The sequence below is a fragment of the Streptomyces sp. NEAU-YJ-81 genome (assembly GCF_017592595.1).
GTDB lineage: Bacteria > Actinomycetota > Actinomycetes > Streptomycetales > Streptomycetaceae > Streptomyces > Streptomyces hygroscopicus_B.
Genome location: NZ_JAGFNO010000003.1, coordinates 460116 through 572652 on the forward strand (window position 1 = coordinate 460116; position 112537 = coordinate 572652).

The 112537-nt window shown below is 71.1% G+C and carries 105 protein-coding genes, 1 tRNA gene, 1 pseudogene and 1 riboswitch (1 of these 108 running past the window's edge); of the genes and pseudogenes, 46 read left to right on the forward strand and 61 right to left on the reverse strand.

Annotated features, from left to right (window positions below):
- Positions 1 to 245 carry the end of a Tellurium resistance gene (locus tag J5X86_RS10460; protein ID WP_137965592.1) on the forward strand. It extends 484 nt beyond the left edge of the window, so 245 of the gene's 729 nt are visible here — the last part of the coding sequence; its start codon lies off the left edge, out of view; it ends in the stop codon at positions 243 to 245.
- A gap of 147 nt (positions 246 to 392) precedes the next feature.
- Here the strand turns inward: J5X86_RS10460 and J5X86_RS10465 are convergent, their stop codons facing one another.
- Positions 393 to 1607 carry a TerD family protein gene (locus J5X86_RS10465; RefSeq protein WP_208516442.1) on the reverse strand — a complete coding sequence of 405 codons (1215 nt, stop codon included), beginning with the start codon at positions 1605 to 1607 and terminating at the stop codon, positions 393 to 395.
- 234 nt (positions 1608 to 1841) lie between these two features.
- On the opposite strand from J5X86_RS10465, the gene J5X86_RS10470 reads away from it, so the two are divergent.
- The 4 genes from J5X86_RS10470 (at position 1842) to J5X86_RS10485 (ending at position 8164) form a co-directional block, all read left to right on the forward strand.
- Positions 1842 to 3029, forward strand: a complete 1188-nt coding sequence (locus tag J5X86_RS10470; RefSeq protein ID WP_208516443.1) for an HpcH/HpaI aldolase/citrate lyase family protein — start codon at positions 1842 to 1844, stop codon at positions 3027 to 3029.
- A 340-nt stretch (positions 3030 to 3369) separates the two neighbouring features.
- Complete coding sequence (locus J5X86_RS10475; protein ID WP_208516572.1) at positions 3370 to 6507, forward strand: phosphoribosyltransferase; 3138 nt, start codon at positions 3370 to 3372, stop codon at positions 6505 to 6507.
- A complete protein-coding gene (locus J5X86_RS10480; protein ID WP_208516444.1) occupies positions 6504 to 7364 on the forward strand; it encodes an HAD family hydrolase in 861 nt (286 codons plus the stop codon). The genes J5X86_RS10475 and J5X86_RS10480 overlap by 4 nt, the downstream gene beginning before the upstream one ends.
- A gap of 137 nt (positions 7365 to 7501) precedes the next feature.
- Positions 7502 to 8164, forward strand: coding sequence for an O-methyltransferase (locus J5X86_RS10485; protein ID WP_208516445.1), 663 nt, complete (start codon positions 7502 to 7504; stop codon positions 8162 to 8164).
- Between the two features lie 90 nt (positions 8165 to 8254).
- On the opposite strand, the gene J5X86_RS10490 is transcribed toward J5X86_RS10485, so the two are convergent.
- The 3 genes from J5X86_RS10490 to J5X86_RS10500 form a co-directional block, all read right to left on the reverse strand.
- Positions 8255 to 9148: a DUF4383 domain-containing protein gene (locus tag J5X86_RS10490; RefSeq protein ID WP_208516446.1), complete on the reverse strand. Its 894-nt coding sequence runs from the start codon at positions 9146 to 9148 to the stop codon at positions 8255 to 8257.
- 233 nt (positions 9149 to 9381) lie between these two features.
- Complete coding sequence (locus J5X86_RS10495; protein WP_078641178.1) at positions 9382 to 9612, reverse strand: zinc ribbon domain-containing protein; 231 nt, start codon at positions 9610 to 9612, stop codon at positions 9382 to 9384.
- Positions 9613 to 9677: 65 nt separating this feature from the next.
- Entirely contained in the window at positions 9678 to 10976 is a 1299-nt protein-coding gene (locus tag J5X86_RS10500; RefSeq protein ID WP_208516447.1) for a hypothetical protein, read from the reverse strand.
- A gap of 286 nt (positions 10977 to 11262) precedes the next feature.
- On the opposite strand from J5X86_RS10500, the gene J5X86_RS10505 reads away from it, so the two are divergent.
- A tRNA-Val gene (locus J5X86_RS10505) sits at positions 11263 to 11334 on the forward strand.
- Positions 11335 to 11394: 60 nt separating this feature from the next.
- Here the strand turns inward: J5X86_RS10505 and J5X86_RS10510 are convergent.
- From J5X86_RS10510 to J5X86_RS10520, 3 genes are all read right to left on the reverse strand, one after another.
- The gene (locus J5X86_RS10510) at positions 11395 to 12042 is read right to left on the reverse strand and encodes a hypothetical protein (protein WP_208516448.1); all 648 of its coding nucleotides are present in this window, start codon (positions 12040 to 12042) and stop codon (positions 11395 to 11397) included.
- A gap of 12 nt (positions 12043 to 12054) precedes the next feature.
- On the reverse strand, positions 12055 to 13524 hold the full coding sequence (locus J5X86_RS10515) for an alpha/beta hydrolase (protein WP_208516449.1): 1470 nt from the start codon (positions 13522 to 13524) through the stop codon (positions 12055 to 12057).
- Between the two features lie 266 nt (positions 13525 to 13790).
- Positions 13791 to 14072: a hypothetical protein gene (locus J5X86_RS10520; protein ID WP_208516450.1), complete on the reverse strand. Its 282-nt coding sequence runs from the start codon at positions 14070 to 14072 to the stop codon at positions 13791 to 13793.
- A gap of 189 nt (positions 14073 to 14261) precedes the next feature.
- Here J5X86_RS10520 and J5X86_RS10525 point away from each other — a divergent pair, with 189 nt between their 5' ends.
- The gene (locus J5X86_RS10525) at positions 14262 to 15443 is read left to right on the forward strand and encodes a histidine kinase (protein ID WP_208516451.1); all 1182 of its coding nucleotides are present in this window, start codon (positions 14262 to 14264) and stop codon (positions 15441 to 15443) included.
- Positions 15444 to 16121 (forward strand): response regulator transcription factor, encoded by a 678-nt coding sequence (locus J5X86_RS10530; RefSeq protein ID WP_208516452.1) that lies wholly within the window; start codon positions 15444 to 15446, stop codon positions 16119 to 16121.
- Positions 16122 to 16173: 52 nt separating this feature from the next.
- Here J5X86_RS10530 and J5X86_RS10535 read toward each other — a convergent pair whose 3' ends face one another.
- The 6 genes from J5X86_RS10535 to J5X86_RS10560 form a co-directional block, all read right to left on the reverse strand.
- The gene (locus J5X86_RS10535; protein ID WP_208516453.1) at positions 16174 to 17223 is read right to left on the reverse strand and encodes a protein-L-isoaspartate(D-aspartate) O-methyltransferase; all 1050 of its coding nucleotides are present in this window, start codon (positions 17221 to 17223) and stop codon (positions 16174 to 16176) included.
- Positions 17224 to 17313: 90 nt separating this feature from the next.
- Positions 17314 to 17736 carry a lasso peptide biosynthesis B2 protein gene (locus J5X86_RS10540; RefSeq protein ID WP_243979968.1) on the reverse strand — a complete coding sequence of 141 codons (423 nt, stop codon included), beginning with the start codon at positions 17734 to 17736 and terminating at the stop codon, positions 17314 to 17316.
- 5 nt (positions 17737 to 17741) lie between these two features.
- Complete coding sequence (locus J5X86_RS10545) at positions 17742 to 18026, reverse strand: PqqD family peptide modification chaperone (protein WP_208516454.1); 285 nt, start codon at positions 18024 to 18026, stop codon at positions 17742 to 17744.
- Complete coding sequence (locus J5X86_RS10550; protein ID WP_308124494.1) at positions 18010 to 18660, reverse strand: asparagine synthase-related protein; 651 nt, start codon at positions 18658 to 18660, stop codon at positions 18010 to 18012. The genes J5X86_RS10545 and J5X86_RS10550 overlap by 17 nt, the downstream gene beginning before the upstream one ends.
- The gene (locus tag J5X86_RS10555) at positions 18600 to 19763 is read right to left on the reverse strand and encodes an asparagine synthase-related protein (protein ID WP_208516455.1); all 1164 of its coding nucleotides are present in this window, start codon (positions 19761 to 19763) and stop codon (positions 18600 to 18602) included. The genes J5X86_RS10550 and J5X86_RS10555 overlap by 61 nt, the downstream gene beginning before the upstream one ends.
- A 255-nt stretch (positions 19764 to 20018) precedes the next feature.
- Entirely contained in the window at positions 20019 to 20147 is a 129-nt protein-coding gene (locus J5X86_RS10560; RefSeq protein ID WP_161561472.1) for a lasso RiPP family leader peptide-containing protein, read from the reverse strand.
- Between the two features lie 203 nt (positions 20148 to 20350).
- On the opposite strand from J5X86_RS10560, the gene J5X86_RS10565 reads away from it, so the two are divergent.
- The 5 genes from J5X86_RS10565 (at position 20351) to J5X86_RS10585 (ending at position 24476) form a co-directional block, all read left to right on the forward strand.
- Entirely contained in the window at positions 20351 to 21718 is a 1368-nt protein-coding gene (locus tag J5X86_RS10565) for a hypothetical protein (RefSeq protein WP_208516456.1), read from the forward strand.
- Positions 21719 to 21739: 21 nt separating this feature from the next.
- Positions 21740 to 21994: a cold shock domain-containing protein gene (locus J5X86_RS10570; protein WP_208516457.1), complete on the forward strand. Its 255-nt coding sequence runs from the start codon at positions 21740 to 21742 to the stop codon at positions 21992 to 21994.
- Positions 21995 to 22567: 573 nt separating this feature from the next.
- Positions 22568 to 22951 carry a VOC family protein gene (locus J5X86_RS10575; protein ID WP_208516458.1) on the forward strand — a complete coding sequence of 128 codons (384 nt, stop codon included), beginning with the start codon at positions 22568 to 22570 and terminating at the stop codon, positions 22949 to 22951.
- Between the two features lie 85 nt (positions 22952 to 23036).
- Positions 23037 to 23261, forward strand: a complete 225-nt coding sequence (locus J5X86_RS10580) for a cold-shock protein (protein WP_208516459.1) — start codon at positions 23037 to 23039, stop codon at positions 23259 to 23261.
- Positions 23262 to 23504: 243 nt separating this feature from the next.
- Positions 23505 to 24476, forward strand: a complete 972-nt coding sequence (locus J5X86_RS10585) for an SDR family NAD(P)-dependent oxidoreductase (protein ID WP_208516460.1) — start codon at positions 23505 to 23507, stop codon at positions 24474 to 24476.
- Positions 24477 to 24666: 190 nt separating this feature from the next.
- Here the strand turns inward: J5X86_RS10585 and J5X86_RS10590 are convergent, their stop codons facing one another.
- Complete coding sequence (locus J5X86_RS10590) at positions 24667 to 25221, reverse strand: TetR/AcrR family transcriptional regulator (protein ID WP_078641168.1); 555 nt, start codon at positions 25219 to 25221, stop codon at positions 24667 to 24669.
- 112 nt (positions 25222 to 25333) lie between these two features.
- Between J5X86_RS10590 and J5X86_RS10595 the strand changes: the two genes are divergently transcribed.
- Positions 25334 to 26347, forward strand: coding sequence for an NADP-dependent oxidoreductase (locus J5X86_RS10595; RefSeq protein WP_208516461.1), 1014 nt, complete (start codon positions 25334 to 25336; stop codon positions 26345 to 26347).
- Entirely contained in the window at positions 26344 to 26826 is a 483-nt protein-coding gene (locus J5X86_RS10600; RefSeq protein WP_208516462.1) for a nuclear transport factor 2 family protein, read from the forward strand. Before J5X86_RS10595 ends, J5X86_RS10600 begins: the two co-directional genes overlap by 4 nt.
- A gap of 23 nt (positions 26827 to 26849) precedes the next feature.
- Here J5X86_RS10600 and J5X86_RS10605 read toward each other — a convergent pair whose 3' ends face one another.
- Entirely contained in the window at positions 26850 to 27770 is a 921-nt protein-coding gene (locus J5X86_RS10605) for an alpha/beta hydrolase (RefSeq protein ID WP_208516463.1), read from the reverse strand.
- Between the two features lie 102 nt (positions 27771 to 27872).
- Here J5X86_RS10605 and J5X86_RS10610 point away from each other — a divergent pair, with 102 nt between their 5' ends.
- Together J5X86_RS10610 and J5X86_RS10615 are read left to right on the forward strand one after the other, a co-directional pair.
- On the forward strand, positions 27873 to 28289 hold the full coding sequence (locus tag J5X86_RS10610) for a MarR family winged helix-turn-helix transcriptional regulator (protein ID WP_208516464.1): 417 nt from the start codon (positions 27873 to 27875) through the stop codon (positions 28287 to 28289).
- A 160-nt stretch (positions 28290 to 28449) separates the two neighbouring features.
- Positions 28450 to 28929: a MarR family winged helix-turn-helix transcriptional regulator gene (locus tag J5X86_RS10615; protein WP_208516465.1), complete on the forward strand. Its 480-nt coding sequence runs from the start codon at positions 28450 to 28452 to the stop codon at positions 28927 to 28929.
- A gap of 66 nt (positions 28930 to 28995) precedes the next feature.
- Here J5X86_RS10615 and J5X86_RS10620 read toward each other — a convergent pair whose 3' ends face one another.
- Complete coding sequence (locus J5X86_RS10620; protein ID WP_208516466.1) at positions 28996 to 29646, reverse strand: FMN-dependent NADH-azoreductase; 651 nt, start codon at positions 29644 to 29646, stop codon at positions 28996 to 28998.
- Between the two features lie 171 nt (positions 29647 to 29817).
- Here J5X86_RS10620 and J5X86_RS10625 point away from each other — a divergent pair, with 171 nt between their 5' ends.
- The gene (locus J5X86_RS10625) at positions 29818 to 30486 is read left to right on the forward strand and encodes a nitroreductase (protein ID WP_208516467.1); all 669 of its coding nucleotides are present in this window, start codon (positions 29818 to 29820) and stop codon (positions 30484 to 30486) included.
- Between the two features lie 89 nt (positions 30487 to 30575).
- Here the strand turns inward: J5X86_RS10625 and J5X86_RS10630 are convergent, their stop codons facing one another.
- A complete protein-coding gene (locus J5X86_RS10630; RefSeq protein WP_208516575.1) occupies positions 30576 to 31052 on the reverse strand; it encodes an Rrf2 family transcriptional regulator in 477 nt (158 codons plus the stop codon).
- Positions 31053 to 31203: 151 nt separating this feature from the next.
- On the opposite strand from J5X86_RS10630, the gene J5X86_RS10635 reads away from it, so the two are divergent.
- On the forward strand, positions 31204 to 31932 hold the full coding sequence (locus J5X86_RS10635; RefSeq protein ID WP_208516468.1) for an SDR family oxidoreductase: 729 nt from the start codon (positions 31204 to 31206) through the stop codon (positions 31930 to 31932).
- 126 nt (positions 31933 to 32058) lie between these two features.
- Here the strand turns inward: J5X86_RS10635 and J5X86_RS10640 are convergent, their stop codons facing one another.
- A complete protein-coding gene (locus J5X86_RS10640; protein ID WP_208516469.1) occupies positions 32059 to 33465 on the reverse strand; it encodes an FAD-binding oxidoreductase in 1407 nt (468 codons plus the stop codon).
- Between the two features lie 123 nt (positions 33466 to 33588).
- Positions 33589 to 34392: an SDR family NAD(P)-dependent oxidoreductase gene (locus J5X86_RS10645; protein ID WP_208516470.1), complete on the reverse strand. Its 804-nt coding sequence runs from the start codon at positions 34390 to 34392 to the stop codon at positions 33589 to 33591.
- A 129-nt stretch (positions 34393 to 34521) separates the two neighbouring features.
- Between J5X86_RS10645 and J5X86_RS10650 the strand changes: the two genes are divergently transcribed.
- Positions 34522 to 35430: a LysR family transcriptional regulator gene (locus J5X86_RS10650; RefSeq protein WP_208516471.1), complete on the forward strand. Its 909-nt coding sequence runs from the start codon at positions 34522 to 34524 to the stop codon at positions 35428 to 35430.
- A gap of 242 nt (positions 35431 to 35672) precedes the next feature.
- Here J5X86_RS10650 and J5X86_RS10655 read toward each other — a convergent pair whose 3' ends face one another.
- Positions 35673 to 36281 (reverse strand): TetR/AcrR family transcriptional regulator, encoded by a 609-nt coding sequence (locus tag J5X86_RS10655; RefSeq protein ID WP_208516472.1) that lies wholly within the window; start codon positions 36279 to 36281, stop codon positions 35673 to 35675.
- A 103-nt stretch (positions 36282 to 36384) separates the two neighbouring features.
- On the opposite strand from J5X86_RS10655, the gene J5X86_RS10660 reads away from it, so the two are divergent.
- Positions 36385 to 37578 (forward strand): MFS transporter, encoded by a 1194-nt coding sequence (locus J5X86_RS10660; protein WP_208516473.1) that lies wholly within the window; start codon positions 36385 to 36387, stop codon positions 37576 to 37578.
- 45 nt (positions 37579 to 37623) lie between these two features.
- Here the strand turns inward: J5X86_RS10660 and J5X86_RS10665 are convergent, their stop codons facing one another.
- Positions 37624 to 38334, reverse strand: a complete 711-nt coding sequence (locus tag J5X86_RS10665) for a restriction endonuclease (protein ID WP_208516576.1) — start codon at positions 38332 to 38334, stop codon at positions 37624 to 37626.
- 336 nt (positions 38335 to 38670) lie between these two features.
- Between J5X86_RS10665 and J5X86_RS10670 the strand changes: the two genes are divergently transcribed.
- Positions 38671 to 39333 carry an ATP-dependent Clp protease proteolytic subunit gene (locus J5X86_RS10670; RefSeq protein WP_078641159.1) on the forward strand — a complete coding sequence of 221 codons (663 nt, stop codon included), beginning with the start codon at positions 38671 to 38673 and terminating at the stop codon, positions 39331 to 39333.
- Between the two features lies 1 nt (position 39334).
- Positions 39335 to 39940, forward strand: a complete 606-nt coding sequence (locus tag J5X86_RS10675) for a ClpP family protease (protein WP_014060295.1) — start codon at positions 39335 to 39337, stop codon at positions 39938 to 39940.
- 78 nt (positions 39941 to 40018) lie between these two features.
- Here J5X86_RS10675 and J5X86_RS10680 read toward each other — a convergent pair whose 3' ends face one another.
- The 3 genes from J5X86_RS10680 to J5X86_RS10690 form a co-directional block, all read right to left on the reverse strand.
- Complete coding sequence (locus J5X86_RS10680; RefSeq protein WP_308124497.1) at positions 40019 to 40585, reverse strand: helix-turn-helix transcriptional regulator; 567 nt, start codon at positions 40583 to 40585, stop codon at positions 40019 to 40021.
- 241 nt (positions 40586 to 40826) lie between these two features.
- Positions 40827 to 41462, reverse strand: a complete 636-nt coding sequence (locus J5X86_RS10685; protein ID WP_208516474.1) for a histidine phosphatase family protein — start codon at positions 41460 to 41462, stop codon at positions 40827 to 40829.
- Positions 41463 to 41574: 112 nt separating this feature from the next.
- Positions 41575 to 42600 (reverse strand): MASE1 domain-containing protein, encoded by a 1026-nt coding sequence (locus J5X86_RS10690; RefSeq protein WP_243979970.1) that lies wholly within the window; start codon positions 42598 to 42600, stop codon positions 41575 to 41577.
- A 395-nt stretch (positions 42601 to 42995) separates the two neighbouring features.
- Here J5X86_RS10690 and J5X86_RS10695 point away from each other — a divergent pair, with 395 nt between their 5' ends.
- Together J5X86_RS10695 and J5X86_RS10700 are read left to right on the forward strand one after the other, a co-directional pair.
- On the forward strand, positions 42996 to 45140 hold the full coding sequence (locus J5X86_RS10695) for an RICIN domain-containing protein (protein ID WP_208516579.1): 2145 nt from the start codon (positions 42996 to 42998) through the stop codon (positions 45138 to 45140).
- 168 nt (positions 45141 to 45308) lie between these two features.
- On the forward strand, positions 45309 to 46091 hold the full coding sequence (locus tag J5X86_RS10700; protein WP_093461415.1) for an alpha/beta fold hydrolase: 783 nt from the start codon (positions 45309 to 45311) through the stop codon (positions 46089 to 46091).
- Here J5X86_RS10700 and J5X86_RS10705 read toward each other — a convergent pair.
- The 6 genes from J5X86_RS10705 to J5X86_RS10730 all read right to left on the reverse strand — a co-directional run bounded on the left by J5X86_RS10705 (position 46075) and on the right by J5X86_RS10730 (position 53018).
- The gene (locus J5X86_RS10705) at positions 46075 to 46773 is read right to left on the reverse strand and encodes a lytic transglycosylase domain-containing protein (RefSeq protein ID WP_208516475.1); all 699 of its coding nucleotides are present in this window, start codon (positions 46771 to 46773) and stop codon (positions 46075 to 46077) included. The two genes, J5X86_RS10700 and J5X86_RS10705, sit on opposite strands and share 17 nt — an antisense overlap.
- 84 nt (positions 46774 to 46857) lie before the next feature.
- On the reverse strand, positions 46858 to 47547 hold the full coding sequence (locus J5X86_RS10710; RefSeq protein ID WP_208516476.1) for a DedA family protein: 690 nt from the start codon (positions 47545 to 47547) through the stop codon (positions 46858 to 46860).
- Positions 47548 to 47778: 231 nt separating this feature from the next.
- Complete coding sequence (locus tag J5X86_RS10715) at positions 47779 to 48258, reverse strand: DoxX family protein (protein WP_208516477.1); 480 nt, start codon at positions 48256 to 48258, stop codon at positions 47779 to 47781.
- A gap of 139 nt (positions 48259 to 48397) precedes the next feature.
- The gene (locus J5X86_RS10720) at positions 48398 to 50371 is read right to left on the reverse strand and encodes an FAD/NAD(P)-binding protein (RefSeq protein WP_208516478.1); all 1974 of its coding nucleotides are present in this window, start codon (positions 50369 to 50371) and stop codon (positions 48398 to 48400) included.
- A 147-nt stretch (positions 50372 to 50518) separates the two neighbouring features.
- A complete protein-coding gene (locus tag J5X86_RS10725; RefSeq protein WP_208516479.1) occupies positions 50519 to 52231 on the reverse strand; it encodes an alkaline phosphatase D family protein in 1713 nt (570 codons plus the stop codon).
- A gap of 118 nt (positions 52232 to 52349) precedes the next feature.
- Positions 52350 to 53018 (reverse strand): HNH endonuclease family protein, encoded by a 669-nt coding sequence (locus tag J5X86_RS10730; protein WP_208516480.1) that lies wholly within the window; start codon positions 53016 to 53018, stop codon positions 52350 to 52352.
- A gap of 1058 nt (positions 53019 to 54076) precedes the next feature.
- On the opposite strand from J5X86_RS10730, the gene J5X86_RS10735 reads away from it, so the two are divergent.
- Positions 54077 to 54658, forward strand: coding sequence for a TMEM165/GDT1 family protein (locus J5X86_RS10735; protein WP_208516481.1), 582 nt, complete (start codon positions 54077 to 54079; stop codon positions 54656 to 54658).
- A 521-nt stretch (positions 54659 to 55179) separates the two neighbouring features.
- On the opposite strand, the gene J5X86_RS10740 is transcribed toward J5X86_RS10735, so the two are convergent.
- Complete coding sequence (locus tag J5X86_RS10740; protein ID WP_208516482.1) at positions 55180 to 55830, reverse strand: HAD-IA family hydrolase; 651 nt, start codon at positions 55828 to 55830, stop codon at positions 55180 to 55182.
- 154 nt (positions 55831 to 55984) lie between these two features.
- A complete protein-coding gene (locus J5X86_RS52435) occupies positions 55985 to 57016 on the reverse strand; it encodes a peptidoglycan-binding protein (RefSeq protein ID WP_208516483.1) in 1032 nt (343 codons plus the stop codon).
- Between the two features lie 162 nt (positions 57017 to 57178).
- Here J5X86_RS52435 and J5X86_RS10750 point away from each other — a divergent pair, with 162 nt between their 5' ends.
- Entirely contained in the window at positions 57179 to 59272 is a 2094-nt protein-coding gene (locus J5X86_RS10750; protein WP_208516484.1) for an MDR family MFS transporter, read from the forward strand.
- An 11-nt stretch (positions 59273 to 59283) separates the two neighbouring features.
- On the opposite strand, the gene J5X86_RS10755 is transcribed toward J5X86_RS10750, so the two are convergent.
- A complete protein-coding gene (locus J5X86_RS10755; RefSeq protein WP_208516485.1) occupies positions 59284 to 59859 on the reverse strand; it encodes a GNAT family N-acetyltransferase in 576 nt (191 codons plus the stop codon).
- A gap of 126 nt (positions 59860 to 59985) precedes the next feature.
- Here J5X86_RS10755 and J5X86_RS10760 point away from each other — a divergent pair, with 126 nt between their 5' ends.
- From J5X86_RS10760 to J5X86_RS10770, 3 genes are all read left to right on the forward strand, one after another.
- The gene (locus J5X86_RS10760; protein ID WP_208516486.1) at positions 59986 to 60726 is read left to right on the forward strand and encodes a hypothetical protein; all 741 of its coding nucleotides are present in this window, start codon (positions 59986 to 59988) and stop codon (positions 60724 to 60726) included.
- A complete protein-coding gene (locus J5X86_RS10765) occupies positions 60720 to 61277 on the forward strand; it encodes a hypothetical protein (RefSeq protein ID WP_208516487.1) in 558 nt (185 codons plus the stop codon). The genes J5X86_RS10760 and J5X86_RS10765 overlap by 7 nt, the downstream gene beginning before the upstream one ends.
- 210 nt (positions 61278 to 61487) lie before the next feature.
- Positions 61488 to 62633 carry a serine hydrolase gene (locus J5X86_RS10770; RefSeq protein WP_208516488.1) on the forward strand — a complete coding sequence of 382 codons (1146 nt, stop codon included), beginning with the start codon at positions 61488 to 61490 and terminating at the stop codon, positions 62631 to 62633.
- 275 nt (positions 62634 to 62908) lie between these two features.
- Here J5X86_RS10770 and thrS read toward each other — a convergent pair whose 3' ends face one another.
- From thrS to J5X86_RS10805, 7 genes are all read right to left on the reverse strand, one after another.
- The gene (thrS, locus tag J5X86_RS10775; RefSeq protein ID WP_308124498.1) at positions 62909 to 64198 is read right to left on the reverse strand and encodes a threonine--tRNA ligase; all 1290 of its coding nucleotides are present in this window, start codon (positions 64196 to 64198) and stop codon (positions 62909 to 62911) included.
- Positions 64199 to 64749: 551 nt separating this feature from the next.
- Positions 64750 to 65976, reverse strand: coding sequence for an NAD(P)/FAD-dependent oxidoreductase (locus tag J5X86_RS10780; RefSeq protein WP_208516490.1), 1227 nt, complete (start codon positions 65974 to 65976; stop codon positions 64750 to 64752).
- A complete protein-coding gene (locus J5X86_RS10785; RefSeq protein WP_208516491.1) occupies positions 65973 to 66170 on the reverse strand; it encodes a ferredoxin in 198 nt (65 codons plus the stop codon). The genes J5X86_RS10780 and J5X86_RS10785 overlap by 4 nt, the downstream gene beginning before the upstream one ends.
- A 23-nt stretch (positions 66171 to 66193) precedes the next feature.
- Positions 66194 to 67438, reverse strand: coding sequence for a cytochrome P450 (locus J5X86_RS10790; RefSeq protein WP_208516492.1), 1245 nt, complete (start codon positions 67436 to 67438; stop codon positions 66194 to 66196).
- 122 nt (positions 67439 to 67560) lie between these two features.
- Positions 67561 to 68301, reverse strand: a complete 741-nt coding sequence (locus tag J5X86_RS10795; protein ID WP_243979972.1) for a sensor histidine kinase KdpD — start codon at positions 68299 to 68301, stop codon at positions 67561 to 67563.
- Positions 68298 to 69029, reverse strand: a complete 732-nt coding sequence (locus J5X86_RS10800; protein WP_208516493.1) for a response regulator transcription factor — start codon at positions 69027 to 69029, stop codon at positions 68298 to 68300. The genes J5X86_RS10795 and J5X86_RS10800 overlap by 4 nt, the downstream gene beginning before the upstream one ends.
- 149 nt (positions 69030 to 69178) lie before the next feature.
- Positions 69179 to 70612, reverse strand: coding sequence for an acyltransferase (locus tag J5X86_RS10805; protein ID WP_208516494.1), 1434 nt, complete (start codon positions 70610 to 70612; stop codon positions 69179 to 69181).
- Positions 70613 to 71098: 486 nt separating this feature from the next.
- Between J5X86_RS10805 and J5X86_RS10810 the strand changes: the two genes are divergently transcribed.
- The 6 genes and pseudogenes from J5X86_RS10810 to J5X86_RS10835 all read left to right on the forward strand — a co-directional run bounded on the left by J5X86_RS10810 (position 71099) and on the right by J5X86_RS10835 (position 78292).
- A complete protein-coding gene (locus J5X86_RS10810; RefSeq protein ID WP_374229240.1) occupies positions 71099 to 72397 on the forward strand; it encodes a phosphatase PAP2 family protein in 1299 nt (432 codons plus the stop codon).
- 112 nt (positions 72398 to 72509) lie between these two features.
- A complete protein-coding gene (locus J5X86_RS10815; RefSeq protein WP_208516496.1) occupies positions 72510 to 73805 on the forward strand; it encodes a sialidase family protein in 1296 nt (431 codons plus the stop codon).
- Between the two features lie 273 nt (positions 73806 to 74078).
- Positions 74079 to 74510: a hypothetical protein gene (locus J5X86_RS10820; RefSeq protein WP_208516497.1), complete on the forward strand. Its 432-nt coding sequence runs from the start codon at positions 74079 to 74081 to the stop codon at positions 74508 to 74510.
- A gap of 83 nt (positions 74511 to 74593) precedes the next feature.
- Positions 74594 to 77044, forward strand: coding sequence for an FxSxx-COOH system tetratricopeptide repeat protein (gene fxsT, locus J5X86_RS10825; RefSeq protein WP_308124499.1), 2451 nt, complete (start codon positions 74594 to 74596; stop codon positions 77042 to 77044).
- A gap of 402 nt (positions 77045 to 77446) precedes the next feature.
- Positions 77447 to 77668, forward strand: a pseudogene (locus J5X86_RS10830) (flavoprotein); the annotation flags it as partial.
- Between the two features lie 75 nt (positions 77669 to 77743).
- Positions 77744 to 78292: a GNAT family N-acetyltransferase gene (locus J5X86_RS10835; protein ID WP_208516498.1), complete on the forward strand. Its 549-nt coding sequence runs from the start codon at positions 77744 to 77746 to the stop codon at positions 78290 to 78292.
- Between the two features lie 54 nt (positions 78293 to 78346).
- On the opposite strand, the gene J5X86_RS10840 is transcribed toward J5X86_RS10835, so the two are convergent.
- Positions 78347 to 78832, reverse strand: coding sequence for a hypothetical protein (locus J5X86_RS10840; RefSeq protein WP_208516499.1), 486 nt, complete (start codon positions 78830 to 78832; stop codon positions 78347 to 78349).
- Positions 78833 to 78901: 69 nt separating this feature from the next.
- The gene (locus tag J5X86_RS10845; RefSeq protein ID WP_208516500.1) at positions 78902 to 79735 is read right to left on the reverse strand and encodes a helix-turn-helix transcriptional regulator; all 834 of its coding nucleotides are present in this window, start codon (positions 79733 to 79735) and stop codon (positions 78902 to 78904) included.
- Between the two features lie 117 nt (positions 79736 to 79852).
- Here J5X86_RS10845 and J5X86_RS10850 point away from each other — a divergent pair, with 117 nt between their 5' ends.
- Positions 79853 to 80917 (forward strand): aldo/keto reductase, encoded by a 1065-nt coding sequence (locus J5X86_RS10850; protein WP_208516501.1) that lies wholly within the window; start codon positions 79853 to 79855, stop codon positions 80915 to 80917.
- Between the two features lie 45 nt (positions 80918 to 80962).
- Here J5X86_RS10850 and J5X86_RS10855 read toward each other — a convergent pair whose 3' ends face one another.
- From J5X86_RS10855 to J5X86_RS10865, 3 genes are all read right to left on the reverse strand, one after another.
- Positions 80963 to 82159, reverse strand: a complete 1197-nt coding sequence (locus tag J5X86_RS10855; protein ID WP_208516502.1) for a helix-turn-helix transcriptional regulator — start codon at positions 82157 to 82159, stop codon at positions 80963 to 80965.
- Between the two features lie 577 nt (positions 82160 to 82736).
- The gene (locus J5X86_RS10860) at positions 82737 to 83063 is read right to left on the reverse strand and encodes an antibiotic biosynthesis monooxygenase (RefSeq protein ID WP_078641130.1); all 327 of its coding nucleotides are present in this window, start codon (positions 83061 to 83063) and stop codon (positions 82737 to 82739) included.
- A 48-nt stretch (positions 83064 to 83111) separates the two neighbouring features.
- Positions 83112 to 83522, reverse strand: a complete 411-nt coding sequence (locus J5X86_RS10865) for a DUF2000 domain-containing protein (protein ID WP_208516503.1) — start codon at positions 83520 to 83522, stop codon at positions 83112 to 83114.
- Positions 83523 to 83687: 165 nt separating this feature from the next.
- Here J5X86_RS10865 and J5X86_RS10870 point away from each other — a divergent pair, with 165 nt between their 5' ends.
- The 3 genes from J5X86_RS10870 (at position 83688) to J5X86_RS10880 (ending at position 87589) form a co-directional block, all read left to right on the forward strand.
- Entirely contained in the window at positions 83688 to 84503 is an 816-nt protein-coding gene (locus J5X86_RS10870) for a helix-turn-helix domain-containing protein (RefSeq protein WP_208516582.1), read from the forward strand.
- A 272-nt stretch (positions 84504 to 84775) separates the two neighbouring features.
- The gene (locus J5X86_RS10875; protein ID WP_208516504.1) at positions 84776 to 86860 is read left to right on the forward strand and encodes a bifunctional glycosyltransferase 87/phosphatase PAP2 family protein; all 2085 of its coding nucleotides are present in this window, start codon (positions 84776 to 84778) and stop codon (positions 86858 to 86860) included.
- A 99-nt stretch (positions 86861 to 86959) separates the two neighbouring features.
- Positions 86960 to 87589 (forward strand): superoxide dismutase family protein, encoded by a 630-nt coding sequence (locus J5X86_RS10880; protein WP_208516505.1) that lies wholly within the window; start codon positions 86960 to 86962, stop codon positions 87587 to 87589.
- 139 nt (positions 87590 to 87728) lie between these two features.
- Here the strand turns inward: J5X86_RS10880 and J5X86_RS10885 are convergent, their stop codons facing one another.
- Complete coding sequence (locus J5X86_RS10885) at positions 87729 to 88328, reverse strand: HD family hydrolase (RefSeq protein WP_208516506.1); 600 nt, start codon at positions 88326 to 88328, stop codon at positions 87729 to 87731.
- A gap of 58 nt (positions 88329 to 88386) precedes the next feature.
- On the reverse strand, positions 88387 to 89619 hold the full coding sequence (locus J5X86_RS10890; RefSeq protein ID WP_119987594.1) for a cytochrome P450: 1233 nt from the start codon (positions 89617 to 89619) through the stop codon (positions 88387 to 88389).
- A gap of 262 nt (positions 89620 to 89881) precedes the next feature.
- Here J5X86_RS10890 and J5X86_RS10895 point away from each other — a divergent pair, with 262 nt between their 5' ends.
- Complete coding sequence (locus J5X86_RS10895; RefSeq protein WP_208516507.1) at positions 89882 to 91051, forward strand: steroid 3-ketoacyl-CoA thiolase; 1170 nt, start codon at positions 89882 to 89884, stop codon at positions 91049 to 91051.
- Here J5X86_RS10895 and J5X86_RS10900 read toward each other — a convergent pair.
- The 8 genes from J5X86_RS10900 to J5X86_RS10935 form a co-directional block, all read right to left on the reverse strand.
- The gene (locus J5X86_RS10900; RefSeq protein ID WP_243980094.1) at positions 91035 to 92009 is read right to left on the reverse strand and encodes an ECF transporter S component; all 975 of its coding nucleotides are present in this window, start codon (positions 92007 to 92009) and stop codon (positions 91035 to 91037) included. The two genes, J5X86_RS10895 and J5X86_RS10900, sit on opposite strands and share 17 nt — an antisense overlap.
- 125 nt (positions 92010 to 92134) lie before the next feature.
- Positions 92135 to 93757 (reverse strand): ABC transporter ATP-binding protein, encoded by a 1623-nt coding sequence (locus J5X86_RS10905; protein ID WP_208516509.1) that lies wholly within the window; start codon positions 93755 to 93757, stop codon positions 92135 to 92137.
- On the reverse strand, positions 93754 to 95037 hold the full coding sequence (locus J5X86_RS10910) for an energy-coupling factor transporter transmembrane component T (protein ID WP_374229241.1): 1284 nt from the start codon (positions 95035 to 95037) through the stop codon (positions 93754 to 93756). The genes J5X86_RS10905 and J5X86_RS10910 overlap by 4 nt, the downstream gene beginning before the upstream one ends.
- Positions 95038 to 95183: 146 nt before the next feature.
- The gene (locus tag J5X86_RS10915; RefSeq protein ID WP_243980099.1) at positions 95184 to 95801 is read right to left on the reverse strand and encodes an SCO2322 family protein; all 618 of its coding nucleotides are present in this window, start codon (positions 95799 to 95801) and stop codon (positions 95184 to 95186) included.
- Positions 95802 to 96160: 359 nt separating this feature from the next.
- Positions 96161 to 97423, reverse strand: a complete 1263-nt coding sequence (locus tag J5X86_RS10920; RefSeq protein WP_208516511.1) for a prenyltransferase/squalene oxidase repeat-containing protein — start codon at positions 97421 to 97423, stop codon at positions 96161 to 96163.
- A 168-nt stretch (positions 97424 to 97591) separates the two neighbouring features.
- Positions 97592 to 97666: riboswitch (cobalamin riboswitch) on the reverse strand.
- Between the two features lie 76 nt (positions 97667 to 97742).
- Positions 97743 to 98282, reverse strand: a complete 540-nt coding sequence (locus J5X86_RS10925; RefSeq protein WP_208516512.1) for a GNAT family N-acetyltransferase — start codon at positions 98280 to 98282, stop codon at positions 97743 to 97745.
- Between the two features lie 76 nt (positions 98283 to 98358).
- A complete protein-coding gene (locus J5X86_RS10930) occupies positions 98359 to 100005 on the reverse strand; it encodes a cytochrome P450 (protein ID WP_208516513.1) in 1647 nt (548 codons plus the stop codon).
- Positions 100006 to 100091: 86 nt separating this feature from the next.
- Positions 100092 to 101144, reverse strand: coding sequence for an MBL fold metallo-hydrolase (locus J5X86_RS10935; protein ID WP_208516514.1), 1053 nt, complete (start codon positions 101142 to 101144; stop codon positions 100092 to 100094).
- Positions 101145 to 101385: 241 nt separating this feature from the next.
- On the opposite strand from J5X86_RS10935, the gene J5X86_RS10940 reads away from it, so the two are divergent.
- Together J5X86_RS10940 and J5X86_RS10945 are read left to right on the forward strand one after the other, a co-directional pair.
- Positions 101386 to 102852 carry an aldehyde dehydrogenase gene (locus tag J5X86_RS10940; RefSeq protein ID WP_208516515.1) on the forward strand — a complete coding sequence of 489 codons (1467 nt, stop codon included), beginning with the start codon at positions 101386 to 101388 and terminating at the stop codon, positions 102850 to 102852.
- The gene (locus J5X86_RS10945) at positions 102852 to 103085 is read left to right on the forward strand and encodes a ferredoxin (protein ID WP_208516516.1); all 234 of its coding nucleotides are present in this window, start codon (positions 102852 to 102854) and stop codon (positions 103083 to 103085) included. Before J5X86_RS10940 ends, J5X86_RS10945 begins: the two co-directional genes overlap by 1 nt.
- Positions 103086 to 103113: 28 nt before the next feature.
- On the opposite strand, the gene J5X86_RS10950 is transcribed toward J5X86_RS10945, so the two are convergent.
- Both J5X86_RS10950 and J5X86_RS10955 read right to left on the reverse strand, forming a co-directional pair.
- Positions 103114 to 103734 carry a response regulator transcription factor gene (locus J5X86_RS10950; protein WP_208516517.1) on the reverse strand — a complete coding sequence of 207 codons (621 nt, stop codon included), beginning with the start codon at positions 103732 to 103734 and terminating at the stop codon, positions 103114 to 103116.
- 238 nt (positions 103735 to 103972) lie between these two features.
- Positions 103973 to 104587: a TetR family transcriptional regulator gene (locus J5X86_RS10955; protein WP_078641115.1), complete on the reverse strand. Its 615-nt coding sequence runs from the start codon at positions 104585 to 104587 to the stop codon at positions 103973 to 103975.
- A gap of 418 nt (positions 104588 to 105005) precedes the next feature.
- Between J5X86_RS10955 and J5X86_RS10960 the strand changes: the two genes are divergently transcribed.
- Genes J5X86_RS10960 through J5X86_RS10970 form a run of 3 tightly spaced genes read left to right on the forward strand, consistent with a single transcriptional unit; the run spans position 105006 to position 108231 of the window.
- On the forward strand, positions 105006 to 106343 hold the full coding sequence (locus J5X86_RS10960; RefSeq protein ID WP_208516518.1) for a glycosyltransferase family 4 protein: 1338 nt from the start codon (positions 105006 to 105008) through the stop codon (positions 106341 to 106343).
- Between the two features lie 56 nt (positions 106344 to 106399).
- The gene (locus J5X86_RS10965) at positions 106400 to 107134 is read left to right on the forward strand and encodes a class I SAM-dependent methyltransferase (protein ID WP_208516519.1); all 735 of its coding nucleotides are present in this window, start codon (positions 106400 to 106402) and stop codon (positions 107132 to 107134) included.
- Entirely contained in the window at positions 107131 to 108231 is a 1101-nt protein-coding gene (locus J5X86_RS10970) for a prenyltransferase (protein ID WP_208516520.1), read from the forward strand. The genes J5X86_RS10965 and J5X86_RS10970 overlap by 4 nt, the downstream gene beginning before the upstream one ends.
- Positions 108232 to 108583: 352 nt before the next feature.
- Here the strand turns inward: J5X86_RS10970 and J5X86_RS10975 are convergent, their stop codons facing one another.
- From J5X86_RS10975 to J5X86_RS10990, 4 genes are all read right to left on the reverse strand, one after another.
- On the reverse strand, positions 108584 to 108877 hold the full coding sequence (locus tag J5X86_RS10975; protein ID WP_208516521.1) for a hypothetical protein: 294 nt from the start codon (positions 108875 to 108877) through the stop codon (positions 108584 to 108586).
- 65 nt (positions 108878 to 108942) lie between these two features.
- Positions 108943 to 109953, reverse strand: coding sequence for an LLM class F420-dependent oxidoreductase (locus J5X86_RS10980; protein WP_208516522.1), 1011 nt, complete (start codon positions 109951 to 109953; stop codon positions 108943 to 108945).
- 185 nt (positions 109954 to 110138) lie between these two features.
- The gene (locus J5X86_RS10985; protein ID WP_208516523.1) at positions 110139 to 110975 is read right to left on the reverse strand and encodes a DUF5336 domain-containing protein; all 837 of its coding nucleotides are present in this window, start codon (positions 110973 to 110975) and stop codon (positions 110139 to 110141) included.
- 162 nt (positions 110976 to 111137) lie between these two features.
- A complete protein-coding gene (locus tag J5X86_RS10990; protein WP_208516524.1) occupies positions 111138 to 112070 on the reverse strand; it encodes an N-acetylmuramoyl-L-alanine amidase in 933 nt (310 codons plus the stop codon).
- Positions 112071 to 112537: the final 467 nt, after the last annotated feature.

A 112537-nucleotide genomic window follows, 5' to 3' on the forward strand; every position in this document is an offset into this window, starting at 1 on the left:
CCCCCGCCTTCGACCGCACCCACGGCCTGGTCACGCTCTATCCGAGCAATGGGCCGCGGGTGGAGATAGCGCTCGACGAGCGGGCCCCGCAGGCCCGCTCCTGCGCCGTCGTGCTGATCGAGAACGTCAAGGGCGAGATGATGGTCCGCCGCGAGGTGAAGTACGTCTACGGCTTCCAGGCAGAGCTGGACCGGCTGTACGGCTGGGGCCTCCAGTGGGGCCGGGGCTACAAGTCCAAGGTTTGACCGGCCCGCCCGCGGTGCGGCCGGGTCACGATGTGACCCGGCCGCATTCGTCGCCCCCCCCCCCCCGGGGGGGGGGCGGGGCCCGGGCCCCCCCCCCCCCCCCCGCGGCCCTGCCCCCCATTTGTTCCGGAGCTATCCGTTCCGGAGCTATCTGTTCTGGAACTGCGGCCCCTGTGGCGGCAGGACGAAATGCGGGTCCGGCACCTGGACGGGAATCGGCAGCGGGGGCGGCTGTACCGGCCCCGTCGGCTGCACCTGCTGCGGATAGCCGTACGCGGGCGGTTGCGGATAGCCGTACGTCGAGTACGTCGGCTGCTGGGGCGGATAGCCGTAGCCGGGCTGCGCCGGGGGCTGGCCGGGCGGCTGCGGATACCCCGCGGCTGGAGCCTGCGACGGCGGGGGCGGGGCCTGTGACGGCACATAGCCGAAGCCGCTGTCGCCATGCGCCGTGGGGGGCCGCATGGGCTGGGTGCGGTGCGGATCCCAGGGGTCGGGCGACGCCGCGTGCGGATAGCCGTACGCCGGGGACGGGGAGTGGGGCCGGGTCGGCGCCTCGGACGACGACGGGGGCGGCGTGCCGGGGGCCGCTGGGGGTGCGTGGGTGGCGGCGGCCGGGGGCGCCGCGGATGTCCCGGTGGCCGGGGGCTCGGGGGCGGCCAGAGGCTCGGGGGCGGCGGCCAGAGGCTCCGGAACGCCGGCGGTCAGCGGCTCGGGGGCGGGGGTGGCCGGGGGCTCCGGAGCGGCGCCGCCTTCCGGCCCGGCCGGGGCTGCGGCTCCGTCACCGTCCGAGCCGCCCGCGGCCCCGCCGTCCTCCACCGAGATCCCGTACTGCGTGGCCAGCCCGACCAGCCCCGTCTCATAGCCCTGCCCCAGGGCCCGGAACTTCCAGGTGTCGCCGCGCCGGTAGAGCTCACCGCAGATCAGCGCGGCCTCCTTACCGGTCTCCGGCAGCACCGCGAAGATCGCGATCGGCTCGGCGTCCGCCTCGCGCGGCGCACCGGACGAGGCGTCGTAGAGCAGCAGGCTCAGATCCCTCACCTGTCCGAAGGTGCCGCCGTCGGCGGACGCGGCGAGCACCACCCGGCGCACCGCGGGCTCCAGCCCGGAGAACTCGGCCTCGATGGTGTCCGTCAGCGCGCCCTGGTTCGGCTTCTTGGGGAGATGCCGGACCAGACCCGAGGGGTGGTTCGGCTGGTTGTAGAAGACGAAGTCCTCGTCCGAGCGCACCCGGTCGTCCGCGTCCAGCAGCAGCGCCGAGGCGTCCACGTCGGGTACGTCCGTGCCGGGGGTCCAGCGCAACACCGCGCGTATGGCCGTGGCCTCCAGCGGGATGTTCGATCCCTTCAGCATCGCCTGCGTCATGGCGGCAATCCTGCCTTCCCAGTGGGTCCTGGGACAACGCAGGGTGCGGGGCGGGTGGCGGCGGGGAGGTGGTACAGGGCGGCAGGGCGGGTATGCCGGACACCATGCGGACGCACATGGGTTACGTGATTTTCACGCCCTTGGGGAACTTTTGACCCAGGGCCGCACGTACGATTATCGGCCAACCGCGGGTCAGTGTGGCCGAGGCGGCGTACCGGCAGTACGGGGAGTTAGATGCGGCATTTCGGACATCTGACGGATGAGGTGCGGGCGAACGTCTTTCATCAGGAGCCCGGTGAATTCAGCGTGGACTCGCCCGCCCGGACGCTGGCCGTCGCGCTCGGCGCGACCCTGTACTGCCCGGCGACCCGGCCCAAGCTCGCCGAGGACATCGTCAAACAGGCAGGTCGCGGCGTGGTGTCCATGGTGCTGTGCCTGGAGGACTCCATCGACGACGCCGAGGTGCCGGGGGCGGAGGAGAACCTCATACGGCAGTTCGCGGAGCTGTCCGGGCTCGGCCCCGGCACCCCGCTGCCGCTGCTCTTCATCCGGGTCCGCACCCCCGAGCAGATCGTCGATCTCCTCACCCGGTTCGGAGCGGGTGTGCGGCTGCTGTCCGGATTCGTACTGCCGAAATTCACCGAGGAGCGCGGCGGGGCCTTCCTCGAGGCGCTGATGTCGGCCGAAAACGCCCAGGTGACCGAGGCATTGGGCGGACGGCGGCTCTTCGCGATGCCGGTTCTCGAATCGCCCGAGCTGATGCACCGCGAGACGCGCACCGACACCTTGAGCGGCATCAGCCGGATTGTCGACAAGTACCGCGAGCGGGTGCTGGCGCTGCGCCTCGGGGTCACCGATCTGTGCTCGGCGTACGGGCTGCGCAGGGCGCCGGACATGACCGCCTACGACGTCCAGCTCATCGCGTCCGTGATCGCGGACGTGGTGAACATGCTGGGCCGGGCCGACGGCACGGGCTTCACGATCACCGGACCGGTGTGGGAGTACTTCAAACCCCATGAGCGGATGTTCAAACCGCAACTGAGGATCAGCCCCTTCAGCAGCGGCCGCGCCGAATCCCTGCGCACCGCGCTGATCGAGCACCACATGGACGGGCTGCTGCGCGAGATCGAACTGGACCGGGCCAACGGTCTGCAGGGCAAGACCTGCATCCACCCCACCCATGTGGCCCCCGTGCACGCGCTGTCCGTCGTCAGCCACGAGGAGTTCAGCGACGCGGTGGACATCCTGGAGCCCCAGCGCTGCGGGGGCGGTGTGCTGCGTTCCTCGTACACCAACAAAATGAACGAGGTGAAGCCGCACCGGGCATGGGCCGAGCGGACCCTGCGGCGCGCGGAGGTCTTCGGGGTGGCCCGGGAGGATGTGAGCTTCGTGGAACTGCTGGCGGCAAGCCTGCGGACGTAGAGCGAACCGGGCCCGGGACGGACCCCGGACGAGCGACGATGGAAACGAGGCGCAGGGCGGCGTGAGTGTGGGCAACGTGTGGTCGGGACAGTGGGTCGCGGACCGGCTGGGAGTACGGCTGGACGGCGGCTGGGGCGCCGAGGTGCGCCGGGACGGTGAGGGGTCCCGGGGCGGCGAGGTGCGCCGTGACGGCGAGGCGCTCCGCGAGGGCGAGGCGCTCCGCGACGGCGGCGGCCGGGGCGGCGACGACGCGCGGGGTGGCGAGGGCGTCAGCGGCCGGGGCGATGGCGGTCGGGGCGGCGAGGGCGGCGACGGCGTTGGCGGTCGGAACGACGGCGGCCTGGGCGGCGAGGGCGTCAGCGGCCAGGGCGGCGGCGCCGAGCTGCGTGAGCTGCTGGGGCTGGCCCTGCGGCGCAATCCCAAGCGGGCGCATCTCCTGGTCTCCAACGTGCTCGGCAAGCATGTCCCGCAGCGTCCCGCCATCGTCCACGACGCGGGCGTGCGGCTCGGCCGCCGGGTGCGGGAGCTGCTGGGCGACGAGGCGGCGGCGCGCGCGGTGGTGCTCGGGTACGCGGAGACCGCCACCGGCCTCGGCCACAGCGTCGCCGACGGGCTGGCCCTCGCCCCGTACCTCCACTCCACCCGCCGCCCGGTCCCGGGCGTCGCCACGGTGGGCGGCTTCGAGGAGGAGCACAGCCACGCCACCTCCCATCTGCTGCTCCCCGAGGACCCCGGGCTCTTGGCCTCGATGGGCCCCCTGGTCCTCGTGGACGACGAGTTCTCCACGGGCCGTACGGTCCTGAACACCATCGCCGCTCTCCACCGCCGCTTCCCCCGCGACCACTACGTGGTGGTGGCGCTGGTGGACATGCGCTCGCCCGAGGACCGCGCCCGCCTGGACGCCTTCGCGGCCGACCTCGGCGCCCGCGTCGACCTGGTCGCCGCCGCGGCCGGAGCGGTGCATCTCCCGGACGACGTCCTGGAGCGCGGAGCGAAGCTGGTGGCCGCACACGAGGAGGCTGCCCCGGACCACGAGGCCGCGCCCGCCCGCACAGCACCCCCGGCAGGTGCCGCCTTCACGGTGCCCTCGGCAGGTGCCGCCTCCACGGTGCCCTCGACAGGTGGCGCCCCCGACGCGGGTCCGGCCGTGGTCCGCGTAGACCTCGGCTGGCCCGAAGGGCTCCCGGACGGCGGTCGCCACGGCTTCACCCCCGCCCACCGCGCCCGCCTGGAAGCGACCCTCCCCACCATGGCCACCCGCCTCGCGAACGCGCTGGCGCAAGCGCCGGAGCACCCAGCCGAGCCTGCCGACGGTGCCCCGATGTCGCCCAAGGGGCACGCGGCACCTGCTCCGGATGGCCTGTCCGACGACGCCCAGGCGGCCCCGGAGGGCCATGCCGTGCCGGACCACCCAGCCACGCCCGCCGGGGACGGGCCCCGGGGCCGGGGCGATGCCCCGGCGGGAGCGACGGACGACCGGAGCGCGCACCCGGCCTCGCCCGCCGGTGGCGCCTCGGTGGCTCCTGGGGGACAGGCTGGGCCGAGCCGCCCGGCCTCGCCCGCCGGTGGCGCCCCCGCGGCTCCCGGGGGACACGCCGCACCGGACCACCCGACCCCGCCCGCCGACGGCGACCCCACGTCCCCCGGAGGCCGCACCGCGCCGGACGCGCCCGCCAACGGCACTGCGGCGCCCGCCGACGACCCCGCCATGGCCCCCCGCCGGACCGCGCCCGCCCCGACCGGGCCGGGCGGGCCGCCCGCCCCGGCGGTCGGTGGCGCTGGTGCCACCGACCGGCCGCGGCCGCCCCGTCCCTCCTCCCGCCGCATCCTCGTCCTCGGGTTCGAGGAGCTGATGTACGCGCCGCTTCGTATCGCGAAGGCGCTCGACGACGTCCTCGACGGCGTCGAGGTGCGGTATTCGACGACCACCCGCTCACCCGTGCTCGCCGTCGACGACCCCGGGTACGCCATCCGGACCCGGCTGACCTTCCCCGCGCACGACGAGCCCGCCGACGGCCCCGGGCCGCGCTACGCCTACAACGTGGCGCCCGGTGCCGATCCGGACCGCCGCTTCGACGCCGTCGTCGCCGTCGTCGACTCGACCGCCGACACGCCCGCGCTGCACGCCCCCGGCGGGCTGCTCGCCGCGCTGAGCGCGCACACGGACCGGCTGGTCCTGGCCGTCGTGCCGTCGTATCGCCCCCAGACCCCACCCACCCCCCGCACCGTCCCCGAACGACAGGCTCCGCCCATGCACCAACCGTCGTACGAGCCCCTGCGCGGACCGGACTTCTCGTCCTACGCGCCCGAAGAGGTCGGCTGGCTGCTCCAGGACTTCTCCCACGTCACCCTTGAGGCGCCCACCGAGGAGCGGGAGGAGGCGATCCAGAGCGGGGGCGCGCACTACGCCGAGTCGCTGCCCGTGGAGTACCAGCCGAACGAGCGCTACCAGGAGCTCTTCCGGGCCGCCCTCGACGCCTCCGCCGCCCGGATCGCCCGCGCCGTCGGCGCGGTCACCGAGATCGTGCTCGCCGAGCGCTCCCCGCGCCCCGTCTTCGTCTCGCTCGCCCGCGCCGGCACCCCCGTCGGGGTGCTGATGCGCCGCTGGGCGCAGCACGCCCATGGGCTCGACCTCCCGCACTACGCGGTCTCCATCGTGCGCGGCCGCGGTATCGACACCGCCGCGCTGCGCTGGCTGGCGGACCACCACGACCCCTCCGACGTCGTCTTCGTCGACGGCTGGACCGGTAAGGGCGCCATCACCCGCGAGCTGTCGGACGCCCTCGCCCCGTACCCGGACTTCGACCCGCGGATCGCGGTCCTCGCCGATCCCGGCCGCTGTGTGGACACCTACGGCACCCGGGACGACTTCCTCGTCCCCTCCGCGTGCCTCAACTCGACCGTCTCCGGGCTGATATCGCGCACCGTGCTCCGCGCCGACCTCGTCGGCCCGAACGACTTCCACGGCGCGAAGTACTACCGCGAACTCGCCGGCTCCGATGTCTCCGGATACTTCCTCGACACCGTCTCGGGCCGCTTCGCGGAGGTCGCCGAGGCCGCCATGGCCGACGCCAGGCAGCTCGCGGCCACCGACCGCAGCCCCACCTGGGAGGGGTGGGCCGCGGTCGAGCGGATCAGCCAGGAGTACGGCATCCACGACGTCAACCTCGTCAAGCCGGGCGTCGGCGAGACCACCCGGGTGCTGCTGCGGCGCGTCCCGTGGAAGATCCTCGCCCAGCGCGGTGCGGGCGCCGACCTGGACCATGTGCGGCTGCTCGCCGAGCAGCGCGGAGTGCCGGTCGAGGAGATCGACGGGCTTCCGTACACCTGCGTCGGGCTGATCCACCCGCACTACACCCGGGGCGCCACCGGGGCCGACGGAAAAGCAGTAACCACGGCAGGCACAGCAGGCACCACAGACGCGGCGAACACGGCGGGCACCGCCAACAGCGACGAAAGAACGGTGGCCGCACGATGAGCGTCCTGGTGGCAAGCGATCTCGACCGCACCCTGATCTACTCCGCGGCCGCGCTCGGCCTCGACATGCCGGACGCCGAGGCCCCGCGGCTGCTGTGCGTCGAGACGTATGAGGGCCGGCCGCTGTCGTACATGACCGAGACCGCCGCCGGGCTGCTCGCCGAACTGGTCCGCACCTCCGTCTTCGTCCCCACGACCACCCGCACCGTCGAGCAGTACCGCCGCATCCGCCTCCCCGGCCCCGCCTCCCGCTTCGCGATCTGCGCCAACGGCGGCCGGCTGCTGGTGAACGGCGAGCCCGACGCCGACTGGAACCAGCGGGTCCGTACCATCCTCGGCGACGCCTGCGCCCCCCTGGAGGAGGTGCGCGCCCACCTCAGCGCCACCGCCGACCCCGCCTGGCTGCTCAAGGAGCGGGTGGCCGAGGAGCTGTTCGCCTATCTCGTGGTCGAACGGGAGCTGCTGCCCCAGGGGTACGTCAAGGAACTCACGCAGTGGGCCGAGCCGCGCGGCTGGACGGTCTCCCTTCAGGGCCGCAAGATCTACGCGGTGCCCAAGCCGCTCACCAAGAGCGCGGCCGTCGCCGAGATCAGGAACCGCACCGGAGCGGACGAGGTGCTCGCCGCGGGCGATTCGCTGCTCGACACCGATCTGCTGCTCGCGGCCGACCGCGCCTGGCGCCCCGGCCACGGCGAACTGGCCGACGCCGGCTGGACGGCCCCCCAGGTGACCGTGGTCGAGGAGACGGGCGTCGCGGCGGGCGAGACCATCGTCCGTGCCCTGGGCGAACGCTCCTCCGTCACCTGGGCGCGCGCCCGCAGCCAGGTCATCCGCGCCGTCTCCCGCGGCCGGGACTGATCCGTCCCCCCTCCACCCGCGCAGGGCCCCCTTCGGAACCTCTCGCGCTGTCGTGACGTCGGGTTACAGTCACCGAGTCACCACAGTCGGCATGTGCGACATCGTCCGGGAAGCCGAGCAGACCGAAGGGGGCCGCGATGGCCGAGAGCAAGAGCACACCGATCACGGCCGAGCTGTACGAGTACGTCCTGCGGCACAACCCGCCGCTCGACCCCGTACTGCGCGAGCTGGTCGAGGTCACCCACCGCAGCCTCCCCCAGCAGGCCGGGATGCAGTCCGCCGAGGAGCAGGCCCCGCTGCTGGCCTTCCTGGTCCGGCTGACCGGCGCCCGCCATATCGTCGAGGTCGGCACCTTCACCGGCTTCTCCGCGCTGGCCATGGCCCAGGCGCTGCCCGCCGACGGCAGGCTGATCGCCTGCGATGTGTCGGAGGAGTGGACGGCGTACGGGCGGAAGGCGTGGGCCAAGGCCGGTGTCGAGGCCCGCATCGACCTGCGGATCGCGCCCGCGCTGGACACTCTGCGCGCGATGCCCGCCGAGCCCCATATCGATCTCGCCTATCTCGACGCGGACAAGGAGAACTACATCCCGTACTGGGAGGAGCTGGTCCCGCGGATGAACCCCGGCGGTCTGATCGTCGCGGACAACGTGTTCTACCACGGGGCCGTCACGGCCTCGGCGCCGTCGACCGCGGGCGCCGCGATCCAGGCGTTCAACGATCATGTGGCGGCGGACGTCCGGATGGAGGCGGTCATGCTCACCGTCGCCGACGGCCTGACGCTCGCGCGCCGGATCGGCTGAGGCGGCCGGGCCGACCGCGTTACGGAGGTCGAGCCGACCGCGTCACGAGGGCCGGGCCGAACCGCGTCACGAGGGCCGGGCCGAACCGCGTCACCGAGAGCGGGGGCGCCGCAAGAACCTGGCCCAGCGGTGGCTCCCGGCCTTGTCGGTGGGCTCGGCGCCACCGGGCTGATCCAGCTTGCCCCACTTACCGGGCGGCTGACCGCGTCGTTCACCCGACTCCTCGGCGGGCCCACGGCGCTCCGCGGACTCACGTCGCTCAGCGGACTCACGGCCACCCTCTGCCCCCGCCTGGGCCGTAAGAGGCCCGCCCGAGGTGCCCGGCCCGCCCGGGGCTTCAGGTGTGAGCGGGGTGCCCGGCGGGGCGGCCGTCCCGGTCTGTTCGGCAGCACGCCCGCGCGCGGCGATCAGTTCCTGGGCGTGGACGGCCTCGCGTTCGGCCTGCTCGGGGTGGCGGGTCACCCAGTACGGATTGTCATGCGGCAGCCCGCCGCTGACCCGTCCGTACATGCCGAACCACATCAGCAGCAGCCCCACCACAAAGCTGAACAGCACGTTCTGCATCCGGAACGCCAGGAAGTTGAACGTGGTCTCCAGCACCGCCAGATTGACGAACCCGCTCAGCAGGAAGAGGATCCCGAGCACCAGGTTGAGCGTCGAGGCGAAGTTGCCGCCGATGACCATGCCGACGAACAGCAGCAGCCCGATGACGATGGAGAGCACGCTCAGCGCGCCGTTGGTGTTCAGCCCGGCGACCGTGTCACCGCCGATGTCGAAGAAGCCGACCTGGTCGATCAGGCCCAGGATGCCGAAGGCGACGAGCACCAGCCCCATGAGCCCGGCGCCGACGCGATAGAACTTGCTGAGCCGGTGATCGATCGGCAGATGCTCATCGAGCGAGGTATGCGCGCCGATCCGCTCCGGGAAGTGCCGTGCGACTCCGGCGGGGTGAGGACCGATGGGGGAGGGGCGGCCCATAGCCATCTCCGGCCTCCTTCTGCTGGCGCCGGACCTCGGCTTCGCGCTGTTCGCGGTCGAGGCGGTACCCGCGGACGCCACGCCACCGTCGCGTACACGACGTACGCGCGCACATCCGGGTGCGTCGCGTACGTACGAAGGCGCGGCACGGGTACGTACCTCCCAGGATCCGCCCCCGCCCCCGTCGGCTCAACCGCAGCTCAACACCGGCTCACCCGCAGCTCAACACCGGCTCACCCTCAGCCGCAGCAGCCGCCCCCACAGCAGCCGCCCCCGCCACCGCCGCCGGACGGGGGCCGGGCCGAGGAGGCGGAGGAGGACGAGGCGCCGGTGACGGCCACGGTGGACAGCAGCTTCACCGTGTCGCCGTGCCCGTCCGGGCAGGACGCGGGAGCGGAGGACTCGGCCATGGGCCGGTTCAGCTCAAAGGTGGTGCCGCAGGCGCGGCAGCGGTACTCATAGCGAGGCATGGCAGGAGCATAACCACCGAACCGCAGGTCAGCCCCCCGAACTACAGGGCCCCTGACGCGCGGGCTCAGTGCCCGCTGCCCCGCTCCTCCCGAATCCCCTGGACGACCCGGGCGGCGGTCTGCCGTACGGCCTCCGTCTCGGAGAGGAAGTGCCACCAGTCCGGATGCCGCCCCTCCAGCCCCGCGATGGCCCGCTCCAGGCGCTCCACGGCGTCGTCCAGCGGGCGGGCGTGACGCGGATCGGGCGTGGAGCGCCCGGCCATGGCCAGCCGCTGCGCGTCGCGGATCGCGAACCGGGTGCGCTCGATCTCCTTCTGCTGGTCGAACGACACCTCGTCCAGCCGCCGCAGCCGGTCCCCGGCCGCCGAGACGGCCTCGTCCGTGCTGTTCAGCAGCGCCCTTACGGTGGCCAGCAGCGCGGTGGCGTCCGGCCAGCGCTGCTCCTCGCGCGCCGCCTGCGCCTCCTTGAGCTTCTCCTCGGCCTGCGCCACATCCCGTGCCGCCTGCGCGGGGACCGACTGCAGATCCTGCCAGCAGGCCGCGCTGTAGCGGCGGCGCAGCTCGCTGAGGACGGGCTCGACCCCGGCGGCCCGCGTGGTGATCGCCTGCGCGCGGGTGCGCAGCGACACCAGCCGCTTGTCGATCTCCGCGGACCGCTCCGGCAGCCGCTCGGCCTCCCCGCGTACCGCCTCCGCCCTGCGCAGCACGTCATCGGCGCGCCGCAGGGTCTCCTGCACACCGTGCTGCCCAGCCCCCTGGTTGAGCTTGGTCAACTCGGGCGACAGCGCCGCCAGCCGGGCCGCCAGATCGTCCGCCCGCAGCCCCGACGCACGCACCGCGTCCAGCGCGTTACTCGCCGCGAGCAACGCCTGCCGCGCCCGCTCCACCGCCGGCGCCAGCCGCGCCAGCCGCGTCTCGGCCTGCTCCAGCAGCGGCCCCAGTCCTTGCGCGAACCGGTCCAGATCCGCCTTGGTGCGCTCCAGCGCATCCTTCGCCCTGGTCAGATCGGTGCGGGCCCGGGAGGCCGTCGCCGAGTCCAGATCGTCCCGGTCCAGATCATGCGCGTCCACCGCCGTGATGTAGTCCCGGCTGACCTGGTCGATCCGCTGCCCCAGCGCCGAGAAGTCGGCCGCGGTCCGGCGCGCGGCGGGCGAATCGTCCACGGCGGTGATCGTCTCGATGGAGATCCGCAGATCCCGCTGCGCCGTGTCCAGCTCATAGAACGCCGCCGCCGCGGCGTCCTTGGCCGCCTGCGCCTCGGCCCGCTGACTCTCCCCGCGCCCCCCGAACCACCGCCGCCCCCCGCTCCCACCAGCGAACGAAAGCGCCCCCACCACCGCCAACAACGGCACCGGCAGCAACATCAGCCCGAGCACGGAGGGACGGCCCGAACGACGCACCCGGGCCGCCGGACGCGCAGACTCCCGCGATGGACGCGCAGACTCTGCAGATGTCGCCGCCACTACCCGCTCCCGATGGATCGCCCAGGTCCGAATGTCATTCTCCCACCCGACACTGACGAGCACAGCGCTCGGTTCGGTTCGCGATCTGCGGACTTCTCTCGTCCGAGCCCCAGATACGGGCTTCTCCCCGGCCGCCTTCACGATTGCGGCACCACCCCGGGGACCCTGTAGGCTGACAGCTCCCCCAGGGCGCATAGCTCAGCGGTAGAGCGCTGCCCTTACAAGGCAGATGTCGGCGGTTCGAACCCGTCTGCGCCCACAGCGATTGACCAGCGACGACGCCCCGCACCGAGATCGGTACGGGGCTTTGTTCACCGCCTCATCCCGCTCCGCCGTCGAGCAGCCAGTGGTAACGCAGCCGCAGCGCCCGCTCGGTGCTGGCCGCCACGGTGCAGAACCCGAGTACGACGTTGCCCCAGGCCGGTAGATCGATGGGCGAGGTGAAGGTTCCGACGTACTGGGCGACGCCCTCCGGCGCCCGGGTGACCTGTTCGGTGAGCTGAAGGATCAGCAGCACCAGGCCGATGGCGAGCACGATCACCGAGAGGAAACCGATCCAGCGGCTCAGCGCGGGGTGCGATCGGTCGAGGCGGGCGCGGCGGCCTTCGGCGGAGTGGGGGTCCGGGATGAGCTGGTACTCGGCCCGCTCGGCGGTGACGTAGTGGCACCGCTTGAGCCCGAAGGTGCTTGCCCTTACTTCGACGGTGCCGCCCTGGACGGGGAAGACGGCGGGGACCTTGGATTCGGCGTGATGCCTGCCATCGAGGTACAGGTGGGCTATGGCCTTGTCGGACGACTGATGCCTGACTTCGACGGCGTAGACCGTCTGCCGGCCGTCGTCGTTCCTCAGCCGAAGATAGAACAGTGCCCGGGAAAGCATCTGCCACCAGCGGAAACGCTTCAGCGCTCGCCCGTCCCCGGGCTTGACCCGCTGGACAGCCCGACGATGCCGCACGTCCTTGAACATGACTCGACCCCGTTACTTGCTCGGCTCCGCCGCGCAGGCGAGGTCCCGCGCCGGGCGCTGTCCGGTGGTCAGGAGGGCCGTCACCGTGTCGTTCGCGCACGTGTTGGGGCCGAACGGATAGACACCGTGCCCGCCTTGGTCGGCCGTCACCATCGTGGCCCGCTTCCCGAACGCGCGCCGCAGCTTCCGGGCGCCGGCCAGCGGTGTCCCCGGGTCGCGCTCGTTCTGCACCATGAGCACGTTCGACGGGCCCCGGTCACCGATGCGCACCGGCGGCTCGACCCGCTTGTCCGGCCAGAACGCGCACGGTCCGATACCGGCCGAGGATCCGCCCAGCATCGGGTATTTCAGCCGGTCGACGGCGACATTCCGCTGGTACTCCCGGACCGTTTCCGGCCAGCGATTATCACCGCATATCACTGAAAAACGGGCGGACATGAAGTTTTCCATGTTCGCCAACGGCGGGTTGGGCGGCGTCGGCCGGTCCGTGTCGAGCGCCTGCCAGGTCTTGGCGAGCTCAGACATGTTCGCATCGCCGTAGAGGGAGTCGAACGTGATCCCGCGGAACAATGTCCCGTTGAAGCCCTGGACCGGTTTCGCCTCCAACCGCTTCGCGAGATCGAAGAATTTGGCGGTCACCTGCCCCGGTGTGGTGCCCAGACCGTACTCGGGGTGCGCGGCCACGAACGCCGCGAAGTCCGGGAACCGGTCCTCCAGCCCACGGGCGAACAACCGCGTGGCCGTGACGTCGTAACCGCCGGGGCCCAGGTTGCTGTCGAGGACGATCCGGTCGCTGCGCCCCGGGAACATCGTCGTGTACACCGCACCGAGGTAGGTGCCGTAGGAGGCGCCGAGGTACGAGAGCTTCGGCTCGCCCAGCGCCGCCCGGATCCGGTCCATGTCGCGCGCGGTGTTCGCGGTGGTGATGTGCGGGTGCATCCACGCCGTCCGGGAGGTCGCGCACTGCTCGGCGATGGTCCGCGCGTTCCCCGCCTCCCGCGCGACCTCGGCCGCGGTGTGCGCGTACGGCGGGAGGTTGCCGCGTTCCTGCTGTTCCGGTGTCAGATCGCAGGTCACCGGCGTGCTGCGGCCAACCCCGCGCGGGTCGAAGCCGATCACGTCGTAGGAGTCCAGCACCTTCCGCGGCAGCCCTGAGGCGGCCAGAACGGCCGGGTAGCCCAGTCCCGTGATGCCGGGGCCGCCTGGACTGGTCAGCAGTACGCCGCGGCGCTGCGACGGTTTCTCGCTCGCCAGCCGGGAGATCGCGATCTCGATCTGCCGGCCGTCCGGGTCCCGGTAGTCCAGCGGGACTTTGAGCGTCGCGCACTCGAGACGGGATGAGGCGGCCTTCTCCGAGCACGGGCCCCACCGCACGGTGTCCGGCGTCGCCGCTGCCACCGATACTCCCGGCATCGCGGTCGCCGCCATCGCGGTTGCCACCACCGCGGTGGTGGCGAGGGCGAGGGGCAGGGTTCTACGCATGTGAAGGTCCTCCTGAGGGGCGCACGGGGCGCACAGGGCGCATGGGGTAAATGGGGTATATGGGATGCACAGGGCGCACGGGGGCGCCGGAACGGGCGGGCTTGGTACGGCCCCGCCGCCGGCCGTTCATGTGGACCGGCACGTCGATCCGGGCGGGGTTGTGGAGGCCGAGGGCGGCCAGACTGGGCGTACGCATGGTGAAGTCCGCTCCCCGGAGCGCGTCGGCGCACATGCCGCAGGGGCGAGCCGGGGCGTCCCGGATGCTGTCAGAGCTTTCCTCGGCCGCGGATTCCGCCGGAATTACCGGCCCGGCCCCGCCCGGTGTTCGGCCTATGGCGGGTGTGTGCCCAGCCAGCGGCCACCATTCCGACGAGCGCGATGAATCCGAGGAGGATCAGCCGACCGGTAAGGCCGCCAGGGACCCAGTCGACGATGCCCCACAGCAGCTCGGAGTCGTGGTCGAGCAAACCGCGGATCACCGTTTGGGCGGCCAGGGCTGTGATCACCAACCCGACCGCCTCAAGGGCCGTATAGCCACCCTTGCGCATCGTGTTTCTCCGTCTCGTGTCCGGTTGTCTCGGCACGTGAACGAGTCTGTTCGCGCGGCGCGGCCGGCACATCGGCCCGGCGGCCCGAACCGTCTGCGACCACAGGCGAGGTGGTGATTCGACTCTGGTCGAGGTCGCCCCCACCCCTGGTCTGATTCACCGGCCGCGCGGTCTCGCGATAATGACCAGGTGAACACGGACGTCGCGCCACGGCTCGGGTGGTGGCAGCAGACCTGGCGGCTGGCAGCGGCAGCGGCAGCGGGCATACCGATCTGGCTCTCCATGGGTGTGCTGCTGCGGGGGCAGACGGGCGAAACGGGCTCGTGGTTCCTCATCGGTGATCCGCTGGTGGCTCTCGGCTGCCTGACGGCGCTTGTATGGCGGCGGCGGTTCCCGCTCGCCGTCGCCATGACGGTCGCGATCGCCTCGACCGCGTCGGCACTCGCCTCCGGCGCCGCGTTTCTGGCGCTGGTTTCGCTCTCGACTCGTCGCCGTCCGGTGGAGAGCGGGGTCGTCGGGCTGGCCTTCGTGACCGCGTCACAGTTCACCGGCGGGCTCTACCCGGTCCAGCGCACGTCCGACTCGTGGTGGCTCGAACTCACCTCGCCGGCGCTGATCGCGGGCATCGCGGTGGCCGTGGGCATGGCCATCGGCGCGCGCCGTGTCGAAGTGCGGTCCCTGCGGGACCGGGCGGAGAGCGCGGAACGGGAGCAGAGCGCACGGGCGGCGCAGGCACGCGCCCTGGAACGGAACCGGATCGCCCGCGAGATGCACGACGTGCTCGCGCACCGGATCTCCCTGGTCGCCATGCAGGCCGGAGTGCTGAGCCACCGCGGCGACCTCACCGCCGAGGAGAACCGCGTGCTGGTCCGCGGCATCGCCGACGGCTCCCACCAAGCACTGGAAGAACTACGGGATGTCCTCGGTGTGCTCCGGGCCGACCCGGGCCGCCCGGAACCGCCACAACCCTCCCTCGACCGAATCCCCGACCTGGTGGCCGACGCCCGCACCTCGGGACTGGACGTCACGCTCACCACCACCGTGACGGGAGTTCCGTCCGACGTCGTCGGACGAACCTGCTACCGGATCGTCCAAGAAGGACTGACCAACGCCGCCAAACACGCCCCCGGCGCCTCCGTACGCATCGCCCTCGAAGGAACAGCGGGCGACACACTCAACGTCAGCGTGCACAACTCCCCGGCCACCAGGGCAACCGCACAACCACCGGCATCGGGATTCGGCCTGCTCGGTCTCACCGAACGCATCGACCTCGCCGGCGGAAAGCTCAACCACCACCGCACACCCGACCACGGGTACCTCCTCACCGCACAACTACCCTGGCCAAACCCCACCCACGAAAAGAGAACATGAGTGGACAGCGAGCGGGAGCCGGTGCGTGTCGTCATCGTCGACGACGAACAACTGGTGCGCATGGCACTGCGCCTCGTCATCGACGGCGAACCGGACCTGACCGTCGTCGCGGAGGCGGCCGACGGGGACGCCGCGATCACCGTGGTGGACGAGCAGCGGCCGGACGTCGTGCTGATGGACGTGCGGATGCCCGGCCGCGACGGTCTCAGCACGACCCGGGAACTCCTCACCCGACCGGTGCCGCCGCGGGTGCTCATGCTGACCACCTTCGACTCCGACGATCTCGTGCTCGGCGCACTGCGCGCCGGAGCACTCGGGTTCGTCCTCAAGGACACCCCACCGCCGCAGATCCTCGACGCGGTACGGACCGTCGCGGACGGCAACCCCGTGCTGTCTCCGGCGGCCACGGCGCGCGTGATCGCCGCAGCCACCGGCCCGCAGTCCACTCACGCGCGCGACTCATCCCGCGAAGCCGCACGGAAACAACTGTCGGCCCTGACGGAACGAGAACGCGAAACCGCTCGGGCCATCGCGGACGGACTGGCCAACCCGGAGATCGCCCAGCGGCTGCACATCAGCGTCGCGACCGTCAAAGCCCACACAAGCAACCTGTTCGCCAAGCTGGCGGTCGAGAACCGGGTACAGATCGCACTCCTGGTCCGCGACGCGGAGGAATGACCCTGCGACAAGCGTCTATCGAAGGTGCTGCCAGGAGCCTGGCCGAAGCAGGTCAGGGACCAGCACACGTCTCGGGCGCACCCGCGAGCCGCAAGTCCCAGCCGACCGGACCTTGCCCGTCCTCACGTCGGACCAGGAGCGGGGGATGGACCTCGGGGACAGGGCGCCCCGCTGCCTCCCACTCGGCGAGCCAGGCGCGCAGGACTGCCAGAGACGGTGAGTCGCGATGGTCAGCGACGATCACGCCGTCCTGCTGAATCACCGCCGCGGTGGCGGGAGTCGAGTGCCCGAGCGCCCAAAGATCCGGCCGTAGGCCGGCCATGGTCAGATACGGGTTGCCCTTGGCCGCGACGAAGGTGCGCCAGGATGGCCAGTCCACTTCAGGGCCGTCGTACGGCTCGGTGTGCGCGTCTTTCAGCAGCCGTTCCAGGGTGGTGCGGGCACCGTTGTTCCGCCAGTTGTCCTTCTCCCGCCAGGCGATGGAGATCCAGGACGGCGCGGGCACGCGATTCTCCCAGTCCACCCACCGTCCGGGCAGATCGAGATTCCCCTTCGGCGAGGCGGTCGCCTCGATGTATCCGCCTGTGAAGACGGCCTCCACGGCCGGCCGGCCGTCACGGACACGGATCTTGGCGACGACAGTCATGTTGGGCACAGGCGCGATCGGCAGCGGGGCCACCATCAGCCCGCCGTCGACCATCTGGCTCACCCATGCCTCGGGGAGCATCGGCGGCGTGCACCAGGCCACCATCCGGTCGTACGGGGCCCGGTCCGGGAACCCGGCCGTGCCGTCGGCGGTGTAGCAGCGGATATTGCGCAGGCCCCGCTCATGGTGGATGAGGTTGGCCCAGCGGGTCAGGTAGTGGTCGATGTCGAGGCTGGTCACCTGACCGGTGTGCCCGACGAGCTGGGCGAGGAGGGCGCCGGAATAGCCGGAGCCGGTGCCGAGCTCGGCCACGTACATGCCTGGGTGGACGTCGAGTGTGGTCAGCTCGCGGTGGATCACCTGGGGATTGGAGCGGTGCGGGGTGGCGCCGCGGCCTTCGTGGTGGGTGTAGTGGCGTTCGGGGACGAGCTCGGCGACATCGGCGACGGTGGTCACGGTTCGCTCCTTCGAGGCGACGGGGGCACTTGTTTGCGAACAACTGCTCCGGGCGAGTGGGGGATACGCGGCCTGCGCCCGGCCAGCGGGTCAGATCGTCAGGGCGGTGTGGTGGTGCCACCCAGCGGCGGTGTACTCGCCGACCGGCCCCTGGCCGGGCAGCTCGGCCCAGGCGTGGTATTCGACCGGCGGCGGGGAGAACCGCACGCCCAGGCACCAGTTCAGCCGGCGGCCGAGTAGCGCGGCTGCCAGGACCGCGCCGAGCGAGGTCTCCATGCACGCGGCCCGCCCCGGCCACAAGCGGCCGGCGTGCCTGACCGCCGTGACCAGGACGTCGGCTCGGGCGGCAGTCAGTGGTCGGTGGCCGGCCCGCCGTGCCCGGCGGACCGCACGCACGGTGAAGCGGAAAGGCAGCCGCAAGAGGACCAGAGCCAGCGCGAGGCCCGCGGCCGCGGCGCAGCGCTCGAGGAGGGTTCCGATGCGGGTGGTGGAGTATGCCTCCATGCTCGTCATCGCCATCACCCCCACCGGTGGCGACGGCGTGCGGGCTCGGTGACGGCGAGTCCCCGGGCGGTGAGGGCGTGAGCGACGGTGCGGACGTCGTTGGTGGCCTGAGCGGCGCCGATGTCGTAGCGAGTGGCGTATTGCTCGGCCGCCTGGTCCTCGGTGGTGGAGGCCAGCAGGAGCATGACCGCGGCGGCTGCGGTGGGAGTCAAATGGGCCCAGCGGCCGGTGCGCTCGTCGAGGATGGCGCCGCCTTCGTCGGCGAGCACCGCATGGGCGCCCTCACACAGCTGCCACATGGCCGACCACCTCCCACCATGAGGCGGCGGTGGTGGTCTCCAGCTGACGCAGCCAGACCTCGGCGCTGACGGCGAGGTGCAGGGCGCCCTGGGCGGTCGCCTGTCCGGCTGCCGCGCGCCGCAGCATGCGCTCCACGGGAGGCTGGGTGATCAGTCCGGAGGCAGAGAGGCGGGAGGAGGGGCCGAGCAGACGGGCGAGGACCGCCGCGTGTCGGGTGAGTCCCGCGTAGGCGAGCGCGTTGAAGCCGCCCTTGGTCACGCGGGACAGGACGAAGTCCGGCAGGACCCCGGTGTGGGCGAATGCCTCCCCCAGCAGCGGCTTGTACCGGCCTGGCGCGCCGCGCTGGTCGGCGGGGACGGCCAGGCAGGCCCGGATGACTTCGTTGTCCAGGAAGGGGGCGGCGATCTCCACGCCGTGATCAGCGCGGGCGAGTTCGCGTAGGCCGCTGGTGTCTGCCCCGACCCTCGCGAGGTCCTGCCGGTCCGTCCACGCGGCCAGGTGCCGGGGTTCCTCGGGCAGCTCGCTGGAGGCCGTATCCAGGGCCTCGGCGAGTCGGTGGCGCACCTCGGGGCTCATCCAGTCAGCGGTGGCCAGCAGCGGTGTCCAGGCGATGGGGCGTTCTGCCTGTGGCACCCAGGCGCGGGGAGCCTGGCGCAGTTCGGTGGCGGTGTGCCGCCAGGCGTCGGCCAGGCCGGTGCGCGAGGCCGGGCGGCGCGCCGCAGCACAGTCAGTGGGGGGACGTGCCGCAACCGAGCGTGGGCGTGGGCGTGCGCGAGGGCCCGGCGGTGCCGGCGGTCGCGCAGCAGATCGGACAGGTAGGAGGAGGGCGCGGACAGTACGGCGTCCCCGGCCGCTCCGGTGAAGTGCACGGCCGCCGGTTGGTGTTGGGCGACCGCCTCCAGCACGGCCCGTTTGATGCAGGCAGTGACCGCATACGCGTTGGGCGCGTCGGTCAGGGGCAGCGTGGACAGGTCGTCCAGGCCGCTGTAGTACACGGACTTGTCGCAGCCAGGCACGGTGTGATGGGTGAGTTCCGGTACCGCAGCCGCGGTGCGCACAGCGTAGGCGAGGTCGTCATCCCTCAGCCGGGCATCGGCGAAAGTGACTGCGGTGACAGGTCCGCGCCGGGCAGCGAGGCATGCCAGCGTTGTGGAGTCCAACCCGGCCAGGTCCGCGCTCACCGCTCGTGTGCCGTCCAGGCGTGTATCGACCGCTTCGCTCAGCGCAGCCCGTACCCGCGGGGCGGCATCGGGAAGGTTCAACGGTTGGTAGTTGACCGGCTCGTAGCGGATGGTGTTCGCCCCGTCGGGCGTGATCAGCAGCAGATGGCCGGTCGGTACGCGGCTCACTGCGCGGAACAGGCTCCGTTGCCCTAAGACATCCGGCTGCGCCAGGGCCAGGTGAGCGGCGAGAGCGGCTGGATCGAACGGTGCCCCATCCAGCGCGGCCAGCGCCCCGGCCGATGTTGACCACCACGTTCCTGCGGCCCCTGCCCGCCAGTACACCGGGTGCTGCCTGGCGAGATCGCCGATCACTGCCAGGGATTCGCCGCTGCGCGCGATCGTGAGATAGGAGCCGGGCCAGCAGGTCAGCGCGTTCCAGTCGCTCGCCCGCACGGTCGTCAGCGCCTGGCGCAGCTGCTGGTCGTCGGCGCCGCAATCACCGACGACTGCCAGTGCCAGCGGGCCGGAGCCTGCCGATCGGACGTGGCCGGTGGGCCAGCCAACGGTCCACACTGCGTCCAGTCCCAGTACGGGCCTTCTGCTCCTCGGTAGCCGATCGTGTCGGCTCGCTCCGTACCATCCTGCGCTCCACCGCATCAGCCGCCTGCTCTCGTCGCTATCGCTCTTGGTGGTCGAAACGGAGCGGGCGCCGGGCTGCTGGCGGCCGTGCCCCAACACGGACCTCATCGAAGCCCCGGCGCCCGTTCACGTCCGGAGCCCGGGGCCGGGACGCGGCGCACACCCGCCCGGCCCCAGGCAGCCGATGGATCAGGCGTTCTTGTACTGGGTGTCGTCGGCGGTGTCGAAGTTGTTCGTGCCCAACGTCACCTCGACGACGTCACCGGCGTCCAGGACGATCGGAGCGGTGTACACGGGAGCGGTGGACTGTGTGTTCATGATTTCTACCTCCATGGTGTTCCGTCCCTCGCACCCGGGAATGGGCGCGTCGTGGACCTCGTACCTGGCCATGCGGCCGGGGACGGGGGAGCCGCTTGTTCCCCGACCGCATGGCCCTGACGGCTAGTCAACTCGGAGCGTGACGGCAGCGGTACGGTGTTGGGCAGGCAAAGCGGTATATCGGGTATACGGGGCAGGTACTCATGACCAAGCGGACGCCGAATCACCGGCTGAGGAACCTCGTCGCCGAGTCCGGGCTGACGTACGAGGCCCTGGCCAAGGAGGTGCGCGCAGTGGCCGCCGAGTGCGGGACAGCGTTACGAACCAACAAGTCGACCATCGAGCACTGGGTCAGCGGCACCGTCCCCGCAGGCGATACCGGCCGCTATCTCGCCGTAGCACTCTCCCGCCGGCTCGGCCGCCTGCTGACCCTTCACGATCTAGGCGTCGCGCCGTACGAAGAGGAGGATGACGGCCTCGGACTGTCTCTCGGCGAGGATCCGCTGGACGCCCTGCTACCGATGTGGAGGGACGAATTGGACCGGCGCCGCTTCCTCAGCACGTCCGCCTACTCGGTCGCCGCCGCCGGCCTGCCACTGTCGTACGTCCGAGAGATCGCCGACCGCACCGCAGCCGCCCGCGCCGGCCGGACCATCGGCATGGGTGAAGTCGCCGCGGTCCGCGACATGGTGCGGCTCTTCTCCGAGATGGACGAACGCCACGGCGGGCAGCACGGCCGCAGTGCCCTGGTCCAATACCTGCGCGACGACGTCGCTCCGCTGTGCCGAGGCCGCTTCCATAGCGACGAGATTCGCCGGCACATGCTCTCCGCCGCCGGCCGGGGCGTGCACCTGCTCGGCTGGAAGTCCTACGACGCAGGACAGCAGGGCCTGGCCCAGCGCTATTACCTGCAGTCCTACGCGCTCGCCGTCGAGTCCGGCATTCCCGGGCACGACGGGTTCGTGATGCGCACGATGGCCATGCAAGGGCTCAAGCTGCACCGGCCCGAGCACTGCCAGGCCCTCGCCGAGACCGGGCTCAGCCGGGCCAAGGGCAAGGTGGACGTGCAGACCGAATCCCTCTTCCGCGTCGTGCACGCCCACACCCTGGCCAAGTCCCGGCAGCGGCAAGCGGCCGTCGCTGAGGCCGAGCGGGCGCGCACGCTCCTGGCCGCGGACTGCGGGGACGAGGTGCCGTTCTGGGCTCTTGCCTGGGGTCCGCCCGCAGCGTCCGTCTACTCGCGCAATGCGAAGGTCTACGAGACGTTGGGCGATCGGAAGACGGCGGCGGAGCAGTACGCGCGGGCCGCCGCGTCTCGCCCGGCAGGCTATGCGCGAATCGTCGCCCTCGATTTGGTGGCGAGCGCTGAGATGCAGCTCAAGAGCGGCAGCATCGAGCAGGCGTGTGCCACCTGGAACAGGGCGATGGACCATATGGGCGGGGTGCGGTCCGTCCGCACCCGCAAGGCCGTGAAGCGTATGCGCAGCGACCTCGCTCGCTTCCGGGCCCGAGGTGCCCGCTGTGCGGCTGAGCTGGATGAGCGGGCTGTCGAGTTCCTCGCCGCGACGTGATCGCCATCAGACCAGCGGCTTATGACCAAGCGTGGACGCCGCCGACAGACTCGTCGAACTCCAGCCGACGCGGAGCACGCCAAGCTCGGCGGCTGGGGCGTGCTCGACTCGTCCGAGACGCCGGGCGGCTGCTTCAGCCACTTCTCCGATATCCAGGTGACCGGCTTTCGCACACTGTCGCCCGGACAGCGGGTGGACCTCGAGTGGGAAGCCCCCGGCTTCAAACAGGACGGGTGCGACTACCGCGCGGTGAGCATCGTGCCTCGGCCTGCCTGACAGCCACGGCTGACATCAAGGACGGCATACGGCCGCGGCCCTCAGCAGCTCGCGGTGACCACGCACCCTCCGCCGCGGCATGCAGCGGCATCCCGTTGATCGAACTCCCCAAGCCGTGCTCACTTTGTCTGCCGCTTTACCCCGGTGCACGCAACCAGCCTTCGGCCGTCCTCTGTGAGGAAGAGCATGAAGACCCACGAGCCTTGGGGGCTGTTGACCTGGCCGAGGCGAACGGGCTGATCGTGCTCACCGAGGAGCTGCACGGTGCGCTCAAGTCCCACGGTTTCCTGACCGGTCCCGCGGGTGCGTCGAAGCCGACGGTCGTAGACGTGAGTGAGCGGGCGCGTGCATGTCGCCTCAGCCCAGACTACGTATCCGCCTCCATGAACCAGCGCGGCACGGGCGCCGGCCGTTGCCTCGTCCTCGCCCGCAAGCAATTGAATGAGCGAGCTGCGCTCCACGTTCACCCCCTACGGCGTGTATCGAAAATGCTGCCAGGAGCCTGAGCTATGTGGGCGAAGATTGAGCGCAACTCGGTGGCGTTCGGCGTGGAGATCAGGAAGGCTCGCGCGCATGGTCTCGGTAGTGCAGAACGTGGCGATTGACTGTGCGGATGCCTATGAGCTGGCTCGGTTCTGGAGCAGTGTGACAGGCCGTCCACTGCATCCGGAGGACGGACCGGGTGACCGGGAGACTCAGGTGCTGCTGGCGGAGGGCCCAGTGCTGCACTTCAACCAGGTGCCCGAGGCTAAGACGATCAAGAACCGGATTCATCTGTGTTTGCGCCCTGAGACCTCGCGCGATCAGGAGGTGGAGCGGCTGCTGGGCCTCGGCGCCACCTTTGTCGCCGACCACCGGAATCCCGATGGTTCAGGCTGGGCAATCCTTGCTGATCCCGAAGGCAACGAATTCTGCGTTCTGCGCAGCGAGTCCGACCGAGCGGCCATGAATTCCTGACCCTCATGCGCCGCCCTGGTCGGTTCAAGGCCGCCGGTACGGGCTTGAGTTCAACGGGCCCGAGCGGAAGCCGTAGGGTTCCCCCATGGTGACTGCGACTGTCCGTGAGTGGAGCGATGAGGAAGGCTGGGGCGTGCTCGACTCGCCCGAGACTCCGGGCGGCTGCTTCGGCCACTTCTCCGACATCCAGGCGACCGGCTTCCGCGCGCTGTCGCCCGGACAGCGGGTGGATCTCGAGTGGGAAGCCCCCGGCTTCAAGCAGGACGGGTATGACTACCGCGCGGTGAGCATCGTGCCTCGATCCGCCTGACCTCCACAGCACCGTCGTGGTCACTTCGGGCTGACGCCGAGCATTGTTCGGGCTGACGCCGAGCATTGATGGGCTACGGCCGGAAGAGCTTCGGAAGGGCTTCAATGCAGCCCGCCGGAGGCGAAGCCGTGGGGGCGCGATTCGCCCGTCCGGTCGGGGCCGCTTCCTCGTTCGCGGCCCGTCCGGACCACCGCCGCGGGCCGCGCTTGACTTCGAGCGGACTCGAATCCGTAGCGTGCCGCCATGAGCGACAGCACCACACCCCAGCACAAGATCGGTTCGGGTTTCGGCGCCCGGAGCACCGCCGACGACGTCCTCGCGGGCATTGACCTCACCGGTCGGCTCGCCCTGGTCACGGGCGGCTACTCGGGCATCGGCGTCGAGACCACGCGCGCACTGACGAAGGCCGGCGCCCGTGTCGTGGTCCCGGCCCGCCGGGTCGGTGCGGCACAGGAGGGCCTGGCCGGGATCGACGGTGTCGAGGTGGACGAACTGGACCTCGGCGACCTGGACAGCGTGCGCGGCTTCGCCGAGCGGTTCCTCGCCTCGGGCCGGGCCCTGGACATCGTCATCGACAGCGCGGGAATCATGGCCTGCCCCGAGACCCGGGTCGGGCCGGGCTGGGAGGCTCAGTTCGCCACCAACCACCTCGGCCACTTCGCCCTCGTCAACCGACTGTGGCCCGCGATCGAGCCGGGCGGCGCCCGCGTCGTCTCGGTCTCCTCCACCGGTCACCATGCCTCCCCCGTCCGCTGGGACGACGTCCACTGGCGCCACGGCTACGACAAGTGGGAGGCGTACGGCCAGGCCAAGACGGCGAACGCGCTGTTCGCCGTGCAGCTCGACCGCCTCGGCCGGGAGCGGGGTGTGCGGGCCTTCTCGCTGCACCCCGGTGGCATCCTCACTCCCCTTCAGCGGCATCTGCCGAAGCAGGAGATGGTGGAGCGGGGCTGGATCGACGCGGACGGCAATCTGCTCCACCCCGAGGCGTTCAAGACACCGGAGCAGGGTGCCGCCACGCAGGTGTGGGCGGCGACGTCCCCCCAGCTGAACGGCATGGGCGGCGTCTACCTGGAGGACTGCGACATCGCCGAGCCCGCCCCGGCGGACGGCTCCCGGGTCGGCGTCAAGGAGTGGGCCACGGACCCGGAGCAGGCCGCCCGCCTGTGGGCGCTGTCCGCCGAGCTGACCGGCGTGGACGCGTTCGCCGCCTGAGAGGTGTGTGGTCGGCGGGGTGCGGGTGCGGGTGCGGGTGCGGGCCTGGCCGCGGGTGCTACGAGGGCTCGGCGGCTTCGACGCACCCGCCCGCTAGCGCGGGGGTTCCGCACGACCAGCGGGCGTGGCGTATCCCGCGCGGATCGACGGGCTGAAGGGCGGAACCCGCGACGGTACCCGCCCTCCGGCGTCACACCGCTCGATCCGTCAGGATCGCGCTCACCACCACCCCGAAGAGGTGCTCGGCGCGCGCCTCGAGCCCGGGCTGGTCGCCGAGCCAGGCGAGCGACGAGGCCAGGGCGAAGAGGTCGGCGCCGTCGATGTCGGTCCGCGCCACGCCCGCGCCCTGGGCGCGGGTGAGGAGCCGGGTGCCGGCCGCGCGCATGGTGACGCAGGAGGTGTGGAGCGCGGATTCGGGGTCCTCGATCGCTTTCACCATCGCCGTCACCACGCCGCGGTAGTTCTTCGTGCACGCGACGAAGTCGCGCAGCCACAACATCACCGCGTCCTGAGGCGAGCTCGTGGTCTCGACCTCGGCCGCCCGCGCCGTCAGCTCGTCGAAGCTCGTGCGGAGCAGGGCCTCGAGCAGCGCCTCCCGGGTCGGGAAGTGACGCAACAGCGTCGCCAGCCCGACCCCGGCCCGGCGGGCGATGTCGCGCATCGACGCGTCGACGCCCTGCTCGGTGATGACGGCGCCGGCGACGGCCAGCAGACGGTCATGGTTGGCCTGGGCATCCGCCCTCATCTGCCCTCCCTTGAATATCCGGATCACTGACCCGTATAATCGGATCACTGGTCCGGAAAAACGGATCTGTGGTTCACTTAGTTTACCCCTCGGGGAGACGCAGGAGAGAGCTGTGCCCACACAGACCATGAAGGCGATCCGGCTGCACGAGTTCGGCGGCCCCCAGGTGCTGCGTCACGAGGAGGTGCCCGTTCCCGAACCGGGGCCGGGCGAGGTGCTCGTCCGCGTGCACGCGGTCGGCATCAACCCTCCTGACTGGTACGCCCGCGAGGGAATGCCCGACGTACCGGCCGAGCTGAAGCCCCCGATGGATCTCCCCCTGATCCCGGGGACCGACGTCTCGGGCGTCGTGGAAGCCGTCGCCGCCGACGTCGACGGCTTCGCGGCCGAGGACGAGGTGCTCGGCCTGCTGCGCTTTCCCACCACGCTCCAGGCCGGCGCCTACGCCGAGTACGTCACCGCGCCGGCGTCCGACTTCGCCCGCAAACCGGCCGGCGTCGACCATGTGCACGCCGCCGCCCTGGCCATGTCGGGGTTGACCGCGTGGCAGTTCCTGATCGAGCTCGGGCACGACCATCCCTCGCCGTTCCAGGCGGCCCAGCACCGCCCGATGGCACTCGACAGCGAGACGACGGTGCTCGTCAACGGCGCCGCCGGTGGCGTGGGGCACCTCGCTCTCCAACTGGCCAAGTGGAAGGGAGCCCGCGTCATCGCCGTGGCCTCCGGCGCCCACGAGACGTTCCTGCGCGAGCTCGGCGCCGACGAGTTCATCGACTACACCAAGGAGCGGCCCGAGGACGTCGCCCGTGACGTCGATCTCGTCCTGGACACCGTCGGGGGCCCCGACAGCAGGCGCTTCCTGCGCACCCTCAAGCGCGGCGGATCCCTCTACCCGGTGTACTTCGGCGAGTTCGACGACGAGGAGAACGTGAGGCTGGGTGTCACGGTCACGGCCGCCCAGGTCCGCTCGAACGGCGCGCAGCTCGCCGAGATCGGGCGCCTGCTCGCGGACGGCACGATCCGCGTGGCGATCGACAGCACCTTCCCGCTCGAGGACGCCCGGGCGGCGCACGAGCGAGCTGCCCAGGGACACCTCCAGGGCAAGATCGTGCTGACGGTCGCATGAGCGCGAAGGCCGCCCCCGGCTGGGGAAGCGCCCACCTCGCCGCGATCCGCCCGGGGAAGGTGGCCCTCGACCCGGCCGAGCAACTCGCCGTCCACCAGACGCTGGCCCGCTACGCCTTCGCCCTGGACCAGCGGGACCTGGAGGCGCTGGGAGCCGTCCTGACCGACGACGCCACATGGGCGTTCAAGATCGCTGGCGAGAGCGACCTCGGGCCCGTCGTCGGACGCGCGGCGATCCTCGCGTTCGTACGAGACGCGATGGACGCGGAGACCGACCAGCGACGGCACAACCTGGTCAACGTCGTCTTCCACAGCGCGGACGCCGATACGGCGCTGGTGCACGCCTACCTCATGCTCACGTCGAACGCGGGCGGGGGCGGGGGCGTGGTCGCGACCGGCTTCTACGCCTTCGGGCTCGAACGCACCGGGGGCGAGTGGCGGATCGCCGAGCTGTTCCTCGGCACGGACAACGCCTGGTAGGAAGGGCGACCCCAAGCCAACGGCTACAGATACTCGCTGTAGAAGGCTGCCAGACGTTCAATTGCCTGGTCGACGTATCGGGGCTCGTCGTACATCTCGTAGTGTCCGGCGCCTTCGACGATGAGCAGATCGATGGGGTTGGGGGCCAAGCTCCACAGTTTCATGCCCGCCTCGTACTGGCCGGTGTTCCCCTGGCGCCCTGCGACGATCACCTGGAGCGGTTGGGTGAGTAGCTGGTCGACGAGGTGGAAGGCGTCGTAGCCGAGGAGCAGCGAGTCGCTGCGGCGAAGGCGACGGTTGGTCGAGTGCTCGCTGCCGCCTCTTGGCGTTCGGTAGTACGTGATCGCCTGAGTGGTGTCGATGTCGGTGAATCCGGCCGCCGCCGCGTCCTCGAGGGTGTCCGGCAACCAGTTGACCCGCTCGAGGTCTTGCCCGATGACCTCCCGCGTCCGCGCCGCGGCAAGGTCATCGAGTGTTGCGGCGGGGCCGTTGGGGGAGAAGCCGGGCCCGCGCCAGGACTCGCCCATGTTGCCGGCGACGACCGTGGCTATCGCCTTGATGCGGTGATCGGTGCGAGCCGTATGCACGGCGTAGCCGCCACCGGCGCAGATGCCGAGCGCGCCGATCCGCTGTGGATCGATGCCGGGGATGGTGCTCAGTTCGTCGATCGCGTAGGAGATGTCTTCGCCGCGACGATAAGGATCCTCGAGGTCACGAGGCTGTCCACCGCTTTGTCCTTGATAGGCGGGGTCGAACGTGAGGGTGGCGAAGCCGTTCTTGGCGAGTCGGGACGCGTAGTTCGCACCGATCTGCTCCTTGACGCTGCTTCCAGGCGTGGAGAGCACAACTGCGGCCTGAGGTTCCGCGGCGTCGAAGCCCTCCGGGAGGTAGAGATCGGCGGCGAGATCGAGGGCGCCGCGAGGGATGGAGATGTGCTGTGGCATGAGGGGTCAGCGCCTTCCGCGTAGAATCCTTCGGAGCTGTTCGGTTTCCAGCTAGTTCCAAACCGAACTAGCTCAAGGCCGTACCATATCTCAAGGAGTGCCATGTCGGCGGATGACGCTGCTGAGCTGTGGAAGTTGAATCAACGACTTCTGACCAGGGTCATGAACGCTGCCGCCCCGCAGCTCGAAGAGCTGGGGCTCGAGACGAAGGAGTTCTTCGTTCTCGACGAGGTGGACGCATGTAAGTACCCGGCTGAGCTCACCCGGAAGCTGATGCTTCCGAAGGCGAGCATCACGACGTACTTGCGGAACCTCGTTGACCGCGGGCTGGTGCGCAGAGAGATCGACGAGAGTGACTTGCGCCGCCATCGCGTCATGACAACTCCCGAGGGGCAGCGAGTGCGCGCCAAGGCCCTCGAAGCTCTTGCCTCGGAGTTCTCGACGATGATGGCGCGGCTCGACGAACGAGACCAGTCTGAACTGCGTCGGATGCTGCTGAGGCTCCTCGAGACCGAATAGGGCATGCGTCCCTGGTGTGACACGTCCCCGGAGCCCCTCTCCGGCTCGAAGGCCGGATGCGGGGAGGGGGCGGCGTCGACGATTGCCGCGGAAGCCTGGTCGCCGGATTTGGTTTCAAGTGAAACCGTATCGAACGGATGAATGGCTGTAATGTGGCCTCATGGCCGCCGATGTTTCTCCCCAGCCCACCGCCTCGCGTGCGACCGGTCGCCCCGGGGATGCCTCGCCCTTCGCTCTCGGGCTGCTGCTGCGCCGGGCGCACTGGCGGGCGGCTGGGGTGATGGGGGAGGCGCTTCGGCCGCTCGGCATTGAGTTGCGGCATTTTGCCGTGCTGATCGTGCTGGTCGACTGCGGGCCCACGGTGCAGCGGGACCTGGCGGCGGCGACGGGGTCGGACAAGGCGGGGATCATGCGGGTCGTGGACGACCTGGAGCGCAAGGGGCTGGTCGTACGGAAGGCCGTTCCGGGGGATCGGCGGGTGCGGGCGGTGGAGATCACGCCTGAGGGTGTCGAGCTTTTCGACGCGGCCCATGTGGCGGCGGAGCCGCTGGCTGAGCGGCTGGTCGCCGAGCTGGGGCCCGGCGAGGCCGAGCGGCTGACGGATCTGCTGAACCGGTTCGCCTATCCCGCGGAGGGTTAGGCCGACGAGGACGCCGTGTGACCGCCTGGGGCTCGGTGTCACACGGCGTCAATCGTCCGGCACGGGCTACGCGGCGAGGCGCTTCGCGAGGTCCATGGCCTTGGCGGTCGCGTCCTCGAAGGCGCGCTCGCGGGACGCCTCGTAGAGCGGGATCAGGTCGGACATGGCCGGGTTGCGGGGGGCCATGGTGAGCTCCGGGACGATGAAGTCGAGGTCCAGGCCGAGGGTGCGCTTGAGGACGGCCTCCAGGTAGTTCTGCACGAAGTCGAAGCCCTCGCGCGGGGTGCCCGGCGCGTAGGAGCCGCCGCGGCTGGCGACGACGACGACCGGTGTGCCCTCGGCGGAGGGGGACTCGCCCGCGGTGCGGCCGAGCAGGAGCACGTTGTCCAGCCATGCCTTGAGGGTCGAGGGGATCGAGAAGTTGTGCATGGGGGCGCCGATCAGGACGGCGTCCGCCTGCTCCAGCTCCTCCATGAGCTTCTCGCGCACGGCGAACGCCGTGGACTGCTCCGGGGTGCGCTCGGCCGGGGCGGTGTAACCGGCGGACCAGGCGGTGGCGGTCATGTACGGGACGGGGTTGGCGGCGAGGTCGCGGTAGATCACCGTGCCCTCCGGGTGCTGCTCCTCCCATGCCTTGCGGAAGGCGGCCGTGACCGAACGGGACGAGGACGCCTCGCCCGGAAGCACGGACGAGTCGATGTGCAGCAGCGTGACCATGAACTTTCTCCAAGAGTGACGCCCGAGGCGGGGAGCCCGGGGCAGGGCTGAGCATTGGCGCTCGGCGATAGTTAAACACGAGATAGTATTGAATGATACTGTCGTGAGTGTAGCTGAGATGGGCGCGTCGCGTCGTATTGAGCAGATGCAGCAGATGGGAGATAGGCGATCTTGGACGTCTACGAGGCGGTCACGAGTCGACGGGCAGTGCGCGGGTTCACCGACCAGCCTGTCCCGAGAGAGGTGCTGGAGCGTGTGCTGTCCGCAGCGGCTTGGGCGCCGTCCGGATCGAACATTCAGCCGTGGCACGTCTACGTGCTGACCGGCGAGCCGCTCGCCGAGCTCAAAAAGCGGGCCGGCGAGCGTCTGGCCGCGGGCGACCCCTGGGACGAGGCGGAGTACGCGCAGTACCCGCCGGTGTTGAAGTCCCCGTACGGCGAGCGCCGATCCGCCTTCGGCGAGCAGCGTTACGGGGCGCTCGGTGTCGCGCGCGAGGACCTGGAGGCGCGCCAGCGGGCCGCCTCCGCGAACTGGCAGTGCTTCGGCGCGCCCGCCGCCCTGTTCTGCTACATCGACCGCGACCTGGGCCCGGCCCAGTGGTCCGACGTCGGCATGTATCTGCAGACCGTCATGCTGCTGCTTCGCGCCGAGGGGCTGCACAGTTGCCCGCAGATGGCATGGGCGAAGTTCCGCGAGAGCGTCGCGGAGATCGTTTCGCCTCCGGGGGAGCTCATGCTCTTCTGCGGCATGTCGATCGGATACGAGGACGTCACGGAGAGTGCCGGCCGTACGGGGCGGGCGCCGCTCGACGAGACGGTCAGGTTCATCGACGGTTACTGAGGTCTGCGGGGGGTGAGGGGTCCTCAAGGGCCAACGGGGTCCGCGAGGGCCACAGGGTCCTCGGGGGCCTCAGGGTCGCGGTGCGTCCCTCAGCCTTGCGGTGTCGTCAGCCACGCGCTGACGCGCGTCATCGCCGAGGGGCCCGAGGTCTCGGCGACGTCCTGCGCCAGATCGGCGATCGAGACGGCGCGCAGCGCTTCTCGCCAGGCCGCGTCCGCCCCGGACATCGCGCGGGCGATCGGGCACGGAGTGGTGCACGACTCGGCCGGGGTGGCCAGCGGGCCCCGCTGGCGGATCTCCGTGCAGGTGAACGCCGCGGCGGGGCCGTCGACCGCTTCGACCACGTCGAGCACGGTGATCGAGGCGGGCTCCCGGGTGAGTACGTAGCCGCCCGCCTTGCCCTGGACCGAGCGCACGAGCCCGGCCCGGGACAGCGCCTGTAGCTGTTTGGCCAGGTAGCTGGCCGAGACGTCGTGGAACTCCGCCAGCTTGGTCGCGGGGACGGGCTCCTCGACGGACGTGAGCACGACGCAGCAGTGCAGGGCCCACTCGACTCCGCCGGACATCTTCACGCGACCACTGTAATCAGCCCGTCTACTCGGACAACTTGTGTCCGCGTATTTTCTCGGACAAGATGTGTCCGAGTTTGGTGGATGCCGCGCTCACGCGGGTATCCATATGCCGTATTTCGGACGCAATCCTGACGAAGGGCATGTCATGAAGTTCGCAGTCATCGGCGGTACCGGGCTGATCGGGTCGCAGGTCGTCAAGAATCTGAACGCCGCCGGGCACGAGGCGGTACCGCACTCGCAGTCCACCGGAGTCGACGTCATCACCGGCCAGGGGCTGGACGAGGCGGTGGCGGGAGCCGACGTCGTCGTCAACCTGACCAACTCCCCGACCTTCGACGACGCTTCCCCGGCCTTCTTCCGGACCTCGATGGACAACCTGCTGGCCGCGGCCCAGCGGGGCGGCGTCGGCCACTTCGTCATCCTCTCGATCGTCGGCGTGGACCAGGTGCCGGAGCTGGACTACTACCGGGCCAAGACGCTCCAGGAGGAGATCCTCGAGGCCGGGCCGGTCCCGTACTCGATCGTCCGGGCGACGCAGTTCATGGAGTTCATGGACGACGTCATGTCCTGGACCGCCGACGGTGACACCGTCCGGCTGCCCGCCACGCCGATCCAGCCGATCGCCGCCAAGGACGTGGCCGCCGCGGTGGCGGAGGTCGCCGCGGGCGCCCCGGTGCGTGGCATTCACAACATCGGGGGCCCCGAGGTCTTCTCCCTGGACGAGCTGGGCCGGATCACCCTGTCCCACAAGGGCGACGACCGCACCGTCGTCACCGACCCCACCGCCGGTATGTTCGCCGCCGTCAAGGGCGACGTTCTCACCGACAAGAGCGCCCACCTCGCCCCCACCCGCTACACCGACTGGCTCTCCTGACGACGACCCGCTCGCGCCCGCTCAGGCGCGCGGACCGCGGACCGTAGACCGCGGACCGTAGATCACAGGGCGCGCCGAGCCCTGGCCGCCGTGGCGGAAGCGGACAAGACGCCGGCCCGTCCGGCGTCACCGCCCCGCCGGTCGGGGCTCGATGCGGGGCTCGATGTTGTGGTTGAGCCGGAAGACGTTGTCCGGGTCGTACAGGGCCTTCACCCCGGCCAGGCGGTGGTAGTTCTCGGCGCCGAATCCCTCGATGACCCGGTCCCGGCCTTCCTTGCCGATGAAGTTGAGGTAGACCGCGCCGCGGGACCACGGCCGGACGTCGGCGCGGGTGTCATGGGCCCATTGCCGGACGCGGGCGTCGTCGGCCGGGTCGTCCCACAGGCCGAAGGGGTGCACGATCCAGGGCGCCTCGCGCCAGGGCAGCGGAAAGTCGGAGGGTCCCTGGGACACCGCTCCGCCCTGAGGGAACAGAACGTGCTGGGAAGGGGAGGGGACGACCATGTCGAAGGCGCGCGAGCAGAAGCGGTCCACCGCCTGGTCGGGGAAGGTGTCGAGGTATTCGGCGGACCAGTAGTTCCGGTAGCCGGGCGGGTCGTCGAGCATGCACTGCAGGTCCGCGTAGGGCAGTTCGGTGATCATTTCCGCGTCGTGGCCGAGCTGCAGCAGGGGAGCGGTGATGGCGCGGGCCTGCTCCTCGTGGCCGGTGTACGTGAGGAGCACCGCGCAGACGAGGGTGTCGACCATGTCTTCGGGAACGAACTCCTCGGGCGGGCCGGTGAGATAGAGCAGCCCTCCACCGACCTGGCCCGGCGCGGACTCGAAGAAGTCGCGGTAGGCGCGCACCACGGCCGGGCCCGCTTCGGGGCGCCACAGCAGCAGCATCGCCGTCATGGTGGTGAGCGGATGGAGCCGGAGGGTGAAGGCGGTGGCCACGCCGAAATTGCCGCCACCGCCGTGGAGGGCCCAGAACAGCTCCGGGTGCTCCTTCTCGTCGACGTGCAACTGGTCGCCCTGCGCCGTCACCAGGTCGACGGACAGGAGGTTGTCGCAGGCCAGACCGAAGGCGCGGTCCAGAAAGCCCGCGCCACCGCCCAGCACGAAGCCGCCGACCCCGGTGGTGGATACGCGGCCTCCGGTCGTCGCCAGGCCGTACGGCTGTGTCGCCCGGTCGAGCCCGCTCATGATCGCGCCGCCACCGACCGTCGCCGTACGGGCGCCGGGGTCGACCGCCACCCCGTCCATCCTGCGCAGGTCGATGACGAGACCGCCGTCCACGAGGGACATCCCGGCCACGCTGTGTCCGCCGCCGCGCACCGCGATCGGCAGGTCGTGGTCGCGGGCGAAGCGGATCGCGCGGGCGACGTCTTGTGCGGTCTCGCATTGCGCGATGGCGGCCGGGCGCCGGTCGATCATCGCGTTGAAGAGCCTGCGGGCCTCGTCATAGGGCGCGTCGCCCGGCGCGATCACCTTGCCGACCAGGCTCTCGCCGAGGTCGGTGAGGGCTGTGCCGTAGCTGCCACCGGGTGCCATGGGGGACCACTCCCCGTAGTGATGGTCGGCCTCATGTCCGTTGCCGACCCCATCTCAAGCGTAACGAGCGGTGTGGTCGGGGGCGCGTCGAGAACGGCGCTCAGCGAGCCCCGGCCGTGCCCCTCAACCGAACGCCGCCAGGGAGACCGGCTGCCACTCCCGCCACGTCTTCAGGCGCTCCTCGTAGAGATCGGCGACATCGGTGAAGGACTTGCCGAGGAAGATCCTCAGCGGGGGCCGCTCCGCGTCGACGATCCGGAGAATCGCGTCGCGGGTCGCGCGCGGGTCGCCGACCTCGAAATCCACCGCGGTGGCCTCGTGGACTTCGGCGTAGTCCGGGTGCCGCTCACTGTGCCGTGCCCCGCGCGCCAGCCAGTCGGTGGCATAGGGGCCGGGCTCGACGTTGGTGATATGGATGCCGAAGGCCGCCACTTCTTGTGCCAGGGACTCCGACAATCCCTCAAGGGCCCATTTGGAGGCGTGGTACGCGCCGATGCCGGGGAAGGCCCGTACGCCGCCCTCGCTGGTCACCTGGAGGATCCGTCCCGATCGCTGCGCCCGCATGAGGGGCAGAACGGCCTGTGTGACCCACACCGCGCCCAGGAAGTTGGTCTCCATCTGGGCCCTGAGCTCGTCCTCGGTCAACTCCTCGACCATGCCGAAATGCCCGTAGCCGGCGTTGTTCACCGCGATGTCCAGCGAACCGAAATGCGCATGGGTGCGCTGCACCGCCGCATGCACCGCGGCCCGGTCGGTGACGTCGAGCCGCAACGGCAGCACCGCATCCCCGTACCGCTCGACCAGGGGATTCAGGTGGCTGATATCCCGAGCTGTCGCCGCGACGTGATCGCCGCGTTCCAGCGCGGCGTCCGCCCACTCGCGGCCGAACCCCCTCGAGCTGCCCGTGATGAACCACGTCTTCGCCATGATGATCGGTGCTCCCTTTGGGATGGCTTGCCTGCTGTTGCTCCTCCATCGTGCGGCTGGTCAAGGCATTCCACCAGCGAAGGTCTGGCATAGGAGACATGTGGTTTCGGAATGTGTCACGATGACGGCATGGCCGACCTGTCGCTCACCGGTCTCCGCGTCGTCCAGGCCGTGGTCGACACCGGATCGTTCACTGCCGCGGCCGACGCACTCGGATACACCCAGTCGGCGGTGTCCCGTCAGGTGGCGGCGATGGAAGCCGCCGCGGGCGCACCGCTGTTCGTCCGGGGCGCCCGCGGGGTGACGCCCTCACCTGCGGGGATGGTGCTCGCCCGCCGGGCCGCGACGGTCCTCAGCGAGATCGACGCCGTCAGCGCGGACCTCGCCGGGCTGACGGACCACGTCACCGGGCGAGTCTCCATCGCGGCCTTCCCCTCGGCCGCCGCCGTGCTCGTCCCCAGGACACTGGCCCGGCTGCGCGACGACCACCCGGCACTGATCGTCGAGTTCGGCGAGGCGTCCTCGCCCACGCAGCTTCGCCAGCTCCGCGCCCACCGCATCGACGTCGCGGTGATCGGCGTGGGAGCGGACCTGCCCGGCTACGCATTCGAGGGGCTGCGCCGCGATCTGCTCCTCGACGGCGGTCTCCTGCTCGCCGTCCCCGCGAACCACCGGTTCGCCGGTCGCGGAACCATCCCGGTGACCGAGCTGAGGGACGAGCCCTGGATCGTCGGCAAGGGCCTCCGCGACGACCCCCAGTTCGGCGCCTGGCCCACCCTCGACCACCCGCGGATCGCCTACGCCGCCCGCGAATGGCCCACGCGACTCGGCCTTGTCGCCACCGGTCTCGGCATCGCCGTACTCCCCGAAGTGGCCGCCGCCGCGATCCCCTCCGGCGTCCGTACCGTCCGAGTCGACGACCCCGCCTGGCTCGGCCGGGCGATGGTCGCCGTCACGGTCCGCGACCGCTCTCCCGAGGTGACGGCCACCGTGGAGGCGCTGCGCCACGAGGCCGCACAGCTTCGTGCGGCACGCTGACGCCGGGGTGCGACCGTGCGGGCACATGCCAGCGCCCCCGGGGTTGGCGCGGGGGCGCGAGCGGGCTCGACCGCAGCGAGAGGCCACACCTGGGGAGAGGGGGCTCGCGCTCGGCATGGGTCGAACCTGCTTGTGACGGTAGGCCCGTGATGCTGTGTGTGTCACGGGTCGCGCACAAGACCGCCCGTATGAGGCAAGACCTGACGGCCCTGACACGTCGCGGTCGGTGGCGCCCGGGTGCGTCAATCGCCGCTTGGTGCTGGCCAGTTGGCCAGTAGCGTGTCGGCCGCGGTGTGCAGGTGCTGGGCCGGGATGCCGTCGCGTACCTGCGTCGAGATGCCGAGCAGGAAGCCGTGGATCATCGACGTGGTGCCGTCCACGTCGGTGTCCTCGGCGAGGTCTCCGGCGGCGATGCCGCGTACGACGCATGCTCTGACGCGGGCTCGGTCCACCGCCCGGCGGGCGGCCACGACCCTTCGCGCCGCCTCGCCCGTCTCCGGTGCGCCGAGCGTGCCCGAGAGGGCGATGAGGCATCCGCGGGGGTGGGACGGGTCGGTCTGCATGTCGATCGATCCGTGCAGGAGTCGGGCGATGGCCTTCCGAGGGCTCAGGGCCTCGTCGGCGGCGACGTCGGTGATGCTGCCCGGGCCTGAGATGTAGTGCTCCACGGACCGTTCGAACAAGCCGTCCTTCGAGCCGAAGGCGCCGTACAGGCTGGCCGAGGACAGGCCCGTGGCCTCGCGTAGTTGCGCGAGCGAGGTCGCTTCGTAGCCCTGCTCCCAGAACAGCAGCATCGCGGCTTCCAACACGGACTCGGGGTCGAAGGTGCGGGGACGGCCGACGGGTGACACGGCAGACCTCCTCCATTTTCAGAATGACTGATCCAGTTTGACGGATGCAGTCGCCGTTCGTCAATATCGGATCGATCGATCCGTAAGTGATGGAGGAACCCCGATGACCTCGACGTTCCCTGCCGCGGCTCCCACGCGACCACGCGAACCGCTTCCCGTTCCGGCGCTGGTCGTGATGGCGTGCACCGGTTTCATCGTGATCATGACCGAGACGCTGCCGGCCGGGCTGCTCCCGCAACTCGCCGGTGGACTCGGCGTCTCGGAGGGCGGAGCCGGGCAGCTCGTGAGCGCCTACGCGATCGGAACGGTGCTCGCGGCGATACCCGCGATCATGCTGACCCGCGGGGCCCGGCGGAAGCCGCTCCTCCTGGCCGGGCTGCTCGGATTCCTGGTCGCCAACACCGTCACCACCCTGTCGCCCTCGCTCCCCGTGGCCCTCGGTGCCCGCTTCGTCGCGGGAGCCTTCTCCGGCCTGCTGTGGGGCATGCTCGCGGGATACGCGCGGCGCATCGCCGCGCCGGAGCACGCGGGACGCGCCCTCGCCATCGCCATGACCGGGACCCCGGTCGCACTCTCAGTCGGGACGCCGCTGGGTGCCTGGCTCGGTTCGGCGGCCGGATGGCGATGGGCCTTCGCCGCGATGTCCCTGCTCACCGCCGTCGTCATGGTCTTCGCGTGGTTCCTGGTGCCCGACGTTGCGGGGCAGCGGGCGCAGACGCGGGTGCCGCTCGCCCAGGTGCTGGGCATTCCGGGCGTGGCGACCATCCTCCTCGTCGTCTTCGTCTGGATGCTCGCGCACAACCTCCTCTACACCTACATCGCCCCCTATCTGCGGCAGACGCATCTCGCACTGCGGCCCGACATCGCACTCGTCGTCTTCGGCGTCGCGGCACTCGCGGGGATCTGGATCACCGGCGTCTTCATCGACCACGCGCTGCGCCGGCTCACCCTGGTGAGCGTGAGCCTGTTCATCGTCTCCGGCGCGACGTTCGTCCTCGGCCGGGGGGCCCTGGTTCTCGTACTCCTCGCGATCGTCCTGTGGGGCATCGCCTTCGGCGGCGCGGCGACGCACCTGCAGACGGCCATGGGAGAAGCCGCGGGCGAGAACGGCGATGTGGCGAACGCCCTGCTCACGACCTCCTTCAACCTGGCGATCTTCGCGGGCGGTGCGCTCGGTGCCGTCATCGTCGACGGTGTCGGCGCATCGGTCCTCCCCGCCGGGATGATCGTGCTCGCGCTCCTCGCACTGGTCACGGTCGGCTGCGGTCGGCGTGCGGCCTTTCCTGCGGGGAGGTGATTCCCCGGGAGGCGGTGATCCCCGTCGGTCGGCTGGGCCGGGAGCTTATCGAGGGCGGTGGTGGCCCGGGCCGGGTGTGTCGGGTGGGGCCGATGCGCCGGGTCGGCCCGGTGGTCGCCGATCCGTCGCGGGGCGGGCGGCTGTGCCCCGACCGGCCCTGGGGCTTCGTGGGCGGCGGCCGTTGCCCGCCCCGTTGAGCGGGATCAGCGACTCCAAGGTGGAGCCCCGCACCCAGGCGCCGAGGAGGTTGCGGTGCATGGCGACGATCTCGTGCTTCACCGCGAGCCGCTCCGCGTCCCGTGTGAAGTCGCACGTGGCGACGAACACCGCTACATCCGCGGCGTGTTCGGCCTTCGCGGTGCCGAGGAACTTCTGCATATCGCCGCTCGGCACGGTGCGATGGGGTGCGTAGTGCTTGCACTGGATCACCAGCCGGCGCCCGTCCGGCATCCGGCCGACGACGTCGGCGCCCAGGTCACCCGACTTCCCGGAGACGACGACCTGGGTGCAGCCGTCCCGGCGGCACAGCTCCGCGACGTACCGTTCGAACCGCTGCCAGGTCATGGCGTCCACCTCGGCCATGGACCGTTCACGTGCCGCGTTCTCCTCCTCGGTCTGCCAGGCGCGGTGTTCCGCCACGGTGCGCAGATGCGTTCGCCGCAACCACCAGCCGATGCCGCCGAGCAGCCCCACGAGGACCAATCCGGCGACGTACGGCCACACCGTCTTCCAGGCCAGGGCCAGCGCGAGGACCATCACCGCGCCGCCGCTCCAGGCCGTGCGGCGCGGCCGTGCCTTGGCTCGCCGTAACGCCGCTTTACGTCGCCGTTGCCGTAGCCCTCGTCGTGGCCCCTGTCGTCGCACGGCCATCGCGCCCCCTGTCGGCTGGTTTCCCGGCAGTCTCGGGAATGGCGGGACGGCCCCGCAAGACCGCCTTATGAGCCGGGCCGGGTCTGCCGTGGGCGAATCTGCTGCCGGCCGAGATTCCTTACCGCGCAAGCGAATTGGGGCGATGGTGAAAGGACCGCGGCGGTAAAGGACCGCGGCGGTGTGGGTCGCGGTACTCACAGGCGGCACTCACAGGGAGGTCCGATGGGAACATTCGGAGCATTCGCCACCGGCTGGGAGCCGGGATCGCATCCGCGAGCCGCGGAGGGGGAAACGGCTCCCACGCGGTTCGACGATCATCTTGCCTCGCAACTGCTGACACAGCGCATCGTCTTTCTCGGGACGCAGGTGGACGAGGTGTCCGCGAACCGGGTGTGCGCGCAGATGCTGCTGCTGTCGGCCGAGGACCCGCGGTCGGACATCAGCCTCTACATCAACAGCCCGGGCGGTTCGGTGACGGCGGGGCTGGCGATCTACGACACGATGCGGCTGATTCCGAACGACGTGTCCACGCTCACCATGGGATTCGCCGCGAGCATGGGGCAGTTTCTGCTCACCGTCGGAGCGACGGGAAAGCGCTACGCACTGCCGAATTCCCGCATCATGATGCATCAGCCGTCCGCCGGTATCGGGGGGAGCACGGCCGATATCGCGATTCAGGCCGAGAACCTCGAATTCATGAAGCGGTCGATCGAGCGAATCACGGCGGAACACACCGGACAGAGCGTGGAGACCATTTCGCGCGACGGAGACCGCGACCGGTGGTTCACGGCGGAGCAGGCGAAGGAGTACGGAATGGTCGACCGGGTCCTGGAGTCCCTCGCGGACGTACGGCCGGCCGGCGCGCGGCGCAGGATGGGGATCTGACATGGGGCAGTACACGATTCCGACGGTCGTCGAGCGCACCACGCAGGGGGAGCGCGCGTACGACATCTACAGCCGGCTGCTGTCCGAGCGGATCATCTTCCTCGGCACGGAGATCGACGACGGCGTGGCCAACGTCGTCATCGCGCAACTGCTCCACCTCGAATCGTCGAGCTCGGAGCAGGAGATCGCGATCTACATCAACTCACCGGGCGGCTCGTTCACCTCGCTGATGGCGATCTACGACACGATGACGTTCGTGTCCGCGCCCATCTCGACGTTCTGCGTAGGGCAGGCGGCCTCGACCGCGGCGGTGCTGCTGGCCGGGGGAGACCCCGGGCGGCGGTTCGTGCTGGAGCACGCCCGGGTGCTGCTGGGGCAGCCGGTGAGCGGTGGTCAGCAGGGCACGGTCTCGGACCTCAGTCTGCAGGCCAAGGAGATGCTCCGGATCCGCTCGCAGGTCGAGGAGGTGCTCGCGCGCCATACGCCCCACGATGCCGCCACCCTCCGCGCCGACATGGACCGCGACAAGGTCTTCACGGCGCGGGAGGCGGTGACGTACGGGCTCGCCGACGAGGTGCTGAGCCGGCGGGCGGGCAGGGGGTTCTGAGGGGCGGACAGTCGGTGTCCCGGAAGCGGGGCGTCGGACGGCGGTGTCTCGGACGGCGGTGTCTCAGACGGCGATGTCTCAGGCGGCGAGCCGTACCTCGCCCTGCCGCCCCGCGTTCCGGGACCCGCGGTCCGCGACGGATGTGGCCGACGTGGTGGAGGTGACGGACGTGAGGGACGCGACCGACACCGCCGCACCGTCGCGCCGCCGCCGCGGGCCGGAGACGAGACGGATCAGCTCGCCCTGGGCCATGGCGAGGAGGTCGGCCAGGCTGAGGCCGAGCGCGCGGGCCGCGGCCGCGAGGACCTCGGACGACGCCTCCTTGCGGCCCCGTTCGAGTTCGGAGAGGTACGGCATCGAGATCCGCGCCGCCTCGGCCACGTCCTTGAGCGTGCGCTGCTGGGCGAGGCGCTCGCGCCGCAGCACCCCTCCGACGAGATCCCGCAACAGGGGCTCCTTCACCGGCTCCCGGCCGGGCTGCTCCCGCCGGACCGGGGCGCCCGGGACAGCCGGGGCGGCCGGAACGGCGGGGCCGGCCGCGGGGGCTCCGGCGGCCCCGGCGGTGGCTCCCGCCTGGGGCACCGGGTCCGCGGTGGCCGGACGCAGGGGAATGACGCGGGCTCGGTTCGACGCGTGGCTGCTCACCCCCTCAGAGTAGGAGCGTCGCGCCCGGCGGGAAGGGGACGGCGCTCTGCCCTTGGCGAAGCGCTCATACGTTCGAGTGCCTCCCCCGGTTCGCCGCGCCCCCGTTGTCAGTGCCCGGCTCTACCGTATGGCTGTCCTTATTCACGCTTGCTGGGCTGCTTGCGTACTCGGACACGGCGGTGGCCGGGCCCAACAGCGCGGGCCCGGCCCCCGACGGAAGGCCAGGGGCCGGTTCCCCGGCTCAGGAAGTGATGCGCAGCTCCGGCGGATAGCCGGTCCAGCGCAGCGGTGCGGGCAGATGCGCCATGTCGTTGGAGAAGAGCACCGAGGGCGGTCGGCCGGGCGGGGGATAGCGGATGACCGTCAGCGCCGCGTTGCACTGGTTGAGGCCGAGCCAGCGCCACTTCGGGGCGTCGAGCGCGGCTCGGACCAGCCACCCGATGAGGAAGTTATGGGTGACGACCAGCTCATGGCGGTCCTCGGGGCCGTCCACGGGGCCAGTGAAGCGCTCTTCGGCGGTACGGGCCAGCAGCGGGCCGCGGGCGCGCTCATCGGGTGGAAAGCCATGGACGAAGTCGAGCAGGAAGTCGGCCGATTCGGCGGGCAGTTCGGCTCGGTGGGGCGTGTACGGCACATAGTCCCCGGCCGGTTCGCAGACATGGGCGGGTACGCCGTCGAGCCGGTCACCGATCAGCCGGGCGGTCTCGGCCGCCCGGGGCAGCGGGCCGTGGTGGACCGCCGACAGCGGGACGTCCCGGAGCCGCTCGCCGAGCAGCGCGGCCTGGCGGCGGCCGGTGGGGGTGAGCCCGCGTTCGTCCGGCGTGGCCTCGCCGTGGCGGGTCAGATAGAGATAGCGGGTGGCGTGGGTCGCGGTCATAGTCCCTGTCCGTCGAGAGTCGCTGGAAGGGACGACCGGTGCGGGGTGGCGGTTCCAACCGGCCGGTACCACTGCCCGGCGTCCGTTCCCGGCGGCCCCCTCGGGCGGCCCGCTATCGCCGGTCCGTGGACTTCCGGTCGTCTTCGGGCGGGCGGGGCTCGTCCGGGGCGAGGCGGAAGACGGCTTCGGCCAGTTGGGCGCAGACGTGTTCGATCTGGCGGCGGGTGGCGTTCCGTTCGGTGATGATCGCCGACAGCAGCAGGGCCGTCAGGGCCGTCGAGCCGTTGAACGCCTGGAGGGTGACCATCCGGGCCGGCAGCGAATGGTGGGAGAACGGACCGGTGCCCTCCGCCGTCGCGGCGATCGCGAGCACCGAGACGATGAGCGAGCACGGGGCGGCGCCCGCGAGTTGGAAGCGCAGGGCGGCCCAGATCAGGAAGGGGAAGACGAGGAAGAGCAGGCTGACCTCCGTCCGCGTGGCGACCAGGGTGACGGCCGCCGTGCCCAGCAGCAGGGCCGCCGCCTCCAGCAGGCGGTACGGGCTGACGCCACGGGGCAGCCGGGCGCGGTGGAGCAGGCGGTGGAGCACCAGCAGCAGAGGGGTGATCACCAGCACGCCCATCGCGTCGCCCGTCCACCACACCGACCAGGCGGTCCAGAAGTCACCCGCCGGGAGCGCGCTTGCCACGATGAGTGCGGCGGTCCCCACCGTGGCGCTGATCAGCATGCCCGCCAGGGCGCCGAGGAAGACCAGGACCAGCGCGTCCCGCAGCCGGTCCAGGGCGGGCCGGAAGCCCACGCGGCGCAGCAGCAGATACGAGCAGATCGGGGCCAGGGTGTTGCCCACGACGATCGCGAGGACCGCCAGGGGCGACGGGCCGATGGGGGCGTTGACCGCGACGGCCCCGAGGGCGATGCCCGGCCAGGCCATGGGGCCCAGCGTCAGCAGACAGGCCAGGGCGATTCCGGTCGGCGGCCACAGCGGGGTCACCTGATCGCGCACCAGCTCCTGCAGCAGTCCGATCCAGGCGCCCGCGTAGTAGAGGGCGGCGACGGCCACGAGCCGCAGTGCCGTGGCACCGTGGCGCCGGAAACCGTTGTTCCGCCGGATCCCCATATCGCGCGCCACAGCGGCCATCCCACTACGTGCGCCCCGGGCCGACGCGGCTGACACGCGGCCACCGGGCCGGGCTCGCCCATACGCAGCACGGCCTCGCCCGCACACACCGCGGCCCGGCACAATTTCATGGCTTGACTTAAGGCTCGTATTGACACCGGAATCCCATGGTCATACCGTCCTCAAAGCCGCGGTACAGACCAACCAACCAGCCGGTGACGAGCACTCGTTGGAACGCGCCGCGACCGCCCTGTGACCGCACCGGGGCGCTCTTCCCCACCCCACGAGGAGAGGCTTCCGTGATGCGAGAACCGGCACGATTCGCGAGACGCTCCAGACCCCCAAGACCCTCAGGATCGCCAAGGCCCCCCAGATCCCCCAGATCCCCGAGAGTGGCTCTGCTGGCCGCCTTCGCCATGCTCACCGCGCTGTGCGGCACGCTGGCGACGGCTCCCGGGGCGAGCGCCAAGGCCGCGGCGCTGCCGACGGGCTGGGCCACCGCCGTCAACAAGGGCAGCGGCAAGTGCGTGGACGCGCGGGGCGCGGCGACGGCGAACGGCACCGCCGTCCAGCAGTACGCCTGCAACAACTCCGCCGCACAGCTCTGGAAGTTCGAGGACACGGGCGACGGCTATGTCCGCGTCGACAACCGCAACGACGCCGCCCAGGCGTGGGATGTGACGGATGTGTCCACGGCCGACGGCGCCGCCGTCCAGCTATGGACCTACAGCGGCGGCGACAACCAGCAGTGGCGCGCCGTGGACGAGGGCGGCGGGGCGTATCACTTCGTCAACCGGCACAGCGGCAAATGCCTCGATGTGCCCAGCGCCTCCACCCAGGACGGGGTGCAGCTCGCGCAGTACACCTGCAACGGCAGCGCCGCCCAGTCCTTCCAGGTGGCCGCCGCGCCCGAGCAGCCGGGCGACGGACCCGACCTCGGCCCGAACGTCGCCGTCTTCGATCCGACGATGCCCGCGTCGGCCATTCAGAGCCGTCTGAACTCCATCTTCCAGCAGCAGGAGCGGAACCAGTTCGGCTCCAACCGCTATGCGGTGCTCTTCAAGCCGGGCACGTACAGCGCCGACGTCAATGTGGGCTTCTACACGCAGGTGCTGGGCCTGGGGATGTCACCGGACGATGTGACCATCAACGGCGCGGTGCACGCCGAGGCCGACTGGTTCCAGGGGAACGCGACCCAGAACTTCTGGCGCGGCGCGGAGAACCTGTCGGTCAATCCCTCCTCGGGCACCGACCGATGGGCGGTGTCCCAGGCCGCGCCGTACCGCCGGATGCATGTCCGCGGTTCGCTGCAGCTCGATGACGGGGGCTGGTCGAGCGGCGGGTTCATGGCCGATACGAAGATCGACGGCCAGGTGCGCTCCGGATCGCAGCAGCAGTGGCTCTCCCGGAACACCCAGTGGGGAAGCTGGTCCGGATCCAACTGGAACATGGTGTTCGTCGGGGCCCTCAACGCGCCCTCGGGGAACTTCCCGAGCCCGCCCTACACGGTGGTGAACCAGACCCCGACCGTCCGGGAGAAGCCCTTCCTCTACGTCGACCAGGCGGGCGCCTACCAGGTCTTCGTGCCCTCGCTGCGGTCGAATTCCCAGGGCACCACCTGGGCCGGTGGCGCTCCGGCGGGATCGTCGCTGCCCATCGACCAGTTCTTCATCGCCAAGCCGGGGGTCTCCGCGTCGGCCATCAACGCCGCGCTCGCCCAGGGCAAGCATCTGCTGTTCACCCCGGGGGTCTACCACCTCGGCGAGACCTTGAAGGTGACCCGGCCCGACACGGTCGTCCTCGGCCTCGGGCTCGCCACCCTCGTCCCCGACAACGGTGTGACCGCGATGTCGGTCGCCGATGTCGACGGAGTCAAGGTGGCGGGGCTGCTGTTCGACGCCGGTACGGTGAATTCCGCCGCCCTGATGGAGGTGGGACCGAGCGGCGCGAGCGGCAAGCACGCGGCGAACCCGACGTCCCTGCACGATGTGTTCTTCCGGGTCGGCGGGGCCGGGGTCGGCAAGGCGTCCAAGAGCCTGGTGGTCAACAGCTCGAACGTGATCGGCGACCATCTGTGGATCTGGCGGGCCGACCACGGTGACGGCGTCGGCTGGAACACCAACACCGCGGCCAACGGCCTGACCGTGAACGGTGCCGACGTCACCATGTACGGCCTGTTCGTCGAGCACTATCAGCAGTACCAGACGATTTGGAACGGCAACGGCGGCCGGACCTACTTCTACCAGAACGAAATGCCCTATGACCCGCCCAACCAGGGCGCCTGGATGAACGGGAACACCCAGGGCTACGCGGCCTACAAGGTCGGGCCGAACGTCACCAGCCATGAGGCGTGGGGGCTGGGCAGCTACTGCTACTTCAACGTCAATCCCGGTGTCGTCGCGGCCCGCGCCTTCGAGGTCCCCGACACCCCGGGCGTCCGCTTCCACCACATGGTCACCGTGTCGCTCGGCGGCACCGGCACCATCAGCCACGTCATCAACAACACGGGCGGGCCGTCCAATTCCGGCAGCAATGTGGCGAACCTCGTGAACTACCCCTAGAACCCCGCGCCCCACGGACGACCACGTGCCCGCGATACGGCCCCTCCACGGGTCGTATCGCGGGCACGCATATGCGCATCGGGCTTGCCCACCTCTGCGGGAGACGTCACCGTTGAGCCCCACGGGCACGCGCCGCGTCGCCCGTATTCGACTGGGACCGGAGGTGCCATGGGACCGATCGTTCCACCCCTCGTTCCACCGTATGAGACCGTCGGCGACGGGCCGCACCATGTGATGGCGGTGCACGGCTGGTTCTCGGACCGTGCCGCGTACGCCGCGATGCTGCCGCATGTCGACCGGCGCGGGTTCACCTATGTTCTGCCCGATCTGCGCGGCTACGGCGAGGCGCGCGACATCCCCGGCGCGTACACCACCGGCGAGGCCGGGAAGGATCTGCTCGCGCTCGCCGATCACCTCGGCTGGGAGCGGTTCTCGCTCGTCGGCCACTCGATGGGCGGGGCCGTCGTCCAGCGCGTCCTGGCGGCGGCCCCGCAGCGGGTCCGCCGGCTGGTCGGGGTCGCGCCGGTGCCGGCCAGTGGAGTGCCGATGGAGGGTGAGCAGTGGCAGCTTTTCGCGGCCGCCGCCGACCATCCGGAGAACCGACGGACCATCATCGACCTCACCACCGGCGGCCGTCACCCGGCCGCCTGGCTGGACCTGATGGTGCGCCACTCGCTGGAGCACAGCGAGCCCAAGGCGCTCCGCGCCTGGCTGGACTCGTGGGCGCTGGAGGACTTCCACGAGGACATAGCCGGTGCCCAGGTGCCGGTCCGGATCGTGGTCGGCGCCCACGACCCGGCGCTCACGGCGGAGGTGATGCGGCAGACCTGGCTGCGCTGGTACGTCAACGCCGAGCTGGTGGAGCTGGAGTATGCCGGGCACTACCCCGCCGATGAGACTCCACAGGAACTCGTGCGGGCGGTGGAGGACTTCATCACGGCCGACGCGTAGCCGACGGTGAGGCGCCGGAGGCGGTCGCGGATGGATCGGCGGAGGGCGAGGTGGAAGACGAGACGGAGGGTGAGGCGGAGGCACTGCTGGTGTGCTTCGCCTCGCTCTGCTGGTACTTCTCCTCGCTCTCCTGGTACTTGGGCAGCAGATCCTTCAAGATCTTGTCGACATAGTCCTGCGTCTCGAGGATCTTCGGGATGCCGCGCGCCCGAAGCACCGCGTTCGGCCCCGCGTTGTAGGCCGCGAGCGCGAGCCGGGTCGCCCCGGACGTGGTCTTGCCGCCCGGGACCACCTTGACCACCTCGTACAGATGGCACATGTAGCGGGCCTGCGAGGGGATGGCGTCGCGGGGCTCCCAGATATTGGCCCTGCCGTCGCCGTCGCCGTCCTGGCCCCATTCCTTCCAGGTGACCGGGGAGAACTGCGAAATGCCCTGGGCGTGCCCGGAGTCCGCGTCCGGACGCCAGCCGCTCTCCGCGTCGATCTGGGCGGCCAGCAGCGGCACGCTCAGCGGGGTGCAGGTGCGCACCGCCGACTCCACGACGGGGCGCCGGGCCTCGGGTACCACCGGAAGCTCCGGTTCCGAGGGTGCGGTGAGATGCCGTACGACGAGCACCGCGGCCACGACCAGTGCGAGCCCGGCGAGGAACGCCGCGACCAGCCCGGCGGCGCGGGTCAGCATGCCAGAGGCGGTACGGAAGGGGTACGCATGCAGGGACGGTAGCGGGTCTCGTGGGCCGATCCGTAATCGGTCGCCGACACGGGCCTATCGCGCCTGGTGGACCGGGGGCATGGGCTGCCCGGCGGGTGCCGCGGGGAGCGGTCCGGCCGCGTCCGCGCCCGGACGCTTCATCACATACGCCGCGCCGGCGCCCGCCGCGAACAGCGCGAGCACCGAGACCGCCGTGCCCAGCCAGGTGGCACCGAGCCACTGGCCGCCGATATAGCCGAGGGCCACGCTGTATGCCGCCCAGGCGAGCCCGGCCACCGCGGACCACGGCAGGAATTCCTTCACCCTCCGGTGGGCCGCGCCCGCGCTCAGGCTGACGACCGAGCGCCCCGCGGGCGCGAAGCGGGCTATCACCACGAGCGGGCCGCCGCCGCGCACCAGCGCGGTGCCCAACTTCTCCTGGGCGGAGGTGAGTCGGCGGGAGCGGGCGATGGCGCGGTCGAGCCGGTCGCTGCCGCGCCAGGCCAGCCGGTAGGCGACCATGTCCCCGAGGACGGAGGCGGTCGCGGCGCACAGGATCAGCCCGAACATGGCGGGGAAGTCGGCGGCGTCGGCCTGGCGCACGACGCCGACGGCGTCAACGGTGGTGCCGGCGGCCGCGGTGGCGGCGGTGATGACCAGAACTCCGCTGGGCAGAACGGGCAGGAAGACGTCGAGCAGGACGGATGCCCCGATCACCGCATAGATCCATGGGGTGTTGGTCAGCGACCCCAGATGTTCCAACAACGTTCTACTCCCGATCCCGGTCCCCCCGCTGCGCATGTCGCCGGGAAGCGGCAGGCGTCAGCCTGTAACAGCCATACAGCGTACGCCTGTGCCTGACGAGGATAACGGTAAGGGGCGTGATGATGTTGTTCGAATCACGCCATGCAGGGCGTTCGGCCCTGCATGGCGTGATCGGTCAGGTGGCGCTGAATATCGTTCGAATTCCGGTCGAATGCGGAGAAGTGGCGTCTATCAGACGGTCGACGGCTGGCGTTGCGTTTCGGGCGCCGCTTCGCTCGCGCGGGCCGAGCCGAATATTCGGTCCAGCGCCCAGGGGCCGGGGCCGGTGAAGACGAGCAGCAGCAGGGCCCAGCAGAACATCGCGGCGGGCTCGCCGCCGTTCTGAATGGGCCACAGCTTCTCGGGCTGGTGCTCATGGAAGTACGCGTAGGCCATCGAGCCCGAGGAGATGAACGCCGCGCTGCGGCTGCCGACGCCGAGCATCACGAGGGCGCCGCCGACGAGCTGGATCACCGCCGCGTACCAGCCCGGCCAGGTGCCGGCCTCGATGGTCTTGCCGGTGCCCATCATGCCGCCGAACCAGCCGAGCAGCGACGAGGCGCCGTGGCTGAAGAAGAGCAGTCCGACGACGATGCGGAAGAGGGAGAGAACGTACGGCCTGGCGCTATCGAGCGCCTCGCCGAGGGTGCGGGGGGTGGGGGAAGAAGGCATGGGAGGGGAGCTCCTTGCTCCTGGGGACAGGAAACAGCGGAGTGCCAGGTTAGGTTCCCCTCACCTTTTGTTGCAAGTTCAAGTTTATGCCAATGTCGGTGCCCCGGGGCCCCCTTCATGGCGCCCCAAAGGCCGCTCTTCAGAGCCTTGTCGCGCACATCGGGACACCTTCCTGCAGGGTCTGTCCCGTAAGCGCCGCGCGCAGCGCCGCGCGTGCTACCGCGTCCGTGTCGCAGAGGGTGACGGAGTTCACGCCCGGCCGCGCGCCCGCGGCCGTCACCCAGTGGACCCCCTCGGTCGGCACCCCGATGGCGAACCGCCGCGGATGCGGGCGGCCGTGGGCGTCCACCACCCGGTAGGGGGCGGTGGTGACGTCGAGTCCGCCGGTCTCGTAGCCCTCCACCCGATGCGGACGGCCTTGCCCGGTCTCCAGCAGATGGATCAGCAACTCATCGGCGGTCCGGCGCACATCCGGCTCCGGCAGCCGTGCCTCGATCAGGGTCGTGGCCACCACTGGCGGACCCGGCACCTCGGCCGACCGCGCGGCGAAACCAGCCCCTTCGGCCCCCGTGTCCTGGCCTTCCAAGGTCACTTCGAGCCGTGGGCCGAGGACGTCCAGGACGCCCGCCTCGATCAGCGCGGCCATCTCCTCGATCCGGCGGCGCGGCGGGCCGATCGAGAGAAAGGCGTTGAGCGGGGTGTACCAGCGGTCCAGATGGGCCCGGCGGGACGCCCCCGTCAGCCCGCCGTGATCGACGATCTGCCGCAGCTCGTTGCGGAGGTCGCGCAGAACGTCGAGGGCCGCCTTGACCGGGCCCTCGACATTGCCCAGCCGGGCGTGCGCCACATCCTGGTGGGCGTACGTCAGCAGCCACCGCCGGAACTCGTCACGCCCCGTGAACCGGCGGCCGCGATACGGCTGGGACACCGCGTCCCAGGACCAGCGCTCCGCGTTCGGTATGCCGTACTCCGTGAGCACGGCGGCCTCTTCGGGGCTGCCGTGCCCGGTGGCCAAAAAGTGACTCCTGAAACGTGCTGAGGTGAACGGGGCGGGGGCGCCGGGCTCGGTCCCGGAGGCTTCCTGGGCCTCCGGGGCACGGGTGTCGGGTGCGCGGAGGGCCAGCAGCGTCTCGTAGTAGACCGTCTCGGCCTCCTTGGCGACCAGTGGCCATATCTCGGCGAGGAAGTCCGGCGGATCGCCGGAGTCCGCGCGCTTGCGGAAGTGGCCGAGCACATCGGGGGTCAGCAGCAGCGGGGTGTGTCGGCCACACGGCCCCTTCGCGTTGTCGCCCCGCGCGTGGTACGGGATGCCGCGCCGCGACCCCGCGTAGAGCCGTGGCTCGCGCCCCGAGGGCCGGTAGACCAGACCGCCGCGCGGATGCGGTGCGAACGTGCCGCCCCGGCCCGCCGTCAGCAGCGCCATATGGTCGAAGAAGTTGAGGCCGAGACCGCGCAGCAGCACCGGTTCGCCCGGCGCGATGAGCGACAAGTCGACATCGGCGGGATTGGCGGGCGGGTAGTAGCGCAGCCCGTGCCGCTCCGCGTGGGCCGCGTACCGCCGCTCCGTGGCGTCGGTGGCCGCCGGCAGATGGCCCTGCGCCAGGACGACCGCACGCAGCCCCTCCAGACGGCTCCCGTCGTCCAGCGTCAGCACCTGCTCGCCGTCGGCCCGTTCCTCCAGCCGTACGGCGCGGGCCCGGTGCGTCCGGACGGTCACGCTCTCCGGCGCGCCCCGCACCACCTCGCCGAACACCCACTCCAGATAGCGGCCGTAGAGCGCGCGGCTCGGATAGTCGTCCGGGCCGAGACCGGGTGCCAGACCGCGCGCCGCGACCCATTCGTACAGGGTCGGCCCGGTCCGCACCGGTCCGCCGCATTCGACGCTGACGTCGGTGAACAGGGTCACCTGCGAGGCCACGGTGTTCATCAGCAATTCGTGCGGCTGGGCGGTGCGCCACACCCGTCCCGCACCGGGCGGGGAGGGGTCCATCAGGTGCACCGTCAGCGGGGTGCCAGGCGCCAGTTCCGGGGCCGAGGCGCACAGGCGCTCCAGCACGCTGGTGCCGCGCGGCCCGGCGCCGACGACGGCTATCGCGTGAGAGTCTCCGGCCAAGGTCGTGTCTCCCGGGGCAGATGTGACGCAGGATGCGCGCCCATCATGCCGCTCGCTCCACAGGAATCGACCTGGTCTCCGGAACGTACAGCTCCGTTGTGGGCTGTATCACGTGACGTACGGCACGGAACGGTACCAAGGGGCCGGCTACCCGGCCCAGTCCGTCTCCAGCGCCGTCACCAGCCGGGCCCCGCCGCCCGAGGCGTCCGACCGCGCCTGGTCCAGGCGCAGATGGGCGCCACGGCCCTGGAGGGTCAGCGTCATGAGCTGGTTGCCGAACCAGGGCCCGCCCGTCTTGTGCCAGGTCAAGCGGGAGCCCGGCACCCGCCCATGGCGCCGGAAGAGCCGTCCCAGGGCGCGGCCCGCCGCGCTCCAGCCAAAGCGGAAGCCGAGCCGGATCGAGGCGTAGATGCTGTTGTGGACCGGAGAGCAGGTCAACTGCCGCACCTGGCTGCGGGGCGGCCGGGACGACCACCGTGACCAGTCCGGGGCGGCGATATAGGCGTGGTGCACATCGCCGGAGAGCACACTGATCGTGGCGGGTGCCCCCGGCGCGCCGCCCACCTCGGCGATGGTGTCGGTGAGCGCGTCGAAGGACTCGGGGAACGCCGCCCAGTGCTCAAGGTCGCCGCGCTGTCGCAGATCCTCGGCGATCCGCGCCCAGCGCCCACCGCGTCTGCCGCCGCACACCGAGGCGTTCCACGCCTCCACGTCATGCACGAAATGCGGCAGCAGCCAGGGCAGCGAGGTGCCGAGCAGCAGATGGTCGTAGCCGCCGAAGGCCCCGGGCTCTTCCTGACCGGGGCGGCCGGACGTACCGCCCGCGCCGTCCATGGCCTGCTCACGCACCCAGGCGAACTCCTTCTCGCTCAGCATCGCCCGCCGGCCCTCCTCCAGCACCCGTGCCGCGCGGGTGTCGACCATCAGCAGCCGGGTGCGGCCGAAGTCGCGGCGGTAGCTCCAGCGGGTGTACGACGGATCGGCGTCGGCGCGGGTGGCGAACTCCCGCAGCGCCTCGGTGCCGTCGTCGGCCGTGCGCACCTGCGCGTAGAGCGGGTCGGCGGCCAGTTCGGTGGGGGAGAGGTTGCCCAGGTGCTGATGGACCCAGTAGGACATCAGACCGCTCAGTATCCGCTCCCGCCACCACGGGGTGGCGCGCATCCGGCGCTGCCATGCCTCGCTGGTGTTCCAGTCGTCGATGACATCGTGGTCGTCGAAGATCATGCAGCTCGGGACGGTGGAGAGCAGCCAGCGCACCTCGGGGTCCAGCCAGGACTCGTAGTAGAGGCGGGTGTACTCCTCGTAGTCCGCGACCTGCTCGCCCGGCGGCTCGCTCAGATCGCGGCGGGTGGCCAGCCAGCGGCGGGTCTCGGCGGAGGTCTCGTCCGCGTACACCTGGTCGCCCAGCAGCACCAGCACATCGGGGCGTGGGCGCTCGGGGGTGCGGGCCAGCGCCTGCGCGAGGGTGTCGAGCGCGTCGGGCCCGATCGGGTCGTGCGAGGCGTCGGAGGGCGGCGCGGCCCACCGGCAGGAGCCGAAGGCCACGCGCACGGGCGCGTCCGTCCCCGGGGCGGGGGTGCGGATGGTGCTGTCGGGGAAGGGGGAGTCGGGCAGCGGCCAGACCTGCTCACCGTCGAGCAGCACCCGGTAGGCGGTCTCCGCGTCCGGCCGCAGCCCGGTGACCGGGATCAGGGCGTAGTGGTGTCCGGCGATCCGCCAGGTGCGGGCGGTGCCGCCCGCCCCGTCGGCGCACCGCACCTCGACCTCACAGGGCCGGTCGGCCTCGACCCAGACGGTCGCGCCGGTGCCGGTCTCCCAGTCGACCTGGCGCAGTAGTGGTCCCAGGCGCAGCCCGGCCATCCGGACCTCCTCCGTCGTTCTGTGATGTGCTCGTCATGCGTACGGTACGGAACGACGGAGAAGGTGCGGCGGTTCCACCCGGCGGTGTGCCGGTTGGTATGCCGGTCGGTGTGCCGTCTCAGCAGCCGTTGAGGATGCCGCTGAGCGCGGACTTCTCGGCCGAGTCGAGGCTGAGGCCGTAGGTGTACTTCACCGAGACCCACATGCGGGCGTACATGCAGTGGTAAGCGGTCCGGGGCGGCAGCCACTCGCCGGGGTCCTGGTCGCTCTTGGACTGGTTGACGTTGTCCGTCACGGCGATGAGCTGGGAGTGCGTCAGGTCGTTGGCGAAAGCCTGGCGCTGGGCGGTGGTCCAGCTATTGGCACCGGACTTCCACGCCTCGGCGAGCGGGACCATGTGGTCGATGTCCACGTCGCCGGAGGCGGTCCAGGTCTCGCCGTCGTACTCGGAGTACCAGGAGCCGCTGGTGGCCTTGCAACTGGAGTCGGTCTGGACGTTCTGGCCGTCGCGCTTGAGGACCTCCTCGCGGGTGTCGCAGGAGCCGCTCTGGGTGATCCAGTGCGGGAACTTGTCGCGGCTGTAACCGTCGGTGGTGCCCTCGGTCTTGACGGTCAGCGAGGCGAGCTGGGTGCGGGCGGTGGCGGCGCTCGGCGGGGTGGGCGGGGAAGCCTGGGCGGTGGGCCCGCTCATGACGATCGTGCCCAGCAGGGCGACGAACCCGCCGAAGACGGAGGCGCGACGCGCGTAGACGCGACGGCGAGTGGGATGACGGTGCATGTCTGACATGCGAACTCCCTTGAGGGTGGGGGGTCGTTGGCCGCTGGTGCCCGGCCATGCTTGCGACGCCGGGTTTCCGTGGGGTGGGCGCCAGGTAACAGAGTGACGACGCGGTCATGTCAACGCAAGGGGTTCCAGGAGGCGGTTGGGGCCACGTACGCGATCCGGCGCGGCCGTCGCACGCTCGTGAGGCGGCCACGAATCGCGTGCGCCCGCGCTCGCGTTGGTGGCATCGCCGCCGGTCAACGCCGCGCCCGGGGCGACACTCGCGGCTTCGCCGCCCGGCGCGCGCGTGGCGGCCCTTGTGGCCGCCTGCGAGCCGGGCGCGCGAACGGCGACGGCGCGACGGGCGGCCTGGGAGGCCGTGCCGCCTGCGGCGGGCTGCTCCCCTCCCAGCCCCTTCCCGCAGCATCGATATGCGGCTCCGCCGCGTGGTGGGGCTCCGCCCCAGCCCCCGGGCCGGGGCTCGGCCCAGACTTCGGACTGGGCTTCGCCCCTTCCCGTGGTGTCGATATGCGGCTGCGCCGCGTCGCCGGGCTCTGCCCCGGAGCCCGGGGTCCAGGGGGCGGAGCCCCTGCCACGCGGCGGAGCCGCACATGCATGCCGCGGGAAGGGGCGGAGAGGGGGATATGTGGCTCCGCCGGACATTCGGGCGCGCTGCCGCCGGGGCTCGACCGGACCCTCGGCTTGTGGGGCTGGTCACACATCCCGGTGCCCTCGTCGGCATGGCGTGGTGCGGCGGTTCGCCCATGCGGGCAGGCGTGGTGCGGCTGTTCGGGCCGACGGCGGCGGTCGTGGTGGGGGCCGGGGCGGAGGTCCGGGGGTCGGGTGCGGCCCGGGTTCCCGTATCCTTGTCGGCAGCAGAAGGGGAGTAGCTCCTCGCCGGACCGTCGACATACTGCCCGCCCCTCGAGGTGCGGGCCGGCGCCCGGAGCGTACGAGACCACCGCGTGACGCGGAGGCCGTGCGCCAGCGAGACCTTCGGCCGCAGTGTCCGACGCTGCCGTGCCGAAGCGATCCCTCCCCGGGGCCCTTGGGTGCGGCCCGATCTACGAGGTATCCATTCCGTGTTCAGCATCACCGTCGCCGCCGTGGTCTTCGGCGTCGTCTTCCTCGCCGAACTTCCCGACAAGACCGCCCTGGCCGGGCTGATGCTCGGCACCCGCTACCGCGCCTCGTACGTCTTCGTCGGCGTGGCCGCGGCCTTCGCCCTCCACGTCGGGCTCGCCATCGCGGCGGGCAGTGTGCTCACCCTGCTGCCGCACCGGCTGCTGCAGGCGATCGTGGGAGTGCTCTTCCTCGGGGGAGCGGCCATGCTGCTCTTCAAGAAGGACGACGGGGAGGAGGAGGTCCGCAAGCCCGCCGACCAGAGCTTCTGGAAGGTGTCCGGGGCGGGCTTCATGCTGATCCTGGTCGCCGAGTTCGGCGATCTGACCCAGATCATGACCGCGAACCTCGCCGCCCGCTACGACGACCCGCTGTCAGTGGGCGTGGGCGCGGTGCTGGCGCTGTGGGCCGTCGCGGGGCTGGGCATCGTGGGCGGCCGCACCCTGATGCGGTACGTACCGCTCCGGCTGATCACCAAGGTCGCGGCCCTGGTGATGCTGGCGCTGGGCGGATTCAGCCTGTACGAGGCCATCGCGGCCTGAGCGGGCCGCACGCCCGGGCGCCCGACTGGCACGCCCGGGCGCCCGGGGGCGCGCCTGGCTGTCTGGGGGTGCGCCTGGCTGTCTGGGGGCGTGGCTCCTGGGGCGCCCGGGCGCGTGGGCGCGTGGGGTGGCGCGGTGCTGGGTCCGGAAGCGGGGCGCGTGGGGTGGCGCGGCGCTCAGTCCGGAAGCCGGGCGTGTGGGTCGAGGTGCTCAGCCCGAGACGCCCGGCAGGTGTGGGGGCATGGGGCCCGAGAATTCCGGGGGGCGTGGGTGGCGGCGCTCAGCCCGAGAATTCCGGGGGGCGTGGGTGGCGGCGCTCAGCCCGAGAAGCCGGGGGGCGTGGGTGGTGGCGCTCAGCCCGAGAAGCCGAGGGGAGCGTGGGTCGCGGTGCTCAGCCCGGGGAGCCCGGGTAGCCCGAGGAGCCCGGGGAGTGCGGGGGCATGGGGCCCGGGAAATCCGGGGGCGCGCGTAGGGCGCGGCGCTCGGTCCGAGAAGGCAGGGAGCGTGGGGCGGCGCGGCGCTCAGGCCGCGATGTGCAGCCGCAGGGTGCCGTCGGGCAGTGCCTCGACCCGCACCTGCTCCAGGTCCCGCACATGGGCGTCCGGGGCGTGCGCAGCGGCGCGCGGTCCGACGCCGACGACCCGCATCCCGGCCGCCCGGCCCGCCGCGATGCCGACTTCCGAGTCCTCGAAGACGACACAGTCGGCGGGGGCGAAGCCCAGCTCGGCCGCGCCCTTGAGGAAGCCCTCCGGGTCCGGCTTGCTCGCGCCGACGCACTCCGCGGTGACCCGCACCTCCGGCATCGTGAGCCCGGCGGCGCCCATGCGCGCGCCGGCGAGCCCCTTGTCGGCGGAGGTCACCAGGGCGTGCGGAAGCCCGGCCAGCGAGGCCATGAAGGCGGGCGCGCCGGGCACCGGCACGACGCCGTCGAGATCCGTGGTCTCCCACTCCAGCATCCGCTGGTTGTCGGCCAGGTTCTGTTCGACCGGCCGGTCGGGGAGGAGTACCGCCATCGTCGCGTGGCCCTGCCGCCCGTGGACGATTTGGAGCACGCTCTCCGCGTCCAGCCCCTGCTCGGCCGCCCACCGCCGCCAGCAGCGCTCGACGACGGCGTCGGAGTTGACCAGGGTGCCGTCCATGTCGAGGAGGAGTGCGCGGGCGGTGAGCGACATCGAGACTCCTGGGCGCGAGCGCGGAAAGAAACACAAGCGGCTCCGCCCGCCGGTCAGGGGAAACGGGCGGAACCACTTTGTTCCTTCACGATACAAAGCGTGGCCCATATGCGCCAGGGGGGGTCCCTCCATGGCTCGTCTCTGGGGCTCGTCTCTACGGCTCCTTGGTTCTGGATTCGAGGTCGCGGCGGGTGTTCTCGCCGTAGACACCGTCCGGATCACCCGTGATGTCGTGCTGGTCCTGGTAGCTGGAGACCACCCGCCGCACCCCGCCGTCGTAGTCCCCGTCCGCCACGCCGATGTAGAGCAGTAGCTGGGACAGCCGCTTCTGCAGCTCGGCCACCTCGGGCCCGCTGTCGCCCTCGCGCAGCGCGGGCGGGCCGGTGGGCCCGGGGGGATCGGACGGAGCGGAGGTCGGCCCGCCGGAGGCGGTCGGCCCGGGCTTCGTCGCCGAGTCGGTCGCGGAGCCCGACGCCGAGGGGCGGGCGGTGGCCGAGGGGCCGGTCCCGCTCGGGGACGCGCTCGCCCGTGCCGAGCCGGACGCGGACGGGCGGGGCGTGGCACTCGACGAGGGGGCGCCGGACGACGGGCTGTCCTCCGCGGTCGGCAGCTCCTCCTCGACCGGGGCGCTGGCGGTGCTGTCGGCCAGCGTGCGGTCGCTCGTGCCCCCGCCGCCGCCGTCCTCTTTGTGGTCACCGCCGAGCAGACCGGTGCCGACCGCCAGCGAACCGGCCACGGCCACGGCCGCCGCCCCCGCGAGCACGGCCGCCACGACCTTGCGCTTGCTCTTGCGGTGCCGGGCGGGGCCGGGTTCCTCCCCCGGTGCGACTCCGCCGGCCTCTCCGGCGGCGCCCCCGCCAGCGCCTCCGGCGGCGTCGCCGCCCGTCTCGTCCCCGCCGGGTCTCTCCTCGACGCGGTCGATCACCCGCGTCTCGTCGGTGTCCCCCTTCTCCGCCTCCTCCTTCTCCGCCTTCTTCCTCTCCGCCTCCTCGAAGAGACGCAGATCACGCGGATCGGGCCCGTTCTGGCGCTCCTCCGAGAGCGTCACATAGGGGTGCGGATGGGTCTGGTCTTCGGTCTCGCCTGCCGTCGCGGTGGACGCGGCGGCGCGTTCGGCACACGTACAGCCGGGGCGCCCGTTGGCGCGCGCCGGTGCGAAGCAGTGCGGGCAGGATTCTGCCGTCACGGAACTTTCCCTCCCTGGAGTTCGCAGCGATTATGCGCATCCGATCCCCTTCCGCGCAGGTGTTCGCCCGCCGTGCGGACCGGCACGGCGGGCCGTAACAGGGCATAAAGGTGAGGATGGGGTGAGGATGAAGAGGGAACGGAGGAGCGAGGAGGAGTCGCCATGGCGCGGGACGGCGGCAGCCCGGCTCCGGCCCCTGGGGCCCCCGACGCCGTGGCCCTGGGCCCGGGAGAGGGCCGGCCGCGGCGCACGGTCCTGGCGGCCATCGGCGCGCTGCTGCTCGGCATGCTGCTCGCCGCGCTCGATCAGACGATCGTCTCCACCGCGCTGCCCACGATCGTCAGCGACCTCGGCAGCCTGGAGCATCTGTCCTGGGTCGTCACCGCGTATCTCCTCGCCTCGACCGCGGCCACCCCGCTGTGGGGCAAGCTCGGCGACCAGTACGGCCGCAAGAGGCTCTTCCAGACCGCGATCGTCATCTTCCTGATCGGCTCAGCGCTGTGCGGGCTCGCCGGGAACATGGCGGAACTCATCGCCTTCCGCGCGCTGCAGGGGCTGGGCGGCGGCGGCCTCATGGTCCTGTCGATGGCGATCGTCGGCGATATCGTCCCGCCCCGTGACCGCGGCCGCTACCAGGGCCTCTTCGGCGCCGTCTTCAGCGCCGCCAGTGTGCTGGGGCCGCTGCTGGGCGGGGTGTTCGTCGACCATCTGAGCTGGCGCTGGGTCTTCTACATCAACCTGCCCGTCGGCATCGTCGCCCTCCTCGTCGTCGCCTCCGCGCTGCAGATCCCGGTGCGCCGCACCTCGCACACCATCGACTACCTCGGCACCTTCCTGATCGCCGCGGTCGCCGCCGCCCTGGTGCTGATGACCTCTCTCGGCGGGGTCACCTACGGCTGGGGGTCCTGGCAGATCATCGGGCTCGCGGTGGTCGGCATGGCGCTGCTGGCGGCCTTCGTACGGGTGGAGTCCCGCGCGGCCGAGCCGGTGCTGCCGCTCACGCTCTTCCGCAGCCGCACCTTCACGCTCTGCGCGGTCATCGGCTTCATCGTCGGTTTCGCGATGTTCGGCAGCATGACCTATCTGCCGACCTTCCTCCAGATCGTGCAGGGCGTCTCGCCGACCACCTCCGGCCTCCACCTCCTCCCGCTGGTCCTCGGCACGCTCGTCTCCTCCACCGTCTCCGGCCACCTGGTCAGCCGCACCGGCCGCTACAAGGTCTTCCCGGTCCTGGGCACCGCGATCACCGCCATCGGCCTGCTGCTCATGCACCAGTTGCGGGAGTCCAGCGGGGTGGCCGAGATGAGTGCGTACTTCTTCGTCTTCGGCTGCGGTCTCGGCCTGGTCATCCAGGTGCTGGTGCTGATCGTGCAGAACTCCGTCAGCTATCAGGACCTGGGCGTCGCCACCTCCGGCGCGACCTTCTTCCGCTCGATCGGCGCCTCGTTCGGCGTCTCCGTCTTCGGCACGATCTTCGCCAACAACCTCGGCCCCCATATCGCCGACGCCCTCGCCGGACGACGCCTGCCACCCGGTATCACCCCCGGCGCCCTCACCTCCGACCCCCGCAGCCTTGGCCGGCTGTCCCCGGTGGACCGGGCGGCGGTGCGGCACGCGTTCTCCGTCTCCATCACCGACGTCTTCCTGTACGCGGTGCCGGTCGTGCTGCTCGCCTTCCTCCTCGCCTGGTACCTCCGGGAGGAGCCGCTGCGCGGCAGCGTCACCGCGCCCGACGGCAGCGAAATACTCGCCAGCAACCCCGTCCAACGCTCCTCGCGCGAGGAGTGCGCCCGGGCGCTGTCCCTGCTCGGCAGCCGGGAGGGCCGCCGGAAGATCTACGTCGACATCACCCGGCGTGCCGGCCTCGACCTCAGCCCGGCCGCGAGCTGGATGCTGCTGCGCATCCAGCACTACGGCTCGGTCGAACCCGCGATGCTCGCCGAGCGCTCGCCCGTACCGCTGCGGGCCATCACCGAGGCGGCCCGGCAGATCGAGGAGCGTGGCCTCGGCCGCCGCTACGGACTGGACCTGATCCTCACGGACGACGGCCGCGAGGTCGCGATCAGGCTCTACCGGGCCCGCGAGGCGTCCCTCGCGGAACTCCTGGGCGACTGGTGGTCACCCGACCGCCCGACCGACCTGAGCGAGCTGGTGGACGAGCTGACGCACGAGCTGTGCGGCTCCGACGCGGAACAGCCGAGAGACGGCACCCCCCGCCCCGACCACCGCCGCCCCCCGCCACCGCGAACGCCCTGACCTCGGGGCCCTCAGCCCAGCTCCTTGGCCATCCAGACCTCGGCGTACGGCCCCTCCGTGAAGGCCGGGACCTCCCGGTACCCATGCCGCGCGTACAGCGCGCGGGCCTCGACCAGGTCGAGGCGGGTGTCGAGGGCGATCCGCTCGGCGCCCAGTTCGCCCGCCGCCGTCTCGACGGCCGCGAGCAGCGTGGCGCCGCCGCCCAGCCCCCGCTTGGCGGGCCGTACGTACACCCGCTTCAGCTCCGCCGCACGCGTCAGCCCCGCCGTACGCTCGTCCATCAGCCGCACCCCCGCACATCCGGCGACTTCGCCGTCGTGATGCGCCAGCAGGAAGACCCCCCGCGGCGGGGCGAGATCGTCGCTGGGCATCTCCGCGAGCGCCTGCTCGATCTCCTCCGGGGTCGAGTCCCGCTCCTCGTGGAGCTGGTAGTAGCGGTCGGCGACATCGACGAGGTATTCGCGCAGCAGCATGGCCGAGACCGGATCGCCGACGGGCCGCGCGGCGAGCGTCCAGCCTCTCGTCGGCTCCGTCGCGGGGGAGGCCAAGGCGCGCGAACCGGCCTGGGCACGTGGCGTACTCGTCATGGTCGGCATCCTGGCACCCACCACCGGCCTCACGCACCGCAGTTTGAGGGCCGAAGACCGGGCTACCCGAATAGAGGAGCCCCCCGAACGCGGAGGGGGAAGCGAGCGGGAAGGCAGAAGCAGACCATGTCAACTGCTGCAATCACCATCGTGGTTGTCGTCGCGGTCGTCCTCGCGGCCGCGCTCATCATCCGCGTCGTCCGTGCGGGCGCCAGCCGTAGGGAACGCGCTCTGCGACGCCGCTTCGGGCCCGAGTACGAACTGAACGTCGCCCAGCACGCGGGCGACACCAAGGCGGCGGAGCGGGAGCTGGACGAACGGCTGCGGCTGTACGGCGATCTGAGGACCCAGCCCCTGCCCGGTGAGCTGCGCGAGCGGTATGTGGCCGAGTGGGCGGCCGTACAGGAGATGTTCATCGAGTCTCCGGAACGCTCGGTGACCAGCGCCGATCGGCTGCTGGCCCGCCTCGCCCACGACCGCGGCTATCCGTCGGACCGTTACCAGGAGCAGGTGGCGGCGCTGTCCGTGCACCACTCCGAGCACGTCCAGGGCTACCGGCAGATCCATGACACGGCCGGCCTCGCCCGCGAGGGGCGCGCGGACACCGAGGAGCTGCGCGAGGCCGTGGTGCACGCCCGGCCGTTCTTCGAGGACCTGGTCAGGCCCCCGCACCACGGCGCCACGACCGGCGCCACGACCGGCCCCGAGACCGCGCGGCAGCCCTACGGCGAGCGGCGGAGCGGGAGCGGACTGCGCCGGTGGCTGCCCGGGACCGGGACCGGGACCGGGGCTGGAACCGGATCCGGAACCAGGGCCGGGACGGGCCATACGCGGTTCGGTCACACCAGGAAGGGCGGCGCGTGGTGACGGACCCGACCGGCCCGGCGGAGCACGACGGCCGGCGGCGCCATGGATTGGAGAAGCGTGAAGTGGCGCCGCTGTCCCAGGGGGTGGGCAACAGGGACAACAGGGAAGCGGCGGATCCGATGACGTCCTGGCACTCGCCGATGCCGACGAACGGAACACGTCCGTCGAACGGATCGCAGCCGTCGAACGGAACGAAGCCGACGACACAGCAGCCGTCCGGGTCGTCCGGACCGTCCGCGTCGCCCGCCGAGCAGCCGAACACCCCGAACGGCCCCAGCTTCCCCGTCCTGCCGACAAGCGAGCACGACATGCTGGCCCAGCGGCTGCGGTACGCGGTCAGCGGCTTCGTGGACTCCCCACGCGGCGCCGTCGAGGAGGCCGATGCCCTGCTCGCGGAGGTGGCCACCCGGCTCGCCGATCTCCTGGCCGAGCGCCGCGGCACGCTCCGTGCCGCCTGGCACGAGGATGACGTGGTCATCTCGGAGACGGAAGAGCTGCGCCTGGCGATGCGGGGCTACCGCAATGTGCTGGAGCGCCTCATCAGCATCTGACTGCCCAACACCGCCAACAACACCACCACCAAACCCCCCTTGGTCGCCGCCCGGATCCCCTCCGGACGGCGGCCATACCTCATGCCGCCGACCGGGTCGTAAATCGGTCGTACTGGGGGCGGGTCACGGCCTACCGTGGCGCGGTTGTGATCAGGCAGGTTCAGGCAGGGCCAGGCAGGGCCGGCCAGGCCGTGAAGGGGGCGGGGCGCGATGGAGCGGTACAGCGGGTGGGCCGATGAGGGGTTCGGCGGTGTCGCGGAGGTGTTCGCCCGGAACTTCGAGGAGTTTCCCGAACTCGGGGCGGCGGTCACCGTCTTCGCCGGCGGCCGCAAGGTCGTGGAGCTGTGGGGCGGGGTCGCGGACCAGGGGAGAGGGCGGGCGTGGGAGAGGGACACCGCCGTGCCGGTGTTCTCGTGCGCCAAGGGCATCGTGAGCGTCTGCGCCCACCTCCTCGCCCAGGAGGGGCGGCTGGACCTCGATGCCCCGGTGAGCCGGTACTGGCCGGAGTTCGGCCGGTACGGCAAGGAGGCCATCACCTGCCGGATGGTCCTCGGGCACCGGGCGGGGGTCCCCGTGCTCGACCGGGTGCTGACGTTCGAGGAGATCGCCGACTGGGCGCCGGTGATCCGCGCCATCGAGGGGCAGACGCCGCTGTGGGAGCCGGGAGCGTCGTACGAGTACCACGGCCATGTCTTCGGCTTCCTGATCGGTGAGGTCATCCGGCGGATCACCGGCCACACCCCGGGCGCGTACTTCCGTCAGGCCGTGGGGGATCCGCTGGGGCTGCGGGCCTGGATCGGGCTGCCGACGGCGGAGCTGGACGGGCGGGCCCGGCTGGTCGAGGCCGAGGGACGGCCCGGGATGCCGGGGCCCGAACATCTGCTGACCCGCATCGTGACCATGAACGGCGCGCTGGTCTTCCCCGGCCTCGACGAGCCGCACGGCTGGAACGACCCGGCGCTGCTCGGCATGGAGCTGCCCGGCGCGGGCGCCACCGCGTCGGCGAGCGGGCTCGCCGGGCTGTACGCGGCGGCCGTGACCGGCATCGAGGGCCATCGGCGGCTGCTCAGCCCCGAGACCGTGACGGACGCGGTCCGCGAGATCTCGTCCGGCAAGGGGTGGCTGGGCTTCGACATGGGAGCGCGCTGGGGCTCGGGCTTTCTGCTCGACTCGCCGTCCTTCCGGCCGATGCTGGGGGAGCGCAGCTTCGGCAACGACGGGGCAGGCGGTCAGTTCGCCTTCGGTGACGACGAGTTCGGCGTGGGCTTCGCCTATGTGGCCAACCGCATGATCGGCCACGGCGACGCCCGCGCCACCCGCCTCGTCGCCGCCGTGCGGGAGTGTTTGGGCGCCTGATCGGCCCCCACCCCGCCCCGTCCCGAAACGGGAGCCCCGCCCCCGCCCCCGGCGGGGCTCCGCCCCGGACCCCGCGTTCCAAGGACGAAGCCCCCGCCACGCGGCGGAGTCGCATATCGATGTTGCGGGAAGGGGTTTCCCACCCCAGCCTCTCCGGCGTTTGAGGAGCGGGGCCCGGGGCGGAGCCCCGCCGGGGCCCGGGGCGGAGCCCCTGTTTCGGGAAGGGGCGGGGAGGGGACAGCCCGCCGCAGGCGTCACGATCCGTTGGGCACCCCCTACGCCGCGTCCCACAGCTCGGTGCGGTGCGCCCCCACCAGCGCGCCGATACGGGCCAGCGCCTCCTCGGCCGGGAGTGGGTCCAGCCGACGGCCGTCCCGCAGCCGCAGGGCCACCCGGCCGTCCCCGGCCTCCCTGGCGCCCACCACGGCCTGGTACGGCACGAGGCGGGCCTCCCGGATCCGGGCGCCCAGGCTGCCGCGTTCCGGTCCGGCTAGCTCCGCGCGCAGCCCGAGGTCCACGCACCGCCGGACGAGCGCCTCGGCGTGCGGCAGTTCGGCCTCGGAGATCGGCAGGACCACGAGCTGATTGGGGGCGAGCCAGGCGGGGAAGGCCCCGCCGTGCTCCTCGATGAGATGGGCCACGGCCCGTTCCACACTGCCGATGATGCTGCGGTGGACCATGACCGGACGGTGCCGGGCGCCGTCCGGCCCGATGTAGTGCAGATCGAACTGCTCGGGCTGGTGGAAGTCGACCTGGACGGTGGACAGGGTGGACTCCCGGCCCGCCCCGTCGGCGACCTGCACATCGATCTTGGGGCCGTAGAACGCGGCCTCGCCCTCCACCGCCTCGTACGGCAGACCGGAGCGGTCCAGGACGTCGGTCAGCAGGTCGGTCGAACGACGCCACATCTCGGGGGCGGCGACGTACTTGCCGCCGGGGCCCGGGAGAGAGAGCCGATAGCGGGCCGGGGTGATCCCGAGCGCCTCGTACGCCCGGCGGATCATCTCCAGGGCCGCCCCCGCCTCGTCGGCGACCTGGTCCAGGGTGCAGAAGATATGGGCGTCGTTCAGCTGGATGGCCCGGACCCGGGTCAGCCCGCCGAGCACCCCCGACAGCTCCGAACGGTACATCCCGCCCAACTCGGCCATCCGCAGCGGCAGTTCGCGGTAGCTGTGGCCGCGGGAGCGGTAGATGACCGCATGGTGGGGGCACAGGCTCGGACGCAGGACGACCTGCTCCGCACCCGGCTCCGCGCCCAGCTCCATCGGGGGAAACATGTCGTCGCTGTAGTGCGACCAGTGCCCCGACAGCTCGTAGAGCTCCCGTTTGCCGAGCACCGGCGAGTACACATGCCGGTAGCCTGCCCGCCGCTCGGCGTCGCGGATGTACTCCTCCAGGGTGTGCCGTACGGTCGCGCCGTCGGGCAGCCAGTACGGCAGTCCCGCGCCGATCAGCGGGTCGGTGTCGAACATGCCCAGCTCACGGCCCAGCTTGCGGTGGTCGGACATCGCGGTCTCCTCGCTGACGTGGCGAACGCCGGTTGGATATCGGGCGAGTGACCGCACGGCGAAGCCCCGGGGCACTCGCCCCGGGGCTTCGGATCAGAACATCGATCAGCGCGCCGGGACACTCTCCGGCGTCGTCGTCATGGCAACGAGGGCAGCGATGGCAGCGCGCTTCATGCCGCTGACCGTAGCAAGCCCCGACGCGGCCCGCCCGGCATTTTCCCGGCCACGGCTGCGGCTGGTTGCCGGGGCCGCGGCCCGCAGTCGGGCCGTTGGGCTACGGCCTGCACTGGGCCGTCGGGTTGCGGACCGTAGCGGCGCCTCCGGGACCACGGCCTGCGGCTGGTCGCCGGGGCCACGGCCCCGCACCGGGCCGCCGCGCCATGGCCTGCCCTGGGCCGTTGGGCTACGGCCTGCACTGGGCCGTCGGGTTGCGGACCGTAGCGGTGCCTCCGGGACCACGGCCTGCGGCTGGTTGCCGGGGCCGCGGCCCGCAGCCGGGCCGCCGCGCTACGGCCTGCACTGGGCCGTTGGGCTACGGCCTGCGGCCGGGCCGCCGGGGCGCGGACGGTACCCGCGTCGCAGGGGCCACGGCCCGCAGCCGAGGGTCGTTACGCCCCCTCCGGCACCAGCTCCCCCACCGCGTCTCGCCACGCGGCCCGCGTCGCGACCGCCTGCCGCCATGTGCGGATCGCCTTCGGGGGCATCCCGACGGCCAGCACACCGGCCACCCGGTCCCCGGAGCGGTAGACGGCCAGGAACTTCCGCTCGTCCAGGGCGCCCTCCACGATCGCGACCTCCTCGTGGCCGCGCAGATGGCCATGGGCCTGGATCCGGAGGTCGTACTGGTCTGACCAGAAGTACGGCACCGGGGCGAACGGCCGCCGCTCGTCCGGGCGGAGGAGGTTGCGGGCCACGGCCATGCCCTGCTCGGTGGCGTTGGTCCGGTGCTCGATCCGCATCGCCGTACCGAACAGAGGGTTGTGCCAGCGGGCCACATCCCCCGCGCCGTACACATCCGGCGCGGCGGCGCTGTACTCATCGCACTCCAGGCCGTCGCCCAGGGTGAGGCCACTGCCCTCCAGCCAGCCGGTGTTGGGCACCGAGCCGATCGCGACCAGCACCTCATCGGCCTCGACGAGGGTGCCGTCCGCCAGCCGCACCCCGCCGTCGGCCACCTCGGCCACCATGACGCCGGTGCGCAGCTCGACGCCGTGGTCGTGGTGGGCCTGGGCGAGCACTCGGCCGACCCGCTCGCCGACCGCCGGGGCCAGCGGCACCGGCGCCGGTTCCAGCAGCGTCACCTCCGTACCGAGCCCCCGGGCGACGGCGGCCGCCTCGGCGCCGAGGAACCCGGCGCCGACCACCGCCAGTCGCCGCCCCGGGCCCAGCCGGTCCCGCAGGGCCAGAGCGTCGTCCAGGGTGCGCAGCACATGCGCGCGCTCCCCGGGGCCGCCGTCGCCGTCCCCGTCCCCGCCGCCGTCCCCGTCGCCGGGCAGCCGGCGCGGGCGGACACCGGTGGCGATGACCAGGCCCTCGTACGGCACCCGCTCCCCGTCGGCCAGCGCGACCGTACGGCCCGCGAGGTCAAGGCCGGTCGCGGCGACCCCGAGGCGCAGATCGAGGCCGAGCGCGTCCAGATCGGCGGGCGCGCGCAGCGGCACCCGGTCGGGCTCCCACTGCCCGCCGAGGATCTGCTTGGACAGCGGTGGCCGGTCGTACGGGTGGTACGGCTCATCGCCGATGAGCGTGATCGTGCCCTCGTACCCCTCCCGCCGCAGCGTCTCCGCCGCCGCCAGACCGGCGGCGGATCCACCGACGACCACCACGTGCTTCACTTGTCGACCACCCGTATCGCCGCCGCCGGGCAGACCACCGCGGACTCACGCACATCGGCGTGGAGTTCGGACGCGGGCTGCTCGTCCAGCAGGATCACGATGCCGTCCTCCTCCCGCTGGTCGAACACATCGGGCGCGATCATCACGCACTGACCCGACGCCACACACTTGGGTACATCGACTTCCACACGCATGGTGACTCCCTTGCCTCCGCTGCTCATGACGCCCAGGTGACGGGCAGTTCGTATACGCCGTAGACCAAACCGTCGTCCTTGAACGGTAGTTGGTCGACCCCGGTCGCCAGCCGCAGAGTGGGGATACGGCGGTAGAGCGTGCCGTAGACCACCTGCAGCTCCATCCGGGCCAGCGGCTGGCCCAGGCACTGGTGGACGCCGAAGCCGAACGCCATGTGGCGGCGGGCGTCGCGGCCGATGTCCAGCCGCTCGGGCTCGGGGAAGACCTCCGCGTCCCAGTTGCCGGTGCCGGTGTAGACGATGATCCCGTCCCCGGCGCGGATGGTCTCGCCGCCGATCTCGATGTCCTCCCGCGCGACCCGGCGCCTGCCGTTGTGCACGATCGTCAGATAGCGCAGCAGTTCCTCGACGGCCTTGGCGACCGCCTTCGGGTCGTCGGTCTCCCGCAGGACGGCGAGCTGGTCGGGGTTCTCCAGCAGGGCGACGGTGCCGAGGGCGATCATGTTGGCGGTGGTCTCATGGCCGGCGATCAGCAGCAGCACGCCCATGTTGGCGGCCTCGCGCTGGGTCAGCTCACCGGCCCTGACCCGGGCGGCCAGCTCGGAGAGCATGTCGTCGGCGGGGGCGGCGAGTTTGGCGGCGACCAGGTCGTCCAGATAGTCGGTCAGCGCCTTGTTGGCGGCGACCGCGTCCTCCACCGAGGAGTGACGGTTGATCATGACTGAGCTGTTCCGCTGGAAGAAGTCGTGGTCCTCGTACGGCACTCCGAGCAGCCGGCAGATCACCAGCGACGGCAGCGGCAACGCGAGCGCCTGTACCAGGTCGACCGGGGTCGGACCGGCCAGCATGGTGTCGATCAGCTCGTCGGTGATCTTCTGGATGTCGGGCCGCATCGCCTCGATCCGCTTGATCGCGAACGGTCCGGTGACCATCCGGCGGATCCGGGCGTGCTCGGGGTCGTCCATGGTGAGGAAGGTCCGCCGCTGCGGGGCGTTCTCGCGGAAGGCGGCGGTCGCATGCGGAAAACCGGGCAGCGTGGCCTCGGAGCTGACCCGCGGGTCGGCGAGCAGGGCGCGCTGGTCGGCGTACCGGGTCACCAGCCAGGGGGCGCTGCCGTCCCACAGCCGCACCCGCGCGATGGGCCGTTCGGTGTGCAGCGCCCGCGCGGTCGGGGGCGGGGCGAAGGGGCAGCCCGTCGCCCGCGGCATCGGGAACTCCGGAAGCGGCTCTTCCGCCTCGGTGGTGGTCTCTGCCAGCGTCTCGGTCATGTCTCTCCTCGGGTGGGGGATTCCGATGGGAGCGGAGCGTGAACCTTCGCGTCAGGGGGGACGTGAACCTTCGCGTTACGGGGACGATGACCAGCGAACCCGCTCGACCTGACGCCCTCCGGTCAGTTTCCTGACGAAACGCTGACTGTGGGCAAGGTCACAGTGACCGTGGTGCCGCGGTCCGGTGCGCTGCGCACGCTCACCTCGCCGCCGTGCCGCTCGACCACCCGCCGCACGATGGAGAGGCCGAGGCCGCCGCCCAGCTCGATCCGGCCGTCCGCGGAGCGGGGGGAGGTGAGCCGGGCGATGTCGCGCGGGCTCATACCCGGCCCCTGGTCGCTGACCGACAGCTCGACGTGCTGCTGCCCACCGGACCCGGCCACCGGGCCGCGCACCGCCACGGTCACCGGGGACCCGGCGGGGGTGTGCCGCAGCGCGTTGCCCAGCAGATTGCGGATGGCGTGCCGCAGCATGCGGTTGTCGGCTACGAGGGTCGCCCGGCCGGAGTTCTCGCGGGCGATGGGGCGTTCGGGGTCGAGCAGCCCCAGATCCGCCACCGCCTCGTCGGCCACGTCCCGCAGATCCACCGGCTCCGCGTCCAGCGGCCGCACCCAGGAGGCGTCCGCACGCGGAGACACCTGCTGGACCGCCTCGTGCATATGGTCGGCCTCGTCCTGGATCCGGCGCAGGGCGCGCACCATCAGCTCGGGGTCGTCGCTGAGCCCCTGCAGCGGGAGTTCGGCCCAGCCGCGGATGGTGGTCAGGGAGGTGCGCAGCTCGTGCAGGATTACCTCCAGCCGCTGCTGGCGCTCGTACGCGTCCTCCTCAGGGCGCTGGCCGTCCCCGCGGCGCTTCATGTTCATGCGGAAGCGAGCCGGCCGAGCCAGTAGCCGAAGCCACGGCGGGTGTGGATCAGGGCGGGCCCGGTCTCGTCGACCTTGTGGCGGAGCCGGGAGACCAGCTTCTCGATGGCGTTGTCCCCGTAACGCCGGTGGTCCGCCACCCACAGATGCTCGCCGATCTGCTCCTTGGACAGCACCTGCCCCGCGTTGACCAGCAGATAGCGCAGCAGCCGGAACTCGGCGGGGGTCAGCTCCAGCGCCCGCCGACCGCGCCGCGCCTGACGGGTCGTATCGTCCAGCAGCAGATCCGCGTAGCGCGGCGGCTCCTCCCGCCGCCGGGTGCGGGTGCGCAGCAGGGCCTGCACCCGGGCCAGCACCTCGGCGATCCGGAACGGCTTGGTGACGTAGTCGTTTCCGCCGATGCCGAGGCCGGTGACCAGCGAGTCCAGCGAGTCGCGGGCGGTGAGGAAGAGCACGGGCGGATGGTTCTCGTCGGCGGCGACCAGGCGGCGGCACACCGTGAAGCCGTCCAGGTCGGGCAGCATCACATCGAGGATCACCAGGTCGGGCCGCTCCCGCCCGACCCGATCGAGCGCCTCTCCGCCGGTGGCCGCGGTGCCGACCCGGTAACCGGCCAGCTCGAGGGTGGTCGAGAGCAGCTCGGCGATTCTCGACTCATCGTCGACGACCAGGATGTGCTGCCCGCTGCCACGGGCGGGCGCTGGTTTCTCGCTGACACTCCCGTACACGCCATGACACTACGTGAACCGACCGTTCCGGGGCACGGGGCCCTGACCGCGACCGATGAGATCCGGACAGGGCGGAAAGGGCGGACAGGGCGGGGCTCATACGGGCCGTGGGGGCGCCGGCCCCCACGGCCCAGGGTCTTCCGCTTTCCTCAGCTTTCGGTTTCGTCACCCTCCGGCTTGGGCGATCCGAAAGTCAGCGCGGATGCCTCGCCGGAATCCGCGTAATAGTGGAACCGGTCGGTCCAGGACTGTTCCTGAAGGGTCTGGACCAATGTACGGGGCACTGCCATATGCACATCGCGGCCACCGGGCTCGTCCGGCGGAGTCGGCGCTATGAGTACGGTCCAGGGGGTGGGAAGTGCCGGGACGTCGTACCAGAAGGGCGTGCCCGCTCCGTAGTCGAGGCTGTAGAAGGGGAGCTTCGACCAGTTGTTGATCACGATGGTGTTCTCGAACTTGTCGAGCGTCATGGTGGGCAGGATGCGCTTGAGGCGTCCCGCCTCGTATTCGGCACAGAGGAACGCCGTTTCCTGGCGGATTTTCTCCTCCGTGTTCTCGGCATAGCCCGCGCGGACCGCCGTGGCGACCTCGCCGAGAGGGCGGGAGCGCAGTTCGGCCGCGGTCATCCCGGGCCGGGTGTTGGTGACGGTGTTGCCCCAGTAGCCGTCCGGTACGGCCCCGCCGCCGAAAGCACGGAAGTCGGCGAGGAGGCCCAGCTTTTCCTCGCTCGTGTCGGGGCGGTCTCGCAATGCGCCGAGGACTTTCCAGAGGTGGGCGGTCAGCGCGTCATTGGTCGATACCCATCGCCCTGTGCCCGCGAGGTCGGCCATCGCGGCGTCCTTCATGGTGGCCAGTTCGGCGGCGGTGAAGCGGGTGGTCACCATCGTCGTCACCTTGGCGAGGCTGCTCAGCAGGATACGGGCCACATAGGCGGACTTCCGGCCGCGCTTGGTGACCGTGAAGTGGTCGTTGTCCGGCCGGGCGTCATCCGTGACCGGCGCCGCGAGGGCGTCGATGATGCCGCGGTCGTGGCCGGGTGCGGGGTACTCGAGCCCTCGATGCTCCTTCGACCAGCTCTCCATGAACCGCATATAGGCGGATCCGTCGGCCACGGCGTGATTCATGTTGACACCCAGAACGGAGCCGCCGCCTTTCATATGGGTGAGCTTCACCGTGAAAAGCGGTGTGTCGGCGTCGACCACCTGGAGCGGGTTGACCTGACTCAGATAGCGATTGATGCCCTTTTTCGCCGTGTGGTGAGGTCCGTGATCCGGCATGGGCTCGGATGCGTGTGTCTCGATGAAGCGCACACCGGTGTCGTCGCAGAGCACGCTGAGGCGGCCGTCGGGATCCTTCTTCATGCGGCCTGAAACCATCGGGAAGTTGAGCAGTGTTCTGCTAAGGGAGGCGCGAAGCGCTTCGCCGTCGAGCGTCTCGCGGTAGAAAAAGGTACGTGGGGTGTAGACCAGCCCGATGAGCATGTCGTAGACGCTCAAACGTATGCGGTCACCGCTCGCCTCTCCGGCGCGCACAGTGATCGAACGTTTGGTGTTGCTGTCGGTGGCAGTGGGGGATGCCATCATTCGCGCACGTTCTTTCGTTCTGTCCGAATGTGTTTCTGGGTCGGTGTATTGACCCTACCCCCGGGTCGAGGGCTGTCTCATTGACGAGAACTTGTTTCAGGCAATTTTGAAAAACGGGCGAGCGCGGTCGGCTCACGGAGGCGCCCGCCGACCCCGACGGGGTCCCGCGGTCGGCCGGGGCCCCGCGGCCCGCTGGGGTCACGAGGCCCGCTGGGGTTACGAGGCCCGATTGGCGCTGCGAGGCCCGACTGGGGAGCTACGGCGCTGCGACGGCACTCATCCGCATCGCTCCGTTAGCATGATCGGACCTTACGACGAGAACCCCCATCGTCCGCCCTTCGCCGGAAAACGGCGCTATCCGGTACGAAGGGTGACCAATACCCAACATCTAGCAAATCGGCCAAAGCATTGATACCTATAGCATCGCGGGTGATGTCCCGGATAAGCCGCAGGACCACGTTCGCCACGTGGCGTCGACCACGGGTGATGCTGTACGCCGCGGCGGGTGTGGTGGCCCTCGGATTCTTCATCGCGCTGGAGATCGCCGCGCGTCGCTACGGTCTGCCGGGGCCGGTCACCAATCAGGTGCAAGAGGTGATATTGCCCCCCAAGTCGGGCTTCCTGCTGTACGCCGGTATGGCCTTGATGATGGTGGTGCTCACCTGGCGGCAACGGTTCATCGCGGTCGGCACCGCGATCGGCATCGACGTCGTCTTCTTCCTGGTGCGGTGGGCGGTCGGCGCGAAGCTGACCGACGGCCACCCCTTCGGCAACGGCGCGTTGTGGGTGATGTTGGGCTGTGTGGTCATCGCCCTCACACGCCGCACCGGCCGGGAACGTGCCCTGCTGCTCAAGGGCGTCGGGCTGGGCCTGCTGCTGGTGGCCGGCCGTAAGACGGGCGATACCTGGCTGCTCATCACGGCGAAGTCCCGCCCGACGGTGCTCGATCCGTACCTGGCGACCGCCGATCACGCGCTGGGCAACCCGTCGTGGCTGGCAGGCCGGATTGTCGAGGCCATGGGCCCGATCGGCGCCCATGTTCTCGACTACGTCTACATTCAGCTTCCGGTGGCCGCGGTCATCGTCTCGGTTTATCAACTGCGCAACGTGGCGGTCGAGCGCCGCTTCCCACGCCACCATCTGGTGCGCACCTTTCTGGCCATCGGCCTCCTCGGGCCGGCCATCTACATGATCTTCCCGGTGGTCGGACCGATCTTCGCCTACGGCGCCGGGGCCTTCGGTACCGGCGGCGAGCACTGGGCGCTGGCCAACCTGTGGCCGCACACGCCGCCGCCCATCAGCGCCCCGCACTCGATGCCGTTCGACGAGATCACGCCACGCAACTGCATGCCCAGCCTGCACACGGCGTGGGCCACCGCGATCTTCATCCATTCCCGCCAGGGCCCGCGAATCCTGCGGTTCGCGGGAACGTTCTGGCTGGTCGCCACGCTCGGCGCGACGCTGGGATTCGGCTACCACTACGGTGTGGATCTCATCGCGGGCGTGGTGTTCACGCTCACGATCGAGACCGCGCTGCGCGCGCTCGCACGTGGCTGGGACCGGTCAGGGATCCAACTGGTCGTCCACGGCACGACGGTCTTCGCCGCGCTCCTGGTGTCCTATCGCTATCTGCCGATGGAGATGGCCAGACATCCGTGGCTGTTCGGACCGCTTCTCCTGCTGGCGATGGCCTCGGTGATCCACGGCTACGTACGGACCACCAGGCTGTGGGAGCCGAAGGCCGCACCAGCGCTGCAACCGGAACCGCAGCCCGAGCTGGTGTGAGTGGGTTAGCGAGGCGTTAGCCGATCAGCAGAGGATCATCAGCGGCGGCGGAGAGGCTGGTGGTCACAGGGCCCGAAGGACGGGACCACCTGCTGACAAAGGGGGGAGACACATGTCCCACCGCACCGCAAACCGCACCGCACGTCACCACGCTCGCAAAGTCGCGGCCGTCGCGGTGGCCGCCGTCGCCGCGTTCGGGCTGACCGCTTGCCAGGACACCTCGGACGGTGCCTCCGGGGCCGCGTCCTCCACCGCCTCCCAGGGCTCCGGCGCCCCCGACGCCGAGGCGAAGAACGGGGAGGGCGGTGCGGCGGCCCTGCAGAAGACGGGCCCCAAGCCGCTGCGCGACGGTGCGGGCCTCTACCCCCGGGCGATCCGTCTGGAGCACAGCGGGAAGGACAACGGCCGCGTGCTCGCCTCGACCGTCGTCCCCGACGGCGGCCACGGCATCGGGGACATTCAGGAGAGCACCGACGGCGGAGCGAGCTTCAACCAGGTGGGCAAGATCGCCGACCCCAAGTCCGCCGACGGCGGCAAGGGGCTGTGCTGCGCGACCCTCTACGAACTGCCGCAACAGGTCGGTGACATGCCGGCCGGCACGCTGCTGTGGGCCGCCTCCTTCGGCCAGAACGAGCCCGAATCCAGCCGCCATATGTCGATACGGGTGTTCAAGAGCACCGACGTGGGGCGCACCTGGAGCTATCTGTCCACGGCCGCCACCGCGACGGACGCCAATGGGCTGTGGGAGCCGGAGTTCTCCATCGACGCCGACGGCAACCTGGTCTGCCATTACTCCGACGAGACCGATCCGAACCACAGCCAGAAGCTCGTCGCCGTACGCTCGCGGGACGGCGTCTCATGGGACGGACTGCATGACACCGTCGCCAGCGCCCCGACCTCCGACCGCCCCGGGATGGCGGTCGTACGGAAGCTGCCGGACGGCAAGTACGTCATGACGTACGAGATCTGCTCCAAGGACCCCAAGTTCTCCTGCGTCGTGCACGTCCGCACCTCTTCCGACGGCTGGGACTGGGGCGACCCCGCCAACCTCGGCACCCGGCCCGAGACGGCCGACGGCAAGTACTTCAGGCACGCGCCGACCCTGGCCTGGGCGCCGGAGGACGGAAATCCGCAGGGCAAGCTGCTGCTGGTGGGACAGGTGATGTACAACGCGGACGGCAGCAAGGCCGAGGGCAGCGGGCGCACCGTCTGGACCAACAGCAAGGGCGGAGAGGGCGCCTGGAAGGAGATCCCGGCCCCCGTCACCGTGAAATCAGACAAGATCGACTTCTGCCCCAACTACAGCTCCAGCCTGCTGCCTTCGGCCGACGGGCACCAGCTGCTGGAGGTCGCGACCGACTACGACGGGGGAGTGTGCCGGCCGTACCACGCCACCAATGGCACATGACCCGATCGCTGGCGTGTGCCCCGGCAGCGGCGCGGCGGGTGTCATCGGCCGCGCTGCGCGGAGGCGCGTCTGCGAGCCGTCAGTGACCCTCTGACGGACGCGATGCTCGCCGGGTGGACGTCGTCGGATTGGTACCTCGGGAGACTGGGCCGAACAGCATCCCCAAAGTGGTCCAAGGCGCCTTGGGAACCGACACAATTAGCTACGCTGGGTTGCTCGCTATGCCGCTTGTACATAGACGTCAGCGGCTGGTGAAACTTCGGGGGAGGCGTCATGTCCGTGGACGTGGTCCAGCTCGCACAGGACCTCACGCCGTACGCCACTACGGCCATCACTGCTTACGGAGCCGCGGCCTTGACCCGGGTCGAGAGCGACGCCGTCGATGCCACCGTCTCGTTCGGGCAACGCATTCTGCGACGCCTCACCGGTCGCGATACCCCTGACAGCGATACATCCGCCGAGCAAGATGCCCTCGCCGAGACGGTCTCCGAGCTGGCCGGCAGTCCTGATGACGCGGATCTGGCCGCCGTGCTCCGCGTGCAGATCCGCCGCCTGATGACGGCCCACCCTGATATCGCCGCTGACATCGCAGGGTGGGCACGCCCGGCCGCGCCCACCACGGTCACCATCAGCACATCGGGGGAGAGGTCACCGGCCGTCCAGAACAATTACGGCACCATCCATACCGGCGACTCCACCGCCTGAAATCCGTCAGGGGTGAAGCCTTGATGCACAGAGCATCACCGGAGACTTCAGGGCTCGCTACGTCTGGGGCCCGGTCACCCGCCGTGGGCACGAACCACGGCGCCATCTTCACTGGGGACACCACCGTCCACACCCCTCTGGTACTGCCACCGCCCACCGATGTCTCGGCGCCCCACGGGCTGCACAACCTCCCGCGGCCCATCGGTCACCGATTCGTCGGCCGTGTGGCGGAGATGGCCGCCCTGGAACAGACGTTATCGCTCCGGTGCGAGCGGGCATCCACGCACGTCGTCACCCAGGCCATGTCCGGCCTCGGCGGCATCGGAAAGTCCACTCTGGCGCTGCACTTCGCCCATACCCACAGAGCCGACTACACAGCGGTCTGGTGGATCGACGCCGAGACCCCTGAGACCATCACCGGCTCCCTGGCCCAGCTCACCGCCCGGGCCAACCCCGGCACCAATACCAGCAGCACGCCGAGCGCAGCCTTGGCCGAATGGGCCCTGACCTGGCTGGAGGCCCATACCGGATGGCTCCTCGTCTTCGACAACGCCACCCACCCCGACCACCTCGCCCCGTACCTCGCCAGACTCACCAGCGGCGACCACCTCATAACCAGCCGCCTCACCTATGGCTGGCACGAACTGGCCGCCACGCCCGTGCACCTGGACGTCCTCGCCCCATCAGCCGCCACCAACCTGCTGCACCAACTTGCCGGGCCCGGCCCCAGCAGCGAAGCCTCAGCGGCTCACGAACTAGCCGACGAACTCGGATATCTCCCCCTGGCCCTGGAACAAGCCGGTGCGTACATCCGCCGCACACGCAACACCTACTCCAGCTACCTGCACCGCTTCCGCACCCAAGCCGCCCGCATGCTCAACACTCCCGGCAACGGCGACCCCCACAGCATCACCATCGCCCGGATTTGGCGCGTCACCCTCGACACCATCGCCGAACGCGACCCACTCGCCGTCCACCTCCTGCGCGTCATGGCCTGGCTCGCCCCCCACGACATACCCCGCGACCTCCTCAACGGCATCGCCGACGAGCCCGACGCGGACATCGACGCCCTCGCTCTCCTCAACGACTTCAGCATGATCACCCTCACCGAGAGCACCGCCGCAATACACCGCCTCGTCCAAGCACTCGCCCGAACCTCAGACCCCCAGGACCCCCACCGCACTGACTCATTCATCAGCCAAGCCCAGGCCACCGCCGCAACGTTGATCCGTCACGCACTGCCCGACGACCCGGAGACCAACACCGCCGGATGGCCGCGCTGGCGCACCCTCCTCCCTCACATCGAGGCATACCTCACCCACACTCACCCGGATACGGACACCACCGAAACACACTCCATCCTGCACTCTGCTGCGCAATTCCTGCATGGTCAGGGCCAGCTCTCTCAAGCCACCCAATACGCACACCGGTCCGCCACCACATCGGCACGACTCAACGGCGAGGACCACCCCGAGACCTTGATCTCCCGTAACAACCTCGCGGGCGCCTACGAGTCGGCGGGGGACTTGGGTCGTGCTATCCCGCTGTACGAGCGGACCCTCACTGACCGGGTCCGGGTTCTGGGTGAGGACCACCCCGAGACCTTGATCTCCCGTAACAACCTCGCGAGCGCCTACGAGTCGGCGGGGGACTTGGGTCGTGCTATCCCGCTGTACGAGCGGACCCTCACTGACAGCGTCCGGGTTCTGGGTGAGGACCACCCCGACACCTTGATCTCCCGCAACAACCTTGCCTACGCCTACCGTTCGGCGGGGGACTTGGGTCGTGCTATTCCGCTGTACGAGCGGACCCTCACTGACAGCGTCCGGGTTCTGGGTGAGGACCACCCCGACACCTTGATCTCCCGTAATAACCTTGCTTACGCCTACGAGTCGGCGGGGGACTTGGGTCGTGCTGTCCCGCTCTTCGAGCGGACCCTCACTGACCGGGTCCGGGTTCTGGGTGAGGACCACCCCGACACCTTGACCTCCCGTAATAACCTTGCCTACGCCTACGAGTCGGCGGGGGACTTGGGTCGTGCTATCCCGCTGTACGAGCGGACCCTCACCGACCGGACCCGGGTTCTGGGTGAGGACCACCCCGACACCTTGACCTCCCGTAACATCCTCGCGGGCGCCTACGAGTTGGCGGGGGACTTGGGTCGTGCTGTCCCGCTCTTCGAGCGGACCCTCACTGATAGCGTCCGGGTTCTGGGTGAGGACCACCCCCACACCTTGACCTGCCGTAACAACCTCGCGGGCGCCTACGAGTCGGCGGGGGACTTGGGTCGTGCTATCCCGCTCTTCGAGCGGACCCTCACCGACCGGGTCCGGGTTCTGGGCGAGGACCACCCCCACACCTTGATCTCCCGTAGCAACCTTGCTTACGCCTACGAGTCGGCGGGGGACTTGGGTCGTGCTATCCCGCTGTACGAACAGTCCCTCACCGACAGCATCAGAATTCATGGCGACGATCACCACAACACGCGCATCGTGCGGGACAACCTGCGTGCGGCATGCTCCGATCGAGACTGACACTGCTCACACTGCCGCCGACGCTGTGCGGATGTCGAAACCTGTCCTCACTTACTCAAGGGCGCGCCTTCGGCGCGCCGGGCGGCTTGGCCGCCCCGCCGGGCTGCGGCGTGGCCGCCGGTCCCGTCGGGCGCCCACCGCCCGCACTCCCAGCGCACCCGCGATCGCTCGCCGAGGAGCCGACCGCCGTCAGAGCCGAGGCGTTGTGGCTGGGGCCGACGGCGCGCCGATCCAGCACCGCGCGCACGCCACCGGCCGCCCCGATCAGCCCGCCCTGCCCAGCCGGGCCGCCGTCACTCGCGCCGGCATCGCCACCTCACGCGCCGACGCCGCCGACAACTCCAGTCGCACGACCCCGGCGCCGTCCGTGCCCGAAGTGGCACGCAGCCGCACTCCTGCCGTCCCACCGTGGCCATGCCATGCGTCAACGCCGCCTATGTCCAGCACACCCAGTTCGACACCAGCGTTGCCACGCTCCGTGCGATGGGCGTACGCGTGCTCTACGGAGAAGGCGGATTCGTACCCAACAAGCCAGGCCAGGGGCGGCCGGAGAACTACCCGTGGCACCTGGCCCTGGAAGCCGCCGCGTCAGCCGTCAGTGGGCGCGATCCCCGTGGCGAGTGAACTGCCCCCGGACGGTGCGGTCAACGGTCCTTCTCTCTCGGACCAATCTCACGGGCGTGCGATAAGTTGCCCGCCATGACTGGACTCGGGCCCGTCGCCTGGCCACCTGCCCCGATAGGGACCGAACGGCTCGTGCTCCGGGAGTCCGAGGCCCGGGACCGTGCGGTGTTCATCGAGCTGTTCACATCGCCGGAGGTGCGCACCTACCTCGGTGGCCCTCGATCGCGTGATGAGCTCGAACATGCGGTGCCTGAAGTGCCCGGGCGGCGCCCTGGCCTTTTCGTGATCGATCTCGATGGAGCGATGATCGGCACGATCACGCTCGATCGGCGCGATGCGGAGCGTCCGGGTCACGTTCGTCCGGATGCCGGGGAGGCCGAGCTCGGCTACCTGTTCCTGCCGGAGGCGTGGGGATGTGGGTACGCCGCCGAGGCGTGCGCGGCGGCACTCGCCTGGTTCGCCGACGTGCTTCCCGGCGAGCCGGTGGTGCTCTGCACCCAGACCGCCAACGACCGCTCGATGCGCCTCGCGGCGAAGCTGGGGTTCACCGAGGCGGAGCGGTTCGAGGAGTACGGCGCCGAGCAGTGGTTCGGCGTGTGGTCCGCGGGCACGCCGTCAGGTTGAGCCAGCTCGTTTCTTCAGGGGTGCGCGCAGCGCGGGCGTTGGTGAGGAGCGGGGTCAGCGGCCCCCATGACGTGGGGGAAGGTATCGGTTGACCAGGTCCGCCGCCGTTTGCGCGTCATCGATCGTGATGACAAAGCGGGTTCCGCGGGTGAGTTCAAGCCAGAGCGCGTCGCCCGCCCGGAGCGAGACCGCCCGCACGCCCGGCTTCCACCGGTAGCCCCAGCCGCCGATCTCCATGGGGCGGGTCCGGCGCGCCGTGGCACCCGCAATCCGGTCCATCGCGATGTTCTGCCGCAGGAAGGGGACGAGAGCTGAGGCCACCGTGACGCCACGTGGCGAAACGGTGACCTTGATGGCCCCCGTGACGAGGAACGCGGCCGCCGCGAGCAGCAGGCCCAGGCTGACGGACCGGTGTGTCTCGTCGACGACGGCGAAGACGATCAGTCCCAGAGCCAGGATCGCGCCGACGGCGAGCATCCAACCGCTGGACTGGTACCTGTTCCAGACCGCTCGCGTGCTGTCGTCATCATGCGGATTCATCGACGCCTCCGTGAGAGTGTGCGACTCACGGCAACGATCGCAGCGTCGACGGCCAAGGCCAAGGTGATGTCACCGTGCGCACAACCGGTCCAATGCCGACTGGCTCTCATCGTCTGCGGGGCGGAAGATCACCAATCGCTGATCCGGATCTTGAAGTGGTATGAGCACTTCGAAATCCACTGCGATCACACCGACGTCAGGATGCCGCATCACCTTGTGCCCGCGGCCGTTGACCTGGATGTCCCGCTCGGCCCACAATCGCGCGAATTCCTCGTCGTGAGTGATGAATTCGGCGATGCGATCGGTCAACGCCCGATCCTCCGGATGCGCGGCCCACGCGGCGCGCAGGTGGGCGATCCCCTCTCGCACGACGCGTTCCCGATCGACGTAGAACTCGCGTATCTCCGGATGCATCAGGCACAGCCACATCGAATTGCGCTGTGACGGAGGCAGGGTGTCGAAATCCAGTAGGAGCCTCGTCATTTCGCGGTTCCAGGCCAGGATGTCGTAGCGGTGGTTCATCAGCATGGCCGGCAGCGGCGACAAGTCGGCGACCAGATGGGCCAGCGGCGGCGCCGCGGTGGTGGCGGGCTTGTCGGCGTTGCGGGGGCGCTGCTGGGCCAGGTTGAAGAGGTAGGCGCGTTCGACGGGGGCCAGGCGCAGCGCCCGGGCCAGCGCCTCCACCACGTCCGCTGAGGGCCGCAGCCCGCGACCCTGTTCCAGCCGGACGATGTAGTCGACGCTGACCCCGGCCAGTTCGGCGACCTCTTCGCGGCGCAGGCCCGGGGTCCGCCGGGCCTGCCGACGCGACGGCAGACCGAGATCGCGCGGGTCCAGCCGCTCGCGCCGGGCCCGCAGGAACGCGGCCAGCTCCTGTGTTGTGTCCACGGTGTGGGTCGTCATATGCGTTCCAACAGCCAGGGTGGGACTGGCGTTCCCAGGAAACTCCTTCCCTTACCCCCGGCTCGCGGCGGTCACAGCCTTGTTCTCGACAACGGATCACGAGCACAGGAGGACACCATGTCGCTCACCCTCGACACCTACCGGCTGCTGGGCCGCTCAGGGCTGCGGGTTTCACCGCTGGCGCTGGGCGCGGCGACCTTCGGCACCGAGTCGGGCTGGGGAGCCGAGCAGGACGAGGCGCGCAAGCTGTTCGACCGCTACGTCGAGCGAGGCGGCAACTTCATCGACACCGCCAACACCTACAGCAATGGCACTTCCGAGCGCATGCTGGGCGAATTCACCCGCGACAACCGCGAGAGCCTGGTGCTCGCGACGAAATACACGACGCTGCGCCGCCCTGGCGACCCGAATTCCGCGGGCAGTCACCGCAAGAGCCTGTTCACCTCGGTAGAAGCGAGTCTGCGACAGCTCAATACGGACTACATCGATCTGCTCTACCTGCACGTATGGGATTGCACGACACCGGTCGAGGAGATCCTGCGCGGCATGGACGATCTGGTCCGGCAGGGCAAGATCTTGTACGTGGCGATCTGCAACGCCCCGGCCTGGCAGGTTTCGCGTATGCAGGCGATCGCCGACCTGCGCGGCTGGTCGCCGCTGGTCGCGCTCCAGATCGAATACAACCTGATCGAGCGTACCGGGGAACGTGACCTGATCCCCATGGCGCGCGAGATGGGGCTGGGTGTGCTCCCGTATTCACCCCTGGCCGGCGGGGTACTCACCGGCAAGTACAGCCGCGACGACCTGACCGCGACGAACGTCGCATCCGACGACGGCACCCGTAAGAGCTTCAACCTCGCCTTGGGCACGCTCACCGAACGTAACCTCGCCATTGCCGATGTCGTGATGGAGGTCGCCACGGAGCTGGGCGTCACACCCGCCCAGGTCGGGCTGGCCTGGACCCTGCGGAATCCGAGCGTGACGGCACCGATCATCGGCGCCCGCACCCCCGCGCAGTTGGAGGACAATCTGGGCGCCCTGGAGGTCGACTTCACCGCCGCCCAACTGGCCCGCCTCGATGAGGCCAGCGCGATTGAACTCGGCTTCCCGCACGACATGCTCGCCAGTGATCACATCCGCAACGTGACCGCAGGTGACCTGAAGATCGAAACCCGCCGCTGATATCCGAGCGCCCCGAGGGCGGCACAAGTGCCGCCCTCGGGGCGATCACAGCGTGAATGGATCCTCGTCGAGCTTTTCTGTCAGGTGCTCAAGAGTGTCCGTAAGGCTTGACGGCGCACCGTTCAGCCTTTCGCGCTGCTTGGCGACGTGACCGATGAGGCGGAGGGTCCGTCCCGAGGAGATTCCGGGTGCGGCGGTGACCAGGGATTTGATGACGTCTTCCGCGTCGCGCCAGGCATTGACGTCCAGTAGGCATTGTGCGAGCCGCGCCACCCGCTCGCTTGAGTAGCCGGTCGTGACGTCACGCCCTGGTTGTGCGGATTGCAGTAGTAGCTCGATAGCGTTCTCTACTTCACCGGCGATCTGAAGTGTGTGACCCCACTGGCGGTCAATTTCCCCGCTGGTCACCCACCATGTCCAGTCCGGTTCACCGACGTCGTTACCGTCTTCGATGAGCGACCGGGCGCGTTGGAGCGACTCCATGGCATCCGACGTACGTCCCGTGCCGACCAGCCCCTTCGCTTCACGGATGCGGAACATCGCCTCCACGCGCGGGGACAGCCGCCTTCCGTTGAGCACCGACCGGGCGATGGACAGCGCCTCTTGGTTCCGTCCGCGCCATTCACTTTGCATCGCCATGTTCTGTAGCGTCAGCAATTCGATGGAGCGATCCCCGGAGAGTTTCGCGAGAAATAGCGCCTCATAGTTGAAGCGCTGCGCGGAGTCGTCTCTTTCCGCGTCCCAGAGAGCCCAACCGGCGACTTCCGCGAGTTCCGCAGCCGCCGACTGAATGTCGCGCTCGTACCGAGGGTCGTAGTCTCCGACTCCGAGCCGCCGATGCACGACCTTGAACGCGCGGCCTGCGGGCTCTGCGATCGATACTCCGCTGAGTTCGTTGTCCAGGACGACCAGCCGACGGGAAGTCTCCCGGATGGCGTATACGAAGTCAGCTCCACGTGCCTCGTTGAGTCTGAGTATCCGATCAGTGATGGCCGGTGATTCAGTAGCTTCCGGCGAAACTGGCGGCGGTGCTACTCGTGCCGCGATTGCGGCAAGTTCCCCGTCTGTCTTGAGCAGGGTGTCCAACGCCGTGACGAGTTGCCTCGACGGCTGCTGTTTCCCGGAGAGCACACGGGACAGATAGGCGTGGTCGTAATTCAGGTGGCGAGCGACCGCCCGAACACTCATGTCCCGGTCGCGAAGCAAGTCGCGGACCCTCTGGCTGAACTCCCCGCTGCCCATGGTGACCAGGGTACGGCTGTCACCGCGCAGTCACCAGGTGATCACCAACCGCGACCGCACATTCGCGGTTGTCTTGGGCGTACGCAAGGACCCCCGCGACCGTGCGACCGGCCCGGGGGCATGGCTATCGCTAACGGGAGCGACAACGTGTCGGACACTAGCCCAGCCACCCCACCCGCGAACACGCCCAACGACGACTGCGATGTGTGCGGGGCGCTGTTACGACAGCAAGCCGAAGCAAGGCGTAACGGGGATCAAAAGTGGGCGACCACGTGTCTCATCGAACTCCAGCGGCACCACAACGGCCCGCTGCACAGCGAGGCAGCCCGGTGAAGGGCCGCGCGATGATGACCCTGCGAGTGTCGCGGGACAGCGGAAAGACCTACGGGCCGACACGCGTGATCAGGTCCACCGAGCCCCTGATGCCGCTGGATACGTCGGTGTGGCCGCCGTGTCAGTGCCACCGATGTGTGTCGGTGCACATGACCATCCGTCAGTCGTACTGACGGGTGCAACACGAAACCGTCAGCCCTCTGGCCAGGGCCAGGGGGCTGACGATGTTCATAAGGGGCCCGTCTCAGCCCTGCTTGGGCGCGGCCTGCTGGACGACCTCGAAGGACCACAGGGTGGAGCCGGCCGCGGCGGGCTTCTGCTTCGGGGCGTCCTCGCCGCCGTGCTGGTGGGCCGCCTTCATGGGGCCCTCCATCCACGCCTGGAAGTCCTCCTCGCTGCGCCAGCGCGTGTAGACGAGGTACTGGTCGGTCCCCTCGACCGGGCGCAGCAGCTCGAACCACTCGAAACCGTCGGAGCCCTCCACGGCTCCGGCGCGTGACGCGAAGCGCTTCTCCAGCACCTCGCGCTGTTCCTCCGGCACGGTCAGCACATTGATCTTGACTACGCTCATGGCCCCATCTTGCCGTAGCCGATGTCGCGCGTCGGCGGTGGCTCACCCTCAGCCGTGCAGCTTCAGGCCCTTGGTCACCTTGTCCACCTGGCCGCGCGGTCCGTGGACCGCGAGGCCCACCAGGTTCAGCGCGTCGGCGTCGATGGTGCGGACCGCCGCGCGGTTGTCGTCCTCGTTGTTGGTGCCGAAGAGCTCCTCCGTGTAGAGGGCCGTCGGCAGGTCGCGGGAGAGGGCGCGGGCGTGGGTGCGGGTGAGGGCGGGGGCGTCGGCGGCGTAGACGAGGACCGGTTCGCGGAACATCGGGAGGTAGACGTTGCCCGAGGCGTCCTCGTACGGCTTGCCGACGATCTCGTCCGTGGCGTGCGCCAGGCCGCTGGAGAGGAACGCGGTCACGTTCAGCTTCTGCCAGTCGGCGAGGTCGGTGCGGACGATGACGGCGATCTTGGTGTCGAAACGCATGGACGGCAGTCTCGCCACCGTTCCGGCCCGGGGTCTTGAACGCTGGTGCGGGGGCGGTACGCGGCACGGCGGCACAATGGGGGCGTGGGTGTGGCAGGAGAAGGGGAGCGGGGGCCTGCGGACTGGGTCCGGTACTGGCGCGATCCCGACCGGGCCGTGGAGGCCATGCACGCGCACTTCTTCAGCCATCGCTTCCATCCGCACAGCCATGACGCCTACTCCTTCGCCGTCACCGAGATCGGCGCCCAGCGCTTCCGGTGCCGGGGTGCGCTGCGCACCAGCGGGGCGGGGATGGTGATGGTCTTCAATCCCGACGATCCGCATGACGGGGAGGCGGCCGCCGAGCTCGGCTACAAGTACCGCATCGTCCATATGGGTCCCGATGTGATGCGGAATGTCCTCGCTGATGTGGCCGACAGCGCCGCCGACCGGGCGGCGTTGCCCCTGTTCGACCGGCCGGTGGTCTCCGATCCCGTACTCGTCCCAGCCCTGCTGCGGCTGCATACCGCCCTGGTCGGTGGCGCCGGTCCGCTGGTGCGGGACGAGCGGCTGACGGCGGCCGTGGGGGCGTTGGTACGGCGCGGGGCCACCGGGCCGCTGCGCGCCCGGGAGCTGCCGGGCGGGAGCGGTGAGCAGGCGCGGGCCGCGCGGCGGGCCCGGGCGCTGCTGGAGGAGGCGTACCTGGAGGAGATCCCGGCGGCGCGGCTCGCGGAGGCCGCCGGGTGCAGCCGCTTCGCGCTCTACCGGGCGTTCCGCGCCGCCTACGGGATGGCGCCGAGCGACTTCCAGCGGCAGCTCCGGCTGCGCCGGGCGCGCGGGCTGCTGGTGGCGGGCCGTAGCGCGGCCGAGGCCGCGGCCCAGGCGGGGTTCGCCGACCAGAGCCATTTCCACCGGTGGTTCGTGCGGTGCTTCGGAGTGACGCCGGGAACATTTCAGCGCGCCGCGGGTCCCGATTCGCGGCGCACCCCGCAGCCCTGGTGAAATTGGGCCGGACCGTACGGACTCACGCGGAGCGCAAGCACCCTGCCAAAGCCTGACATCTTTCGGACAACCTCGGACGACGGTCAGGTGAAGTGGGAGTGTTCGGCGTCTGAGTAGTGGGCTCAGTAGGGTCTCCAGACATCCAGGACAGGTGAAAAGGGCGAGTGGGGGAGCGGCAGGGCGTGGCGAACGTGGAGCGGAGCGGACTGGGGAGAACCCCGGACACGGGGCCGGGCCCCGGTGCCGTCGGGGCGCGGACGTCACGGACCAGAATGGGGCTCGTGGCCCTGTGGCTCCTGGCCGGTGTGCTGGCGGTCCGTCAGGCGGCGGCGGTGCTGCGGCTGCCCCCCGATGAGCGGCTGACCGACCTGGAGACCTGGATCGGCGAAGAGGGCGTGCTGCATGTCAGGGGGTCGCTGTACGACGGGGACTCCTTCACCGGCACACCGTTTTCCGGGCTCGTCCTCAAGCCCCTGACCCGGGCCGCCGAACAGAGCCTCGGGGTCGCCTGGACCTTCGGCACCCTGCTGCTGGTCGTGGTCCTCGGGCTGGTCGTGGCCCGGTCGCTGCCCGGCCCGGTCTCCCGCCGCACCTCGCTGATCGCCGCACCGCTGGCCATCAGCCTGCTGGTGCTCTCGCTTCCGGTGCGCAACACCTTCACCCTCGGCCAGACCAGCATCATCCCGGTGCTCCTGGTCGTCCTCAGCCTGCTGCCCAGAACCTCCGGGCGGCAGGCCGGTGTGCTCATCGGGGTCGCCGCGGCGCTGCAGCCCGCGCTGCTGCTGTTCGCCGTCGTGCTGTGGCTCATCGGACGGCGCCGGGCCGCGGCGCTGGCGGGCGCCACGTTCGCCGGGTGCACCGCGCTCGCCTGGGCGGCTATGCCGCACGACTCGTGGACGTACTGGGGCCACCACATCGGCGGCGCCGGGCTCGGCGCGCCCGCCGACAGCCTGGCCAACCAGTCGCTGCACGGGCTGCTGCTGCGCATCGGTCTCGAGGGCCCGGTCGAGCTGGCGCTGCTGGCGGTGCTCGCGGTCGCCGTCACGGTGATCGGCCTGCGGCGCGCGGTGTATTACGCGAAGGACGGGCAGCTACTGCTCGCCGCCGCCATCACCGGCAGCGTCGCGCTCGCGGTCTCGCCCACCTCCTGGCAGCACCAGCAGCTATGGATCCTGCTGGCCGTGGTCGGCCGGGTGGGGCGGCGCGGCTCCGACCGGCTGGTGTGGCCGGTTCTGGTGGTGCTGACGATGTCGCTCAGCCGCACCGCGCTGCTGCCCGACATCGAGATTCTCGGCCATATCGGCTACAATGCGCCGCTTCTCGCCGCGCTCGTCGCCGCCTGTGTGGTGCCGTTCCACTCCCGCACCTCGCCGCGCTGGGACGACCCCGAGCCGACGCCGGTCGCCGACCCGGCCAAGAGCCGCTTCGCCTGGGTGCCGCTGCTGCGCTTCCTCAAGCGGCCGCTGTCCCGCCCGAACCTGATGCTCGAGCTGATGCTGATCCGCGTCGGCTACTTCGCCTACTCCTGGATCCGCGCCCATGCCCCGGACGAGCGCAGCGTGGCCGAGGGCCACGGAGACCAGGTGCTCACCCTCGAGAGCTGGCTGCACATCGACATCGAGCACTGGTTCAACGCCATCGTGGCCGACACCGGATGGCTCAAAGACTTCATGAACTGGTACTACAGCACCTTCCACTTCCTGATCCCGCTGTCCCTGCTGGCCTGGCTGTATCTGCGCCGCCCCGCGACCTACCGCTGGGCCCGTACGCCGCTGGCCTTCGCCACGATGCTCGCCCTCGTCGGCTTCTGGCTCTACCCGCTGGCCCCGCCGCGGCTGATGGGGCTCGGGTACGTGGACACCGCGCACGGCCCGCAGGATCTGAACAACCCGGACTTCGGCGCGCTCACCAAGCTGTCCAACCAGTACGCGGCCATGCCGTCGCTGCATGTGGGGTGGTCGCTGTGGTGCGGGGTGGTCATCGCGATCGTGGCGCCGTACGTATGGGCGAAGGTGCTCGGCATCCTGTACCCGCTGCTGACGACGGCGGTCATCGTGGGCACCGCCAACCACTATGTGCTGGACGCGATCGGCGGCGCGGCCATCGTCTCGGCCGGGTTCGGGCTGCAGTACGTGCTGCTCGGTGTGGGCAAGCGCCCGCGCGAGGAGGCGCCACCGCTGTCGGCGTCGATGGGCGCCGCGCTCGCCCGGGCCAGAGGGCTGGTACCGGGGCTGGTGCGGCAGCGTAGCGGTGGGCATGACGACGCCGAGCCGGTCGACGCCGAGCCCGCCGATGCCGGGGCCGAGCCCCCAAAAGAGGGACGGGCTCGCGTTGAGCGGCATGACCAGCGGGTCTAGCGTGGTGAGAAGGGGGCGGAAAGGCGTGAAAGCGCGTTAACCGGGGGGATCCGGGAATCGAGACGGGGAGCGGGGACCCCGACCGAGGAGGGATCAACGATGTCCCTGGTGAAGGCAGTAACCGCGGCGGTCGCGATGGGTGCTTCGATGGCCATAGCGACCCCCGCGGCCGCCGCGCCGCCGCACCCCTTCGTCTTCGTCCACGACAAGTTCCAACCGGCGTCGCAGGCGGAGAAAGCCGATGCGGTGACGTACGACAAGAAGCTGGTGCCGACGTCCGCCACGGTGTTTATCGCCGAGCTGCGCGTGGGTGGCAAGGGCATGAAGCACCATGAGGGCGGGGAAGGCCATGGCCACCGCATGATGCACAAGGGCACGTTCGTGTTCCTCAGCGTGCGCGGCCTCGCGCCCCACCACCACTACGGGATCCATGTCCATACGAAGCCGTGTGGCACCAAGCCCGACTCATCGGGGCCGCACTACCAGAACAAGGAGGATCCCAGGCAGCCCTCGACCAATCCGAAGTACGCCAACCCGCACAACGAGGTCTGGCTGGATGTCACCACCAACGGCGCCGGTAAGGGCTATGCCAAGTCCTGGGAGAAGTGGCAGTTCAGGTCCGATGGGGCCCATTCCGTGGTGATCCACAAGCATGCGACGGGCACCACACAGGGCAAGGCCGGGCAGGCCGGCGCCCGGTTGGCGTGCGTCAACGTGCCGTTCAAGTAGCGGCGTTCCGGGGCGCCCGGTGGGGCGGCGGGGCTCAGGGCGGCAGCAGCCCGATGAGCGGGGCTCAGGGCAGCAGCCCGACGAGCGGGGCTCAGGGTGGCAGCAGCCCGAGCGGGGCTCAGGGCGAAGCGGCCCGGGCTCAGGGCGGCAGCAGCCCGCCCTCCACCGAGGCGTTCCTGATCTCCTCGTACAGCGCGCGCAGCGTCTCGCTCACGGCGACCCGTGGCAGATGCAGTCCGTCCAGCGCCTCGGCGTCCACGGGAGCGTGGCTGTCGGTGGCCATATCGCCCCAGCCCTGGCCGGTCAGACAGCGCATCAGGGTGGGGTTGAGCCGGTCCACCCCGCGCACCAGACACGCCTCGGGCGTACGGCCCTCCTCGTACTCCCGCCACAGCGCCGGCAGTTCGGTGCCGAGCGGCGCGGGGAGCGAGGCGAAGCGCGGGGGCTCACCGCCCCCGGCGCCCCGCTCCACCGCGTCCATCTCGACGAGGTCGTGCATCAGGCACAGCTTGAGCATCTTGGTGAGGTCGAGCCGCTGCCCGGCCTCGCGTTCGAACTCGCCGTGCAGTATCCAGCTCACCATCGCCAGATGCCAGGAGTGCTCCGCGACGCTTTCCTTGCGCTCCGGGGTGGCGTTGTTGGCGCGCTCGATCTCACGAAGGCGGGCGGTCAGGGCTATGAAGTCGAAAAGTCTTCGCCGATCGCCCGCCGCGCCGTGCGGACCGTACATCTCGCTCATGGCGGTCAGTGTGCCCGCGTCCGGGGCGTTGTGGGACTCCTGGCACGGCACGAACAGCTTACGTATACGTCACCCTCAGCTCCTTGATCCCGTTCAGCCAGGCCGAACGCAGCCGCCGGGGCTCACCCGCGAGCCGGATGTCCGGGAGGGTGTCCGCGATGGCCTGGAAGATCAGCCGGATCTCCAGCTCCGCCAGGCTTTTGCCGAGGCAGAAGTGCGGTCCGCCACCGCCGAAGCCCAGATGGGGGTTGGGGTCGCGGGTGATGTCGAAGTCTTCGGGGCGGTCGAAGACCTCGGGGTCGTTGTTGGCGGAGGAGTAGAAGACACCGACCCGCGCGCCCGCCTCGATGTGCTGTCCGCCCAGTTCGGTGTCCTGGGTGGTGGTGCGCTGGAAGGACATCACGGGGGTGGCCCAGCGCACGATCTCGTCGGCGGCGGTGGCGGGGTGCTCGGCCTTGAAAAGCTCCCACTGGTCGGGGTGGGTGAGGAAGGCGTGCATTCCGTGGCTGATGGCGTTGCGGGTGGTCTCGTTGCCGGCGACGGCGAGCAGCAGCACGAAGAAGCCGAACTCGTCCGAGCCCAGATTGCCCTCGTCCTCGGCGGCCACCAGCCGGCTGACGATGTCCTTGGCCGGGCACGCCTTGCGGTCGGCGGCGAGGTTCATGGCGTACGAGATCAGCTCCATGGCCGACTCGGCGCCGATCTCCTCGGTGATGGCCAGTTCCGGATCGTCGTACGCGACCATCTTGTTGGACCAGTCGAAGATCTTGGACCGGTCCTGCTGGGGGACGCCGATCAGCTCGGCGATCGCCTGCAGCGGCAGTTCGCAGGCGACATCGGTGACGAAGTCCCCGCTGCCGCTCTCCCGGGCCCCTGCCACGATGCGTTCCGCGCGGTCGCGCAGGGCGTCCTCAAGGGCGCGGATGGCGCGCGGGGTGAAGCCGCGCTGGACGATCTGGCGGACCCGGGTGTGCTCGGGCGGGTCCATATTGAGCATGATCAGCTTCTGGACGTCGATCTGGTCCCGCTGAATGTGCTCGTTGAAGCGGATGATGGCGGTGTTGGCGTGGGAGGAGAAGATCTCCGGCCGGGTGGAGACCTCCTTGACATCGGCATGGCGGGTGACGGCCCAGTAGCCGTCGTCGCCGAAGCCGGCGATGCCGTGGGGCTGGGGGATCCAGCACACCGGGGCGGTCTGCCGCAGCCGGGCGAGCTCCGGGAGTGGCACCCGATGCTGATGGAGGTCGGGGTCGGTGAGGTCAAAGCCTTCGGGGAGCGCTGGACAGGACATGGCCACTCCAGAGATCTGACTGGGAGATCTGACGGCCTATCAGAAGTGTCCGCAACGTAGTAACGGGTTCTACAAGTCGCAAGAGAGAACGCGGCCATTATTTCGGGGGATTGGTACGGCTCCAGGTCCGCTCAACCCCTGCACAACCCTTGCGCCGCCGGGCCGGGCCTCAGCAGACTGAGCTGAAGAACTAGAACGCGTACTAGTTCTGGCGCGGGCGCTGCCGGGAGCCCCGCGGATGCGATGAGAGGACGAGACAGCCATGGCCGCGGAACCCGTCATCGTCGAAGCCGTACGCACCCCCATTGGCAAGCGCGGAGGCGCGCTCGCCAACCTCCACCCCGCCTATCTGCTCGGCGAGACCTACCGCGAACTCCTCGCCCGTACCGGCATTCAGCCCGACTGCGTCGAGCAGATCGTCGGCGGTACGGTCACCCATGCGGGGGAGCAGTCGATGAACCCCGCGCGCACCGCCTGGCTGACGATGGGCCTGCCGTACGAGACCGCGGCGACGACGGTGGACTGTCAGTGCGGCTCGTCACAGCAAGCCAACCATATGGTGGCCAACATGATCGCCACCGGTGTCATCGACATCGGCATCGGCTGCGGGGTCGAGGCCATGTCGCGGGTGCCGCTGGGCAGCGGCTCCAAACACGGCCCGGGCAAACCGTTCCCGGAGGAGTGGAACGTGGATCTGCCCAACCAGTTCCAGGCGGCCGAGCGGATCGCCCGCCACCGCGGCCTGACCCGGGAGAATGTGGACGCCCTCGGGCTGATCTCCCAGGAGCGGGCGGCGCGGGCCTGGGCGGAGGAGCGGTTCAAGCGCGAGACCTTCGCGGTGCAGGTGCCCACGACGGAAGAGGAACAGAGCGCCGGAGAGGGCATGTGGCGGGCCGTCGACCGGGACGAGGGGCTGCGCGACACCAACATGGAGGCGCTGAGCGGGCTCAAGCCCATCATGCCGAACGCCGTGCACACCGCGGGCAACTCCTCCCAGATCTCCGACGGCGCGTGCGCGGTGCTGTGGGCCTCCAAACGGATGGCCCGGGCACTGAAGCTGCGCCCGCGCGCCCGCATCGTGGCCCAGGCCCTGGTCGGCACCGATCCGCACTTCCATCTGGACGGGCCGATCGACGCGACCAAGGCGGTGCTGGGCAAGGCCGGGATGACGCTGAAGGACATCGACCTGGTCGAGATCAACGAGGCGTTCGCCTCGGTGGTGCTGTCCTGGGCACGGGTCTTCGGACAGGACCTGGCGAAGGTGAACGTGAACGGCGGCGCGATCGCGCTCGGACATCCCGTGGGGGCCACGGGGGCGCGCCTGATCACGACGGCGCTGCATGAACTGGAGCGCGCGGACAAGGAATTCGCGCTGATCACGATGTGCGCGGGTGGGGCGCTGGCTACGGGGACGATTATTCAGCGGTTGTAGGGCTGAGCGGCTGTGGGGGCGTCAGGTCCCCGGAGCCGCGGGCCTTGGGCGTGGCCGGTTCCTCCGGGGTGGCCGGTTCCTCCGGGGTGGCTGGTTCTTCCGGGGTGGCCGGGGCCTCGAAGGTGGTTGGGGCTTCGAAGGCCGCGCGGCGGGTTGCTCGGCGCAGGGCCTTGAGGATGGCGCCGCCGAGGGTGAGGGTGAGCACCATCGTGACCACGGCGCGCGGCAGATCCCAGCCCAGCGAGGTGGCCAGGCAGTACGCCACGAAGCGGGCCAGGTTCTCGCCGAGCGGATCGCCGGGGACGTAGGAGATCCCCGAGGCCATGCCCTGCATCAGGGTCCAGCCCTGCAGGTTCATGGCCGTCCCGTACGCCACGGACGCCACCGCCCCGTACCCGGCGAGCAGCAGCGACTCGGCCCGGCCGCGCAGCCGGGCGGCGCCGGGCAGCAGGCCCGCGCCCATCGCCACCCAGCCCATGGCCAGCATCTGGAACGGCATCCACGGCCCTACGCCGCCGGTGAGCAGCGCGGACGCGAACATCGACACGGCGCCGAGGACGAAGCCGAAACCGGGGCCAAGCACCCGCCCCGACAGCACCATCAGAAAGAACATCGGCTCGATCCCGGCCGTCCCCGCGCCCAGCGGCCGCAGCGCCGCTCCCGCCGCCGCCAGGACCCCGAGCATCGCGATGGCCTTGGCGTCCAGACCGGTGTCCGCGATGGTCGCCACGACCACGGCCAGCAGGAGCGGAAGCAGCGCGGCGAACAGCCAGGGCGCGTCGGCGGCATGGGTGGTGATCCCGGAGTCGCCCGGTGCGAACAGCGGCCAGCCGAAGGCGACGACACCGATCGCGGAGACGAGGGCGAGCGCCGCCACGGAGCGGGGGCCGAGGCGTACGGCCCGGATGCGACCGCTGGACGCCGCGGTCGGCTCCGTGTCGTGCGTCTCGGTCGGCATCGTGTCGTATGCCGTGGTCGGCTTTGGGTCGTACGCCTCGGTCGGCTCGGTGCCGTACGCCGTGGTCGGCTGTGTGCCGTATGCCTCGGCCCGGTGTGGCTCGCCGCTCAGGGGGCGCTGCCCGCTCATGGTGTTCCCTCCAGCGCCTGGCGCACCTGTGGCACCGTCAGCCACGGCAGCGGCGCCAGGACCTTGGCCACCTGTGGGGCGAACGCGGGGGAGGACACCACCACCTCCGCCGTGGGCCCGTCCGCGACCACCTCGCCCTCGGCCAGGATGACGACGCGGTGGGCGAGTTCGGCCGCCAGCTCCACATCGTGGGTGGCCAGAACGATCGCATGGCCGTCCGCCGCCAGCCCCCGCACCACCTCCACCAGCCGCGCCTTCGCCGCGTAGTCGAGGCCGCGTGTCGGCTCGTCGAGCAGCAGCAGGGGCGGACGGGCGGTGAGGATGACGGCCAGGGCCAGCGCCAGCCGCTGTCCCTCCGACAGATCGCGCGGATGGGCGGCGTCCGCCACCTCCGGCAGCAGCCGGCCGACCAGCTCACGGCAGGTGCCGGGCGCCGCGCCCGCGTCCTGGTCGGCCGCCGCGCATTCGGCGGCGACCGTGTCCGCGTAGAGCAGATCGCGCGGCTCCTGCGGTACGAGGCCCACCTGGCGCAGCAGTTCGGCGGGGCGGGTGCGATGCGGTACGACCCGGCCCGGGCCGACCCGCACCGACCCCGAGGCCGGTTCGTGCAGTCCGACCAGGCTCGCCAGAAGCGTGGACTTGCCCGCCCCGTTGCGTCCCATCAGCGCCACCGTCTCGCCCGGCCGCACCGACAGGTCCACTCCGCGCAGCGCCTCGACCCGGCCGTGGCGCACGGACAGCCGCGCCACCTCGCCCACCGGCTCGCCCGGCGGCGGATCGGCCACCGTCCGCGGGGTGAGCGACGCCAGCCGGTCCCGCAGCGGCCCCGCCTTGCGGCGCGCGTCCCGTACGGACAGCGGCATCGGTGGCGGCCACCCCGCGAGGCCGCCCAGCGCCACCACGGGGGGCTGGACGGGCGACACCGGCAGCAACTCGGCCGGTGGCCCGGCCAGCGGGGCGGCGCCGGGGGAGGGCAGCAGGATCATCTGGTCCGCGTACTGCACCACCCGCTCCAGGCGGTGCTCGGCCATCAGCACGGTGGTGCCCAGGTCGTGCACCAGCCGCTGCAACACGGCCAGCACCTCCTCGGCCGCGGCCGGGTCGAGCGCGGAGGTCGGTTCGTCGAGGACCAGGACGCGGGGGTGGGTCGTGAGCACCGAGCCGACGGCCACGCGCTGCCGCTGCCCACCGGAGAGCGTGGCGATGGGACGGTCCCGCAACTCGGCGAGGCCCAGCAGGTCCAGCGTCTCCTCGACCCGGCGGCGCATGGTGTCCGGCGTGATGCCGAGGGACTCCATGCCGTAGGCCAGCTCGTCCTCGACGGTGTCGGTGACGAAGTGCGCGAGCGGGTCCTGGCCCACGGTGCCGACGACGTCGGCCAGTTCACGCGGCTTGTGGGTACGGGTGTCCCGGCCCGCGACGGTGACGCGGCCGCGCAGGGTGCCACCGGTGAAATGCGGTACGAGACCGGAGACGGCGCCCAGCAGTGTCGACTTGCCGACCCCGGACGGGCCGACGAGCAGACACAACTCCCCTTCGGGGACGGTCAGATCCACCCCCGCCAGTGCTGGCCGCGCCGCCCCGTCGTAGTGCACCGACACCTGCTCGAACCGGATCACGGGCTGGCCTCCTCAGGCCCCGCCCCGGCTCGCTCGTCCTCTCGCTCGCCGGGTGGGGTTGGTGCGGTGGGGGTGGGGTGGTTGTCGGGGGCCGGGGGCGGCTCCGTTGTCGCGTCGTCGGGCCGTGGGTATGGCTTGGTGGCGGGTCGGGTGCTGGGACCGGTGCCCGGGGGTTCCGGGCGTTGTCGGTCCCGGGCTCGGGCCGGTTCGGTGGGGGCGTTGTCCGGTGGAGCCGGTGTCGGTGCCGGGGACGCGAAGGCCGGGAGCAGGCCCAGCAGTACGCCAGCCGCGGGCCACAGTGGCAGCGTCGGGGCGGTGAGTGGGACGACGGACGGCTGGAGGGCCCCCGGGGCGTACGAGGCGGCCCGGATCATCAGCGCCGCGACGGCCGCACCCGACCCCGCCACCAGCCACGCCCGGACGCCCCAGCGGTCCGGGCGGTAGCGGCTGCGCACCGAGCGGCGGCCGCCCAGCCACAGTCCGCCGAGCGCGGCGGCGAGGCCCGCGAGCAGCAGTGGCAGACCGTAGCCCGCGCCCTCGGCCGCGAGCAGGCCGTACGTACCGCAGCAGACGCCGAGCAGCCCGCCCAACGTCAGCGCGGTGGTGGTACGGGCGACGGCGGGCGGGACCTTCGCGGTGCGGCCGTAGCCGCGTGCGTCCATCGCCGCCGCCAGGGCCACCGACCGTTCCAACGCGCCCTCCAGCACCGGCAGTCCGACCTGCAGCAGCGCCTTCACCCCGCGGTCGGGGCGGCCGCGCAGCCGACGGGCGGAGCGCAGCCGCTGGACGTCCGCCACCAGATGCGGTGCGAAGGTCATCGCCACCACGACCGCCACCCCGGCCTCGTAGAGCGCGCCGGGCAGCGACTTGAGCAGCCGTGCCGGGCTGGCCAGCGCGTTCGCGGCACCGACGCAGATCAGCAGGGTGGCCAGCCGCAGCCCGTCGTACAGCGCGAACACCAGCCCCTCGGCCGACACCCGGCCGCCGATGCGCACCCCCTGCGCCCAGTGGGGCAGCGGGACTTCGGGGAGCGTGAAGAGCACCCGCGTCCCGGGGATCGGCGAGCCGAAGAAGACCGCGAAGAACAGCCGGATGGCCAGCACCACAAGACCCAGCTTGAGGAACGCGGTGTACGAGCGGGCCCACGGGGCGTCCGTGCGGCGTACGGCCACCACATAGCCCGCGACCGCGATGAGCAGCCCCAGCAGCAGCGGGTTGGTGGTCCGGGACGCGGCCGTGGCCAGCCCGAGCGCCCACAGCCACCAGGCCCCCGCGTGCAGCGCGCCTCCGCTGCGCGGGGCACTGCCGCGCGGGGCCCCGGCGCGCGGCCGGGCGCGGAACCGGGTGCGGAACCCGAGGCGGGGGCGGCGGCGCGGGGCGGTGGCGTCGGGAGTGGCACGCGGTGGCATGGCGGTCATCCGCGCGCTCATACGCGACGGCGGCGCGCCTGCCACACCGCCGCGGCGCCGAGCAGGACCACGGCGGCGAGCCCGCCGATCAGCCCGGCGGAGGGGCCACCTGAGCCGCCGTCGTCGCTCGCCTCGCCGCCGTCGCCCTTGGGGGCGGCGTGGGCGTTCCCGGAGGTGGTCACCTTGTCACCGCAGCCCGACTCCGGATATCCGGCGATGGCGCACAGCAGCGCGGCGGAGTTGTAGCGCAGCGGCTTCGCGACCGCGGCGAGCGCCTCCCCGGCGGTGGCGTCCTCGCCGACCTGTGCGCACTCCGTACGGGGCGCGGGCGGCGTCCGGTGGTCGGGCGCGTCGGCGGCCGTGCCGAAGTCGAGGACCACCGCGACGCGTTTGGTGCCGCCCTTGGCCGGGATGTCGGCGCAGACGGCGGTGAAACCGGCCGTGTCACGCGGCCGGGTGGCGTCGTCGGAGTCCTCGCTGACCGCGAACCGGAAACCGATCACGTCACCATCACCGGGCCGCGCCGAGGAGGGCCCCTGGACGGCATAGGTCCAGCCCCCGCCGTCCCAGCCCCGCTGCCAGAACGACCAGTAGCGATACCCGTCGGCAGCCTGCGCGGGCGCGGCGCCGAACATCGCGAACAGCACGAGAACGGGCAGCAGCAGGGCGACGACGGGCAACAGCGGCCGGGCGGCGCGGGGTCGCGGGGCGAAGGGCGCGTGTGTGCGTGGCGTCGAGGCCGCGTACGCGCACCGGACCCACGCCGCGCGGGTGCGCGGGGCCCAGGCCGCGCGGCCCCGTAGGACCCGAGCCGCGCGCGTGCACAGGCCCCATGCCGCGTGCGCGTACCGGACCCACGCCGTGCGAGCGCGCCGCGCCCTAGCCGCGCCGGTGCGCGGGGCCGAAGCCGCCTGGGCGCGCCGCGCCCAAGCCACCTGGGCGCGCGGGGCCGAAGCCTGCGTGTGCGGGGTCGACTTCACGTCCGTGCGCAGGGTCAAAGCTGCCGCCTCTTTCGGCCGCTGAGCAGGAAGCCGATGCCCACGCCCGCGATCGCGCAGACTCCGACGGTCCACCAGACGCCGCCGACCCCGCCGTCGTCGCTCTTCTTCTCGCTCTTCTCGCTCTTGCCGTCCGACTCCGCGCCCGGGGCCGCCGCCTCGGGCTTCGGGCCGGCGGCGTTGAGCTGCTGTACGAGGTCGGCGCCGCCGAAGTCGCGCGGGTTGGCGCCGGCCGCGTGGGCCGCGAGGATCAGCTTGGCGAGTGCGCCCGGGTCGCCCTTGGCCCAGGCCGCCGCGCCGCTGTCCTTGCCCTGCAGCCACTGCAGCGGCTTGCCCGCGGTCGCGCTGTGCTCCCCGGCGGCGAGCGCCACCACCGCGTCGGCGGTGCCGCCGAAGTCGGGCTGGTCCTTGGCGCCGGGCATCGCGGACTTCAGATGCATATCGGTGTCGGACATGACGCGGGAGAGGTGGGCCAGGGCGGCCTCGGCGGCGTCCTTGGGTGAACCGGCTCCATCCGTCCCGCCCGCGCAACGCAGCGGCTTCGGCTCGGCGCCGCCGTCCTTGCCGACCGTCTCGAAGACGAAGCCCTTGCCCTGGGCGGCCAGCGCGGCGCTCGCGGTGGCCAGCTCATTGGCGACGGGCTTGCCCTTGTCCGCGGTGTACGCGAACGCCCCGCGCTCGTCCGCCTTCGCCGAGCACCCGAGCTGCAGTCCGAGCAGCGCGTCGTACGGGCTCTTGCCGCCCTTGGCGTTCAGCTTCGCCGGGTCCTGACCCGTGGCGGCGAAGGCGCCGATCGCCGCCGAGGTGGAGTTGGCGTCGCTCGGCCCGCCCGGGTTCATGCCCCAGCCGCCGTCGTCGTTCTGGTGGCGCTTCAGCCAGCCGATGCCCTTCTCCACGGTGTCGGCGCGGCCGCCCACCGCGGCCAGCGCCTGGATCGCCGCCGCCGTCGCGTCGGTGAACTCGCCCTTCTTCGGGTCGCACGCCTTCGAGGTGTCCGCGCGATACGCCGCGAAGCCGCCGTCCGCGCAGCTCTGCCCGGTCAGCCAGTCGATGGCCGACTTCGCCGGGGTGACGCCCACCGCGTCCTGGGCGAGCAGCGCCAGCGACTGCCGCCACACCCCGTCGAACTTCGGGTCCTTGGCGCCGTAGAGCCCCTCGGAACGCCCGGCCGGGCTGTCATCGGCGACAGCGGCAGGCGCGGCGGCCGCGCCCAGGGCGGCGCACAGGGAAAGAGCCGCCACGCTGCGGCGAATGTTCATGGCTGTGGTGCCTCTCGGTCGGTGGACGGGCGCACGCAGCCGCGCACGGCCGTCCATCCGCGTGCGGAACGCTCCGCGACACGTCTGGCACCCGGCTCAGCTCCGCATACCTCGACGGTGCCGCCACCGGTCCTCCGGCAGCGGGAGCCTGCGTCGTCGCGCCCGCCCGGGTGTTCCGGCTCGTACGCCCCGCGGGGCGCGCTCACGGTTGCGGGTCAGCGCCGGAATCGCACCGGCTTCCCCCGATCGGACGCGTATGAAGTTTACGGACAGCTTATCCGCCGACTTATCGGGCGACGTCAGCCGCCCTCCGTCGGCCTCAGCTCTCCACGGACGCCGCTCGCCGACGCCGGTCGCCCCGGACGAGCGTGAGGCAGCGCGTCGTGGTGCCGTCGTCCTCCTCGATGTCGCGGCGGTGCGCGAAGCCGAGCCGGGTCAGCAGGGCCAGTGACGCGTCGTTGGCCGCTGTGACCGTGGCGTGCACCGCGCTCAGGCCGAGTGCGCCGAGGCCGTGGCCGACGACCGCCTCGGCCAGCTCCGTCCCCAGACCGCGCCCCCACGCCTCCGGCGCCAGCGCGTAGACGATCTCGTGGCCGCCGGTGACCTCGGTCGGCTTGATCTCGGCGTGGCCGACGTACCGGCCGTCCTCGCGGACGGCCCAGACGTCGAACAGCCGCTGGGCGTAGACCTTGGTGAAGATCCGCCCGAACAGCGCCCGGTCCTCCGCCTCCGGAGCGGGCTCTCCGTCTCCCATCCAGCGGGACACCCGCCGGTCCTGGAACAGAGCCACGAAGGCGTCCTCGTCCTCGGGCCGGTACGGCTCGAGCAGCAGGCGCGCGGTGCGCAGCGTCGCGGTCATGCGCCGCGACGCTACGCGGCCGCGCACCACCCGGCAATCCGATAACGCGGGGGGCCGGGGGACAGCGCGCTCTCCGCTACCCGCGGCGCCACCACTGGGCCAGGGACTTCCACCAGCGGCGGCGGGCCTCGTGCTCGGAGCCGGGTTCCGGCGCCGTGGCGGTGGACGCCGTGGCGCTGGACGCCGTGTCGTCCGCCGACGGCGCGGCCTCGGCGGGACCGTCGTGCGGGGAGGTCTCCCCGGCCTGCCCGGTGTTCTCCCCGGCGACCGGCGGTGTGCTGCCCACCGCTCCCGCGCCGGTCGCCGTCGCCGCGGCGACCATCTCGGCCAGCGCCTCATCGGACTTGGCGGCCGTCCGCGGGTAGCGCACCGGCAGCGCGGCCAGGGCCCGGTGGAAGGGTCCGGGCCGCCACTCCAACTGTTCGGCGGGCACGGCCAGTTCGAGGTCGGGGAGCCGATCGAGGAGCTTCTCGATGGCGACGGCGGCGATGACCTGGGCCGGGTCCTTCGCGGGGCAGGTGTGCGGGCCCGCGCTCCACGCCAGATGTGCCCGGTTGCCGCGCCGGTTCGACAGCAGATACGGGTCGTTGTTGGCGGCGGCGAGGCTGATGACGACGGGCTCGCCCTTGGGCAGCCGGTGTCCGTCGACCGTCACATCATGGCGCGGGTAGTGGATGCAGAAGTTGGCCAGCGGCGGGTCCTTCCACAGCACCTCGTTGAGCGCGTCCTCGATCAGCATGGTGCCGCCCGCGAGAGCGCCCGCGAACCGTTCGTCGGACAGCAGGAGCAACAGCCCGTTGCAGATCAGGTTCTGCTGCGGCTGGGTGCCCGCGCCGACGAGGACGACGATCTGGTGGACCAGCTCTTCGTCGGTGAGTTCGGAGGGGTGGGCGATCAGCCAGGACGTCATGTCCGGACCCGGAGTGGCCCGCTTGAGGGCGATGAGCTCGAAGAGGGTCTCCGCGAGGAGCACATTGGCCTGCTCGGAGTCCTCGGTGATGTCGAAGAGCGCCGAGAGCGCCCTGACGAGCTTGTCGCTCAGCTCGGGCGGGCAGCCGAAGAGCTGGTTGAAGACGAGCAGCGGGAGCCGGGCGGAGTACTCCTTGAGCAGATCGGCCTCGCCCTTGGGGCCGAAGAGGTCGATGAGGAAGTCGGCGCTGCGCTCCACGTAGCGGCGCAGCGCGTGGATGTCCAGCCGGTCGAAGGTGTCGGAGATCGCCGCGCGCAGCCGGTGATGTGCCTCGCCGTCGCTGCACAGCGCGTTCGGCCGGTACATCATCATCGGCACGACGGGGTTGTCCAGGGGGATGGTGCCGTCGGCGAGAGCCTGCCAGTGGCGCGCGTCCTTGGAGAACGTCTCGGGGCTGCGCAGGATGTCCAGCGCGGTCTGATAGCTGGTGACGAGCGAGACGGGGACGCCGGGCGACAGCTCCACGGGCGCGATGTGCCCGTGCGCCCGCAGCCGCGCGTAGGTGGCGGCCGGGTCGGCGGCGAACTCGGGGCCGTGCAGCGACTCCAGCCGTTCCCCGGCCGGGGCCTGACCGGAGTGCGCGGGGCAGCCCGGGGGCGGTGTCGGACCGGCTGCCGGATCGGGTGCCGGGGCGGGATCCGGACCTGGAGCCGGGGCGGAATCCGGGCCCGGTATCGCGCTGGAATCCGGACCGGGCGTCGGGCCGGAATCCGGGCCTGGGGTGGGGGCGGAATCGCGGGTGGGGCTCGTCACGCATGCTCCTGCTGATACGGGGGTGGGTGCGCCGGAGCGGGTAAGGCTAGCTTCCGGTCAGGGCGACCCGCACCCCCATCCGTCACTCAAATCGCTTGGTACGTCACGGGATCGCTGCCCGGCACCGCTTCCGCCCGGCCCAGCTTCACCAGCCGGCGCAGATGCGCCTCCGCCTCCGAGACCGCGATGTTGCGGGAGCCGTAGGGGATCTGCTCCCAGGGGCGGTTCCACTCCATGGATTCGGCGAGCTGCCACGGGGTGAGCGGGGTGGTGAGCAGGGCCCGCAGCCCGGCCAGCCGCTCCTCGTGGTGGCTCAGCAGCGCGCGCACCCGCGCCGGGGCGTCGGTGAAGGCGTACTGATGGGCGGGGAGCACCTCGGCCGGGGCGAGGGCGGCGACGCGTTCGAGGGAGTCGAGGTAGTCGCCGAGGGGGTCGATGACGGTCGTGTCGTCGGGGTCCTCGTAGAGCCCGATATGGGGGGTGATCTCGGGCAGCAGATGGTCACCGGAGAAGAGGCGGCCATGGCCGGGCATGCCCTCGCCGGCCGCCGGGTGGGCCTCTTCGAGGTGGAGGCAGACATGGCCGGGGGTGTGGCCGGGGGTCCAGACGGCGCGCAGCCGGCGGCCCGGCAGATCGAGGAGCTCACCGGGGACGATCTCGCGGTCGGGGAGGGCGGCCCGCTGCCCCGGGAGGCCCGTGCGGCCGGACACGCGGCTGGCGCGCAGCGGGGCCAGATGCTCCTCGGGCGCCCCGGCCGCGCTGAGCTTCTCCTCCAGGTAGACGAGCCAGCGGGAGGGCTCGGCTTCGCGGGTGCGCCGGACGACCTGGGCGTCGGCGGCGTGCATCGCGATCCACGCCCCGGACGCCTCCCGCACCTGGCCGGACAGCCCGTGGTGGTCGGGGTGGTGATGGGTGACGAGGACGCCGTGGACATCGGAGACGGAGGTGCCGCATGCGGCGAGCCCGGCGGTGAGGGTGTCCCAGGCCGTGGGGTCGTCCCAGCCGGTGTCGATCAGGACCGGGCCGCGGTCGGTGTCGAGAAGGTGGACCAGGGTGTGCCCGAGCGGATTGTCGGGGATCGGGACCGGGATGCTCCACACTCCGCCGCCGTGCTCGGTCACCCGCGTCACCTGCGCCATCGGCTCCCCCTCTCCTCGACACAAGCATTGCCCACTATAGCTGGAACTGGTATCAGTTCTGATGCAGCGTCAGATATTGGCGGCCCCGGGTTCGGGCGAGCTGTCGGCCCCGGATCGGGCGAGCCAGTGGCGGTCCCGCGATCGGGCGAGCCGCTGGCGGTCCCGAGTGCGGGCCGCCTGTCGGCGGCCCCGGGCGCGGGCCAGCCGGACGTACCCCTCAGTCATCGGCCGGAGGCAAACGATGGGCGATCTCATCGAGCACGGGCAGCTCTTCATCGGCGGCACGCTGACCGACCCGGCGGGCGACGACACCATCGAGGTCGTCTCGCCCCACACCGAGGAGGTCATCGGCCGGGTGCCACACGCCGCGCGCGGCGATGTGGACCGGGCGGTCGCGGTGGCGCGGACGGCGTTCGACGAGGGCCCCTGGCCCCGGATGAGCGTGGCCGAGCGGATCGCGGTGGTCACCCGGATCAAGGACGCCATCGCCGTACGCCATGAGGAGATCGCCCGGGTCATCAGCGCGCAGAACGGCTCCCCGTACTCCTGGAGTGTCCTCGCCCAGGCGCTCGGCGCGATGATGGTGTGGGACGCGGCCATCACCGTGGCCCGCGACTTCGGCTACGAGGAGCGGCGGGCCGGGGTGCTCGGCCCGCTGCTGGTGCGGCGGGAGCCGGTCGGGGTGGTCGCGGCCGTGGTGCCGTGGAACGTGCCGCAGTTCGTGGCCGCCGCGAAACTGGCACCCGCGCTGCTCGCCGGGTGCTCGGTGATCCTCAAACCGTCCCCCGAGACGCCGCTGGACTCCTACATCCTGGCGGAGATCGCGGCCGAGGCGGGGCTGCCCGAGGGGGTGCTGTCGATCCTTCCGGCCGACCGCGAGGTCAGCGAGTATCTGGTCGGCCACCCGGGCGTGGACAAGGTGTCGTTCACCGGGTCGGTCGCGGCCGGCAAGCGGGTGATGGAGGTCGCCTCGCGCCATCTGACCCGGGTCACACTGGAGTTGGGCGGCAAGTCGGCCGCGGTGATCCTGCCGGACGCGGATCTGGAGGCGGCCGTCGCCGGGATCGTGCCCAACGCCTGGATGAACAACGGCCAGGCGTGTGTGGCCCAGACCCGGATCCTCGCCCCGCGCAGCCACTACGACGAGATCGCCGAGCGCTTCGCCGCCGCCGCCTCCGCCCTGGTCGTCGGCGACCCGCTGGATCCGGCCACCCAGGTCGGGCCACTGGTGGCGCGGCGGCAGCAGAAGCGGTCGCTGGACTACATCGCACTGGGGCAGCGGGAGGGCGCCAAGGTGCTGACCGGCGGTGGCCGTCCGGAGGCCCTGGCCACCGGCTGGTATGTGGAGCCCACGCTCTTCGGCGATGTCGGCAACGGCATGCGGATCGCCCGTGAGGAGATCTTCGGCCCGGTGATCTGTCTGCTGCCGTACGGGGACGAGGAGGAGGCGGCCCGGATCGCCAATGACTCCGACTACGGGCTCTCCGGCTCCGTGTGGACGGCGGACGTCGGGCACGGCATCGACTTCGCGCGGCGCATCCGCACCGGCACCTACTCGGTCAACACCTTCAGCCTCGACATGCTCGGGCCGTTCGGCGGCTACAAGAACTCCGGTCTGGGCCGGGAGTTCGGCCCGGAGGGGTTCGCCGCGTATCTGGAGCACAAGATGATCCACCTGCCCCAGGGCTGGGACGGGGAGACGGACTGATGGGGGACCGCTGGCGGATCGAGGTGGACCGGGCCGTGTGCATCGGCTCGGGGATGTGCGTGAGCACCGCGCCGGGCGGCTTCCGGCTCGACGGGGCGCGGCAGTCGCATCCCGTCGAGACGGAGGCCGATGCTTCCGAGGCGGTGCTCGCGGCGGCCGAGGGCTGCCCGGTCGAGGCGATCGCCCTGCGCCTGTCGGACACCGGTGAACAGGTCTTTCCCCCTGACGAGTAGCGGCTCCCCCAGCCGCCGTCGGCAGGGGTCAGACCCAGCCCTCGCACTGGGATATCCGTATGGCGTCCACGCGGTTGCGCGCCCCGGTCTTCCGGGTGATCGCGGCCAGGTAGTTGCGGATCGTCCCGGTGGACAGATGGAGCGTACGGGCGATCTCCGGGATGGAGGCGCCGTCGGCGGCCAGGGACAGCACGCCCAGCTCACGCTCGGTCAGTGGGATCTTGGCCGCCTGGAGGAAGCCGTAGCCCAGCGCGTCGTCGACATAGCGCTCCTTCCGTGCCACCCGCCGGATGGCCTCGATCAGCCGCTGCGGTGGGGCGTCCTTGTCGACGTATCCCAGTGCCCGGGCCTCATGGGCGCGGCGCAGTGGGCCCGGCCGCTCCGAGTTGACCAGCACCAGAAGCCCGCAGTCCCCGCCCTGCCCAGAGGCGGAGGCGACGAACTTCCCCCACTCGCCCTTGCGTGCCGCCTTGTCGGCCGCTGGGCAGTCCGTGTCCACCACGCACACCTGCGGCACCAAGGAACGGGCCTTGCTACGCGCGTCACGCCAGGCACACGCGGCTGCCTCGATGTCTGGTTCGGCCCCTATCACCGAGGCCAGGGCCGATCTCAGCAGCCCTGACTCGTGTACCAGAAGTAACCTGATCACGAACTTCTCCACCCCCCACGATGCGTTCTCTCGTCGCGCGCCGTTGTCGCTCTGTCGCGCGCCGTTCATGAATACCGGGATTGGGCAGAGCGTGAACGCGGAATTTGAGCCAAGAGGGGGCGTGAGGGCGCACAATCCACGTCCGGAAGCTCGAAGGGGCGCAAGAACTGGCCCATGCGCCCCTGTTGTGCGGTACGCCGCCCGGCTATCGGACGACCCGGCCCGGTACGCCGCCCGGCTACCCGGCCGGGGCGGGCGCCGTGAGGTCGATCAGACGGCAGACGGTCTCGATGTCGATCTTGACCTGGGCGATCGAGGCGCGCCCCGACAGCCAGGTGATCAGCGCCGAATGCCAGGTGTGCTCGATGACGCGGACCGCGGAGAGCTGCTCGGGCGTCGGGGAGTCATCCAGGCCCATGGCGTCCAGGATGATCGCGGTGGTGAGCCGGGAGACCGTGTCCACCTCCGGGCTGACCGACCGGTCGGCGAAGGTAAGGGCGCGCACCATCGCGTCGGCCAGATGGGGTTCGCGCTGCAGGGCGCGGAAGGCGCGCATCAGGGTCTGGGCGACCCGGGCGGCCGGCTCCTCCTCGGTCGGCGGGCGCTTGCGCAGCGTCTCATGCATATGCTGCAGCTGGTCCTGCATCGTCGCGACCAGCAGATGGACCTTGGAGGGGAAGTAGCGGTAGAGGGTGCCGAGCGCCACCCCGGAGTTCTCCGCGACCTCGCGCATCTGGACCGCGTCGAAACCGCCTCGGCTGGCCAACCGGGCGCTGGCGTGCAGGATGCGCCGGCGGCGCGCTTCCTGTCGCTCGGTCAGCTGCAGGGCGGCTGGCTTGACTTCTGCGGTCATTTGTCCCACTTCGAATGTGTTGCGTGTGCGGGTCGACGGCAAGCGGACACCGTGCATGATCGCAGGACCGGCCCGGGCCTGCGAGTCACTGGAACTCGTTCTAGGCTAGCGCGGGTCCTCCCCGAAGCGCCCGTGTCCGCGCAGTTGAGGCAGGTTGCTGTCGCGGCAGTTGGGCCGGGTTGTCGCCGCGCAGCGCTCGCGGGCGGGTCGGCCGGTGGCCCGCCCGGTGCACACGCCCATTGCCAACTTCTCCCCGGCATCTTGGCTACCGAGTGGTAGGGATCACCTGCCCCGGCCCTGGAGCGGCCATGCGGGGCAGGTATCTTCGTGACTCCTCAGGGGATGCGCTAGTGGAACTTGTTCTAGATAAACGGAAGCGGATACGCTCCCGCTGAACTGCACCAAGGAGGGGGCGCGAGTGACCGCAGAGGCCGCGCAGGAGACCGGGGCCGACCCGCTTCGAGCAGCACCCCCCACCGCCACCGACGAACGGCCGCTGCGCATCGCCCTGCTCAGCTACAAGGGGAATCCATTCTGCGGGGGCCAGGGCGTCTATGTGCGCCATCTCTCCCGGGAGCTCGCCCGGCTCGGCCACACCGTCGAGGTCATCGGCGCCCAGCCGTATCCGGTGCTGGACGCCGGGGAGGGCGTCACCCTCACCGAGCTGCCCAGCCTCGACCTCTACCGCCAGCCCGACCCGTTCCGTACGCCCCGGCGCGAGGAGTACCGGGACTGGGTCGACGCCCTGGAGGTCTCCACCATGTGGACCGGCGGCTTCCCCGAGCCGCTCACCTTCAGCCTGCGCGCCCGCCGCCATCTCGCCGCGCGCCCCGGCCAGTTCGACGTCGTCCACGACAACCAGACCCTGGGATACGGGCTGCTGGGCCTGGAGCGGCTCGGCTTCCCGCTGGTCACCACCATCCACCACCCCATCACCGTCGACCGGCAGCTCGAGCTGGACGCCGCCGACGGCTGGAAGCGCCGGTTCTCCGTGCGCCGCTGGTACGGCTTCACCCGGATGCAGAAGCGGGTGGCCCGGCGGCTGCCCTCGGTGCTCACCGTATCCGGCTCCTCCCGCCGGGAGATCGTCGAGGACCTCGGAGTGCGGCCGGACCGGATCCACGTGGTGCACATCGGCGCGGACACCGGGCTGTTCTCGCCCGACCCCGCCGTCCCCGTGACCCCCGGGCGCATCGTCACCACATCGAGCGCGGATGTGCCGCTCAAGGGCCTGGTGTATCTGATCGAGGCGCTCGCCAAGGTCCGCGCCGAGAACCCCGAGGCCCATCTGGTCGTCGTCGGCAAGCGGCCGCAGGAGGGACCGGTGGCCACCACCATGGCGCGCCACGGACTCGAGGACGCCGTCGAGTTCGTCAAGGGCATCAGCGACGCCGAACTGGTGGACCTGGTGCGCGGCGCCCAGATCGCCTGTGTGCCCTCGCTGTACGAGGGGTTCTCGCTGCCCGCCGCCGAGGCCATGGCCACCGGCACCCCGCTGGTCGCCACCACCGGCGGCGCGATCCCCGAGGTCGCCGGACCCGACGGCGAGACCTGCCTGGCCGTACCGCCCGGCGACGCCGACGCGCTCGCCGCGGCCCTGATCCGGCTGCTGGGCGACGCCGACCTCAGACGACGGCTGGGCGCCGCGGGCCGTGAACGGGTGCTGCGCCGCTTCACCTGGGAACAGGCCGCGCGCGGCACCGTCGAGCAGTACCGCCGGGCCATCGGCGCATCCGCGCCGGCCGCCCGCCGCTGAGCCCCGCCCCCTGCCCCCTCCCGCCCCACGAACCCGCCGGACGAAAGCAGACCCCCGTGCTGACCGTCGATTTCTCCCGCTTCCCCCTCGCCGTCGGCGATCGCGTCCTCGACCTCGGCTGCGGCGCCGGCCGGCACGCCTTCGAGTGCTACCGGCGCGGCGCCCAGGTCGTCGCGCTCGACCAGAACGGCGAGGAGATACGCGAGGTCGCCAAGTGGTTCGCCGCCATGAAGGAGGCCGGTGAGGCCCCGGCGGGCGCCACGGCCACCGCCATGGAGGGCGACGCCCTCGCGCTGCCCTTCCCCGACGACAGCTTCGACGTGGTCATCATCTCCGAGGTGATGGAGCACATACCCGACGACAAGGGCGTGCTCGCCGAGATGGTGCGGGTGCTCAGGCCCGGCGGCCGGATCGCCGTCACCGTGCCGCGCTACGGCCCCGAGAAGGTCTGCTGGGCGCTGTCGGACGCCTACCACGAGGTCGAGGGCGGTCATATCCGCATCTACCGCGCCGATGAGCTGCTGGAGAAGATGCGCGAGGCCGGGCTGCGGCCGTACGGCACCCATCACGCACACGCGCTGCACAGCCCGTACTGGTGGCTCAAGTGCGCGTTCGGGGTCGACAACGACAAGGCGCTGCCGGTGCGCGCGTACCACAAGCTGCTGGTGTGGGACATCATGAAGAAGCCGCTGGCCACCCGCGTCGCCGAGCGCGCGCTGAACCCGATCGTCGGCAAGAGCTTCGTGGCCTACGCGACCAAGCCCCACACCCCGCGTGAGGACCAGGCGTGACGGCGCTCGGACCGCGCCCCGGCCCCCGGACCGAACGGCTCGCGCTGCCCGGCGTGCTCAGCCCCGAGCAGGTGCTGCGCACGGTCGAGGGCATCGCCGCCGTTCAGCACGCGGACGGCGCCATACCGTGGTTCCGCGGCCACCACCTCGACCCCTGGGACCACATCGAGGCCGCGATGGCGCTGGACGCGGCGGGCGAGCACGAGCACGCCACGGCCGCCTACCGGTGGCTGGTCCGGCACCAGAACCCCGACGGCTCCTGGTACGCGGCCTACCCCGACACCCCGGACGGCGTGGCCGCCGCCGACCCCACCGACCGCGGCCGCGAGTCCAACTTCTGCGCCTACGTCGCGGTCGGCGCCTGGCACCACTACCTCTCCACCGGCGACGACGCCTTCCTCGACGGGATCTGGCCCACCGTCTTCGCCGCCATCGAGTTCGTCCTCGGGATGCAGCAGAGCGGCGGCCAGATCGGCTGGCGGCGCGCCGCCGACGGCACCATCGACCCCGACGCCCTGCTGACCGGCTCCTCCTCCGTCTACCAGGCGCTGCGCTGCGCCCTGGCCATCGCCGAGCACCGCGAGGAGCCCCAGCCCGACTGGGAGCTGTCGGCGGGGCTGCTCGGCCACGCCATCCGCCACCACCCCGAGCGGTTCCTCGACAAGCGCCGCTACTCGATGGACTGGTACTACCCGGTCCTCGGCGGCGCGCTGACCGGCGCCGCCGCCAAGGAGCGCATCGAGGAGGGCTGGGACCGCTTCGTGGTCCCGGGGCTCGGGGTGCGCTGTGTCTCGCCCAACCCCTGGGTCACCGGCGGCGAGAGCTGTGAACTGGCGCTCGCGCTCTGGGCGATGGGGGAGTCCGACCACGCGGTGGACATCCTGCGCTGGATCCAGTCGCCGCTGCGGGCCGAGGACGGGCTGTACTGGACGGGCTACGTCTTCGAGGACGACGCGGTCTGGCCGGAGGAGCGCACCACCTGGACGGCCGGGTCGCTGCTGCTCGCCGTCGCGGCACTGGGCGGCGACGAGGCGACCACCGCCGTCTTCGGCGGCGAGGGCCTGCCGCGCGGGCTGGACTCGGACTGCTGCGGTTAGGCGGTGGCCGGCGGAGCGTGACGCCTGCGGCGGGCTGCTCCCCTCCCCTCCCCGCCCCTTCCCACACCACCGATATGCGGAGCCGCTCCGCTGGAAGTGCCCCGACCTGCCGTCGATCGTCCGCGGCGCCGTCGTGGCCGGTCGCCCCCACGCGGCGGAGCCGCACATCGACACAGCCCCGCTCCCCTTCGGGGCGCATCGATATGCGGCTCCGCCGCGTGCGGGGCTTCGCCCGTGGACCTCGGGGGTCTGGGGCGGAGCCCCCACGCGGCGGAGCCGCATATCGATAGGTGTCGGGAAGGGGCGGGGAGGGGGAGCGGCCCGCCGCAGGCGTCACGGTCCGTCGGAACCCCTAGCCCCGGCGGAGCCGCCCGGCGATGGCGTGGCCGATGAACAGGTACACCACGGCCGGCAGGCCGTAGTTGAGGACGGTCCGGAGCCAGTCCGTGTCCATGGTGAACAGGTCATGGGACCAGCTCGCGAGCCAGCTCGCCGCGTCATGGACCACCGTGACGAGGTCGTTGGCGCGGTTGGCGTCGAGAAGGGCGAACAGAATCCAGAGGCCGAGGATGACGGCCACGACGTCCGCGACGACCGCCACGACGGTCGCCGCCTGGTTGCTTCCGTGGCGATAACTTCGTGACATGCCTCACGTGTTGCCCGCCTCCGCGGAGCCAAACTACGGCGTGGCCGCACACCCGTACGACGCGCTCAGCCCGCCAGCTCCGCCAGCACCCGCAGCGTCCGCGGATCCGGCGCCAGCGCCAGCAGATCCGTGATCGGGCCCTTGCGCCACAACTCCAGCCGCTCCGCGATCCGTTCACGCGGCCCGACCAGCGAGATCTCATCGGCGAACGCGTCCGGCACCGCGTCGATCGCCTCCGCGCGCCGGCCCGCCAGGAACAGCTCCTGCACCCGGTGCGCCTCGGCCTCGTAGCCGAAGCGGGCCATCAGATCGGCGTGGAAATTGCGCGCCGCGTGACCCATACCGCCGATGTAGAAGCCGAGCATCGCCTTTACCGGCTTCAGCCCCTCCGCCACATCGGTGCACACCCGTACCTGTGTCATCGGCGCCACCATGAAGCCGTCCCGGGCCTCGGTCAGCGTCTCCTGATAGAGCTCCGTCCGCGACGGAGACCAGTACAGCGGCAGCCAGCCGTCCGCGATGCGCACCGTCTGCGCGATGTTCTTCGGCCCCTCCGCCCCGAGCAGCACCGGCAGATCGGCACGGAGCGGATGGACGATGGGCTTCAGCGGTTTGCCGAGACCGGTGGCGTCCGGACCGGCGTACGGATGCGGGTGGTAGCGCCCGTCGAGCCGCACCGGCGCCGCACGGCCCAGCACCTGCCGGATGACCTCGACATACTCACGGGTCGCCGTCAGCGGGCTCTTGGGGAACGGGCGTCCGTACCAGCCCTCGACAACCTGCGGGCCGGACAGCCCCAGCCCCAGCATCATCCGGCCGCCGGAGAGATGGTCCAGAGTGAGCGCCTGCATCGCGGTGGCGGTGGGGGTGCGGGCGGCCATCTGCGCGACCGCCGTGCCGAGCGCGATCCGGGTGGTGTGCGCGGCGAGCCAGGTGAGCGGGGTGAAGGCGTCCGAGCCCCAGGACTCGGCGGTCCACACCGAGTGGTAGCCCAGCCGCTCCGCCTCCTGGGCGAGTTCCAGATGGCGGGGGTCGGGGCCGCGGCCCCAGTAGCCGAGCGCCAGACCGAGCCGCATGGAAGCCCCCTCGTTCCGCCGGACAGGGTGGAGAGGCGGCTGACGGCAGGTCAGCCGCACCGGCCGGACTGTACGGGCCGGGGGCGCACATGGCAACGGCCCCTCGCCCGAGCGTTACGGGCGAGGGGCCGTGGGCCGCGTAGGCGACGCGCGCGGGCGCGTCTACGGAACGCGTGCGGCGGGTGTCAGCCGCGCTGGATCCCCGTGGTGTCCTGCAGCACGCCGCGACGGCCGTCCTGCGTCTGGGCGACCAGCGCCTGACCGCGCTGCTCCACCGCGAGGTACCAGGTGCCGGGGGCCAGTTCGGCGATGGTGCTCGACGAACCGTCCTCGGCGTACAGCGGACGGGCCACCGGCACCGCGAACCAGAACGGGGCGAAGTCCCCGCCGCCCGAGGGCGCCGGAGCCGGGGCCGGGGCCGGCTGGCCGCCGAAGGGCTGGCCGGGCTGCGGCTGCCCCGGCTGCGGCTGACCGGGCTGGGCGCCGTACGGCGCGGGGGCGCCGGGCTGGGCACCACCCGGGTAGCCGTACCCCGGCTGCGGGCCCTGGGCGCCGTACGGGGCCGGGGCCGGGCCGGAGGCGTTCACCAGCGGGGCCTTCAGGGCCGGGACGCGCTGGGTGAGCAGCGCGACCGCCGCCATCGCCAGCGTGCCGATCAGGCCGAGGATCTGTCCGACGCCCTTGTCGACCCCCTCCGGGCCACCGATGATCGTCCACAGCGAGCTCCAGGCCGCGAAGACCGCGAGCGCCGTGCCCCACTGGTCGAGCGAGAGCCCGAAGAGGTTGCGGCCCGCGGGCTGGAAACGAGCGGAGACGATGAGCACCGCGGCGATCACGCCGGCAAGGAAGATCGACGGCAGTACGGGGAAGAAGTCGGACTTCCATCCGTTCTCACCGGCGTCCTTGCAGAAGCTGCTGCCGCCGCAGTCGATGGTGTAGAAGTCGAGGAAGGAGGCGATGAACAGCAGCACCGCTGCTCCGATCACCACGCCGTCGCCTCGAGTGAGCGAGCGGATGTTCAACGTGAGGTCCTTTGTCGGTTTCGTCTTAACGTAGCGCTGCCGCCAGGCGCGTGGCGCGAAGGCGTCGGGGGTGGGCCCCATCGTACGGGTGAATCTGCCTGCGGAGACCGAGGGTGTCCCATCGGTATCCCGCTCGTGACCTCCCGTTCGGTTGTGGAAGCGCTACTCGCTCAAGAAGTCCGTAATGCCCTGTGCGACACCGTCCGCCGCGCGCTCGCGCCAAGCCTTGTCGGTCAGTTCGGCGGCGTCCTGGGAGTCGCGCATATTGCCGCACTCGATGAACACCTTGGGGACGGTGGAGAGGTTGAGCCCGCCCAGATCGCCCCGGACGTCCAGCCCGCTGCCGTTGCCGATGTACTGCGCGGGCTCGCTGCCGGTGGCCTTCGCGAACCGGCTGAGGAGCCGCTCGCCGAGCCGGCGGGAGGGGGCGGTGATGGCGGAGGTGTCCGCGCCCCCGCCCCGTACGGACTTGGGCAGGATCACATGGAAGCCGCGCTCCCCGGCGGCCGCGCCGTCCGCGTGCACGGAGACCACGGCGTCGGCGTGGGCCTTGTTCCCGATCTCCGCACGCTCGTCCACACACGGCCCGTAAGGCCGGTCGCCGTCCTGGGTGAACCGCACCGCGGCGCCGCGCGCTTCGAGCAGGGTGCGGGCGCGGCGCGCCACATCGAGGGTGAAGGACGCCTCGGCATAGCCGGAGTTGGTGGCCGTGCCGGTGGTGTCGCACTCCTTCTCTTCTGTGCCGATGTCCACGAGCCGGGCGATCTGCGAGGTGTGGTCGCGGTTGTTCGGATTGTGGCCGGGGTCGATGACCACGACCTTGCCCTCGAGGGGCTTTCCGGACGGTTCCCCTGACTGCTTTCCGGACGGCGTCGGCGACGAGGGCGCGGCGGGCGCGCCGGACGACGGGGGCGAGGGGGAGGACGTCGAGGAGGTCGTGGGCGCGCCCGCCCCGTCCGCGCCGTCGTCCTTCGAACCGCCCAGCGAACTCCATATCAGCCAGCCGGCGAAACAGGCAGGTATCAGCGCCGCCAGAACGATGGCGAGGGTGCCGCCGCGGCGACCGGGCTCAGGAGGAAAGCTGCCGTTGGACACGCGGGCGATGGTAGCGGCCCGACCGATGCGCCAAGGCCGCCGGGACGGCCGCGGCCCCCGCCGGCGCGGCCGAGGCCGGCGCCGCACGCGGTCACCGGACGGCCCGGCGGCCGCTGGGCTGGTTCCGGCCGAGGCCGACCACCCGGCGCCTTCGTCGGGCGTACGACGTGGAAGCCCTGCCGTGCGGCAACCGGAGGGCCTTCTGCGCGGCGGCGAGGAGGCATCGTCCGCCGCCCGCCGCCGGGGCGGTCGTCTGCGGGGGAGCCGCGCCCTGGACGCGCGCGAAGTGGGCGGCGGGGGCCGGGGACGCGGCTCGGCAAGGCGGGCCAGTCGCCGGGGCCGGGCCAGTCGCCGGGGCCGGGCCGACCGGGTGCCCTGCCGCGTGCTCGGACCGGGACGGACGACAGGCGGGCGGGCCGTGAGTGGGGGCTCAGGCGCGGTGCGCGGCGGCGGTGCGGCGCAGTACG

Excerpts from the sequence above, each read along its gene's own strand:
- J5X86_RS10840 (WP_208516499.1), bottom strand. The coding sequence starts at position 78,832 with ATGAATCCGCATGATGACGACAGCACGCGAGCGGTCTGGAACAGGTAC.
- J5X86_RS10890 (WP_119987594.1), bottom strand. The coding sequence starts at position 89,619 with ATGTCCTGTCCAGCGCTCCCCGAAGGCTTTGACCTCACCGACCCCGAC.
- J5X86_RS10585 (WP_208516460.1), top strand. The coding sequence starts at position 23,505 with ATGAGCGACAGCACCACACCCCAGCACAAGATCGGTTCGGGTTTCGGC.
- J5X86_RS10665 (WP_208516576.1), bottom strand. The coding sequence starts at position 38,334 with ATGGTCCTCGCGCTGGCCCTGGCCTGGAAGACGGTGTGGCCGTACGTC.
- J5X86_RS10870 (WP_208516582.1), top strand. The coding sequence starts at position 83,688 with ATGCACGCGCACTTCTTCAGCCATCGCTTCCATCCGCACAGCCATGAC.
- J5X86_RS10855 (WP_208516502.1), bottom strand. The coding sequence starts at position 82,159 with ATGGGCAGCGGGGAGTTCAGCCAGAGGGTCCGCGACTTGCTTCGCGAC.
- J5X86_RS10630 (WP_208516575.1), bottom strand. The coding sequence starts at position 31,052 with ATGTCCGGCGGAGTCGAGTGGGCCCTGCACTGCTGCGTCGTGCTCACG.
- J5X86_RS10465 (WP_208516442.1), bottom strand. The coding sequence starts at position 1,607 with ATGACGCAGGCGATGCTGAAGGGATCGAACATCCCGCTGGAGGCCACG.
- J5X86_RS10640 (WP_208516469.1), bottom strand. The coding sequence starts at position 33,465 with ATGGCACCCGGTGGCAGCTACGGCACAGCCCTCACCGACCTCGGCGAG.
- J5X86_RS10470 (WP_208516443.1), top strand. The coding sequence starts at position 1,842 with ATGCGGCATTTCGGACATCTGACGGATGAGGTGCGGGCGAACGTCTTT.
- J5X86_RS10980 (WP_208516522.1), bottom strand. The coding sequence starts at position 109,953 with ATGCGGCTCGGTCTGGCGCTCGGCTACTGGGGCCGCGGCCCCGACCCC.
- J5X86_RS10940 (WP_208516515.1), top strand. The coding sequence starts at position 101,386 with ATGGGCGATCTCATCGAGCACGGGCAGCTCTTCATCGGCGGCACGCTG.
- J5X86_RS10705 (WP_208516475.1), bottom strand. The coding sequence starts at position 46,773 with ATGCTGACCCGCGCCGCCGGGCTGGTCGCGGCGTTCCTCGCCGGGCTC.
- J5X86_RS10795 (WP_243979972.1), bottom strand. The coding sequence starts at position 68,301 with ATGAACATGAAGCGCCGCGGGGACGGCCAGCGCCCTGAGGAGGACGCG.
- J5X86_RS10740 (WP_208516482.1), bottom strand. The coding sequence starts at position 55,830 with ATGTCGCTCACCGCCCGCGCACTCCTCCTCGACATGGACGGCACCCTG.
- J5X86_RS10805 (WP_208516494.1), bottom strand. The coding sequence starts at position 70,612 with ATGATGGCATCCCCCACTGCCACCGACAGCAACACCAAACGTTCGATC.
- J5X86_RS10935 (WP_208516514.1), bottom strand. The coding sequence starts at position 101,144 with ATGGCGCAGGTGACGCGGGTGACCGAGCACGGCGGCGGAGTGTGGAGC.
- J5X86_RS10875 (WP_208516504.1), top strand. The coding sequence starts at position 84,776 with ATGGGGCTCGTGGCCCTGTGGCTCCTGGCCGGTGTGCTGGCGGTCCGT.
- J5X86_RS10955 (WP_078641115.1), bottom strand. The coding sequence starts at position 104,587 with ATGACCGCAGAAGTCAAGCCAGCCGCCCTGCAGCTGACCGAGCGACAG.
- J5X86_RS10545 (WP_208516454.1), bottom strand. The coding sequence starts at position 18,026 with ATGTGGCAGCTGTGTGAGGGCGCCCATGCGGTGCTCGCCGACGAAGGC.
- J5X86_RS10605 (WP_208516463.1), bottom strand. The coding sequence starts at position 27,770 with ATGCCACAGCACATCTCCATCCCTCGCGGCGCCCTCGATCTCGCCGCC.
- J5X86_RS10975 (WP_208516521.1), bottom strand. The coding sequence starts at position 108,877 with ATGTCACGAAGTTATCGCCACGGAAGCAACCAGGCGGCGACCGTCGTG.
- J5X86_RS10675 (WP_014060295.1), top strand. The coding sequence starts at position 39,335 with ATGGGGCAGTACACGATTCCGACGGTCGTCGAGCGCACCACGCAGGGG.
- J5X86_RS10565 (WP_208516456.1), top strand. The coding sequence starts at position 20,351 with ATGACCAAGCGGACGCCGAATCACCGGCTGAGGAACCTCGTCGCCGAG.
- J5X86_RS10785 (WP_208516491.1), bottom strand. The coding sequence starts at position 66,170 with ATGCGTGTGGAAGTCGATGTACCCAAGTGTGTGGCGTCGGGTCAGTGC.
- J5X86_RS10575 (WP_208516458.1), top strand. The coding sequence starts at position 22,568 with ATGGTCTCGGTAGTGCAGAACGTGGCGATTGACTGTGCGGATGCCTAT.
- J5X86_RS10925 (WP_208516512.1), bottom strand. The coding sequence starts at position 98,282 with ATGACCGCGACGCTGCGCACCGCGCGCCTGCTGCTCGAGCCGTACCGG.
- J5X86_RS10485 (WP_208516445.1), top strand. The coding sequence starts at position 7,502 with ATGGCCGAGAGCAAGAGCACACCGATCACGGCCGAGCTGTACGAGTAC.
- J5X86_RS10645 (WP_208516470.1), bottom strand. The coding sequence starts at position 34,392 with ATGGCGAAGACGTGGTTCATCACGGGCAGCTCGAGGGGGTTCGGCCGC.
- J5X86_RS10810 (WP_374229240.1), top strand. The coding sequence starts at position 71,099 with ATGCTGTACGCCGCGGCGGGTGTGGTGGCCCTCGGATTCTTCATCGCG.
- J5X86_RS10650 (WP_208516471.1), top strand. The coding sequence starts at position 34,522 with ATGGCCGACCTGTCGCTCACCGGTCTCCGCGTCGTCCAGGCCGTGGTC.
- J5X86_RS10540 (WP_243979968.1), bottom strand. The coding sequence starts at position 17,736 with ATGACGAGCATGGAGGCATACTCCACCACCCGCATCGGAACCCTCCTC.
- J5X86_RS10730 (WP_208516480.1), bottom strand. The coding sequence starts at position 53,018 with ATGTCAGACATGCACCGTCATCCCACTCGCCGTCGCGTCTACGCGCGT.
- J5X86_RS10685 (WP_208516474.1), bottom strand. The coding sequence starts at position 41,462 with ATGACCGCGACCCACGCCACCCGCTATCTCTATCTGACCCGCCACGGC.
- J5X86_RS10510 (WP_208516448.1), bottom strand. The coding sequence starts at position 12,042 with ATGTTCAAGGACGTGCGGCATCGTCGGGCTGTCCAGCGGGTCAAGCCC.
- J5X86_RS10560 (WP_161561472.1), bottom strand. The coding sequence starts at position 20,147 with ATGAACACACAGTCCACCGCTCCCGTGTACACCGCTCCGATCGTCCTG.
- J5X86_RS10895 (WP_208516507.1), top strand. The coding sequence starts at position 89,882 with ATGGCCGCGGAACCCGTCATCGTCGAAGCCGTACGCACCCCCATTGGC.
- J5X86_RS10835 (WP_208516498.1), top strand. The coding sequence starts at position 77,744 with ATGACTGGACTCGGGCCCGTCGCCTGGCCACCTGCCCCGATAGGGACC.
- J5X86_RS10520 (WP_208516450.1), bottom strand. The coding sequence starts at position 14,072 with ATGCGCAAGGGTGGCTATACGGCCCTTGAGGCGGTCGGGTTGGTGATC.
- J5X86_RS10610 (WP_208516464.1), top strand. The coding sequence starts at position 27,873 with ATGTCGGCGGATGACGCTGCTGAGCTGTGGAAGTTGAATCAACGACTT.
- J5X86_RS10635 (WP_208516468.1), top strand. The coding sequence starts at position 31,204 with ATGAAGTTCGCAGTCATCGGCGGTACCGGGCTGATCGGGTCGCAGGTC.
- J5X86_RS10695 (WP_208516579.1), top strand. The coding sequence starts at position 42,996 with ATGCTCACCGCGCTGTGCGGCACGCTGGCGACGGCTCCCGGGGCGAGC.
- J5X86_RS10760 (WP_208516486.1), top strand. The coding sequence starts at position 59,986 with ATGTCAACTGCTGCAATCACCATCGTGGTTGTCGTCGCGGTCGTCCTC.
- J5X86_RS10865 (WP_208516503.1), bottom strand. The coding sequence starts at position 83,522 with ATGCGTTTCGACACCAAGATCGCCGTCATCGTCCGCACCGACCTCGCC.
- J5X86_RS10815 (WP_208516496.1), top strand. The coding sequence starts at position 72,510 with ATGTCCCACCGCACCGCAAACCGCACCGCACGTCACCACGCTCGCAAA.
- J5X86_RS10850 (WP_208516501.1), top strand. The coding sequence starts at position 79,853 with ATGTCGCTCACCCTCGACACCTACCGGCTGCTGGGCCGCTCAGGGCTG.
- J5X86_RS10945 (WP_208516516.1), top strand. The coding sequence starts at position 102,852 with ATGGGGGACCGCTGGCGGATCGAGGTGGACCGGGCCGTGTGCATCGGC.
- J5X86_RS10600 (WP_208516462.1), top strand. The coding sequence starts at position 26,344 with ATGAGCGCGAAGGCCGCCCCCGGCTGGGGAAGCGCCCACCTCGCCGCG.
- J5X86_RS10885 (WP_208516506.1), bottom strand. The coding sequence starts at position 88,328 with ATGAGCGAGATGTACGGTCCGCACGGCGCGGCGGGCGATCGGCGAAGA.
- J5X86_RS10755 (WP_208516485.1), bottom strand. The coding sequence starts at position 59,859 with ATGACGAGTACGCCACGTGCCCAGGCCGGTTCGCGCGCCTTGGCCTCC.
- J5X86_RS10700 (WP_093461415.1), top strand. The coding sequence starts at position 45,309 with ATGGGACCGATCGTTCCACCCCTCGTTCCACCGTATGAGACCGTCGGC.
- J5X86_RS10820 (WP_208516497.1), top strand. The coding sequence starts at position 74,079 with ATGTCCGTGGACGTGGTCCAGCTCGCACAGGACCTCACGCCGTACGCC.
- J5X86_RS10620 (WP_208516466.1), bottom strand. The coding sequence starts at position 29,646 with ATGGTCACGCTGCTGCACATCGACTCGTCCGTGCTTCCGGGCGAGGCG.
- J5X86_RS10490 (WP_208516446.1), bottom strand. The coding sequence starts at position 9,148 with ATGGCTATGGGCCGCCCCTCCCCCATCGGTCCTCACCCCGCCGGAGTC.
- J5X86_RS10670 (WP_078641159.1), top strand. The coding sequence starts at position 38,671 with ATGGGAACATTCGGAGCATTCGCCACCGGCTGGGAGCCGGGATCGCAT.
- J5X86_RS10790 (WP_208516492.1), bottom strand. The coding sequence starts at position 67,438 with ATGACCGAGACGCTGGCAGAGACCACCACCGAGGCGGAAGAGCCGCTT.
- J5X86_RS10920 (WP_208516511.1), bottom strand. The coding sequence starts at position 97,423 with ATGAACATTCGCCGCAGCGTGGCGGCTCTTTCCCTGTGCGCCGCCCTG.
- J5X86_RS10515 (WP_208516449.1), bottom strand. The coding sequence starts at position 13,524 with ATGCGTAGAACCCTGCCCCTCGCCCTCGCCACCACCGCGGTGGTGGCA.
- J5X86_RS10480 (WP_208516444.1), top strand. The coding sequence starts at position 6,504 with ATGAGCGTCCTGGTGGCAAGCGATCTCGACCGCACCCTGATCTACTCC.
- J5X86_RS10860 (WP_078641130.1), bottom strand. The coding sequence starts at position 83,063 with ATGAGCGTAGTCAAGATCAATGTGCTGACCGTGCCGGAGGAACAGCGC.
- J5X86_RS10495 (WP_078641178.1), bottom strand. The coding sequence starts at position 9,612 with ATGCCTCGCTATGAGTACCGCTGCCGCGCCTGCGGCACCACCTTTGAG.
- J5X86_RS10615 (WP_208516465.1), top strand. The coding sequence starts at position 28,450 with ATGGCCGCCGATGTTTCTCCCCAGCCCACCGCCTCGCGTGCGACCGGT.
- J5X86_RS10725 (WP_208516479.1), bottom strand. The coding sequence starts at position 52,231 with ATGGCCGGGCTGCGCCTGGGACCACTACTGCGCCAGGTCGACTGGGAG.
- J5X86_RS10750 (WP_208516484.1), top strand. The coding sequence starts at position 57,179 with ATGGCGCGGGACGGCGGCAGCCCGGCTCCGGCCCCTGGGGCCCCCGAC.
- J5X86_RS10915 (WP_243980099.1), bottom strand. The coding sequence starts at position 95,801 with ATGTTCGGCGCCGCGCCCGCGCAGGCTGCCGACGGGTATCGCTACTGG.
- J5X86_RS10660 (WP_208516473.1), top strand. The coding sequence starts at position 36,385 with ATGACCTCGACGTTCCCTGCCGCGGCTCCCACGCGACCACGCGAACCG.
- J5X86_RS10580 (WP_208516459.1), top strand. The coding sequence starts at position 23,037 with ATGGTGACTGCGACTGTCCGTGAGTGGAGCGATGAGGAAGGCTGGGGC.
- J5X86_RS10880 (WP_208516505.1), top strand. The coding sequence starts at position 86,960 with ATGTCCCTGGTGAAGGCAGTAACCGCGGCGGTCGCGATGGGTGCTTCG.
- J5X86_RS10715 (WP_208516477.1), bottom strand. The coding sequence starts at position 48,258 with ATGCCTTCTTCCCCCACCCCCCGCACCCTCGGCGAGGCGCTCGATAGC.
- J5X86_RS10770 (WP_208516488.1), top strand. The coding sequence starts at position 61,488 with ATGGAGCGGTACAGCGGGTGGGCCGATGAGGGGTTCGGCGGTGTCGCG.
- J5X86_RS10900 (WP_243980094.1), bottom strand. The coding sequence starts at position 92,009 with ATGCCGACCGAGACGCACGACACGGAGCCGACCGCGGCGTCCAGCGGT.
- J5X86_RS10570 (WP_208516457.1), top strand. The coding sequence starts at position 21,740 with ATGACCAAGCGTGGACGCCGCCGACAGACTCGTCGAACTCCAGCCGAC.
- J5X86_RS10500 (WP_208516447.1), bottom strand. The coding sequence starts at position 10,976 with ATGTTGCTGCCGGTGCCGTTGTTGGCGGTGGTGGGGGCGCTTTCGTTC.
- J5X86_RS10690 (WP_243979970.1), bottom strand. The coding sequence starts at position 42,600 with ATGGCCGCTGTGGCGCGCGATATGGGGATCCGGCGGAACAACGGTTTC.
- J5X86_RS10590 (WP_078641168.1), bottom strand. The coding sequence starts at position 25,221 with ATGAGGGCGGATGCCCAGGCCAACCATGACCGTCTGCTGGCCGTCGCC.
- J5X86_RS10845 (WP_208516500.1), bottom strand. The coding sequence starts at position 79,735 with ATGACGACCCACACCGTGGACACAACACAGGAGCTGGCCGCGTTCCTG.